Below are 111379 nucleotides of genomic sequence, written 5' to 3'. Positions count from 1 at the left end.
CGAACTCGCCGAAGGTCAGCTCGGCGCGTCCGAGGCGCGACATCCGGGTGTCGGAGTCCTCCAGCGCGAGCGCCGCCGCTCCCGAGAGCTGGCCGCGGGCGCGGGCGAGCTCGTCGTCGGTGACGCCGTCCTCGGCGAGGCGGTGGAACTCGGTGAGCAGGAGCTCGGCGACCGTCCCCGCCTTCGCCGGGGTGCACGCGGCGTAGAGCCCGAAGAGGCCCGCGTCCGAGTAGGACGGGGCGAAGGAGTAGACGGAGTAGGCCAGGCCGCGCTTCTCGCGCACCTCCTGGAACAGCCGCGAGGACATGCCGCCGCCGAGGATCGAGTTGAGGACGCCCATCGTCATCCGCCGCTCGTCGCCCGCGGCGAGACCGGGGAAGCCGACCAGCAGGTTCGCCTGCTCGGTGGGGCGGTGCACCACCGACAGGGCGCTGCCGCGGGTGTAGGACGCACGGCCGCCGACGCGCCGCTCGACGGGCGGGGCCGCCGTGCCGAGGTCCCAGCCGTCGGCGACGAGGACCCGCTGGAGCAGCGCGACGAGCGCCTCGTGGTCGACGGCGCCGGCGACGGTGATCACCACGTCTCGCGGGCGGTAGGCGGCGCGGTAGTGCGCCCAGACCGCGTCCCGGGTGGCCTCGCCGATGGTCGCGGCGGTGCCCCCGATCGGGCGGCCCAGCGGGTGGTCGCCGAACACGGCCTCGAACAGCTTCTCGCCCGCCACGTCGGCCGGATCGTCGTCCGCCATCGCCAGCTCCTCGAGGATGACCCCGCGCTCGGTCTCGAACTCGTCCGGATCGATCAGGCTCGAGGTCACCATGTCGGCGATCACCTCGACCGCCATCGGGAGGTCGCGGTCCTGGATCTTGGCGTAGTAGCAGGTGTACTCCTTGGCGGTGAGAGCGTTGTGCTCCCCGCCCACGGAGTCGAAGGACACGGCGATGTCGAGGGCGGACCGCTTCTGCGTGCCCTTGAACAGCAGGTGCTCGAGGAAGTGCGTCGAGCCGACGTTGGAGGGCACGGCGGGCTCGCCCGCGGTCGCGGGGCGGCCGGGCCGCTCGTCGCGAGAACCCGCGGCGACCCAGAAGCCGATCGTGGCGCTGCGGGCGCCGGGCACCGATTCGCTGAGGATGCGGACACCGCTCGGGAGGACGGAGCGGCGGACCGTGGATCCGCCTGCGGCCCGGACTGACGTCTCCGGCTGGTCGAGGGGCAGTGCGACTCCGTGATTCATCGTGCCCACCCTAGGCCACCGCGACGGCGGCCCGAGCCGGGCTGTCGCGCCGTGGCGGGAGAGGTGCAGGGGGCGTCGCGGACGGGCGCGGTCAGCGGCGCGCGCGCTCCAGCGCGGCCAGGTGTCCGGGGTCGAGCTCGAGCGAGACCGCGCGCACCAGCGCGTCCACGTCGGCGGGTGAGCGCGGGGCGACCGTCGCGGCGGTCAGCCGCGGCCGGCCGAGCAGCCAGGCCAGGGCGACGGCGGCGGGAGCGGCCGAGAGCTCGGCACCGATCGCGTCGAGGACGGCGAGGACCCGGCGTCCGCGGCGCCCGAGGTGGGCGGCGGCGAGTGCGCCGTCGGGCAGGCGGCCGAGCTCGCGGCGGGTGCGCTCGGCGCCGCGGAGGAACCCGTGGGCGAGGGGGACGGTCGCGAGCAGGGCGAGTCCCTGGCCGGCGGCGACGAGGCCGAGATCGCCCTCCGAGCCGGGCCGCTCGAGCAGGTTCCAGCGGACCTCCGCGCCGGCGAGGCGGGGCAGCCCGTGGGCGGCCAGGACGCGCGCCTCGAACAGCTCCTCCGGGGAGAACCCGGAGGCGACCATCGACCGCACCAGCCCGCGCGCCAGCAGCACGTCGACAGCGCTGAGGAGCTCGTCGAGGCGCCCGGCCCCGTCGGGGCGGACCGCCAGCACGTCGAGGCGATCGGTGCGGAGGCGGCGCAGCGCCCCCTCGACACGGTCCACCAGCGCACGTGGCGTCGCGGGGGCGCCGACCGGAGCGGCGAAGCGGCCGATCAGGAGGAAGCGGTCCCGGTCGCGGTGTCCGGCGGGCCAGCCGCCGACGCCCTCCGCGAGGCTCGAGTCGGTGACGACGACGCCGTTGCCGCCCCACGCCGCGTAGCGCTCGAGCAGCGCGGCACCGTCGTCGCGGCCGAGCGCCGCCGCGTCGAGCACGAAGGGGAAGAGATCGTGGCCGGAGTCGCCCATCGGCCGGCGGTGCGAGGGTGCGACGGCGGTCGGCTCGACGGGGCCGGTCTCGGCGAGGACGCCGCTCGAGGAGGCTGCGCGGGAGGCCGCGGGCGGGAGCGGGACGGCACTGTGACGGGGAGCCCGCACGACGGCGCCGGTCCTGTCCCTGGGCACGCCACCACTCTCCCTGCGGCGGCTCGGGTCCCGCCAGGGGAGAGAGTATCCGAGCGCCGGAGCCGCCACTCCGCCGGGTCGCGCACGGTTCACCAGATCGTTACACGGGCGCCGCCGGCGGGGTCGACTCGCGCCGGGCAGCGGTGCGGCGGGCCCCTCCGTGTCGGCCGTCCGGGCTAGATTCGCGACCATGGACTCCGCCACCCCGACCCCCTCCGAGACCGCCGCCCCGACCTCCGACTCCCCCGAGCGGGAGACGTCCGCGCCCTGGTGGACGAGCGCCGTCGTCTACCAGATCTACCCGCGCTCGTTCGCGGACTCGAACGGCGACGGCATCGGCGACCTGGGCGGCATCCGCTCGAAGCTCGACCACCTCGCCGACCTGGGGGTCGACGTGATCTGGCTCTCGCCGGTCTACCCGTCGCCGCAGCACGACAACGGCTACGACATCTCGGACTACGAGGACATCGACCCGCGGTTCGGGACGCTGGAGGAGTTCGACCTGCTCCTCGCGGAGGCCCACGAGCGCGGCATCCGCATCGTGATGGACCTCGTGGTCAACCACACGAGCGACGAGCACGCCTGGTTCGTCGAGTCCCGCTCCTCGCAGGAGGACCCGAAGCGCGACTGGTACTGGTGGCGCCGCGGGCGCCGCTCGGCCGAGCCCGGCCGCGAGCTCGAGGCGGCCGCCGGCGCCGGCCTCGACGTCGCCGAGCCGAACGGCTGGCGCTCCTACTTCTCCGGCCCGGCCTGGACGCTCGACCCGGCGACGGACGAGTACTTCCTCCACCTCTTCGCGGTGCAGCAGCCGGACCTCAACTGGGAGAACCCCGAGGTGCGGAACGCGGTGCACGCGATGATGAACCGCTGGCTCGACCGCGGAGTGGACGGCTTCCGGATGGACGTGATCAACCTCGTCTCGAAGGACGTCGGAGCCGTCGACGGCGAGCAGGGCGGCGCGGGCATCGTCGGAGGGGTGGGTCCGCGGCTCCACGAGTACCTCCGCGAGATGCACGAGGCCGTGTTCGCGCACCGCGAGGGCTCCTTCCTCACCGTCGGCGAGATGCCCGGGGTCACCCTCGAGGAGGCGGTGCTCGTGACGGATCCCGAGCGGCGTGAGCTCGACATGGTCTTCCAGTTCGAGCACGTCGGCATCGACCACGGAGTCGACAAGTTCCACCCGGTGCCGCTGGACCTGGTCGCCTTGAAGGCCAACCTCGCGCGCTGGCAGGACGGCCTGGCCGAGCGCGGCTGGAACAGCCTGTACCTCGGCAACCACGACCAGCCGCGTCTCGTCTCGCGCTTCGGGGACGACGGCGCGCACCGCTACGAGTCCGCGACCCTCTGGGCGACGCTCCTCCACCTCCAGCGCGGCACGCCGTACATCTACCAGGGCGACGAGATCGGGATGACGAACGTCCCGTTCGCCGGCATCGAGGACTTCCGCGACGTCGAGTCCCTGAACTACTGGGCCGAGGCCGTCGGCGAGCGCGGCGAGGACCCGGCGACCGTGCTCGCCGGGCTGCGCGCGCAGAGCCGCGACAACGCCCGCACGCCGGTGCAGTGGGACGACAGCCTCCAGGCCGGCTTCACGACCGGCGAGCCGTGGATCGCGGTCAACCCGAACGCCGCCGAGGTGAACGTCGCCGCCGATCGGGCCGCCGAGCGGTCGGTCTTCGAGTACTACCGGGCGCTGATCGCGCTGCGGCACGCCGACGAGACGGTGCAGCTCGGCCGCTTCGCGCTGCTGGAGCCCGAGCACCCCGCGCTCTTCGCCTTCACGCGCACCGGACCGGGCGAGCTGCTCGTCGTCGGGAACGTGTCCGGCGAGCCGATCGACGTGCCGCTGCTCGAGGAGTGGGCGGCTGCCGAGACGGTCCTCGGCAACGTCGCCGGTGCGACCGGGTCGACGCTCGGCCCGTGGGAGGCGCGCATCCTGCGCCGCTGAACCTCGCCGCGCCCCGCTCCGAGCCCGGCGCGGGGCGCGGCGCCCGACGGCGGTGGACCAGCGGGCGAGGGCCTCAGGCGGAGACGCGGTCCAGCTGGGCGATGTCGCTGCGGGTCAGCGGGAGCGCGGCCGCCGCGAACAGCGACTCGAGCTCCGCGGCGTTCCGCGCCCGGACGATCGCCGCCGAGACCTCCTGGTGCGAGAGCACCCAGGCGAGCGCGACCACGCCGGGCTCCGTGCCGTGGGCCCCGGCGATCTCGTCGAGGGCCGCGAGCACGCGGGAGCCGTGGCGGCCGACGTAGTCCAGGCCCGCCTCGAACAGGGCCGACTCCGGCTCGTCCGTGCGGCTGCGCAGGGCGCCGGTGAGGTAGCCGCTCGCCAGGGGCAGCCGCGCGAGGGTGCCGAGCTCGAGCCGCACCACCTCGGGGGCGACGTCGGTCTCGTAGGTCCGGCGCTCCATCAGGCTGTACTCCGACACGACGGCCGAGAGCGACGGCAGCGCGAACGCGGTCGCCGTCTCGTGCAGCGCCGTGATCGCGGCTCCGCTGAAGTGCGCGGCGCCCAGGGCGCCGACCGAGCCGTCCGCCAGGAACGGCGCGACCGCCGCCAGGCTGTCGGCGATGGGGATCCCGGGGTCCTCGCTGTCGAACGAGAGCAGGTCGATCCGGGTGCCGAGCCGCTCGAGGCTCCCCTCGATCGCGATGCGGACGTCCTCCGGGGCGAGGCCCGGCGCGTCCGGGTGCCTGCCGACCTTCGTCGCGACCAGCATCCGCTCGCGCAGCCCGCTCTGCTCGAGCCAGCGGCCGATCATGTACTCGCTCCGACCGGTCGCGTAGTGGTCCGCGGTCGAGATCAGGGTGCCGCCGAGACGGCCGAACGCGTCGAGCACCTCGGTGGTGTCGTCGATCCCGGCGGCCCAGCCGAAGACGGAGCCGTCGAGGGCGAGCGGATGCACGGGGAGGCCGGTCCGACCCAGGGTGCGTGAGAGGAGGGGCGTCTCCGGCTCGGTGGCCAGGGGCGTCGGGTCGGTCACGGAGTCCTCCGGTCGGGGCGGTGCGGCGCGGTCCCGCCACCGTACCCCATGCCCCCGCCGACGACGGACGCCCGCCCCACCGGAGTGGGACGGGCGTCACGGTCGTGCAGGAGGGATCAGCTCTCGGCGGGAGCCTCTGCCTCGGCCTCCTCGGCCACGACGGGCGCGAGGGACAGCTTGCCGCGGTCGTCGATCTTGGTGATCTGGACGAGCAGCTTCTGACCGACTCCGAGGACGTCCTCGACGTTCTCGACGCGCTTGCCGCCGGCGAGCTTGCGGACCTCGCTGATGTGCAGCAGTCCGTCCTTGCCGGGGAGGAGCGAGACGAACGCGCCGAACGTCGCGAGCTTGACGACGGTTCCGAGGAACTGCTCGCCGACCTCGGGGTTGGTCGGGTTCGCGATGGCGTTGACCTGCGCACGCGCGGCCTCGGCCGACGGGCCGTCGACGGCTCCGATGTAGACGGTGCCGTCCTCCTCGATGGAGATGTCGGCGCCGGTCTCGTCCTGGATCGCGTTGATCGTCTTGCCCTTGGGGCCGATCAGCTCGCCGATCTTGTCGACGGGGATCTGCACCGAGATCACGCGGGGCGCGGTCGGGGCCATCTCGTCGGGCTGGTCGATGGCCGCCGTGAGCACCGCGAGGATCGTGGTGCGGGCGTCCTTGGCTTGCTTGAGCGCGGCGTCGAGCACCGACGACGGGATGCCGTCGAGCTTCGTGTCGAGCTGGATGGCCGTGACGAACTCGGCGGTTCCGGCGACCTTGAAGTCCATGTCGCCGAGCGCGTCCTCGGCGCCCAGGATGTCGGTCAGCGCCGCGTAGCGGGTCTGGCCGTCGACGACGTCGGACACGAGGCCCATCGCGATGCCCGCGACCGGGGCGCGCAGCGGCACTCCGGCGTTGAGGAGCGACAGGGTCGACGCGCAGACCGAGCCCATCGAGGTCGAGCCGTTGGAGCTCAGCGCCTCGGAGACCTGGCGGATCGCGTAGGGGAACTCCTCGCGGCTCGGCAGCACCGGCACGAGGGCGCGCTCGGCGAGGAAGCCGTGCCCGATCTCGCGACGCTTCGGCGATCCGACGCGGCCGGTCTCACCAGTCGAGTAGGGCGGGAAGTTGTAGTGGTGCAGGTACCGCTTCTTGGTGACGGGCGACAGCGAGTCGATCTGCTGCTCCATCTTGAGCATGTTCAGCGTGGTGACGCCCAGGATCTGGGTCTCGCCGCGCTGGAAGATGGCCGAGCCGTGGACGCGCGGGATGACCTGCACCTCGGCGTCGAGCGGGCGGATGTCGGCCAGGCCGCGTCCGTCGATGCGCACGCCGTCGCGGAGGATGCGGCCGCGGACGACCACCTTCGTGACGGACTTGTACGCCGCTCCGACCTGGTTGTAGGCCTCGGCCGAGAGCTGGCCCGAGGCGATGCGCTCGGCGATCTGCTCCTTGACGCGCGCCTTGAGGGCGTCGTCGGCGTCCTGCCGCTCGACCTTGTCGGCGATCTGGTACACGCGGACGAGCTCGTCGTAGCTGAGCTCGGCGACGTTGTCATAGGTCTCCTGCGCGTAGGGCAGGAACACCGGGTAGTCCTTGACCGGCTTCGCGGTCTCGGCGGCGAGCTTCGCCTGCGCCTCGACGAGTGCGCGGAGGAAGGGCTTGGCGGCCTCGAGGCCCTCGGCGACGACGTCCTCGCTGGGCTTGGTCGCACCCGCCTTGATGAGGTTCCAGGAGGACTCCGTGGCCTCGGCCTCGACCATCATGATGGCGACGTCCGAGGAGCCGTCCTCGTTGGTGACGACGCGGCCCGCGACGGTGAGGTCGAAGACGGCGTTCTCCAGCTGGGAGGCCTTGGGGAAGGCGACCCACTGGTCGTTGCCGGAGCCGTCGGACATGAGCGCCAGGCGGACGCCGGCGACCGGGCCGGAGAACGGCAGGCCGGAGATCTGCGTGGACGCGCTCGCGGCGTTGATCGCGAGGGCGTCGTAGAACTCGTCCGGCGCGATGCTGAGGACCGTGATGACGATCTGGACCTCGTTGCGCAGGCCCTCGACGAACGAGGGGCGCAGCGGCCGGTCGATCAGACGGCAGACCAGGATCGCCTCGGTGGAGGGGCGGCCCTCGCGGCGGAAGAACGAGCCGGGGATCTTGCCGGCGGCGTAGGAGCGCTCCTCGACGTCGACGGTCAGCGGGAAGAAGTCGAAGTTGTCCTTCGGGTTCTTCGATGCCGACGTGGCCGAGAGGAGCATGGTGTCCTCGTCGAGGTAGGCGGCGACGGCGCCCTGAGCCTGCTGCGCGAGGCGGCCGGTCTCGAAGCGGACGGTGCGGGTGCCGTACGAGCCGTTGTCGAGAACGGCTTCGGCGAATGTGATTTCAGGACCTTCCAAGAGGTCTGTCTCCTTAACGTCTGCAGCGGCGCCCCTTCTGGGCGCCGGCGTTCGTCGGAGCAGCGGTCCGGTCAGGAATCGAGACGATCCCACGGCAGGGCTTCGCGCCGCGCCGTCGTGTGGAGGGCGTTCGTGCTGGCCACCAGTAGAAGAGCTCCGGGCTGTCGCGACCTGTGCCGCGAGCGGGACGTGCCGCCTGCGACTCGTGCCGCGGCGGCCCGTGCTCTGTCGCACGCTGCCGCCGTCCGGGACTCCACCACCGAGGACCAGCTTCCTGCCGGCCTGCTCCGTGGCTCGAATCCTGGGTCGACCGGCGGTCGCTTTCGGATTCGGAACCGGTTCATGCTATCAGCCGCGGTGCGGTTCCTCCATGGACCGCGCCGACCCGGCAGGCCCTCCGCCCGTCAGCCCCGCGTCTCGTGCATCAGCAGCTCGACGCGCAGCCCGCCCCTCACCGTCACGATGCGGGCCGGCACGCGGGGCGACCTCCCCGCCTCCGAGAGCCGGGCGAGGGCGGCCTCGACCACGTTCTCGAGACCGCGCGGCACCTGGCCGACGAGCCCCGAGGGGCGCTGGGCCGCGAACAGGCGGACCGGCATCGGAGCGTCGACGCGCTCCTCCTCCGCGGTGCGGCGCGGGATCACGGCCGTGACCTCGTCCTCGCCGAGGGCGAGCACCCGCGCGATCTCGTCCTGGTGCGGCCGGGAGTCGGCGAGGCGGAGGAGGGTGTCACCGCGCCGCGACTTCGGGCGCAGCTCGTAGTCGTAGTCGTCGAGCTTGCCCGAGCCGCGGTCGTCGGAGGGGAGGGGGTTCGCGTCGCCGCGTCCGAACGGGAAGAGCTTCATGCCCCCATTGTCCAGCGCGCGGCCCCTCCCCCGCTCGCGTCAGGCGGTGCGCCGCATCCGGGCGATCGCCGCGAGCACCAGGACGAGCACGACGGCGACGAAGCCGAGCAGGACCGGGACGGCCGGCAGGAGGGCGAGCGCGGCACCGATCGCCAGGACCGGGACCGCGAGGCCGAGGTAGGCGGCGAGGAACACGGCCGCGAGCACCTCGCCGCGGGTCTCGTCGGTGGCGAGCGAGCCGGCGACTCCGAGCGCCAGGCGGAAGAGCAGGCCCACGCCCGCTCCCGCGAGCACCCCGCCGACGATGAAGGCGGACACCGAGACGATCACGGCGCCGGTCGCGACCAGCAGCAGCCCGGCCGTCAGCGCCACGGCCGCGAGGCGGAGCGCCGTCCGCGAGGACAGCCGGATCGAGACCAGCTGCGCGACGGCTCCGGCGGCGAAGACCCCGAAGGAGACCGCGCCCGCCTCGAGGTGGGAGGTCTCGCCGAAGCGCGCGGCGAGGAAGGTCGGCGCCAGCGAGGTGAAGAGGCCGAGCACGGCGAACCCGGCGAACGCGCCGACCGCGGCCGAGAGGAAGACGCCGCCGGAGGCGGCCGGCACGGCCAGGCGCTGCGGACGGTAGGCCGGGAGGACCTCGCGCCGCTCGACCGTCTCGGGGACGAGCGCGACGCCGATCCCGAGGACGACCAGGAGGACGAGGAACACGGCGTACGGGACGACCAGGGGCTCGCGCACCGTCACGGCGAACACCCCGCCGACGAGCGGGCCGAGCGCCAGCCCGCCCATGTTGACGAGGGCGGAGACGGCGCGGGAGGTGCCGTGGCCCTCCTCCGGGCGGGCGACGGCGCGCAGCTCCGAGAGGTGGGCGGTGGCCGTCGCGGTGAGCGCGCCGACGCCGAGCCCGGTCAGCAGGCGGGCGAGGATCAGCCCGGGCACGTCCGGCCAGAGCAGGAACACGGCGGCCGCCAGGACCTCGACGAGGATCGACGCGAGCAGGATCCGGCGGCGGCCGAGCCGGTCGCTGACGTGCCCGGCGAGGAAGAGGCTCGCCACGACTCCGACCGCGTACGCGGCGAAGACCACGGTGACGACGAAGGCCGGGAACCCGTCGCGCTGCTGGTAGATCGCGTAGAGCGGTGTCGGCACGGTCGAGAACGCCATCACCGTGAGGAAGGCGACGGCGATCACCCAGAAGCCGTGGCGGTGCGGGAGCTCGCGGCGGTGGACGGACGGGAGGGAGCGCTCGGTGGTGGTCACGGTGTCCACAGTGCTCCGCCCCATCATCCGTGTCCAACGGAGGATCACGGATGGATTGATCGTCCCTGTTGGATAATGGGCGCATGGACGACCGCCAGCTCGCCGCCTTCGTCGCCGTCGCCGAGGAGCTCAGCTTCACCCGGGCGGCCGCGCGCCTGTTCGTCGTGCAGTCGACCCTCTCGGCGAGCATCCGCTCGCTCGAGCAGGAGCTCGGCTCGCCGCTGTTCGCCCGCTCGACCCGGCGGGTGGCGCTCACCGCGGTCGGCGAGGCGCTCCTGCCCTCGGCCCGATCGGCGATCGACAGCCTCGACCGGATGCGCTCGCTCGCGGCCGACGACGCGGCGGGGCTCCGCGGGCGGGTGCGGGTGGGCACCTTCTCCGCCCTCGACCTCGTCGACCTGCCCGGCGCGCTCGGCGTCTTCCGCACCCGGCACCCGCTGGTGGACCTGCTCCTGCGCACCTCGACCACCGGCTCCACCGGTCTCGCCGAGGACCTGCGCCGCGGCCTGCTCGACGCCGCTCTGCTGGCACTGCCCGCGGCGCAGCTGCGGGGCCTGGCGGTGACGCGGCTGGTGCGCAGCGACTACGTCCTGCTGGTGGAGAGCGCGCATCCGCTCGCCGCGGCGGGACCGCCCTCCCCGCAGGACCTCGACGGGCTCACCTTCGTGGACACGCCCGCCGGCTTCGGCAACAGGGTCGCCGTCGACCTCGCCTTCCGCGAGGCCGGGGCGTCGCGCCGGGTGGCCACCGAGGTCGCCGATCTGCCGGGGATCCCCCGCTTCGTGCAGGCGGGGCTGGGGCCGGCGATCGTGCCGCGCGCGGGCGTCGAGCCGCTGGAGGGCGTCACGGCCCTCGCGCTCGACTGGCCGGGGCTGGTCTGGGAGCTCTCGGTCTGCACGGCGCCGCGCCCCTCCGCCGCGGTCCAGGCGCTCACGGCCGTGCTGGCGGAGCGGTCGGCCTAGGCCTCAGCCCTCGCGCAGGGGGCCGCGGACGATCGAGTCGCCGGAGTGCTCCGGGTCGTCGTCGAACGGCTCCTGGGAGACGTCCACGAGCGAGTACTCGGCGAGGTCGACGTCGTCGGGGACGGCGAAGACGCCGTCGGTCCCGTCGAGCACGCCGAGGCCCACCAGCCCGGAGGCGTCGGCGGCGAGGAGCCAGACCTCCCGGTACGAGTCGTCCGCGCTCTGCGCATCGAGGTGCACGTGCAGGCGGCGGGCGCCGTCGACGTCCTCCAGTTCCGCGGTTCCGCTCGCTCCCTGCCAGTCGGGGAGAGCGGCGAGATCAGCGCGCGCCACGACGGCGGCGGTGTCGTCGCTCCGCGAGGCCTGCCACCAGGCTCCGCCCGCAACCCCGATGACGAGCGCGCCGAGAGCGGCCAGCACGGCGCTCAGAGCGCGGGGCCGGCGGCGGCGCGCGGGACGGTGCCGTCCCCGGGGAAGGGCGAGCGGAGGCGGCACGGCAGCGGCCGACGACGGCAGGGCGCCGGGCCCGAGGTCGTCGAGGGCGAGCTCCTCGCGGATGCGGTCCCAGACGATCGCGGGCGGCGCCTCCAGCTCGACAGCACGGCTCGCACGGCCCAGGCCCGCGGCGTGGCCGAGCTCGACCAGCTGCCGGGCGCAGTCGGGGCAGTCGCGCAGGTGGGCCTGCTCGGCGTCGCTCGAGTGCTCGCCGAGGGCGAGCAGGGCGAGCTCGTCGGGATCGAGGTGGGTCATGTGCTGCTCACCTCCAGGCGGGAGCGGAGCCGGTCGAGGCTGCGGCGGATGTGGCTCTTGACGGTACCGAGCGGCAGGCCGGTGCGCTCGGCGATCTCGGTGTGGGTGAGGTCCTCGTAGAAGGCGAGGCCGATCACCCGCCGGGGGACGGGATCCAGGCGGGCCAGCTCGTCGGCGATCAGGATCCGCGCCTCGAGGTCGACGGGGGACTCCCCCTCCTCGACCGGCGTGACGGCGACGAGGGCCTCGGTGAGCCTCCGCTCGCGCGCCCGCGCCTCGTGCGCGTCCGCGATCCTCCTCCGGGAGATCCCCACCAGCCAGGCTCCGAGAGCCGCCCGTCCGGGGTCGAAGCCCGAGCGCGAGGTCCAGGCCGAGACGAAGACGCGCTGCACCACGTCCTCCGCGTCGCCGCGGTCGCCCAGCGAGCGCAGCGCCAGCGTGAAGACCAGAGGCGACCAGCGCGAGTACGCCTCGGCGAGCGCCGCCTCCTCCCCTGCGGCGAAGCGGCGGCCGAGCCGGGCCACGAGAGCGCTGTCGGCCTCGGCGCCGTCGGCGGGCTCGATGGTCTCGATCAGGGGGTCCCTCCAGGGCTGCGGGGAGCGCTGCCGCCCGGGGGCGTGCGGCGCTGCGAGGCTCATCGTACGTCGCTGAGGCTCGGGCGGGCGGATCAGCCGGCCGGGACGGCCGTGACCACCACGTTGCTGAGGTAGTGGCGGGTGTCGTAGTCGAAGTCGCCGCCGCAGGTGATCAGCACCAGCCGCGGCGGTCCGTCGGCGGCGAACACGGCCGAGAGGTCGACCGTGGTCTTCTCCGTGGTCTCCACCGTCGAGACGGTGTACGCGCGCTCCGCGCCGTCCGCGCCGGTGAGGGTCACGGTCTGGCCCGGGACCGCCTTCTTCAGCTCGACGAACGGCCCGAGGCCGTAGGCGAGGGAGTCGACGTGCGCGGCGATCACGACCGTGCCCTCCGGCTCGTCGAGGCCGGCGCCGAAGCGGTACCAGCCGGCGACCTGCGTGTCGGGCACGAGCTCCATCGTGCCGTCGTCCGCGACTCCGACCGGCTCGACGGCCATGTCGACGGGGAGCCCGTCGACGACGAGCCGCTCGGGAGCGAGCGCGGTGAGGGCGGGGGTCGCGCCGAGCCGGGCGTCCGCCACCGGGACGGACGGCACCGCTTCCGGCAGGGCCGCCGCGGGCGAGGAGGGGACCGTGGTCGGCACCGGCTGCTGGGGCGCCGAGGAGACGGCGGCGGGAGCGGGCTCCACCCGGGACTCCTGCGCCGCGCATCCGGCGAGACCGGCACCGGCCACGATCAGCCCGACCACGGCGAGGACGCGCAGAGGGAAGGGGCTCCGGCTCATGGCGTCCTCCTGGGTCGTGGTCGGGGGTGCCGGGACGGCCGCGCTCCAGCACGGCCGACCCGGCGGTCGGATCCTCGGGTCAGCGACGCGAGGCGGCGGTGCGGCGGCCGATCAGCACGGCGCCGGCAGCGGCGAGGGCGGCGAGCAGTGCTCCGCCCCACCAGCCCGCGGCGGCGTCGGGGCGGTTGTCCGCCGCGAGGCCGGCCTCACCGGCGGGGACGCCCGACGGCGAGGAGTGCAGTCCGTCGATGGTCTGCGTCGCGAGGGCGAGGTTGCCCTTCTCCAGGCTGCCCCAGGCGTAGACGATCGTGTTCACGCCCTCCTGGACCTGCACGTCGGCCGGGCCGATGACCGGCGCGGTGGTCCCGGTCGCGGCGACCACGGTCGAGATCGTGGCCGGGGCGAGGTTCAGCACGCCCTCGTTCGGGTTCGTCACGTTCGTCAGGACCGGCGACCCTCCGGCGAGGATGTCCACGGCCGGAGCGGCGGCGATGTGGCGGACCGTGAGCCGGCCCTCGCCCGCGGCGGTCTTCGAGATGTCGTTGGTGAAGAGGGTCGCGGTGGGGGTGTTGTCCGGCTTGAGGTGCGCCGCGACGGTGTAGCTCTTCCCCGCCTCGAGGCTGATGTCGATCGGGCCGATCACGGGGGCGCTGGCGTCCGCGGCGGTGGAGGCCGTGATGGCGACCTTGTAGGTGCCGGTGGGGAGGTCGAGCGGGCCGGCGAGCGAGCCGGGGGTGAAGTCGTCGAGCGTCAGCTTGCCGTCGACGTAGACGTCGACCGGGGTGTCGGGGACGGCGTGCAGGACCGAGAGGTCGGCCGAGTCGGCGTCGGCGGCGGCGGCGGGCGTGGCTGCGATGCCGACGACGGCCAGGGTTCCGATGCAGGCACCGGCGAGCAGGCTGCGGGAGAAGCGGGAGGTGGTCACGGTGTTCCTCTTTCACGATGGGACCCGCGAGGGGTCGGGGGGTGGTCGAGAAGGGCCTTCACCACTACTTCCGGCCGAGGCGCCTCCTCGGATGCACCCGGTCTGAGATTCTTCGAAAGAATTTCTGCCGGACACTTCGCGAGCCCCTCGCAGCGCTGGCCCGAGCGCCCGCGCCGGGCTAGCCTCCGACCAGGAGGTGCGGAGGATGGGCAGGCGCGGCGTGGTCCTCCTCCTCGCCGCCGCGGCGCTCACCACGGCGGCGGTCGCGGGCGTGCAGGGCTCCCTCGCCCCCCGGGCGCCGGTCGCCGACCAGGCCGCCGCCGCCTCCGACGCCCCCGCCCAGTGCGACGACGCCCGGGAGCTGCTGGCCGCCTCGTCCGCCTTCGAGGGCGGAGCGGGCGTGCCGGCCGGCCACCTCGTGGCCTGCCTCGACGAGGACCACCGGCGCCTCACGATCCACAACCGCACCCCCGTCGTCTGGAGTCTCGGCGACTCCTCGGTGCGGGGCGTGACGAGCGGGACGGACGGAGTGACGGGTCTGCTGAGCCTGCACGCGTCGCAGTCCTCCTCCGGGCTGCTCCTCGCACCCGGATCGGCGGCCTCGGTCTCGGCCGGCGACGGGAGGATCCGACCGCGGCCCGACGAGCCCTCGACCCGGCTGCAGCTCGCGCTCACCGCGGTGGTCGCGGCTCAGGATCAGGCGATCGGCCCCTCCGCCGGTCCCGACAGCATCATCCGCGGCGCCGCGCTCACCTGTGCGGTCGTGGTCGCGGAGTCGGACACCGGCTGGCGGGTGACCTCGCCGCGGGCTCTCGCCGCGGCGGCCGAGGACCCGGTGTGCGCGCGCGACTGGGCCCGCGCCCAGCGCAGCGCGGCGGCGTGGCGGATCGCCCTGCCCGGGCTCGTCGACGCCGTGGAGGCTCCCGGCCGCCCCGAGGAGGACACGGCGCTCCAGCGGGCCGCGGCCGACTGGTTCTCGGCCTCGAGCGGCTACTCGTGGGGCGGAATCGACCGCCCCGCTCCCCTGCCCTGACCGGCGCCGCGCGCCTCGTCCGCCCGGGAACGCGGAACGGGCCGCCCTCCGCGAGGAGGACGGCCCGTTCGGCAAGAAGTTCGCGGTGTCATCGAGACCGCGCCCTGCTCCAGGAGGAGCTAGCGGCGCAGACCGAGACGCTCGATCAGCGAGCGGTAGCGGTTGATGTCCACATCCGACAGGTAGCCGAGGAGTCGACGACGCTGACCCACGAGCAACAGCAGACCACGACGCGAGTGGTGGTCGTGCTTGTGCTCCTTGAGGTGCTCGGTGAGGTCCTTGATCCGCTTGGTCAGGACGGCCACCTGCACCTCGGGGGATCCGGTGTCACCGGGGTGGGTCGCGTACTCTTCGATGATCGCCTTCTTGACATCTGCTTCGAGTGCCATATATGGGATCCCCTCTCTCTCGTTGCGCGGTGCCCGGCGCCTGATGCGTGGGCTCTCTTGATCCGCGGCCGTCGAACGGCAACCGGACGACTCTACCAGAGGGAGGGCGGCATCAGGAGCCGGTGGCCCGGTTCCAGAGCACGACGAGCCACGGCGAGACCAGCAGCTGCCAGTAGACGAGCACGAGGACGTTGAGGACCACGCCGATCCAGCCGGCGATCGGCGGGCGCTTCTCGCGACGCCGGGCGCGGAGGGTGGAGACGGCGAGCAGGATCCCGGCGAGCAGGACCGCGTGCACGAGCGCGGTGTAGAGCACGCCGACCAGCAGGTCGCTGACGGCCTGGTCGCCCGGGTAGGCGCCGAGCGAGATGAGGGCGTACCAGACGAAGAACGACAGCGGGACGGCGAGGACGGCCAGGAGGACCGAGACGATCCCGGCTCCGTAGCGGCGGAGGAATCCGCGGGCTCCCGAGGCCGTGGCACCGGTCCGAGCGGCTCCGGCGCGGACGCCGCCGGTGGAGCTGCGCCGACCGCCCGTGGCGGCCGCCGCGCGACGCGCGCCCGCCTCGGCGGCGGTGCGGATCGAGCGTCGCGAGGGGGCGGCTCCGGCTGCTCGCGGGGCAGGAGGACCCTGACGCCCGGGCGCGCCGTCGGATGACGTGCTCATGCCTCTCACCCTAGGGGATGACCCCTGAGCCCCCGGATCGGCGCGACGCGGCCCGCCGGGGCGGCGGAGTCAGCAGAATGGAGCGAGTGAGCCAGACCCCCCGCGCCCCCCGGCGCAGCCACGTCCTCGACGTCTCCCCCCTCCGCGAGTCCCCGGCCTTCGCCCGGCTCTGGGCCGGCAACGTGATCTCGGGCATCGGCGGCCAGATGACGATCGTCGCGGTCGGCCTGCACATCTACGAGCTCACCGGATCGACCCTCGCGGTCGCGCTGGTCGGCGTGGTGGCGCTGGTCCCGACCGTGATCGCCGGCCTCTACGGCGGGATGCTCGCCGACGCGTTCGACCGCCGCCTGGTGCTCCTGCTCGCCGCGGTCGTGGCCTGGGGCTCGACCGCGGGGATCGCGGCCCTCGCCTGGCTCGGCGCCGAGACCCCGCTCTCCCTCTACGCGCTCACCGCCGTGAACGCGGTGGCGACGACGGTGATCGTGACCACCCGGATGACGCTGGCTCCGCGGCTGCTCCGCACCGAGCTGGTCCCCGCCGCCGCCGCGCTGGGCGGCATCGCGAGCGGAGTCGAGGTGACCGTGGGGCCCGCCCTCGCCGGCGTGCTGGTCGCCTCCTCCGGTTTCGCGATCACGTACACGATCGACGTCGTGCTGTTCCTCGCCGCGTTCCTCGGCATCGCGGGGCTGCCGGCGCTCGTGCCCGAGGGCGAGCGGCAGCGGCCGGGGCTGGAGTCCCTCCGCTACGGCCTGGGCTTCCTGAAGGGCGCCCCGAACATCCGGATGTCCTTCCTGGTCGACATCGTGGCCATGACCTTCGGACAGCCGCGCGTGGTCTTCCCGGCGGCCGCCGCCGTGCTGCTCGGCGGAGGCGCGGTGACGGTGGGCGCCCTCACGGCCGCGTTCGCGATCGGGGCGCTGATCAGCGGCGTCTTCTCCGGCCGGCTCACCGGGGTCCGCCGACAGGGCCTCGCGATCGGCCGCTCGATCCAGGTGTACGGAGCGTTCGTGGTCGCGTTCGGCGCGGTCCTGCTCGGTGCCGCACTCGTGCAGCACGACGCGTCGGCGCCGAACGCGGTGCTCATCGCGCTGGCGGCGGTCGCCCTGGCCGGCGCGGGCGCCTCCGACAACGTCAGCTCGATCTTCCGGCAGACGATGCTGCAGACCGCGGTCCCGGACAACATGCGGGGTCGGCTCCAGGGCGTGTTCATCGTCGTGGTGACGGGCGGCCCGCGGGTCGGCGACCTCTACACGGGACTGCTCGCCTCGCTCGCGCTGTTCTGGCTGCCGCCGCTCGCGGGCGGGCTCGCGATCATCGCGATCCTCGCCGCGGTTCTGCGACTCCGACCGGGGTTCCGTGGGTACGACGCCCTGCACCCGACGGCCTGAGCGGAGGGGCGTCTCCCTCGAGCCGGACGGGACAGCGCGCCCGCCCGCTCGGCTCAGGCCGGCGGACGGGCGCGCCGGGGATCAGTCGCCGGAGGCCGCGTCGGCGCCGCCGCCGTCGGTCAGCCGGTCGTCCGAGACCAGTCCGCTGTCGTCGTCGCGGCCCTCGACCCGCACCGGGCGGTAGACGTGGAAGCCGTCGTCGTCGGGCTCCAGCTCCCAGACCACCTCGACCTCCTCGCCGTCGATGTCGGCCAGGCGGGTGAAGGAGCGCTGCGGGGAGCCGTCGATCATCTCGAGGCGGATGCTCTCCTGCTCCGCTCCGCTGTCGAGGATGGCGGTGTACGTCGATTCGGTGTCCATGCCTCGACGCTAGACACGCGCGGCGAGGCGTCGCCACCCCTTGCGGCGGCGCACGGTCCGCGTAGCGTCGGCACCATGACCGACACCGACATCACTCCCGCCGACTCCGACGACCGCGAGCAGATCACCGAGATGGTGAAGAGCGCCGGGATCGGGCTCCTCACCACCGTCAACGCCACCGGGCAGCTCGTCAGCCGTCCGCTCAAGGCCCAGGACATCGACTTCGACGGCGAGCTGTGGTTCTTCACGCAGGACCCGTCGCCCAAGGTCGACGACATCCGCGCGAACCCGAGCGTCAACGTCGCGTTCGAGTCGAAGAAGGGCTACCTGTCCGTGGCCGGCTCGGCGACCGTCGTGCACGACCCGGCGAAGGTGGACGAGCTGTGGTCCCCGGCCGTCGCCGGCTGGTTCCCCGACGGCAAGGACGACCCGACCGTCGCGCTGATCCGCGTCGAGGCCGAGACCGTCGAGCTGTGGGCGACCGACGAGCCCCGTCCGGTCGTGCTGTTCAAGGTCCTCAAGGCCGCCGTCACCGGCGGACAGCCCGACATCGGCGAGAACCGCACCGTCTCCTTCGAGTGATCCCTCCCCCCGGGGCGCCGCCGAGGCGCGGCGCCTCGCGGGGAAAGGCGTCAGGCGCCGCCGAAGCGCTCGGTGCGGACGCGCTCGGGCGCGTGGCCCTGCTCGACCAGGGCGGTGGCGACGGTCTCGACGAACGAGGTCGGGCCGCACACGTAGACGGTCGGCTCGAGCGGGGCCGGCAGAGCCGCCTCGGCGAGCAGCTCCGGAGTGACGCGGCCGGCCGGACGCGCCGCTCCCGCCGGCGCCACCCGGGTGAAGACGTGGTCCACCGCGACTCCGCCCGTCTCGGCCGGCCGCTCGGCGAGCGCCGCCAGCTCCTCGCGGTAGTAGGCGAAGACGGGCGAGCGGACCGAGTAGAGCAGTTGCATCCGCGCCGCGCTCCCGGACCGGGCGTGCTCGCGCGCCATCGCCATCAGCGGTACCACGCCGCTCCCGCCCGCGATCAGCTGCACCGGCTCCGCCTGCTCCGGACGCCAGACGAACCAGCCGCCGATCGGACCGCGGATCTCGAGCCGGTCGCCCGCTTCGAGGCCGTCGACCAGGTACGGGGAGACCTCCCCGTCGTCCAGCCGCTCGACCGCGAGCTCGACCCGCTCCCCGTCGGCCGGGGCGCCTATCGAGTAGGAGCGGCTCGCCTGGTAGCCGTCTGGCGCGGTGAGGCGCACGTCGAGGTGCTGCCCCGCCAGGTGGCCCGGCCACCCGGACACGCGGAGCACCAGGAGGCGCGACGTGGGCGTGAGCGGCGCGACCGACTCGGCCACCGCCTCCGTCCACATCACCAGTAGCGCTCCTCTTTCCAGGGGTCCCCGTGCATGTGGTAGCCGTTCTGCTCCCAGAAGCCGGGCTCGTCGCCGGGCATCAGGCGGAGCGTCCGCACCCACTTCGCGCTCTTCCAGAAGTAGAGGTGCGGCACCAGGAGCCGGGCGGGGCCGCCGTGCTCGGCCGCGAGGGGCTTCCCCTCGAACTCGGTGACGACCCAGGCCCTCCCGCCGCGGATCTCGGCGAGCGGGAGGTTCGTCGTGTAGCCGCCGAAGCTCTGCGCCATGACGAAGCCGGCGTCCGTCTCCAGGCCCTCCAGCAGCGTGTCGACCGAGACGCCGCGCCAGCTGGTGCCGAGCTTCGACCACCGGGTCACGCAGTGGATGTCGGTGTGCACGTCCTCGTGCGGGAGCGCGTCGAACTCCTCCCGGTTCCAGCGGCGCACGCCCGCGGGCCCGCCGTCGATGGAGAAGGCCCACTCGTGGATGTTCGGGGTGGGCCCGATCGAGAGGACGGGGAAGCCGTTCTCGAGGTGCTGGCCCGGCGGGAGGTCCGGGTCCGCCTCCCTCTTGCCGAAGAAGCCCCGCGTGATGATGCCCATGTCCGCCCTCGTCGTCCTCGGGGCCTGGCCCCGGATCGCTGGAAACCGCTCGTCGCGCTCACGCTACCGCTCGGTGCTACCGCATGCGGGCCCGCCGGGCGAGCCCGGGACCGTGTCGGACGTCGGTGCCAGGATCGGGGCATGAGACGAACCGTCGTGCCGCCGTACCTCCTCGTCCGCATCGCCCGCCTCGACGATCCGGCCTTCGCGCGGGCCGCGCGGGCCGCGAGCCGCTCGCTCGAGCAGGACGTGCCGTTCCGGCGCGTCCGGCCCGGAGAGCCCGCGCCCGACCGCGGGGCGCCGACCGCCACCGCGACGTCCTCGCCGCGCACCCGCGTGCAGTCGCTCCAGCGCACCATCGCGGACGCGCGGACCGAGGAGACCCTGCCCGGCACGGTCGTCCGCCGCGAGGGCGAGGCGGCCACGGGGGACGCGGCCGTCGACGAGGCGTACGACGGCCTCGGCGCGATGTCGGCCTTCCTGCAGGGTGCGTACGGCCGCGACTCGATCGACGACGCCTGGCTGCCGCTCGACGCGACCGTGCACTTCGGCGACGACTACGACAACGCCTTCTGGGACGGCTCGCGGATGGTCTTCGGCGACGGGGACGGCCAGGTGTTCCGCCGCTTCACCGTCTCGCAGAGCGTGATCGGCCACGAGCTCGCCCACGGCATCACCGAGTACACGGCGAACCTCGTCTACCGCGGCCAGTCCGGAGCGGTCAACGAGTCGGTCTCGGACGTGTTCGGAGCCCTGCTGGAGCAGTACGGCGCCGGCCAGAGCGCCGACGAGGCGAGCTGGCTGATCGGCGAGGGGCTCTTCACCGACGAGGTGCAGGGCACGGCCCTGCGGTCGATGATCGCCCCCGGCACCGCGTACGACGACGACGTCCTCGGCTCCGACCCGCAGCCGGGCTCGATGGCCGACTACGTCGAGACCGACGACGACAACGGCGGAGTGCACATCAACTCGGGGATTCCCAACCGCGCGTTCGCCGTGGCGGCGACGACCCTCGGCGGGAAGGCGTGGGAGCGCGCTGGGCAGGTCTGGTACGACGTGCTGACCGGGGGCGTCCTCACCGCGACGGCCGACTTCGAGGCGTTCGCGGCGCTCACCGTGCAGGCCGCCGCCGAGCGCTACGGATCCGGCTCCGAGGTCGAAGCCGCCGTGCGCACCGGCTGGACGACGGTCGGCGTGACGCTGTCCGCCTGAGCCGGTCCGCTCGAGGGCGGAGGCGGGTAGCATCGCGCGCATGGACGTCATCGTGTCGCGCAGCGGCGGAGTCGCCGGCCTCCGCCGGGTGTGGCGGGTCGACGTCGAGCGGCAGCCCGACGAGCGCGCCTGGCGCGACCTGCTCGGCTCGCTCCCCTGGGACGCCGCCGACGGCGAGTCCCCCGGCCGGGCCGACCGCTTCGTCTACGAGATCCGCGTGCAGACGCACCACGTCCGCCTCGGCGAGACCGAGCTCGACGGAGCCTGGCGCGAGCTGGTCGACCGCGTGAAGAAGGCGCAGCCCCGTTAGGAGCTGCGCCTTCTTCACGTGCTCGGAGCTACTTGGTGCCGAGCAGGTCGATCACGAAGATCAGGGTCTTGCCGGAGAGCGGGTGCCCTCCACCGGCCGGGCCGTACGCCAGCGCGGGCGGGCAGATCAGCTTGCGGCGGCCGCCGACCTTCATCCCCGGGATGCCCTGCTGCCAGGCGCGGATGAGGTTGTTGAGGGGGAAGTTGATCGACTGGTCGCGGCTCCAGGAGGAGTCGAACTCCTCGCCGCTGTCGTACTCGACGCCGAGGTAGTGGACCTCGACGGTCGAGCCGGGCTGCGCCTCGGCGCCGTCGCCGACGACGATGTCCTCGACGACGAGGGTGTCTGGGGCCGGGCCCTCAGGGGCGTCGACCTCGGGCTTGGTCAGGTTCTCGCTGCTCATGCCTCGATCCTACGGCGCTCGGGAGCGGAGTCTGGGAGCGGGCTGCGAGCACTCACTCCACGAGCGTGAGGCGCTGCGTCGGCCGGGTCATCGCGACGTAGAGCGATGCGGCGCCGCGCTCGCCGGTCTGCGCGATGAGGCGAGGCCGGGCGATGATCACGGAGTCGAACTCGAGCCCCTTGGCGTCGTTCGTCGACAGCACGGCGATCGCACGGTCGAGCCCGGTCGCTCCGCGGCCCACCTCCCGGCCGAACCGCTCCTCGAGGCGCTCGGCGATCGCGGCGAGGTCGTCGTCGGGCGCGATGACCGCGAGCGTCCCCTCCGCCTCGATCGCCCGGTCCTCGACGACGGCCGCCAGCACGCGCTCGGCGAGGCTCGCGTCGCCGCGGTCGCGGATCGTCCGCACCGGCCACTCGGTGGAGCGCACGGCCTCCCCCGGCGTGATCTCCAGCCCGTTCTCGCGCGCCGTCCGCTCGGCGAAGGCGACGATCTGCGCGGGCGTGCGGTAGTTGACCGTCAGCTCCTCCAGGCGCCACGGCGCCGCCTCCACTCCCCGGCCCTGGCGGCCGAAGGTGTCGCGGAGCGCGGCGTCCCAGCTCGAGGCGGCGGAGGCGCCGGACGCCTGCGCGACGTCGCCCACGATCGTGAACGAGCGCATCGGGCAGCGGCGCAGCAGCACCCGCCACTGCATCGGCGAGAGCTCCTGCGCCTCGTCGACCACGACGTGCCCGTAGGTCCAGGTGCGGTCGGCCGCGGCCCGCTCGGCGGTGGTGCCGAGCACAGAGCGCTCGGCGAAGCCGGCCGCGAGGTCCTTGGCGTTGACGAGGCCGTCGACGCCCATGTTGCGGATGGCGGCCTCCGCGTTCTCGACGTCGCGCTTGCGCTGCTCCTTCTCGGCCTTCTTCGAGGCGTCGGCGAGGTCGTCGTAGGCGCCGAGCAGCTCCGCGGCCTCGTCGAGCAGCGGCACGTCGGAGACCGTGAACGGAGCGTCGCGGTCGCGGCGGAGGAGGGAGCGCTGCGCGGCGGTCCAGCGCGGCGTGAGCGTCGCGAACCAGTTCGGACGGGAGTAGAGGTCCTGCAGCAGCTTCTCGGGGGTCAGCGGGATCCACGCGGTGTTGAGAGCGACGCGGACGTCGTGGGCGGTCCGCACGTCCTCGCGCAGCACCGCCTCGTCGGCCTCGTCGACCGTGCTGCCGTGGCTCCGCAGCTGATCGGCGAGCTGGCGGGTGAGCTGCGAGAGCAGCGTCTTGACGAAGGAGACGCGCGCCTCGTTGTGCGGCTTGCGGGTGTCGCGCGCCCGGGTGATCGCGCGCTCCACGTCCTGCGGCTCCAGACGGAGCTTCTCGCCGTTGACGTCGAGCACCTGGGTCTCGGCCGGGACGGTCTGGCGGGAGCGGACCGCGCGCTTGAGCAGCTCCGCCATCCGCGCCGAGCCCTTCACGCGGGCGACCGCGGGCACGTCCTCCTCGACGAGGTCGAGGCCCGGGTAGAGCTGGCCGAGCGTCGAGAGGACGACGCCCGTCTCGCCGAGCGAGGGCAGCACCGCCTCGATGTAGCGGAGGAAGGACCGCGAGGGGCCGACAACGAGCACGCCGGAGGAGGCGATGCGGTCGCGGTAGGAGTAGAGGAGGTAGGCGGCCCGGTGCAGGGCGACCGCGGTCTTGCCGGTGCCCGGCCCGCCCTGCACGACGAGCACGCCGCGCAGCTCGGACCGGATGATGCGGTCCTGCTCGCTCTGGATGGTCGCGACGATGTCGTGCATCCGGCCGGTGCGCTGCGCACCGAGGGCCGCCATGAGCGCGCCCTCGCCCTGCAGCACGGTGCCCTCGCGCAGCAGCTCCTCGTCGAAGACCTCGTCCTCGAAGCGGAGGACCTCGCGGCCCCGAGTGGTGAGGTGGCGCCGGGCGCGCGTCCCCATCGGCCGGGCGGCGGTGGCCTGGTAGAACGCGGCCGACTGCGGGGCGCGCCAGTCGAGCAGCAGCGTGTCCTGCTCCTCGTCGCGCAGGCCGATCCGGCCGATGTAGCGGTGCTCGGCGTCGGCGTCCGCGAGCGTCAGCCGGCCGAAGGCGAGCCGGTCGTCGGCGCCGGTGAGCGAGCGGATGCGGTCCTCGTAGAGCCGCGCATAGGCGTCGCGCTCGGAGCGGCTCTGGTGGTTGCCGCCGACGCTCTCGATGCGGACCGTGTCCAGAGCCTCGCGGGCCTGGGCGATCAGCTCGTCGAGGCGGGCGTAGAGCGCCGCCACGTAGTCGCGCTCCCGAGAGAGCTCGGTGGCCTGCACAGTGCTGCCGTCCGTCATCGTCCGCCTTCCGAGGGTCCGCCGCCGCGGGCCGGGAGGCGCGGGATGCGCTCCGGGGGCCGCGGGAAAACAGGCGGTCCAGTCTACCGAGCGATCCGAAGCGGGCCGTGCCGACAGCGGGATCCGGATGCCTCTTGCGCTCGGCGCCGCGGAGGAGCATCCTCTCTCTCACGAAGAGCTCGACGCCCCGTCCGAGCAGCCGGCCCTGCCGCTGCCGCAGGGCGTCGAGCTCTTTCTCGCGGGGTGTCCGTCCTCCGTCCGGTCATCGACCGGGAAGAGAACCGGACGGCCCCGCGTTGCACGCCCCATGGCCACTCCGAGCAGCAGCGTCACCGCCCCCTCCCGCGCCTCGATCGACCTCACGGAATCGGCACGCGCCGGCTGGGAGTCGTGGCTCGCCCGACGCGTCGAGCGCGTCACCGGACCCCGGGGCGATCTCGCCCTCGTCGAGACGCGCTGGCTCGAGCCCGGCGAGAGCGTCGACGACGAGCAGGCGCTGGCCGGCTACGGCCCCTCGGCGACCCTGACGCGGATGCGCCGCGAGAACCTCGACACCGGCGAGCCCGAGTACGGCTACCGCGTCTGGGACGCGGCCTCCGACGGCATCCGGTCCTTCGACGCCATCGAGACCTTCCCGTTCGACGCCGCCTGGGTGCTCGAGGCGTGGTTCGAGCCGGTCGCCGAGGACCGCACGGTCCCGTTCGAGCACCTGCGCGACAACGGCGCCACCCGCGAGCTCGTCGTGCCCGGTGACATCACCTTCTCGCTCGTGGACGACGGGCGCGCCCGCGAGTACACGGTCGCGGCGTTCGACGACGGCGGCACGCTCCTCGTCCCGTTCGGCGATCCGACCAACCGCAGCGACGACCCGGAGCTCGCGAGCTACCCCGTCGGCCGCTTCCTCGTCGTGCAGCGGATCGGCGGCGCGGCCGACGCGGGCACCCCCGGTCCGGTGCTCCTGGACTTCAACCGGGCGTACATCCCGCCGTGCGGCTTCTCGCCCCACTACAACTGCCCGCTGCCGCCCGCGCAGAACCGGCTCGGCGTGCCCGTGACGGCCGGCGAGCGCCGCGTGCGCAGCGCCTCCGCCTAGCGCGCCGGGGCTGAGCGGGGGCGGCCCCGGCTCAGCGGGTGAGCACCGCCCGGCGGGCGACGAGCTCGTCGAGCAGGACCTGCTCGTCGACCGCTCCGGTGCGTCCGCCGCGGCCGAGCAGGAGGTGCTGCCGGTGGTGCGCGAGCCGCGTCGCCGAGCGGAGGAAGTCCCGCATCGCCCGCGGCCGGTCCCCTCCCGCGCTCCGGGCCCAGCGAGCGGCGGTGCGGCGCCCCTCCGCGGTGCCGATCATCCGCACCTCGGCCGGCGAGAGCCAGCCGGCGACGGCGTAGTCATCGAGCCGCTGGAGCGTCACGCGCCGCTCCTGCCGGCGCAGCAGCACCACCACGACCACGGCGACCGCGAACAGCGGCACCTGGACCACGCCGTAGAAGCCGAACCAGTCGGACACCAGGAACGACGAGCCGTTCCAGAGCGCGTGCAGGAACGCGGCGAGCGCCAGCCCGAGCAGGGCGATGGGCAGCCGCGCGACGGCGGGCCGGTTCGAGGCGAAGCCGAGGGCCGCGCCCGTGCAGGCGGTGAAGAGCACGTGCGCGAAGGGCGAGAGCACCCCGCGGAGGAAGAAGGTCACGGCGAGCGAGCCGAGACCGCGCTCCACCAGCGCGCTGCCGAAGTAGAGGATGTTCTCGACGAAGGCGAACCCGGAGGCGACGACGGCCGCGTAGACGATGCCGTCGACGGGTCCGTCGAAGGTCCGGCGCCAGATCAGCAGGACGAGGAGGACGCCGATCCCCTTGGCTGTCTCCTCGACCAGCGGCGCCTGGATCACGGCGCCGACGAAGTCGGATCCGCTCGGCTGCTGCCCGGACGCGTAGACGGCGATCTGCACGCCGAGGTCGACCAGGAGCGCGATCGCGACGGACCCTGCCGCGCCCCAGAGGAACGCGAACCACAGGCCCAGCGCTGGCTCCGGCTCCCACCGGTCGACCCAGCGGACGCCCAGCAGAACCACGGTCAGCGGGACGAGGGCGATGACCGCGCAGATCCCCGCGGCGCTGACGCCGAGTCCGAGAACCACGTAGGCGAGCACGAGCAGCAGCAGGATCCCGAGGAGCGCCACGCCGATCGAGCCGAGCACGGTCGGCACGACGGAGGGGCGGGCGGTGGCGGGCGGTGCGGGCGGCGGATAGGCGCTCATGGGGCCGACAGTAGGGCACGGGCGGGGTGCGCTGTCGGCGGTTGACACGCGCCGGGCGCGTGGAGGAGGGCCGGGGTGCGGACGCCCGTGTCCGATTCCCGCTCCTGCTCGACGTCGCCGCGTGCGAGGCTCGAGGCGTGCCCGACTCCGATCCGCTCTTCGAGGAGCGCTACCGCGCCGTCGCCTCCCGCGACTCCCGGTTCGACGGGCGGTTCCTGACCGGCGTGCACTCCACCGGCATCTACTGCCGTCCGAGCTGCCCCGCCATCACGCCGCGGCGCGCGAACGTGCGCTTCTACCCGACGGCCGCCGCCGCGCACGAGGCGGGGCTCCGCGCCTGCAAGCGCTGCCTGCCGGACGCTGTCCCCGGCTCCCCCGAGTGGAACCTGCGCGACGACACGGCGGCGCGCGCCATGCGTTTGATCGCCGACGGAGTGGTCGACCGCGAGGGGGTCGAGGGGCTGGCCGCCCGGCTCGGCTACGGCGCGCGCCACCTCGGCCGCATCCTGCGCGAGGAGCTGGGCGCGCCTCCGCTGGCCCTCGCTCGCGCCCAGCGCGCCCAGACCGCCCGGCTCCTGCTCACGAGCACCGACCTGCCCGTGTCCGACGTCGCCTTCGCCGCCGGCTTCACGAGCATCCGGCAGTTCAACGCGACCCTGGCGGAGGTGTACGAGCGGACCCCGACGGCCCTGCGCGCCTCGGCCCGCGGCACGCGCTCCGAGGCGAGCGTCCACGACGGCGCGACCACGCTGGAGCTCCGGCTGGCAGTGCGGGCTCCGTTCGATCCCGGGGTGCTCGACGTGCTCGGCGGCACCGCGCTCCCGGGCATCGAGGAGGCGTCCCCCGGCGGCTACGCGCGCTCGCTCGTCCTGCCCGGGGGCGCGGCGCTGATCCGGCTGGCGGCGGACGGGGAGAGCGTCCGCTGCAGCGCGACGCTCGTCTCCGTCGCCGACGTCGGGCCGCTGGTCGCCCGGGTGAGGCGGCTGCTCGACCTGGACGCGGACGCCCGCGCCGTGGACGAGGCCCTCGCGGCCGATCCCGCACTCGCTCCGAGCGTCGCCGCCCGCCCCGGAGTCCGCGTGCCCGGCTCCGTCGATCCGGCCGAGACGCTGGTGCGCGCGCTGCTCGGCCGGCGGGAGGCCGCACGGCTGGTCGCGGCGCTCGGCGCGACGCTCCCGGAGTCCGTGGCGAGCGGATCGATCGCACGTGCCTTCCCCTCCCCCGCGGTGATCGCCGAGCACGCCGCCGACGTGCTCCGCGGATCCGCCGACGTGCTGGTGCGGACCTGCACGCTGCTCGCCGAGGGAGCCCTGCGGCTCGACGCCGACCGGGAGGAGCTCGCCGAGCAGCTGCTGGCGGTCCCCGGGATCGACGCGGCCACGGCGGCCGAGGTGGCGCAGCGGGCGACCGGAGATCCCGACGTCCTGCTCACCGGGGATCCCGTGCTCCGGCGGGGCGCGGCGGCGCTCGGCCTGCCCGCCGGCGAGCGCGCGCTGACCGAGGCCGGACGCCGCTGGGCGCCCTGGCGCAGCTACGCCGGGGCGCGCCTCGCGGCCGCGGTCACGCCTCCGGCGCGGGGTCGATGATCGGGAGCGCCGCGGTCATCGCCTCGATGCCCGAGAGCCGGGCCGGCGAGATGAGCCGCATGACCTCCTCGCGGGACATCAGCCCCGCCTCGACCACCAGGTCGGCGATGTTGCGGCCGGTCGCGAGGGCGGCCTTCGCGAGGGCGGCGGACGCGGTGTAGCCGATGCTCGGGGTGAGCGCCGTCACGACGCCGACCGAGGAGGCGACCATGGCCTCGAGCCGGTCGACGTTCGCGGTGATGCCGTCGATGCAGTTCTCGCGGAGCGTCCTGCAGGCCTGCGTCATCCAGGTGATGCTCTGCAGCAGCGAGTGCGCGATCACCGGCTCGAAGGCGTTGAGCTGGAGCTGACCCGCCTCGGCCGCCATCGTGACCGTGACGTCGGCCCCGGCCACCGAGTAGGCGACCTGGTTGACCACCTCGGGGATGACCGGGTTCACCTTGCCGGGCATGATGCTGGATCCCGCCTGGCGCGGAGGCAGGTTGATCTCGCCGAAGCCGGCCTGCGGGCCCGAGGAGAGGAGCCTCAGGTCGTTGCAGATCTTGGACAGCTTGATCGCGGAGCGCTTGAGCGCGCTCGAGAACGACATGAAGACGCCGGTGTCGCTCGTCGCCTCGACGAGGTCCTTCGCCATCTCGAGGTCGAGGTCGGTGATCTCGTTGAGGTGGCGGACCGCGGCTGCGCCGTAGCGCGGATCGGCGGTGATGCCGGTGCCGATCGCGGTGGCTCCGATGTTGACCTCGGCGAGCAGCCAGATGGTCTCGGAGAGACGGGCGTGGTCCTCGCCGAGGGTCGTCGCGAAGCCGTGGAACTCCTGGCCGAGCGTCATCGGCACCGCGTCCTGCAGCTGCGTGCGGCCGACCTTCAGGACGCTGCCGAACTCGACCGCCTTGCGGGAGAACGACTCGCGCAGCAGCGCCAGCTCGTCGAGCAGGCGGCGCAGCGACCAGGTCATCGCGATCTTGATCGCGGTCGGGTAGACGTCGTTGGTGGACTGGCTGCGGTTGACGTCGTCGAGGGGGTGCAGGTGCGCGTAGTCGCCCCGCTCGAAGCCGCCGATCTCAAGTGCGACGTTGGCGACGACCTCGTTCGCGTTCATGTTCGTCGAGGTGCCGGCGCCGCCCTGGATCACCCCGACCACGAACTGGTCGTGGAACTCGCCGTCGATGATGCGGCGGCACGCGGCCTCGATCAGCTCGGCCTTGGCGGGGGCGAGGGTGCCGAGCTCGGTGTTGGCCCGGGCGGCCGCGAGCTTGACCGTCGCGAGGGACCGGACGAGATCGGGGTAGATCGAGATGGGGCGCTTCGAGATCGGGAAGTTGTCGAGGGCCCGCGCCGTGTGGATGCCCCAGTAGGCCTCGGCGGGGATCTCCATCGAGCCGAGGGAGTCGCTCTCGGTGCGCGTGGCGGGGGTCTCGGTGTCGTCCAGGGCTCTGCCTTCCGGGTCGCGGTCGGGGAGGGTGCTCGGTGCGAGGGTCACGTCCAGCTCCGTTGCTGTCGTCGTGCGGCCCCGGAGGGTGCAGGGGGCTCGCGAACTGCGCGGCCAGCCTATCGCCGGGGCACGGGGCGGCGGCGGACGCGGGCGCGGAGCGTCCTCTCGGCGGGCGCGGAACGACCGTGCCTCCCGCCGCCGGAGCGGACAGGAGGCGCGGGACGCGGGAAGCGGCGGATCAGCGGTAGTCGCTGCCCGACGCGAGGGCCGCGAGCGGCACGAGCACGACCACGACGAGCACGGCGATCGCGAACAGCAGGACGAGGCCGAGCATGACGGAGTTGAGCACGATGCCCCAGATCGAGAGCGTGCGGCCGGTCGGCTCCCTCCGCAGCCCCAGGATGCCGAAGACGAGGCCCGCGGCCGGAGCGATCACGGTCAGTCCGAAGAAGACGGAGGTGACGCCGAGGATCAGGCTCGTGAGCGAGAACGGGGTCGAGGGCGCCGGGGCGAGCGCCGCGGGCGGGACGGCGGGGGTGCCGTAGGGGGCGCGGGCCTGCTGCGAGGAGGCGGGCTCCTCGGCGGCGGGGCGCTCCCCGGCGGACGGCCGCTCCTCGGTGAGGACGGCTGTCGCGCCCAGGTCCACGGTCGGCTGCTCGTCGGCGGGGGTGGAGAGGCGGGCGGTGCGGTCGTCGGTGGTCACGGTGTGCTCCTTCTCGGGTGCCGGTCGCCCGGCGGGATGCGGTGCCGCCGGGCGGGCCGACGGTGCTGCCGGTGTGCTCCGGCGATGCCTCCACGCTACGGACGCGCCCGGACCCGCCCCATCCGGGGAACCCCCGGAACTCGGGGGCGATCCCCCGCCTCGAGGCGGGGGCGGGTGCGAGACTGGTCCCGGCGCGAGGAGGCGGCGACGATGGACGACGACGAGCTGCGGCACCGCACCCGGGACCGCAAGGGCGCCCGGGCCGTCTGGTTCGCCGGGTTGTCGGCGCTCGCCGGCTTCGTGGTGATCTCCCCCGTGATCTCCCTCACGGCGACCGTGATGGTGTGGGGGTCGCGGCGGCGGATCGGCACCCTCAGCGACCGGAACGGCCTGGTCGCCGTCAACTGGCAGCTCACCTACCTCGCGCTCCAGCTGATGCTGGTCCCGCTGCACCTCGCGCTGGTATCGGTGCGCGACTCGCTCGGCGCCGACTGGCCGCTCGCGACGATCTCGGCGATCCTCGCGCTGGCCGTGCTCAACCTCGTGCTGTGCGTCGTCCTCGGAGTCCGGTCCGGCCAGGGCCGTACCGTGCGCCTCTGGATCGCCGTGCCCTTCGCCCGCTCCACCCGTCCGCCGCGCTGACCGTCCGGGGACACCGGGCACGGCGGCTCTCCGCTCCTGGGACTCCGCCCGGCGTGTCCGCGGCGCGGTGCCCCCCTCCACGTCGCGGCGGCGGGCAGGGTGGTGGAGTGATCGCCTTCCCTCCGCCCGTGTACGTCGTGGCCGACGACGGAGTGCGACTGGCCACCTATTCCGTCGGCGAGGAGAGCGCCCCGACCGTCCTCGCCGTGCACGGCTTCGCCTCCCACGCCGTGCTCAACTGGGAGACGTCGGGCTGGCTGCGGACGCTGCACCGGGCCGGGTACCGCGTCGTCGCGCTCGACCAGCGCGGGCACGGCGCGAGCGAGAAGCCGCACCACTCCGACTCCTACAGCGTGGACGCCATGGTGGCCGACCTGGTGCGGGTGCTCGACTCCTACGACCTCGACGCGCCCCACGTGCTCGGGTACTCCCTCGGCGCCCGGATGAGCTGGGTGCTGGGGCTCGAGCACCCGGAGCGGCTCGCATCGCTGAGCCTCGGCGGGCTGACGGTGGGCGAGCCCCTCCGCTCCTTCGACGCGGAGGCGGCCCGGGCCCGCGTCGCCTCCGGCGGCGAGATCGACGACGGCTTCACCCGCGCCTTCATCGGCATGGCGGAGGGCGTGCAGGGCAACGACCTCGCAGCGCTGGTGGCGGTGGCCGACGGCGTCCGCGGCGGGGCGCACCCGGAGCACGGGCGGCACCCCGGCCTGCCGACGCTGCTCGTGACCGGCGGCGCGGATCCGATCGCTCCCGGCGGTGAGCTGCTGGCGGCGGAGGCGGGGGCGCGGTTCGTGAGCGTCCCCGGCCGCGACCACACCAGCACCGTGCCCGCGCGGGGCTTCAAGGACGCGGTGCTGGCGTTCCTGGCGGAGCAGCGCTGAGCCGGCCCCGCGCCGGACGGGAGCACCGCGAGCGCCGAGGCCCGCGGCGTAGCATCCCCCTCATGCAGGCGATCCGCATCGAGAACCCCGGCCCCGACTCCCGACTCGTGCTGGAGGAGGTGCCGACGCCCTCCCCCGGACCCGGCGAGGTCCTCGTCCGCGTCGCGGCCGCCGGCGTCAACCGCGCCGACCTCGGCCAGCGCGCAGGGGTCTACCCGCCGCCGCCCGGCGCCTCCGAGATCCTCGGGATGGAGGTGTCCGGCACGGTCGTCGCGCTCGGCGAGGACGCGACCGGGTTCTCGGAGGGCGACGAGGTCTGCGCGCTGCTCTCCGGCGGCGGCTACGCGGAGTACGTCGCGGTCGACGCGGGCCTGGTGCTGCCGGTGCCGGACGGCGTCGGCCTCGTCTCGGCCGCCGCCCTCCCGGAGACGACGTCCACCGTCTGGTCGAACCTCGTGATGGTGGCCGGGCTCGGATCCGGCGACACCGTCCTCCTCCACGGCGGCGGGAGCGGGATCGGGACCACGGGCATCCAGATCGCCGCCGCCCTCGGCGCCCGCGTCGCCGTCACGGCCGGCAGCGCCCGCAAGCTCGAGGCGTGCCGCGCGCTCGGCGCCGACGTCCTGATCGACTACCGCGAGGAGGACTTCGTCGAGCGGATCCGCGAGGCGACCGGCGGGCGCGGCGTCGACGTGATCCTCGACCCCGTCGGCGGCGACTACCTGGCCCGCGACCTGGAGGCGCTGGCCGTGGGCGGGCGCGTGGTGTTCATCGGCAACCAGTCCGGCGCGCTGGGCTCGCTCGACCTCGGGGTGCTGATGCGCAAGCGCGGGGCGGTGCACGCCACGACCCTCCGCGCCCGGCCCCTGGAGGAGCGGCGCGCGATCGTCGCGCGGGTGCGCGCGGAGGTCTGGCCGCTGGTCGCCGCCGGAACGGTGCGACCGGTGGTGGACGAGGTGGTCCCGCTCGCCGAGGCCGAGCGGGCGCACGACGTGATGCGCTCCTCCGGCCACATCGGCAAGCTGCTGCTCACCCCGTGACGCCCCACACCGGAGGAGGCCCCCGCCGCCCGGGGTGAGCGGGAGCGGGGGCCTCCTCCGGTGATGCCCTCCGGCGGGGCGTCAGACCGCGGAGCGCAGGAGTCCGAGCGAGCGGTTGATGCCGTCGACGTCGACCGCGGCCGGATCGAACGAGGCTCCGGCGGCGAGGCCGAGAGCCTCGAGCGCCTCCGCGTGGTCGGCCGAGGACGGGTCGGTCGCCGCCCGCATCGTGTCGGCCCAGGCCGCGGGGCCTCCCGGCACGTCGAGCGGAGCCGCGCCGCGCGCGCCCGTGCAGCGCGGCAGAGCCGACGACAGCGGCGCGATCGACTCCAGACGGATGACGTGGCGCCACTCGTCCTCGAGGTCGTAGACGTAGAAGAGCTCGTCCTGCTCCTGCTCGAGCACCTCGGCGAGCGCGACGCCCGCCTCGTCCACGAGGTCGGCGCCGAACTCCTCCGCGTCGGACGGCGAGCCGATCGGAGCCTGCTCCTCGTCGGGCACGCCGACGCTGAAGTAGTGCGGCTGCGCGTCGGTCCAGCCCAGCGAGAGCTGGAGCGCGAGGTGCAGATCGCGCAGCGACGACTCGGAGGAGAGCTCGAGGCGCCGCCAGACGACGGGCTTGGTCCCGAGCAGGGCGACGTGGAGCGCGTAGGCCGTCGCCGTGTCCTGGGTCGCCTCGTCGAGGATCTCGAGGCGGGTGGCCTCGCGCTCGCCGAGGAGGACGACCGTCGCGCGGACGACGGAGGCGAGGACGGGCGCCAGGCCCTCCGGCACCGCGTAGCCGAATTCCGGCGAGTGCAGCAGCAGCCCGAGCTCGGCGGTGTCGTCGAGCATCCGCTCGGCCGTGCCGACCATGCGCTCGCGCTCGTCGAGGGCCTCGTCGAGCGAGACTCCGGAGTCGGCGGCCAGCTCGTCGACCAGCTCACCGACGACCAGGCCCGGGTGGATCTCGGCCTGGCAGGCGACCGCGATGCGGACCAGCACGGCGTCGGTGGTGGTGACCGCGCGCTCCTCCGGGGAGAAGGCGCCGTCCTCGGTGTCGGCGGCCGCCAGCGCGGTCTGGGCGCTGAGGATCCACTGCTCGAGGAAGCGGGCGACGTAGGCGATGCGCTCGGCGGCGGCCTCGTGCGCGTCGGAGCTGCGCCAGAGCACGGCGGCCTCGCCGAGACCTGCGGCGGATCCCTCCTGCTCGAGCACGGCCGAGCCGACCAGCGCGTCCCACCAGGCCGAGACCGGGATGCGGACGGAGTCGTCGCTCGGGGTGGATCCCGCGGAGGAGATGCCCGCCTCGACCGCGATCTCGCGGGCGGTGCGCTCGGTGAGGGTCGCGCCGTCGTCGGCGGCGAGGTGCTCGACCACGACGTCGGCGGCGTGCACGAGAGCCGTGGCGCGCACGGCGGAGAGCTGCTCCTCGGCCGGGACCTCGTCGAGCTCGGCGAGGTCGTCGAGCACGGCCTCCACGAAGGAGCCGGCGAGGTCGAGGACCTCGTCGAGGACGGCCTGGCACTCGTCCAGCTCCTCGTCGGTGCCGGTCCAGAGGTCCTCGTCGGTGAGGAAGTCGAGGAAGTGCTCGACGACCTCGGCGACGGTGAAGAGGGTGTCGTCGAGGTCGGCCTCGCTCTCCTCCCCCGACAGGTCGGCCTCGATCTGGTCGAAGACGGCCTCGAGCAGCTCGGCGTCGGGCTGGGCGAAGGAGCCGCGCGGGCGCAGGTCGCGGGTCATCGCGAAGAGGTCGGTCAGCACTTCGACGGCCTCGTCGGCCTCGAGGTGCTCGTGCTGCATTCCCACCTCGGCGAGGTGCGAGCGATACCAGCTGCGGAACCGCACCATCAGCGCGGTCTCGGCCGTGCGGCCGCCGCCCTGACCGCCGGACCCGCCCTGACCGCCTCCGGATCGTCCCTGGTTGCGCTTCTTGCCCATGATTCCTCCGCGACCGCTCCACTCACGACGAAGCGCTCCAGCCTACCCAGTGCGGGCGCGCGGCGGCACGCGCGGTCGCCCCCTGTTCACCCTGTGCGCACCGGGTCCGCTCCCTCTGATGCGGCCGATCGCCCGAGTCCTGGGATCAGCGCGCTGTGGGAGTCCTCGCCGCCCGGGCCCCTGCCACACGGGTCGCGATGATGAGAAATCTCGCAGCGATCGGGCGGCGAGGCTTGCGCTCGGACCCTCCGCTTCGGTGGAGTGTCCGGATGACCGACACGACGGACACCGCCGAGACCGCTCCCGGGAAGGCGTCGCTCAAGCGGGTGATCACCGGGCCGCTGCTGTTCGCCTTCATCGTGGGCGACACGCTCGGCGCCGGCATCTACACCCTGGTCGGCACGATGGCCGAGGACGTGGGCGGCGTGATCTGGCTGCCGCTGCTGATCGCGCTGGTCGTCGCCCTGCTCACCGCGGGCACGTACGCCGAGCTGATCACCAAGTACCCGCACGCCGGAGGGGCGGCGCGCTACGTGGACCGCGCGTTCGGGAAGCCGTACCTCTCGTTCCTGATCGGCTTCCTGATGATGGCCTCCGGCATCACGACGGCCGCCTCCCTGGCGAACGCGTTCGCGGGCGACTACCTCGGGGCTCTGCTGGACGTGCCGCCGATCCCCACCGCGATCGTCTTCATCGCGATCCTCACCCTGGTGAACCTGCGCGGGGTGAAGGAGTCGCTGACGGCGAACCTGGTCGCCTCGGTGATCGAGGTGAGCGGACTGGTCATCGTCATCGTCTGCGCCGCGGTCTTCTTCGGCTCCGGCGACGGCGACGCCTCCCGCGTCCTCGAGTTCAACCCCGACGTCGCTCCGCTGCAGGGGGCGTTCGCCGCCTCGATCGTCGCCTTCTTCTCGTTCCTCGGCTTCGAGGCCGCGGCGAACATGGCCGAGGAGGTGCGGAACCCTTCGAAGGTCTACCCGCGGGCCCTCTTCGGTGCGCTGATCACCGCGGCCGTGGTGTACCTCCTGATCGCGCTCGGCGCCGTGATCGTGCTGCCGAACGACGAGCTCGCGGCCTCCAGCGGTCCCCTGCTGGACGTGGTCGCGGCGAGCGGAGTGGCGGTGCCGCCGTGGCTGTTCGGCCTGATCGCGCTCGTCGCCATCGCGAACGGCGCTCTGCTGTTCATGGTGATGGCGTCGCGGGTCGGCTTCGGGCTCGCCACCTCCGGGCTGCTGCCGAGCGCTTTCGGGAAGGTGCTGCCGGGCCGCCGCACGCCGTGGGTGTCGATCGTGGTCGTCGGCGGAGTGACGATGCTGCTCAGCCTGATCGGCGACGTCGGCACGCTCGCCGAGACGACGGTGCTGCTGCTCCTGCTGGTGTTCATCGCGGCGAACGTGTCGGTGCTGGTGCTGAAGAAGGACCGCGTCGACCACGCCCACTACTCCGTGCCGCGGGTGGTGCCGGTGCTCGCGACCATCGCGAGCGTGGTGCTGCTGACGCAGCAGACGGGCGTGGTCTGGCTGGCGACAGCGGTCTACGTGGTCGTGGGGACGCTGCTGTTCCTCGCCACCCGCCTGGGGAAGCGGAAGCACGCGGAGCGGACCCCGGACTGATCCGGGCCGGCGGCGATCCGTCGCGAGCGGCCCGTCCGCGGATCCCCTGCGGGCCGTCCGCGGCGGATCGATCGCGGGGGCGGTGAGGAGTGGGATCGTGAGGCTATGACCGTCACGCTCGAGCCGATGCCCGCCGCCGCTCTCGCCGCCTGGATGCGGGTCCAGCGCTCGGCGTACATCGAGGATCGGATGCGGGCGGGCGACGACGAGGCGGCCGCGACCCGCAACGCCGACGCCTCGTACGAGAAGTACTTCCCGGGCGGCTCCCCCGCCGCCGGGCACGACGTGCTCCTCGTCTCCGAGGACGGCCGCGCGGTCGGGTCGCTCTGGCTCGGCCCGCACCCGAGCGGACTCGAGGGCGTCGGGTACGTCTGGGACGTGCAGATCGACGCCGCCGAGCGAGGCCGCGGCCTCGGCCGGGCGGCGATGCTGCTCGCGGAGTCGCACGTCCGCTCCCGCGGCGGCTCAGCCCTCGCGCTGAACGTGTTCGGCTTCAACACCGCCGCGCGGGCTCTGTACGAGTCGCTCGGCTACGAGACGACGTCCCTGCAGATGCGCAAGCCGCTGGCCTGAGCGGGGCCGCTCGACGCCGGGCAGGGGCACGACCCGGTCGCGCAGAACGCCGCACGCCGTGCTCGAGGGCGGACGCCGACGGGCGCCCACCGACGAGCACGGCGGCGGCGGCGGTGGAACCGCCGGGAATCGGCGGGACCCTGCGGTCAGCTCGTGGAGGCGACGGCGGTCGGGTCGCCGGTGCCGGACGGACGCGGGGTGTCACCCGGTCCGGTCGGCACCGACGCGCCGGTCGGCACCACGGTGCCGCCGGTCGCCATCCCCCGGCCGAAGGCCTGGCCCTGGAGGATCGCGCCGAGGTCGACGCCGGTCGCCGACCTGACGCTGTCGAACGTCGCGGCGAGACCCGCCGCCTGCTCGCGCGCGATGTGGGTGCCGGCGGTGTCGCCGCCGATCAGCGTCACCGAGCCGACGTTCTGGTAGCCCTTCGCGAACTCGGCCATGAGCGAGGGCAGCTGCCCGATGAGCTCGCGACCCAGGATCGCCTCCTGATTCTCGCGGAGCGCCTCCGCCTCGGCCGCGATGGCCGCCGCGCTCGCCTCGCCCTTCGCGCGGATGGCCTCCGCCTCGGCGGTCGCGTTCGCGCGCAGCGCCTCGGCCTCGGCGCCCGCCTTGGCCCGCAGTGCGTGGGCCTCGGCCTCGGCGCGGGCGCTCACGGCGGCGGCCTCGGCGGCGGCGGACGCCTGGCGCGCCTCCGCCTGGCGCTGGACGGCGTAGGCCTCGGCGTCCGAGACCTGCTGCGCGACCTGGCGGTCCGTCTCCGCCTTCTTCTCGCGTCCGTAGGCGTCGGCGTCGGCCTCGGTCTGACGGCGGTACTTCTCGGCGTCCGCGACGCGCTTGACGTCGGCGTCGAGCTCGGCCTGCCGGTTCTCGGCGCGCTGCACGAGGACGGCCTGCTCGCGCTCGGCGCGGGCCAGGTTCTCGGCCTGCTCGGCCTCGGCGTTGGCGCGGCCGACCTCGGACTTCGCGGCGGCGGTGTTCTTGTCGTAGGCGGTCTGCTCGATCAGGTTCGCCTCGTCCGTGGCCAGCTGGCGAGCCTTGACCTCGCGGGCCGCGTTGATCCGCGCGACGTCGGCCTCGCGGCGGACGCGCTCGATCTCCTGCGCTCCGAGCGCCTCGATGTAGCCGTTGCGGTCGGTGACGCCCTGGATGGCGAAGGAGTCGAGGACGAGGCCCTGGGCGAGCAGGTCGCCCTTGATGCCCTCGGCGATCTCGTCTCCCAGCTTCTGCCGGTCCTGCATGACCTCCTCGACGCTGAGCTTCGCGACGACGCCGCGGAGGGCGCCCTCGAGCTGCTCGGTCGTGAAGACGTCGATGGACTGGTCCTGCGACGCGAAGCGCTCGGCGGCGGCGCGGACCTGGTCGGCCGTGGACCCGATCTTGACCAGGGCGACGCCCGCGAGGTGGATGGTCACGCCGTTCTTGGTCTGCGCGACCGGCTCCATCTTGATCTGGCGGGAGCGCAGCGAGATGCGGTCGGACCGCTGGGTCAGCTTGTTCACGAACGCGCCGCCGCCGGTGATGACGGTCATGTTCGAGGTGAGGCCGTCCTCGCCCTTCTGCTTCTTCCCGACGATCACGATCGCCTCGTCGGCCTGCGGCACCTGGTACCAGGCGCGGAAGAGGAAGAAGCCGATGAGGGCGATCAGCAGGAGTGCGCCGACGGCGACTCCGGCGAGGACGATCCAGAGCAGATCCGGTTCCATGGACTAGCAACCCCCAATAGCGACGCGCACCAGACGGATTTCTGAGCGGCGTACAGCCTCCATCGTGGCATAAATCACCGGTTCGAAACCACGAACAGGTTAACTCCACCCTCGACTGGATTTGGCAGCGAACGGCCGGGCGCGATCACCACTGCAGCAGTTCTCACAAGCCGAAGCGGCTTAATAAGCGCTTTGAAAGAAGTGAGGGCGGTTCAACAGCCGCCATTTCCCGCAAACTGGGGCGAGGCATTGAGCTCGTCGTCCGGGCTTTCCACAGCTGCGAGCTTTGTTGCAAGTTCCTCCTTTTCTTGGTCCGAAATGACGTCAGCCGTCTTGATCGCAAGCGCCGAATGAGCCTTCAATCCGATCAACGCGTCTTTCAGGTCGATAGCCCGCTTCGGCATCAGGCCTGACGACTCTCGCGCGAAGACGAGTAAATTATCGACGAGCGAAGCGGTATTTTTGTATACAGGCCACCGGCGCTGAATCTCGGCCAACACTCGCTTTCCGTCGACGAAGAGATGCCACTCCGCCGTCCAGCGCTGGTCCAGATCGGAGAGGACGTCCGCTCGGATTCCTGCGTACGCGTCTGCGCGGGCCGCCCAAAGATCTCGTTCAATCAAAAGATCTTTCTCTATCCGGTCGACTGGGTTAGGAACTGAAGAAGAGCTAACTTCAGGCATGAATTGACGAACGCTGGCTTCAACAAATTGGTTTTTAGCCTGCTCTTTGAACGAATCAATAATCAGCGAAAACTCGCCGGAAATCAAGCCATCCGGATCAGCTTTTGCCGCAAGCGCTCTCGTCAGTAGCGGCACGGAGAGCAAAACGTTTTCAATCATTCGCGCTTCCCAAACGAACACTCTCTTGTCCGCCGTTAATTTCGCAACCTCATCCTCGTCAGAAAAATCTCGGTCGATGACGCAGATCCAGGGCATCTCGAGGTGAAGGCGACGGAGGGTCGCCGCCGCCTGCAAAACACCGTACCTGCTACCAGCGACCAGGAAACGAGCACCTGCGACCTCCTCGGGAAAGAGCATTTTTATTCGCCGTTCATCATCCCCGCCCTCGACCACGATAAGCATGTCTGCCTGAATTAAGTCGCGTCGAGCAATACCTAGGTCAAGAAGCACATCCGCCTGCTGGTCATCGTCCACAACGCTAGATATTTGATTGCCGTCAGTTTTCCACGCGGCGTTCACAACTAGGACGTCTTGAGGCGCAGCAGAGGCAATTAGCGCGGGAGAATGGGTAACCACGAGTATCTGACCCCTATCTGCGACCTCGGTCATAGCACGCAAGACTGCTAGTTGTAGAGAAGGGTGCAGGTGCTTCTCGGGTTCATCCAACAGCAAAACGCCGCCTTGTGCTGAGAGCTGACTCACGTAGTACAGCATTCCCAGCATTTCTCGCTCACCATTCGACAAATCAGCAAGTCCATGCGTTTGGTCGGACGGTAGCTTTACCAGAATGGCGCTATGCGTCGTTTCAGGATCGTATTGCGGAAGGGTTATCTTCTTACCCGTCGCTTTGAAGAAAATTTCGACCAGACGCCCATACTCGTCCTTTTCCTGCACGCCTTGACGCCTCGAGATAAAGTCTCGATAATCAAGAGACGTTAAATACGATCCAACATCAGGCATCTGCATTCCTGATTTCCAGCGGATTTCTTGCTCGTACATGTTACGCCGTTGCTGTGCAGAGGAAGACCTGTCGAGCATGTTGAGATCGACGGAAGTGGAGGTACTTACGGACACCTGCCGACGAGCGGATAAAAGATCGATGGTGGCAAACGGGTGCTCCTGAGCAAACAAATCGTTTCGAAGAGTTTCGACGACGTCGTCAATCGTCGAGAAGCTTCCGGTACGTTCTTTGTTTGTCGAAACCGCCTCCAGCTGATGCAGCGAGCTTCGCGCCGCAGTGCTCATCCCGCGTGCCAATCGCCACTTGTCGATTGCCTCGTACTCTGATTCGTCTAACCTGAGTGCGATGCTTATGGACAACGCATTACCATACGGTCCTACGAACTCAGGAAGGTTGATGTTTCCAGACCAAAGAGCCGTCAATGCTTCAAGTATCAGGCTTTTTCCGGTTCCGTTGCGACCGGTCAGTAGTGTGAGAGGCGATTCATCGAGTCGATCCGCGGAAGCCAGTTCCAAACCACGATAGTTAACAATCTTAAACTGATTTATCCTCATATTGCTCAGCCTCCGCTTGGTCGCTGCCGCGGATCTGTCCACGACGAGCTATGCACATCATTCCAAACGGAGGAGACACTGGGGCATGGTCAACGTCGTATCTCCGGACCGAGGACTTTCCGGCTTTCGGCACGGATTCAAGCATGGACGCAGGAGCTAATTACGTGGAGCGACATTTGTCCACCTGAATTTCCGCTGGAGACGGACGCTATCGAACACGCGCGCCATGCCGTCTTCACTCAGGCAAGCAGATGAACCGTAGAAGACAGGCATATAGAGGCAGGATTTCGCAGTGCTGGGGTACCTGGACTCGAACCAAGAACAACTGAACCAGAATCAGCCGTGTTGCCAATTACACCATACCCCAATGGTCATCCGGAGGTGATCCCGGGACCAGGCGGCGACCGGATCGAGACCCGAGCGCCGAGAGATGACAGTACCCTACGCGGGCATCCCGCTCAAATCGAGCCGCGGACGACGCTGCCCTCGGACTCCGGGGCGGCCTCGCCGAGGCGGGCGCGGACGAGGTCGCGGTTGATCGCGGAGGCGACCTGGGCGCCCGATCCGGCGGCGACGATCAGCTGCTGCGGGCCGGGAGGGGTGACCTCGCCGGCGGCGTAGAGGCCGGGGACGGACGTGCGGCCACCGGCGTCGACGCGGAGGAAGCCGTCGGCGTCGCGGTCGGGGCCGGCCGCGTCCAGGTAGTCCAGCGCGGGCGTCCAGACGGGGCGGACGAACGCGCCGGTGCGCGGCACGACGTCGCCGTCGACGAGGCGGACGCCGGTCATCTCGGCGCGCTCCCCGGCGAGGTCGGCGACCGGGCGCCGGTCGACCCGGATGCCGATGGAGGCGAGCAGCGACTCGTCGGCGTCGCTCACCGTCCCGACGCCGTTGGTGAAGACGATCAGGTCGGTCGACCACTGCGAGAGGAGCATGGCCCGCTCCGCGAGGTCGTCGGTCTCGCCGATCAGGGCGAGCGCCTCCCCCGCCTTCTCGTAGCCGTCGCACTCCATGCAGCTGTGCACGGCGGTGCCGTAGTAGGCGCGCAGGCTCGGGAGCGCGGGCGGCGTCTCGAGGAGCCCCGCGGCGACCACGACGGCGGTGGCGACGACGGAGCGGTCGGCGCTGCCGCGCACGCCCCGGGCGCCGATGACGAACTCGCCGCCGGAGCGCTCGACCGAGGTCACCAGGGCGTTGTGCACCTCGGCGGCCTCGTAGCGCTCGAACTCCTCGCGGCCGAGGCGGCGCAGCTCGAGCGGCGAGATGCCGTCGCGGGTGAGGAACCCGTGCGAGTGCAGGGTCGCGGCGTTCCGCGGGCGGTTGCTGTCGAGCAGCAGCACGCTGCGGCGCGCCCGGACGAGGTTGAGCGCGGTCGAGAGCCCGGCGGGGCCCCCGCCGATCACGACGACGTCGTAGCGTCCGCCGACCGTCTCCGCCACGGTCAGGCCTGCCGGGAGGCGCCGAGGTGAGCGCCCAGGCGGTCGAGGCGGGCGATCGACTCCTGCTTGCCGAGGATCTCCATCGACTCGAACAGCGGCGGCGAGACGCGGCGCCCGGAGACCGCGGTGCGCAGCGGCCCGTAGGCGATGCGGGGCTTGAGGCCGAGGCCCTCGATCAGCGCGGAGGCGAGCGCCTCCTGGATCGAGGCCGTCAGCCACTCGGACGCGGGGACGAGCTCGAGAGCGCCGATCGAGGCGGCGAGCACCTCGCCGGCGTTCGCGGGCAGGCCCTTCAGCGCGTCCTCGTCGTACTCGAGCGCGTCGGAGGAGGTGAAGAGGAAACCGAGCATCCCGGGGGCCTCCCCCAGCAGGCCGATCCGCTCCTGCACGAGGGGCGCGGCGGCGTCGAGCACCGCGCGCTGCTCGGCGGTCGGCTCGCCCGCGAGCACTCCGGCCGCCACGAGGTACGGGATCGTCCGCTCGGTGAAGTCGTCGACGGCCAGGAGGCGGATGTGGTCGCCGTTGATCGACTCGGCCTTCTTGAGGTCGAAGCGGGCCGGATTGGGGTTCACGTCGGCGACGTCGAAGGCGGCGACCATCTCGTCGATCGAGAAGACGTCGCGGTCGTGCGTGAGCGACCAGCCGAGCAGGGCGAGGTAGTTGACCAGGCCCTCCGGGATGAAGCCGCGGTCGCGGTGGTGGAAGAGGTTCGAGGACGGATCGCGCTTGGAGAGCTTCTTGCTGCCGTCGCCCATCACGTACGGGAGGTGCCCGAAGCGCGGGACGAAGGTCGTCACTCCGATGTCGATCAGCGCGTGGTACAGCGCGATCTGCCGGGCGGTCGAGGGGAGGATGTCCTCGCCGCGCAGCACGTGGGTGATCTGCATGATCGCGTCGTCGACCGGGTTCACCAGCGTGTAGAGCGGCTGGCCGTTGGGGCGCACCACGACGAAGTCGCTGAAGGAGCCGGCGGGGAACGTGATCGGGCCGCGGACCAGGTCGTCGAAGGACAGGTCGGCGTCCGGCACGCGCAGGCGCAGCGCCGGGGCGCGGCCCTCGGCGCGGAAGGCGGCGCGCTCCTCCTCGGTGAGATCGCGGTCGTGGTTGTCGTACCCGTGCTGCTTCGCGCGGCCGGCCGCCTCGTTGCGCGCGTCGATCTCCTCGGCCGTGGAGTAGCTCTCGTAGAGGTGCCCCGAGGCCGTCAGGCGCGCGATCACGTCGAGGTAGACATCGGTGCGCTCGGACTGCCGGTACGGGCCGTGCGGGCCGCCGACTCCGACGCCCTCGTCCCAGTCGAGCTTCAGCCAGCGCAGCGCGTCGAGGATCTGCTCCACGCTCTCCTCGCTGTCGCGGGCGGCGTCCGTGTCCTCGATGCGGAAGACGAACGTGCCGCCGGTGTGGCGCGCGTACGCCCAGTTGAACAGGGCGGTGCGGATGAGGCCGACGTGCGGGGTCCCGGTCGGCGAGGGGCAGAAGCGGACGCGGACGTCGCTCCCGGTCGCGGTCGTGAACGGGTGCGCGTCCGGCGCGCTTTCCAGGGGCGGGGTGAGCTCAGACATACGAGGCCGATCCTACCGGCGGGAGCCGGTGCGGCGCCCGGGATCGCGGGGGCCGTGGCGCCTCCGCCCCGGGCACGGTGCGCGCCTCGCGGCGACTGCTTCTACCGGACAGCACTGCTCCGAGTCAACGGACTCCCCGAGCGAGCAGGAGCAGTGGTGCGCTGACCCCGGGCCTCTCGTCGAGAGGGCCCGAGCGCCGCACCGCAGGCCGCGCCGGGCCTCCGCGCGAGCGTGCCCGGAAGGAGCACTGATGAGCACGATCGATCTCGACCCCCGCACCGACCGCCCGAGCGCCCTCACCGAGGCGGCACGGGAGGAGAAGGACGCCCGCACGCTCTCGCTCTTCCAGGCCGCGGTGAGCGCGGAGGCCGCCGAGGGCGCGCGCATCCGCGAGCGCATCGTGCTCGACCACCTGGGCCTGGCCGAGGCCATGGCCCGCCGGGTCTCCCGGAGCGGAGGCGACTGGGCGGATCTGCGCCAGGTCGCCTACGTGGGCCTCGTGAAGGCCGCCCGCCGCTTCACTCCCGAGCGCGGCGACAGCTTCGCCGCGTTCGCCGTCCCCACGATCACCGGCGAGCTCAAGCGCCACCTCCGCGACCTCGGCTGGATGATCCGGCCGCCGCGCGGCGTGCAGGAGCTGCACCGCCGCTCCGCCGTCGTCGCCGACGAGCTCGCGCAGGAGCTCGGCCGTCACCCCACCGACCAGGAGATCGCCCGCCGCCTCGGAGTGGACGCGACGGAGGTGGCCGACGCGCGCCTCGCGGGGCATCCGCTCTCCCTCGACGAGACCGTGGGCGAGGGCGGCGTCGGCCTGGGCGACACCCTCGGCGGCGAGGACGACCGGCTGCTCGAGATCGACCGGCGGCACGGGCTCGCCGAGGCCCTCGCCGAGCTCGAGGAGGGCCAGCGCGAGCTCCTGCGGATGCGCTTCGTCGAGGAGCGGACCCAGCAGCAGATCGCCGACGCGCTGGGGACGACGCAGATGCAGGTCTCGCGCCTGCAGCGGCGGATCCTCGCGCAGCTCGCCGACCGGCTCGGCGCCCCCTCGCGCAGCCATCAGCCGCGCGCTCCCCGGGCCCGCGTGGCCACGGTCACTCCGGTCCGACCGGCGACGCGGCTGAAGTCCGCCTGAGGTGGGCCTCGGCACGCGACGGGAGCGACGAGAGGGCGGCGAGGACGTCGTCGACCTGGACCGCGAGCAGCGCCGGGTCCGGCTCGGCGGAGAACACGTCGCCGCGGCGGAGGGAGGCGTCGGTCAGCACGACGTGCGGACCCGAGGCCGGAGGACCCCAGGCCTCGGGAGGTGCCGGACCGAAGATCACGACCGAGGGGACGCCGTACGCGGAGGCGAGGTGCGCGGCCCCGGTGTCGACGGTCACCACGACCTCGGCGGCCGCGACGACCGCGGCGAACCCGCTGAGCGCGAGCTCCCCCGCCAGCACCTCGCCCGTGCCGGCGAGCTCGGCGACGCGGCGGGCGCGGTCGGCCTCGTTCGCGCCCCCGGTGTAGACGACGCGGTGCCCCTCGGCGGTGAGGGAGCGGGCCACCGCGGCGAAGCGCTCCTCCGGCCACTCGCGCGAGCCGTAGAAGGCCCCGATGTGCACGACGGCGGCTCCGGGGGCCGAGGCGGGCTCCTCCGGGACGGCGATCGCGACGTCCTCGGGGTCGGCGTCGAGACCGATCGAGTTCACCAGGCGGGCCCAGCGGGCGCGCTCGAGCTCGCCGTCGATCCAGAGCGGCCGCGGGTCCTCCGGGCCCGCGCCCGGGTCCAGCGCCGGGACGCGGAACTCGAGCGTGCGCTCGGGCGCGATCTCGCGCAGCCGCAGCCGCGACTCCGGGCCGTTGCCGTGGAGGTTCACGCCGAGCTCGACGCGGCCGGCGGCCATCGGCAGCGGGTCGTCGAGTCCGTGGAGGGTGGGCACGAGCGCGTCCAGGCCCTCGACCAGGTCGACGATCGGCTCGAGCCAGGGCGTGGTCGCCATGATCAGCCGGTGGTCCGGGAAGCCTCGGCGCAGGGCCTTGAGCGCCGGGACGGCGACGAGCAGGTCGCCGAGCTTGAGGGCGCGCAGCGCGAGGATCTCCGGAGTCCCGTCCGGGGCGGTGAGAGCGCGCACGGCGCCTCCTTCCTGTCGGAGTCCCCGTACCCCGCTGCGCGCACCTCAGACGCGCCGCCCGCAGATGCGAACGACGCGCCCGGACGGACCGACTTCTCCGGAAGGGGGTTTACATCCCCGGTCGAGGGGTACGAGGAGAAGGTGAACGACTCCTCCTCCCGGAGCGCCGACGAGCGCGCGAGGGCCCCGCGCCTGCGGGGGATCCTCTTCGACCGCGATGCGACGCTCGTGGTCGACGTGCCCTACAACGGCGACCCGGCGCAGGTCTCCCCGATGCCCACCGCCCTCGCCGCGGTCGAGCGGGCGCGCGAGGCGGGGCTGGCCGTGGGCGTGGTCACCAACCAGTCCGGGATCGCCCGCGGGATCATCGACCGCGGCCAGGCCGACGCGGTGAACCGGCGCGTGGACGAGCTCTTCGGCGGCTTCGACGTGTGGATGCTCTGCCCCCACGGCCCGGAGGACGGCTGCTCCTGCCGGAAGCCCCGGCCCGGCATGGTGCTCGGCGCCGCCGAGCAGCTGGGACTGCCGGCCCGATCCCTCGCCGTGATCGGCGACATCGGGGCCGACGTCGGCGCCGCCGCCGCGGCCGGCGCCCGTGGAGTGCTGGTGCCGACTCCGATCACCCGCGCCGAGGAGGTGGACGCCGCTCCGCTGCAGGCGGCGACGCTCCTCGAGGCGGTCGAGCTGCTGCTCGCGATGCAGCCCGACGAGGACGCCGAGTGAGGCGCCGCGTGCTCGTCGCCCGCCTGGACAGCGCGGGAGACGTCCTGCTGTGCGGACCCGCCGTTCGCGCGATCGCGGCCGACGCCGAGGTGCTGCTGCTGAGCGGTCCGCAGGGAGCGCCCGCGGCCGCGCTGCTGCCGGGTCCCTCCTCCGTCCGCACCTGGTGGTGCCCGTGGATCGGCGACGCCTCCCGCCCCGTCGACGCCGAGCTCGTCGACGAGCTGCGCGCGATCGTCGAGGAGTTCGCGCCGGACGAGGCCGTGATCCTCACCTCCTTCCACCAGTCGCCGCTTCCGCTGGCCCTGCTGCTCCGCCTCGCCGGTGTCGCCCGCATCACGGGCGCCTCGGTCGACTTCGCGGGCGCCCTGCTCGATGTGCGCCTCGTCCCGGGCGAGACCCTCGAGGAGGACCGGCCGGAGCCGGAGCGCGCGCTCGCGATCGCGGCGGCGGCCGGCTTCGCGCTGCCCGCCGGCGACGACGGACGGCTCCGCGTGCGCCGCGAGGGCGTGCTGCCCGCCGCTCTCGAGGGGATCGGCCCCTACGCGGTCGTGCACCCCGGGGCAGCCGTCCCCGCCCGCGCCTGGCCCGCGGCGAACGCGGCCCGCGCCGTCGAGCTGCTGGCGGACGCGGGCCTCGCCGTCGTCGTCACCGGCGGCCCGGGCGAGCGCTCCCTCACGGCCGAGGTCGCGGGCTCCCGCGGCATCGACCTCGGCGGGGCGACGGACTTCCCCGGCGCCGCCGAGGTGCTGGCCGGCGCCGAGGTCGTGATCTGCGGCAACACCGGCCCCGCGCACCTCGCCGCCGCGGTCGGCACCCCCGTGGTCAGCCTCTTCGCGCCGGTCGTCCCGGCCGTGCGCTGGGCGCCCTACGGCGTCCCGGTCGCGCTGCTCGGCGACCAGGAGGCGCCCTGCGCCGGCTCGCGCGCCCGCGTGTGCCCCGTCCCCGGCCATCCCTGCCTCGCGGGGGTGAGCGCCGAGGAGGCGGTCGCCGCCGCCCTCCGACTCCGACCCACGACTTCCCCGAGAGAGGCCATCGTATGAGGATCCTGCTCTGGCACGTGCACGGCGGCTGGGCGGACGCCTTCGTCCGCGGCGCCCACACCTACCTGCTCCCCACGACTCCGGCCCGCGACGGCTGGGGCCTGGGCACCGGCGGCCGCGACTGGCCGAGCGCCGTCGAGATCGCGCCCGAGGAGCTGCACGACGCCGACGTCGACGCGGTCCTCCTCCAGAGGCCCGATGAGCTCGCCGAGGCCGAGCGCCTGCTCGGGCGACGCCTCGGCCGCGACGTGCCCGCCGTCTACGTGGAGCACAACACCCCCCGCGGGGACGTGCCGGACAACCGCCACCCGCTCGCCGACCGCGACGACCTGCTGATCGTCCACGTCACCCACTTCAACGCCCTGATGTGGGACACCGGATCGACGCGGACGACGGTGATCGAGCACGGGATCCACGACCCGGGCCCTCTCTACACCGGCGAGCTGCCGCACTTCGGCGTGGTCGTCAACGAGCCCGTCCGCCGGGGCCGGGTCGCGGGGACCGACCTGCTCCCCCGCTTCGGCGCCGTCGCTCCGCTGGACGTCTTCGGGATGAAGACCGACCGGCTCGCCGAGCTGCCGGGCCTGGAGGACGTGACGGTCCTCGGCGACGTCCGCACGCAGGCGATGCACGCGGCCCTGGCCCGCCGCCGGGTCTACCTGCACCCGTTCCGCTGGACCTCCCTCGGCCTCGCGCTGCTGGAGGCGATGCACCTCGGGATGCCCGTCGTCGCGCTCGACGTGACGGAGGCGGGGCGCGCCGTCCCGCCCGAGGCCGGAGCGGTCTCGAACGACCTCGACGCCCTCGTCGCCTCGGCCCGGGCGCTCGTCGAGGACCCGGACCGCGCCGCCCGCGCCGGCGCCGTCGCCCGCGAGGCCGCGCTCGCGCGCTACGGCCTCGCCCGGTTCCACCGCGACTGGGACGAGGTCCTCGCCGACCTCCCCGGACGCCGGTCGCCGGAGCCCGCTCTGGAAGGGAGCACCCGATGAAGCAGCACCTCTCCGCCGCGCCCGCGCTGACGATCGCCATGGTCTCGGAGCACGCGAGCCCGCTGGCGACCCTCGGCGGCGTCGACGCCGGCGGCCAGAACGTCCACGTGGCGGCGCTCGCCGACGCGCTCGCCCGCCGCGGCCACCGCGTCGTCGTCTACACCCGCCGCGACGACCCCTCCCTCCCCCGGCGCGTGCCCTTCACCTCGGGAGTCGAGGTCGTGCACATCGACGCCGGACCGCCGCGCCGGGTGTCCAAGGACGAGCTGCTGCCCTTCATGGGCGACTTCGCCGTCGACCTCGCCGAGGAGTGGCTGCAGGAGCGGCCGGACCTCGTGCACAGCCACTTCTGGATGTCCGGGGTCGCCGCGCTCGACGCCTCCGAGCGGGTGGAGCGAGCCACGGGTCGGCGCGTGCCCGTCCTCCACACCTTCCACGCGCTGGGCGTGGTCAAGCGCCGCCAGCAGGGCGCGCTCGACACCAGCCCCGAGGAGCGCGCCTGGCTCGAGCCCGGAGTGGGCCAGAAGGCCGACGGCGTCGTCGCCACCTGCTCGGACGAGGCCTTCGAGCTCAAGGGGCTCGGCGTGCCGACCTCGCGCATCTCGGTGGTGCCCTGCGGTGTCGACATCGACCGGTTCTCGGTCGAGGGCCCGGTCGCGCCCCGCGGCGAGCGCTCGCGGCTGATGACCATCGGACGCCTGGTGCCGCGCAAGGGCATGGGCATCGCTATAGAGGCGCTCGCGCACCTGGTCGCGGCCGGCCACGACGCGGAGCTCGTCGTCGTCGGGGGCTCCGGCTCCGGCGACGCGCTGACCGCGGACCCCGAGTACCAGCGGCTGCACGGCGTGGCCGAGAGCCTCGGCGTCGCGGACCGCGTCGACTTCGTCGGCCAGCTCTCGCAGACCGAGATGCCCGCGATGCTCCGCTCGGCCGACGTCGTGGTCTGCGCGCCCTGGTACGAGCCGTTCGGCATCACTCCGCTCGAGGCGATGGCCTGCGGCGTGCCGGTCGTCGCCTCCTCCGTGGGCGGCCTGATCGACACCGTGGTCGAGGACGTCACCGGGGTCCACGTGCCTCCGCGCGACCCGGTCGCACTGGCCGCCGCCCTCGGCTCGCTGCTGGAGGACCCCGACCGCGCCGGCGCCTACGGGGCCGCCGGCCGCGAGCGCGTCGAGTCCCGCTACTCCTGGGATCGCGTCGCCGCCGACACCGAGCGCGCCTACGTCACGACCCTCGCCGGCCTCGGCGACGAGTCGCTCCTCACCGGCGCCACGAGCGCACCCTCATCCCCCACCACCCGGAAGGCGGCTCCGCGACGATGACCATCGACACCGCGACCATCGACACCGTTCTGGACACCCCGGCCGACGCCGCCCGGCGCCTCGTCGACGACCACGTGGCGCGCGCGCTCGACGCGGTCGCGCAGCTGGAGCGCCACTCCGACAGGATCGCCGCCTGGGGCGTCGAGCTCGCCGACCGCCTGCACTCCGGCGCGCGCCTGCTCGCCGCGGGCAACGGCGGCTCCGCGGCCGAGGCGCAGCACCTCACCGCCGAGCTCGTCGGCCGCTTCGACGGCGACCGCGTCCCCTTCTCCGCCATCTCGCTGCACGCAGAAACGTCGAGCCTGACCGCGATCGGCAACGACTACGGCTTCGACCACGTGTTCTCGCGCCAGGTCACCGCGCACGCCCGGGCGGGGGACGTCGTGGTGCTGCTCTCCACCAGCGGACGCAGCGCGAACCTCCTCCACGCCGCGGAGGCCGCCCGTGCGGCAGGCGCCCGGTCGTGGGCGCTGACCGGCGAGGGGCCGAACCCGCTCACCGAGCTCTGCGACGAGGCGATCGCCCTCGAGGGCCACGGCTCCAATGTGCAGGAGGCGCAGCTGGTGCTCGTGCACGCGCTATGCCGGGCCTTCGAGCACCGGATCCGCGCGCGGACGGCGGCCGCCTCGTGAGCCGCCTGCGCCTCGTCGTCGTCGGCGACGTGATGCTCGACGTCGACCTCTCCGGACCCGCCGAGCGGCTGAGCCCGGACGCCCCCGTCCCCGTGGTCGACGTGTCGGCCCGCAGCGCCCGCGCCGGCGGTGCCGGGCTCGTCGCCCGGATGCTCGCCCGCGACGGGCACGAGGTGACGCTGGTGACCGCGCTCGCCGAGGACTCGGATCCGGACGTGGCGGAGCTGCGCGCCGAGCTGTCCGGCGTCCGCCTGGTCGCCGGGCCCTCGGGAGCGGCGACGCCGGTGAAGACCCGCGTCGCCGCCTCCGGCCAGGCCGTCGTGCGGATCGACCGCGGCTGCGAGACGCCGCCCGTCCCCGGCGTCACCGACGCGATGCTCGCCGCGCTCGCCGACGCCGACGCCGTGATCGTCGCCGACTACGGCCGCCGCCTGACCGAGGAGCCGTCGCTCCGCACGGCGCTCGACGCGCTCACCGTGCCGCTGGTGTGGGATCCGCACCCGCGCGGCTCGCAGCCGGTCGCCGCCACCTCCCTCGCCACCCCGAACCTGGCCGAGGCCACCGCCTTCTCGGGAGCCGTCGGCCGCGGAGTGACGCGCGCCGAGTCCGCCGCGACCACCCTCCTCGAGCGCTGGGGCTGCGGTGCGGTCACCGTGACGATGGGATCCTCCGGCGCCCTGCTGCGCTCCCGCGGCGCCGGCGTCCCGGTCGTCGCACCGGCCGTCGCCGTGCCGCCCACCGACCCGTGCGGCGCGGGCGACCGGTTCGCCGCCTCCGCCGCCGTCGCCCTCGCCGAGGGTGCGAGCACGTCGGAGGCGGTGCAGGCGGCGGTCGCCGCGGCCGGCGCCTACCTCCTCGCGGGAGGGGTCGCCTCCCTCTCCGCTCCCGCCGACCCCGCACCCCTCCACGGCGGCGGGGTGGACGCCCTGCGCGTCGCCGAGTCCGTCCGCGCGGCAGGAGGAACGGTGGTCGCGACGGGCGGCTGCTTCGACCTGCTCCACGCCGGCCACGCCCGCACCCTCTCCGCGGCACGCGCTCTCGGCGACTGCCTGATCGTCTGCCTCAACTCGGACGACTCCGTCCGGCGCCTCAAGGGCGCGGCGCGGCCGATCATCCCCGAGGACGACCGCGTCGACCTGCTGCTCGCGCTCGAGTGCGTCGACGCCGTGCTGGTCTTCGGCGAGGACACGCCGGACGAGGCGCTGCGCCGCATCCGCCCCGACGTCTGGGTGAAGGGCGGCGACTACTCCGCCGAGTCCCTCCCCGAGACGGCGACGGTGGCGGAGTGGGGCGGCCGGGTCCTGACCGTGCCGTACCACCCCGGCCGCTCGACCACCCATCTCGCCGCCGCGCTCGCGCGCGTCGGCTGACCCGCGGCCCACGAGGCCCGCAGACCACCCCCGGAAGGAAACCATGAGCACCACTCCCACCCCCGTCGGCCGCGTCCTGATCACCGGAGGAGCCTCCGGGCTCGGTGCGGCCGTCGCCGCCGCGGTCACCGCCGCCGGCGGCACCCCGATCGTGCTCGACCGCGACGTCTCGTCGGTGAAGGAGGGCGTCGCCGCCTACCAGGTCGACGTCGCGAAGACCCGCGAGGCCGAGAAGGCGGTCGTCGAGATCGCCCGCGAGCACGGCGGGCTCGACGCCGTCGTGACCGCGGCCGGCATCGACCGCTGCGGCCGCCTCGTCGACGTGGAGCCGGAGGAGTGGGAGCGGGTCATCTCCGTGAACCTCCTCGGCACCGCGGCCGTCGTCCGCGCGGCGCTGCCCTTCCTCACCGAGACCCACGGCCGCGTCGTCACCGTCGCCTCCTCGCTCGCGATCAAGGCCGTCTCGGACGCGACCGCGTACTGCGCCTCGAAGTTCGGCGTGCTCGGCTTCACCCGCGCGCTCGCGGCCGAGACCAAGGGCGAGATCGGCGTGACCACGCTGATCCCGTCGGGCATGAAGACGCGCTTCTTCGACGACCGCGACGAGCAGTACAAGCCGGGTCCGGACGCGCTGCTGAACGACCCGGAGAACGTGGCGAACGCCGTCATGTTCGTCCTCGGCCAGCCGCGCGGCTGCGAGGTCCGCGAGCTCGTCATCACGCACGAGGAGGAGCCGTCCTGGCCGTGATCCGCTGATCCGGGCGCGCCCCGGATCCCCCGCCGCGAGACGCCACCTCGGTCCGCACGCCCCGGCGCGTCGCGTACCGAGGCGGCGTCTCGCGGTTCAGCGGGTGGAGGCGAGCACCCCGCGGACGTCCTCGAGCACCGCCTCGACGCCCACGTCGCCGACGAACGTGACGTCGTGCTCGCAGCGCGGAGCGGTCCAGCCGACCTGCGTGGCGTCGCGCCCGCAGACCGGGCAGTGCGTGGTCCAGCTCAGCTGCACCCGGTGGCGCTGCCGCCCGAGGGCCGCGGCGTTGATCGCGTTGCCCACCCAGAAGATCCCGACCGTCGGAGCGCCGACCGCGGCGGCGAGATGGCGGGGTCCGGAGTCGTTGCCGAGTACGAGGTCGGCGAGCGAGAGCAGCGGAGCGAGGTCCGGGAGGTCCACGACGCCCGCCCAGGAGACCGCTCCCGGCGCCCCGGCGACGATCTCGTCGGCGGCGGGCACGTCCGAGGCGTCGCCCACCACCAGCACGCGCGCGCCGTCCGCCAGCAGCTCCGTCGCCACGGCGGCGAAGGAGGCGGCGGGCCAGCGCCGGCGGGGATCGGTCGCGCCGGGGTGGATCAGCACCAGCGGGCCGCCCGCGGGCAGCGCGGCGGCGAGGCGGTCCCGCCGCTCCGGATCCACGGCGAGCGCCGGCTCGAGGCGGGTCGCGGGCGCTCCGGCCAGCCCGACGATCTCGAGCGCCCGCAGCATCTCGTGCTGGTAGTAGACGTAGGGGATCGTGCGCTCGAGCTCCGCGGCGTCGTCGGTGCGCGACCCGATCGTGTGGCGCGCGCCGAGGCGCTGGAGGAACGGGTTGGAGTAGCGCCCGCCGCCGTGCAGCTGCACGGCCAGGTCGAAGCGGCGCGCGCGCATCCGCTCGGTGAAGTCCTCGACGACCCGGGGGTCCTCCCCCTCTCCGTCGCGGACGCCCTGCGCCACCGGCAGGATCTCGACGTCGGCGATCGGCGACTCGACGCCCGTCAGCAGGACCCGGTGCGCGGGCGTCCCGAGCAGGGTGATCTCGGCTCCCGGGTAGGCGGCCGCGAGGGCGTCGACGGCGGGCAGCGCGAACAGCAGGTCGCCGAGTCCGCCGCCGCGCAGGACGGCGATCCTCTCGACTCCGGCGAAGGGCTCTCGGAGGGGGGCGATGGCGACCACGACGGGTTCCTCTCAGGTGCGGAGGGCGCGCGTGCGCCGCTCCGGGGACGGTGCACTCCTCCACTTCCCCGCCGGGGCCGATCCGAAACCGGATCGGGGGCGAGCCCGTCGCCGATCCGGGGGCGGATTCCGGAGGCGGCGTGTCTAGGCGCGCACCACCCGGGTACCGGACGGATGCGTCCGCCACTCCGCGGGCGCCCCCGACCGAGAGGTGACCGTGACCATCGACATCACGACCCCCGCCACGACCGCCGCCGACGCCGTCCGCCGCGCGCGGACCGCGTTCCCCGCGTGGGCCGCCACCGCGCCCGCCGAGCGCGGCGCCCTGCTCCGTGCCGCCGCCCACCGCGTGGCCGAGCGCGAGCAGGAGCTCGCCGACCTCAACACGCAGGAGACGGGCAAGCCCGCCGGCGACGCCCTGGGCGGCGTCCGCGCCGGTGTCGACACGCTGCTCCAGTACGCCGAGCTCGGCCCGCTGCACCGCGGGAGGAGCCTGCGCGGAGGGGCCCTCAACGTCGATCTCGCCCTGCCGCACCCGCGCGGTGTCGTGCTCGCCCTCACTCCGTGGAACGACCCGGTCGCCGTCGCCGCGGGCCTCCTGGGCGCCGCGATCGTCTCCGGGGACGTCGTCGTGCACAAGCCGAGCGAGCGCAGCCCGGGCACGGGCGCCCTCTTCACGAGCATCCTCGCCGAGACGCTGCCCGAGGGCGTGCTGACCCTGGTCGAGGGCGACGGGGCGGTCGGCGACGAGCTGGCGCGCACCGAGGGCGTCGACGTCCTCGCCCACGTCGGCTCGACCGCCACCGGCCGCGCGGTCGCCCGGGTCGCCGCCGTCACCGGCGCGCACGTGATCCTCGAGAACGGAGGCAACGACGCGCTCGTCGTCGACCGCGACGTCGACCCGGTCTGGGCCGCCGAGCAGGCCGCGCTGGGCGCCTTCGCCAACGCCGGCCAGATCTGCACCTCCGTCGAGCGGATCTACGTGCACCGCGACATCGCCGAGGCGTTCACGGCGGCGCTCGTCGCCGAGGCCGATCGCTGGAGCGCAGGCCCGCTCCCCCGCCTCGTCGACGCCCGCATGCGCGACGCCGTCCACGAGCACGTCACGGAGGCGCTCGACAGCGGCGCGCGCGCCCTCACCGGCGGCACCCCCGGGGACGGCACCTTCTACCCCGCGACCGTCCTGGCCGACTGCACCGAGTCGATGCTGGTGATGACGGAGGAGACCTTCGGGCCCGTCGCGCCGATCCGCGTCGTCGACTCCTTCGACGAGGGCCTGGACCTGGCCGCCGCGAGCCCCTACGGCCTGGCCGCCTCGATCCTCACCGCCGACATGGAGCACGCCCATCGGGCCGCGGCGACGCTGCCGGTCGGCACCGTCAAGGTCAACGGCGTCTTCGGAGGAGCGCCGGGCGGCAGCGCCCAGCCCCGCGGAGCATCCGGCTCCGGCTTCGGCTACGGCCCGGAGCTGCTCGACGAGATGACCACCACCACGGTCGTGCACTTCGGCCTGCCCGTTCTGCCGGGAGGCGCGCGATGAGCCTCGAGGGCTCGGCGCTCCAGCGGGCGAGCGCCCTCCTGGCGCACGTCCACGAGCGCCCGCCCGTCGTCGCCGTGATCGGGGACCTCATCCTCGACTCCTGGTGGCTCGGCGAGGCGGAGCGCGTCACGCGGGAGGCGCCCGCGCCGGTCCTGCGGCTCGAGGACGTCGTCGACGTCGCGGGCGGGGCCGCCAACACCGCCGCCAACCTGCGCGCGCTGGGCGCCGTCGTCCGCACGGTCGGCGTGGCCGGTCGCGACTCCGAGGGCGACCGGCTCGTGCGCGCGCTCGAGCGGGCCGGCCTGGACACCTCCCGGGTCGTCCGCACCGGCGCCGCGACGACGATCAAGACCCGCGTGGTCGGCGGCGACAGCGTGATGCTGCGCGTCGACTCCGGCCCGCACCGCCCGGCCGAAGACGAGCTGGCCCTGCTCGCCGGTGCCGCCGCCGAGGCCACCGCGGGCGCCGACGCCGTCCTGGTCTGCGACTACGGCTCGGGGATCCTCCGCGAGGCCGTCGAGCGCCTGCTCGCCGTCGGGCGCCCCGGCCTCCTCGTGATCGACGCGCACGAGCTCGCCGACTGGGCCTTCGCCCGGCCGGACCTCGTCACCCCGAACGCCAAGGAGGCGGAGCGGCTGCTCGGCGGCTCCCTCGGCCGCGGGACGGAGCGGGCCGCCGCCGTGCGCGACGCGGCGGACGACCTGCGCGCCCGCTCGGGCGCCCGGCACGTCGTGGTCACCCTCGACCGGGACGGCTCCACCGCCCTCGACGCCGACGGCACGGTCAGCCGCACCTTCGCTCAGCCCGCGGAGGAGAAGCAGGCGTCCGGCGCCGGCGACACCTTCGCCGCGACCGCCACCCTCGCCCTCGCCGCCGGCCGCTCCCTGGCCACCGCCGTCGACCTGGCGCAGGCCGCCGCCGACGTGGTCGTGCAGCGCCCCGGTACCTCCGTCTGCTCGGGCGACGACCTGCTCGCCTCCCTCGCCGCTCCCGGCGCCGTCGTGCTCGGCGAGGACGCCCTCGTCGAGGTCCTCGCGGAGCAGTCGCGCCGCGGTCGCCGCGTGGTGTTCACCAACGGCTGCTTCGACGTCCTGCACCGCGGCCACACCGCCTACCTCCGCCAGGCCCGCGAGCTCGGCGACGTGCTCGTGGTCGCGGTGAACGACGACGACTCCGTCCGGCGGCTGAAGGGCGAGGGACGGCCGATCAACCCGGAGGGCGACCGCGCGGGCGTGATCGCCGAGCTGGGCTGCGTCGACTACGTGACGCTCTTCGGCGGAGACACCCCCATCCCGCTGCTCGAGCGCGTGCAGCCCGACGTCTACGTGAAGGGCGGGGACTACAACCCCGACATGCTCGCGGAGGCGGCCGTCGTCCGCTCCTACGGGGGCGTCGTCACCACGGTCGGCTACGTCTCGGAGCACTCCACGACCGAGATGGTCCAGCGCATCCGATCGGCCGCGCCGTGACCAGCCGCCGGTGGTCCGGGCGCTGGGGGGTCCCCGAGGCTCCCCGGCAGCCGCTGATCGACGTGCTGGTGCCGACGGTCGGCCGCCGTGCCGAGCTCGCCGCCACGCTCGCCGGACTCGCCGCCCAGGACGACCCGCCCTTCCGCGTGATCGTCAGCGACCAGTCCGACGACGCGGTCGCCGAGAGCGACCCGACGATCCTCGCGATGCTGCGCGTGCTGGAGGCGCAGGGCCGGGCTCCGGTGGTGCGTCGGCACCTGCCCCGGCGCGGGCTCGCGGAGCAGAGGCACTACCTCCTCTCCCTCGCCACCGCCCCGGCCGTCCTCTTCCTCGACGACGACGTGTGGCTCGAGCCGGGCACGCTCTCGCGGCTGCACGAGGCCCTCGAGCGCCTCGACTGCGGCTTCGTCGGCTCCGCGGTGCAGGGCCTGTCCTACCTCGAGGACGTGCGCCCGCACGAGACCGAGTCGTTCGAGACCTGGGAGGAGCGCGTGGAGCCCGAGCGGGTGCGGCGCGGAACCCCGGAGTTCGAGCGCTGGCCGCTGCACAACGCGGCCAATCTCACGCACGTCGCCGCCCGCCTCGACGTCCCGGAGGGCGCCTGGCGCGCGTACCGGGTCGCCTGGCTGGGCGCGTGCGTCCTCTACCGCCGCGACGCCCTCCTGGCCGTCGGCGGCTTCGACTTCTGGGAGCAGCTGCCCCCGGAGCACAGCGGTGAGGACGTCGCCGCGCAGTGGCGCGTCATGGAGCGCTTCGGCGGCGCGGGCCTGGTGCCCAGCGGCGCCGTGCACCTCGAGACGCCCACGACGGTCACCGACCGGCGCGTCGACGCCTTCGACCGGCTCTTCGCCGAAGAGCACTCGTAACACTCAGCAAGGCGACGAAAGGACAGCACGATGGACGCACCCAACCCGATCCAGATCCAGAAGTACCTCTCGGGCATCGACTACCCCGCCTCGAAGGACACGATCGTCGAGACCGCGGAGAAGGAGGGCGCGGACGGCGACGTCCTCGAGGCCCTCCGTGCGATCCCGGACGGCGACTACGAGAAGCCCACCGACGTGAGCTCGGCCGTCTCGAAGGTCTGACCCCCTCCGCGGGACGCCGCTCCGGTGCACGGCACGCCGTGCCTGTCGTACCGGAGCGGCGTCCCGCGAGCGGCGATCGGCCGGCGCGGAGAGCCGGGGTCAGGCGGAGGCGTGCTCGCGCTCGCGCAGGACGCCGGACTCGAGCGCCTGGAACGACAGCACCTTGTAGCCCTCGGACTCGAAGAAGATCGTCGCCCGGTCGGCCTCCACGCTCATCACGGTGCCGGCGCCCCACTCGCGGTGCTCCACCGACTCGTCGACGCTCAGAGGGGCGTCCACGGGCGCCTCGACGGTCACGCCGCTCGCCTCGTGCCGCTCGCAGCCGTCGCAGTTGCCGCACCACTCGGCCGACTCCACGCCGAAGTAGTCCAGCAGGACTCGGCGGCGGCACTGGCTGGTCTCCGCGTACGCGCGCATCATCGACAGGCGCGACTCCGCGATCCGCTCGCGGGAGGCCAGAGCCTCCTTCACCGCGTGCACGGCCTCGTCGCCGGAGGCCTCGCGCGTGGCGCGCAGACCGGAGCCGGTCTCCACCAGCCCCGCGTCCGCGAGATCGTTGACGATCCGGGCGATCGTGCGGGCCGGCTTCCCCAGCTCCTTCGCGAGAGCCGCGGAGTCCAGCCCCGGCTGCTCCGAGACGGCCGCCCAGATCACGCGCAGCGCGGCCTTGTCGACCGAGCGCTTGGCAAAGAAGCGGCGGAGACCCAGATCCTCGGCGCGGTAGTGCAGCGCGCCCGTCGCCGGCTCGCCGTCGCGGCCCGCGCGGCCGATCTCCTGGTAGTACGCGTCGAGCGACTCGGTGGTCGTCGCGTGCAGCACGAAGCGGACGTCGGCCCGGTCGATGCCCATCCCGAAGGCCGAGGTCGCGACGACGACGTCGAGCTCGCCAGCGCGCCACTGCTCGTGCACGACCTTGCGCTCGGACACCTTGAGTCCGGCGTGGTACGCCGCGACCCGGCGCCCCTCCGCCGCGATGTCGGCCGCGTAGGCCTCCGTCTCCTTGCGGGTGGCGACGTAGACCAGGCCCGGAGCCGTCCAGCTGCGGGCCTCCTCGACCACGGCGGCGCGCTTCTCGTTCTCGCTCTCGTGGCGGTGCACCACCAGCCGGATCTCCGGACGGTCGACGCCGTGCACCTGGATCTCGGGGTCGGTCATCCGGAGGCGCTCGATGATCTCGTCGCGCACCGGCCCGGAGGCGGTGGCGGTCATCGCGAGCACCGGCGGGTCTCCGAGCTCGCCGCGCACATCGGCCAGGCGGAGGTAGTCGGGGCGGAAGTCGTGGCCCCAGGAGGAGACGCAGTGCGCCTCGTCGACGACCAGGAGCGACACTCCCGCGGCCGCCAGACGCGCCACGTTCTCGGGCTTGGCGAGCTGCTCGGGCGCCAGGAGCACGTAGAGCGGGCCGCCCTCGTCGATCCGGTCCCAGGCGCGGGCGACGGCCGCGGCGCCCTGGGAGGAGTTGATCGCGACGGCGGGCGGGGCCGCCGGAGCCGCCTCGATCGCGGCGAGCTGGTCGGCCTGCAGGGCGACGAGCGGGGAGACGACCAGGACGACGCCGCCGCGCTCGGCTCCGGCGATCTGGTAGACCGCGGACTTGCCGCCGCCCGTCGCCAGCACCAGCAGCGTGTCGCGCCCGGAGGCGGCCGACTCGATCGCCTCGCGCTGACCGGGGAGCAGCGACGACCAGCCGAAGTCCTCCCGGGCGATGCGGCTGACGGAGTCGGTGCGGGAGGAGTTCATAGCTCGACGCTACGACCAGACGGCCCCGGAGGCAGTCCGCTTGACAGCGCCGGGGAGCACGGTGAAGGCGCGTCGCCCGGCCTCACGGCCCGCCTCTGCCCCCTCGTCCCCGCGCTGTCAACGTCCTGCGGAGGGGCCCGTCGCGTGCTGGGCTGGGGCCCCGACGAGAGGAGCCGACATGGCCGACCAGAACGTGAACGAGGACCTTCCCGGATCCGGCGGCGACGCCGTCCCGAACACCGGCGGCGCGCAGACGGTGCTGCCCGGCGAGAACGCGGCCGACGCCTCCGCCGCGGGGGCCGCTCCCGGGGGCACCGCGATGGACCGCGGCGTCACGGACGCCGTGACCGACGGTGACAGCGGAGGAGACACCGTCTCCGGCCACGCCGACCTGCCGGACGAGACCGAGGGCGCGGTCGGCAGCGACCCGGCGAGCGCCGACTGACGTCCCGCTCGGACGCGTCCGGCCCGCCGGATCCGAGGATCCTTGCGGGCCGGAGGCGCTCTACCCTCCGCGGAGGAGGACTCGGGCTCAGCGCCGGACGACCACCGGGTTGAACAGCGTGCCGATGCCCTCGACGTCCACCGCGACGGTGTCGCCGTTCGCGATCGGCCCGACGCCGGCGGGCGTCCCGGTGAGGATCACGTCCCCGGGGAGCAGCGTGAAGATGCGCGAGACGTAGGCCACGAGCTCGGGCACCCCGTGGATCATGTCGCCGGTGCTGCCCGACTGCTGCACGCGCCCGTTGACGCGCGTCTCGATCGCGCTCTCGTTCCAGACGAACTCGGTCTCGATGACCGGGCCGAGCGGGCAGAAGGTGTCGTAGCCCTTCGCCCGCGCCCACTGGCCGTCGGAGCGCTGGAGGTCGCGCGCAGTGACGTCGTTGGCGATGGTGTACCCGAAGACCACGTCCTCGTAGTCCTCCGCGCGGACGTTGCGGGCCACGGCGCCGATCACGATCGCCAGCTCGCCCTCGAACTCCACCAGCTGGCTGTCCTCGGGGAGGACGATCGCCTCGTCCGGGCCGATGACCGACGTGTTCGGCTTGAGGAACACCAGCGGCTCCGCCGGGGCGTCACCGCCCATCTCAGCCGCGTGGTCGGCGTAGTTCTTCCCGATGCCGACGACCTTGGAGCGCGGGATCACCGGCGCGAGGAGCTTCGCCTCCGCGATCGGGATGCGCTCCCCCGTGGTGTCGAACCCGGCGAACATCGGGTCGCCGGCGAGCACGACCAGGTCGTCCTCGTCCACGATCCCGAAGTGGATCGCTCCCCCGTTGTCCCCGTCGCGCTGCGTGGCGAATCGTGCGATCTTCATGCGTCCAGCCTCGTCATCCATCCGTGCGTGTCCTCGCGGCGTCCGTACTGGATGCCGGTCAGCTCCTCGCGGAGCGACATCGTGAGCTCCCCGGCGGGCGCGCCCTCGCGGCCGACGGAGAAGCCCTCGCCCTTGAGCTCGGCGATCGGGGTGATCACGGCGGCGGTCCCGCAGGCGAACACCTCGACCACGTCGCCGGAGGCCACTCCGTCGCGCCACTCGTCGATGCTCACGCGGCGCCGCTCGACGCGGTGGCCGCGGTCCTCGGCGAGCTGCAGGACGCTGTCGCGCGTGATGCCCTCGAGGATCGAGTCCGATTCCGGGGTGACCAGCGTGCCGTCCTTCTTCACCAGCACCACGTTCATGCCGCCGAGCTCCTCGATCCACTGCGACTCCTGCGAGTCGAGGAAGAGGACCTGCGCGCAGCCGTGGCTGTAGGCCTCCTGCTGCGGAAGGAGGGAGGAGGCGTAGTTGCCGCCCGTCTTCGCCGCTCCCGTGCCGCCCTTGCCCGCCCGGGCGTAGGAGGTGGAGAGCCAGATCGACACGGGGGCGACCCCGCCCGAGAAGTAGGCGCCGGCGGGGCTGGCGATCACGTAGTAGCCGACGTCCTCGGCCGCGCGCACGCCGAGGAACGCCTCCTGCGCGAACATGAACGGGCGCAGGTAGAGGCTGGTCTCCGGCTCCGAGGGGACCCAGTCGCCGTCGACCGCGATCAGCTGCCGCAGCGACTCGACGAAGAGGTCCGTCGGGAGCTCCGGCAGCGCGAGACGGCGGGCCGAGCGCTGCAGGCGGCGCGCGTTCGCCTCCGGGCGGAAGGTCCAGACGGAGCCGTCCTCGTGGCGGTAGGCCTTCATCCCCTCGAAGATCTCCTGCGCGTAGTGCAGGACGGCGGCGGCGGGGTCGAGCGCGAGCGGGCCGTAGGGCTCGACGCGGGCGCTGTGCCAGCCGTCCGCGCGGGTCCAGCGGAGGCCGACCATGTGGTCGGTGAAGTGCATGCCGAAGCCGGGGTTCGCGAGGATCCGGGCGCGCTCCTCGGCGGAGCGGGGCGCGGGGGCGGCGGTCACCTCGAACGCGAGGTCGGCGGGGGCGGAGTCGGTGCTCATCGTTGTGGTGTCCTTCTGCGGGGGATCAGCGGAGGCGGGCGACGACGGAGTCGCCGATCGCGGCCGTGGAGCGCGGGGTGCCGTCGCGCGACTCGATGTCGGCGGTCACGGCCGCGGTGACGCGGGCGGCCTCGTCGCTCCGGCCGAGGTGGTCCAGCAGCATCGCGGCCGAGAGGATCGCGGCGGTCGGGTCGGCGAGCTGCCGTCCTGCGATGTCGGGCGCGGATCCGTGGACCGGCTCGAACATGCTGGGGAACGCGCCGTCGGGGTTGATGTTGCCCGAGGCCGCGAGTCCGATGCCGCCGCTGATCGCGCCGGCCAGATCGGTCAGGATGTCGCCGAAGAGGTTGTCGGTGACGATGACGTCGAACCTAGCAGGGTCGGTCACGAGGAAGATCGTGGCGGCGTCCACGTGGAGGTAGTCGACGGCCACGTCCTCGAAGGCGGCCCCCACCTCGTCGACGATCCGCTTCCAGAGCGAGCCGGAGAAGACGAGGACGTTCGTCTTGTGGACGAGCGTCAGCCGGGAGCGGCGCGTGCGGGCGAGCTCGAACGCGTGTCGGACGACGCGCTCGACCCCGTAGGCGGTGTTGACCGACACCTCGTTGGCGACCTCGTGCGGGGTGCCCTGCCGGATCGAGCCGCCGGTACCGACGTAGGGCCCCTCCGTGCCCTCGCGGACGACCACGAAGTCGACCTCGCCGGGAGCCGCGAGCGGCGAGGGGACGCCCGCGTAGAGACGGGTCGGCCGCAGGTTGACGTAGTGGTCGAGCTCGAAGCGCAGCCGCAGGAGCAGCCCGCGCTCGATGTTCGCGTCCCGGAGGCGCGGGTCCCCCGGTGCTCCGCCGACGGCGCCCAGGAGGATCGCGTCGTGCCCCGCGATCGCCGCGAGGTCCTCGTCGGTGAGGACGTCGCCGGTCTCGAGGTAGCGGGCGGCGCCGAGCGAGAAGGTGGTCGTCTCGAGCACCAGGTCGGAGTCGGCGGTGACGGCGTCGAGGACCTTGACGGCCTCGGCGGTCACCTCGGGCCCGATCCCGTCTCCGGGGATGACGGCGAGCTTCACGGTGCGGGGCATGGCGGTCCTCAGGCGTACGGGGTCGGAGTCCCCCCAGCGTACTCGCGGCCCGCCCGCGCCGCGGTCCGGGGCACGCGCCCCCGTCGGGCTGGCGAGGGCCGCCCGGGAGGCGCTGCGCGTCCCGGGCGGCCTCCCTCGGGAGGAGAGGAGGAGCGTCAGCTCCGGCGGAGGCGCCAGGCGCCGACCGCGGCGGCGGCCAGCACGAGGACGACACCGAGCCAGGCCGACCAGCCGACGCCCGAGTCGAACGCCGCGCTCGCCGACGCGACGAGGCTCGCGGCGGAGTCGGCGGGCAGCTCGCCGGCGACCGAGACGGCGCCGCCGAGGGTCTCCCCGGCCCGCTGCGCCTGCGCGGCGTCGAGGCCCTCGGGCAGCACGACTCCCCCGCGGTACACGGCGGTGAGGACCGTGCCGAGCGTCGCGGTGCCGAGGACGGCACCGAGCTCGTAGGCGGTCTCGGAGACGGCGGAGGCCGCACCGGCCTTGTCGGCGGGCGCGTTGGCCAGGATCAGCTCGTTCGACACCGTCTCGGCCGCACCGATGCCCAGGCCGAGGAACGCGAAGGCGACGGCGACGGTGAGCGCGGACGCTCCTCCGGGCGCCCCGCTGCCGAGGGCCAGCAGGATGTACCCGACGGCCGAGACCAGCAGTCCGGCCGGGACGACGAGGCGCGGAGCGACGCGGCGCGCGATCGGCACAACGCCGAGCCCGGCCAGGATCATCACGGCGAGGCCCGGCACGAGCACGAGGCCCGCCTCCAGGGGCGAGAGCCCGACCACGAGCTGCAGGTGCTGCGAGAGGAAGAAGAGCCCGCCGACCAGCGCGGTGACGCTGAGGAGGTTGACCACGATCGCCGCACTGAACGAGCCGCGGCGGAAGAGCGAGAGATCGAGCATCGGCGAGGCCCGGCGCTGCTGGCGGCGGACGAACAGAACTCCCGAGACGACGCCCACGACGAGCGCCGCGACGCCGACCGCGTCGATCCCGTGCTCGGCGAAGGACTTCACCGCGTAGACGACCGGCGCCATGGTCGCCAGCGACAGCAGGATGCTGACCACGTCGACCGGGCCGGGCTGCGGGTCGCGCGACTCCGGCACCAGGATCGGCACCAGGACGACCAGCGGGAGCAGCACGGGCACCGCGAGCAGGAACACCGACCCCCAGGGGAAGTGCTCGAGCAGCACGCCGCCGACCAGCGGGCCGATGCCCGAGCCCACGGCGAAGCCGGTCGCCCAGATCGCGATCGCGAGGCGGCGCTGGTCGCGGTCGGGGAAGACGCTGCGCAGGAGCGAGAGCGTCGAGGGCATCAGCATCGCGCCGAAGAAGCCCAGTGCCGCGCGGGCGCCGATGAGCGCCGCGGCGGTGGGAGCGAACGCGGCCACGACCGAGACGGCGGCGAAGCCGACCGCGCCGACCAGCAGGAGGCGCCGCCGCCCGACGCGGTCGCCGAGACTGCCCATCGCCACCAGCAGGCCCGCGAGCACCAGCGGGTAGGCGTCGACGATCCACAGCAGCTCGGTGCCGGAGGGGCCCAGATCCTCGGCGATCGAGGGGAGCGCGAAGTTCAGCACCGTGTTGTCGACCGAGACCAGCAGCACCGGGAGCATCAGCACCGCGAGCGCCACCCAGGCGCGTCGCCCGACCCGGTCGGCGGCGCCGGCGGTGTCGTGGGTGGAGACGGGAGCGGTGCGCGCGGACACGGGGACGACCTTTCAGAGGAGAACGGAGAGAGTATACCGTCCAGCCGGTACAGTCGCCACTGATCCGCCGTAGGATGGTCGCCGTGCCTCCTGCCCCCGCCCGCGACCGCGTCCTCGACGCGTTCGAGCAGCTCCTCATCGAGCAGGGCGAGCGCGCCGCGACCCTCGACGCCGTCGCCCGCGAGGCCGGAGTCTCCAAGGGCGGGCTGCTCTACCACTTCCCCTCGAAGGACGCCCTCGTCGACGGGCTCCTGCAGCGCCTCGACGCGCGGCGGGAGGCGGACGTCGCGCAGAGCCTCGCCGCTCCCGAGGGCGTGGTCGCCTACCTGCTGCGCACCTCCTTCGCCGCCGACTCGGCCTTCGACCGCACGATCCTCGCCGTGTCGCGCATCGCGCAGGGGCACGACGAGCGCGCCAGCGGCGGCCTCGCGCGGATCCACGACAGCTGGAACGAGGTGGTCGCCGACGCCGTGGGCGACCCGCTCGTCGCCCGGGCGATCGTCCTGATGAGCGACGGGCTCTACTACAACTCCGCCCTGCTCCCCACGGGCTCGCAGTCGCGCGGCGAGGCCGAGGACGTCCTCGCGGTCGTCCAGCGCCTCCTCGGGAGCTGAGCCGCGCCGCCCGGCGGACCCGCTACAGCTCGACGACCCCGTCGATCAGGGTCACCGTCGCGCCGCCGATCCAGATCGCGCCGTCCGTGCTCTCGACGCGCACGCGCCCGGCTCGGCCCAACGCCGCCCCCTGAGCGGCCGTGTAGCGCTCGGGCAGCACGCCGCTGCCGATCAGCCACTGGGCGATCCCCGCATTGAGGCTCCCCGTCACCGGGTCCTCGGACACACCGGCGTCGGGGATGAACGCCCGCACCTCGACCGCGCACTCGCCTCCCGCCGGATGCTCGCCCACGACGCCGACGGGGAGCCCGGCGAGGAGAGCCTGGTCCGGCCGCAGCGCGAGGACCTGCTCCGCCGACGCGAGCCGCACGGCCAGCCAGCCGGGACCGTTGTCGACCCACGCGTGGTCGAGGATCTCCGCGCGCGGGATCCGCAGAGCCGCAGCCACCCGCTCGAGCGTCGCCTCGTCGACCGGTCCGGTCCGCCGGCGGGGCGGGGCGGCGAAGGCGATGCCCTCCTCCGTCACCCGCAGTCGGACGAGACCCGCGGCGCACTCCTGCACGAGCTCCCCCGCCGCGCGGGCCGTCCCTCCGGCCGCGAGCCAGGCGTGCGCGCTCCCGAGGGTCGGGTGCCCGGCGAAGGGCAGCTCCCCGCCCGGCGTGAAGATCCGCAGCCGGTAGTCGGCCGCGGGGTCGCTCGGGCGGAGGAGGAAGGTCGTCTCGGAGAGGTTCGTCCAGCGCGCGAACTCCGCCATCGCGGCGTCGCCCACGCCGTCGCCGTCGACGACGACCGCCACCGGGTTGCCCCGGAACGGCGCGGCGCCGAAGACGTCGACCTGAGCGAACCGCCGCGTGCTCACTGCTCGGTGATGTCGATCTCCTGCATGAGGTCGGCGTCGATCGCGACGCGGACCTTCTCGAGCAGGCCGTCCGGGGCGGGGGAGTCGATGGTGATCACCGAGAGCGCCTTGCCGCCCGCCTCGGTGCGCGCGATCTGCATGCCCGCGATGTTGACCGCGGCGTCGCCGAACTCGCGGCCGTAGACCGCGACGATCCCGGGGCGGTCGACGTAGCTCATGACGACGAGGTGCTTCGCGAGGGGGACCTCGACGTCGTAGCCGTTGATCGCCACGATCTTCTCGACCTGCTTGGTGCCGGTCAGCGTGCCCGAGACCGAGATCTGCGAGCCGTCCGAGAGCGCGCCGCGCAGCGTGATCACGTTGCGGTACTCGTCCGAGACCGGCTCCGTGATCAGGCGCACCTCGATGCCGCGCTGCTCCGCGAGCACCGGCGCGTTGACGTAGGACACCGTCTCCGAGACCACGTTGGTGAACACGCCCTTGAGAGCCGCCAGCTTGAGGACCTTCACGTCGTAGCCGGCCAGCTCGCCTCGCACCTCGACGTCGATGGAGGTGACCGGCGAGTCCGCGAGGCCCGAGAAGACCTGGCCGAGCTTCTCGACCAGCGGGATGCCGGGGCGCACGTACTCGTCGATCACGCCGCCGGCGACGTTCACGGCGTCCGGCACGAGCTCACCCGAGAGCGCGAGGCGCACCGAGCGGGCGACCGAGACGCCGGCCTTCTCCTGCGCCTCGTCGGTCGAGGCCCCGAGGTGCGGAGTGACGACCACGTTCTCGAGGGCGAGCAGCGGCGATCCGGTCGGCGGCTCCTTGACGAACACGTCGAGCCCGGCGCCGGCGATGGTCTTCGCGACGAGCGCGCGGTGCAGCGCGTCCTCGTCGATGAGGCCGCCGCGGGCCACGTTCACGATGAACGCCGACGGCTTCATCAGCGCCAGCTGATCGTCCGAGATCATGCCCGTCGTCTCGGGGGTCCTCGGCATGTGGATCGTGATGAAGTCGCTCTCGGCCAGCAGCTCCTCCAGGGAGAGGAGCGTGACGCCGAGCTGCTGCGCGCGGGCGCTGGTCACGTAGGGGTCGTAGGCGACGACGTTCACACCGAAGGCCTGCAGGCGCGCGGTGATCAGCGCGCCGATGCGGCCGAGGCCGATGATGCCGACGGTCTTCTCGTAGAGCTCGACGCCCGTGTACTTCGAGCGCTTCCAGAGGCCCTGCGCGAGCGCGCTGTGCGCGGCGGGGATGTGGCGGGCGAGGCTCAGGATGTGGCCGACGGTGAGCTCGGCGGCCGAGATGATGTTCGAGGTCGGCGCGTTCACGACCATGACGCCCGCGGCGGTCGCGGCGGTGATGTCGACGTTGTCCAGGCCCACACCGGCGCGGGCGATCACCTGGAGCGAGGGGGCCGCGGCGATCGCCTCCGCGTCGACCTGCGTCGCGGAGCGCACCAGGATCGCGTGCGCTGTGGCGAGGGCCTCGAGCAGCGCCGGGCGGTCGGTGCCGTCCACGGAGCGGATCTCGAAGTCGGGACCGAGCGCGTCCACGGTGGCGGGCGAGAGTTCTTCGGCGATCAGGACGACCGGCTTTGTCACGAGAGGCGCTTCCTTCGGAGAGGGGACGGAGCGGGCACCGAGGCGGGGGCGTCGGCAGCCCCCCGACACTGTAGCGGAGGGGTGGGCGCGCCCCGCGCCGTGTGACGCCGCCGGTCAGCTCAGCGAGACCAGGCTCTCGACGCCGAGGACGAGCTGCACGTCGAGCGAGAGCGCCGCCGAGAGGCAGAGGGCCGCCGCGAGCAGTCCGACGCGCGCCGGGAGCCCCCGGCGGCGCCCGAGCAGGACGGCGGCGACGAAGCAGGCGACCGGCAGCACCAGGCCGAGCAGGAGCACCGCCCAGCCCGTCGGATTCAGATCGGTGCCGAGGGAGGCCGCGTAGCTGCGCAGGCCGATCAGGTTGCCGACCGCCTCCCAGACGTCCCAGGCGAAGAAGAGCGCGAACACCACGGCGGCGAGGACGGAGGCGGCCGGGCGCCGGCCGGGCCGGTCGCGCCGGCCGGTCCCGCCGAGGGTGGCCCGGGTCGAGTCGGTCATCAGGCCCCCTTCAGGAACGGCAGCGGAGCGAGGAGGACGAGTCCGGCGACCAGCCAGAGCACGCGGATGCGCACCCGGGCGTCGCGGGTGGCGAGGAGCGCCACGGCGAACCACACCGGCGGCGCCAGGACCGCCAGCCAGAGCCCGAGCGAGTAGAGGGCGCCGCCGAGCGCATCGCCCGCGAAGCCGGCCGTGGCGACCGGCGACTGCCGCGTCGCCGTGATCGCCCAGGCGATGGCGTACAGGAGGTAGAGGCCGGCCGCGATGCCCGCGGCGATCAGCAGAGCGGACGAGGACGCGGCCTCGTCGTCGGGGTCCTCGTCCTCGGAGTCGTCGTCGTCCGAGCCGTCGTCCGCCGGGCCCGCCCCCGCGACCGTGCGGGGCGTCCGGCGCACGCGCGCCGTCCCCGCGGCGAGCGTCGGGTCCGCGCCCTCGCCCGCCCACTCCAGGGCCTCGTCGTCGGCGTCGTCCTCCGGGCCGGCGTCCGGCCCGCGGTTCACCGGCGGGGTCGCCGCGTCGTCGTCCTCCGGGGAGCGGCCCGGTCCACCATCGATCACCGCAACACCCTAGCCGCGCGCACCTCGCAGGAGGCTCAGAGCCCGCCGCCGCCTCCCCGACACCCGGCGGACACCCCGCGTCCTCCCCCGGGGGCGAGGCTGAGCGGATGGACGACCGCCGCCGCCGCTTCGTCGCCCTCGGCGACTCCTTCACGGAGGGGGTCGGCGACCCGCACCCGCGCCTGCCGAACGGAGTGCGCGGCTGGGCCGACCGCGTCGCCGAGCGCCTGGCGAAGGCCGAGCCGGGCTGGGAGTACGCGAACCTCGCCGTCCGCTCGAAGCGCCTCGCCCAGATCACCGAGGACCAGCTCGCGCCCGCCCTCGCGCTCCGCCCCACCCTGATCACGCTGTACGCCGGCGGCAACGACATCCTCGACCTCGGCACCGACACCGTCGATCTGATCACCCGCTACGAGGCGCTCGTCGACGCGCTCGCGACCACCGGCGCCTCCCTCGTGCTTTTCACCGGCGTCGACATCCCGGGACTGCCCGCCCCGCGGATGTTCCTGCGCCGCAACCACCTCTACAACAGCGCCGTCCGCCGGATCGCCCGCGAGCGGGGCGCGATCCTCGTCGACTACTGGGCGATGCGGGAGTTCCACTCCCCCGTGCTCTGGTCGCCCGACCGGATGCACCTCTCCAAGCGCGGCCACCGCGTCCTGGCCGGCCGCGTGCTCGACACGCTCGGCGTGCCGCACACGATCTCGACCGGGCCCTGGGACGCTCCCGAGCCGCTCCGCCTCCGCGCGCGGCTGCGCGAGCAGCGCCGCTGGGCCGCCGACTGGGTCCTCCCCCTCGTCGGCCGCAAGCTGCGCCGGGTCACGCTCGGCGACCACCTCTCGCCCCGGTGGCCGGACCCCGTCCTCGTCCCGCCGAAGGGCGGTCTCCGCCGTCTCGTCCGCGAGCTCGAGCGGTAGTCGCGCCCCGGACGCGGAGGAGCCCCGGCCCGGCGAGGGGATCCCGGTGGACGGGTCCCTCGTCGGGCCGGGGCTCCCCCGGTCGACGCGGTGCGACTAGCGCGCGACGCTGCCGTCGGTGTAGTCCTCGTCGGTCTGCTTCCAGGCGAAGAGCTTGCGCAGCTCGCGGCCGGTCTCCTCGATCGGGTGCTTCTCGCCCTTGGCGCGCAGCTCCTGGAACTCGGGTCCGCCCGCGTCCTGGTCGCCGATGAAGCGCTTCGCGAAGGCGCCGCTCTGGATGTCGCCGAGGACGGCCTTCATGTTCTCCTTCACGCGCGGGTCGATGACGCGCGGGCCGGAGACGTAGTCGCCGTACTCGGCGGTGTCGGAGACGCTCCAGCGCTGCTTGGCGATGCCGCCCTCCCACATGAGGTCGACGATGAGCTTGAGCTCGTGCAGCACCTCGAAGTAGGCGATCTCGGGCTGGTAGCCGGCCTCGACGAGCGTCTCGAAGCCGTACTGGACGAGCTGCGAGGTGCCGCCGCAGAGCACGGCCTGCTCGCCGAACAGGTCGGTCTCGGTCTCCTCGGTGAAGGTGGTCTTGATGACGCCGGCGCGGGTGCCGCCGATGGCCTTCGCGTAGGACTTCGCGGTCTCCCAGGCGGTACCGGTCGCGTCGTTCTCGACGGCGATGATGTCCGGGATGCCGCGGCCGGCGACGAACTCGCGGCGCACGGTGTGGCCGGGGGCCTTCGGCGCGATGAGGATGACGTCGACGCCCGCGGGCGCCTCGATGTAGCCGAAGCGGATGTTGAAGCCGTGCGCGAAGGCGAGGGTCTTGCCCTCGGTCAGCGCGGAGGCGATCTGCTCGCTGTAGATCGCGCGCTGGTGCTGGTCCGGCGCGAGGATCATGATCAGGTCGGCCCAGGCCGCGGCGTCGGCGACGCTCTTGACCTCGAAGCCGTCGTCCTCGGCCTTGGCGGTCGACTTCGACCCCTCCTTCAGCGCGATGACGACCTGGACGCCGGAGTCGCGGAGGTTCTGCGCATGCGCGTGGCCCTGCGAGCCGTAGCCGACGATCGCGACCTTCTTGGACTGGATGATGGAGAGGTCGGCGTCGGCGTCGTAGATGAGCTCGGTCACGTGGTGAGTCCTTTTCTGTAGTGGAGAGTTCGCGGTCAGTTCTTGAAGACGCGCTCGGTGATCGACTTGGAGCCGCGCCCGATGGCGAGCAGGCCCGACTGCGCGATCTCCTTGATGCCGTAGGGCTCGATCACCCGCAGGAACGCGTTGGTCTTGCCGGTGTCGCCGGTGACCTCGATCACCAGGGCGTCCGTCGCGACGTCGACCACGCGGGCGCGGAAGAGCGTGACGGCCTCGAGCACCTGCGATCGCGTGACGTTGTCGACGCGGACCTTGACGAGCAGGTGCTCGCGCTGGACCGACTGGTCGGTGTCGAGCTCGACGATCTTGATCACGTTGACGAGCTTGTTGAGCTGCTTCGTGACCTGCTCGAGCGGCAGGTCCTCGACGTCCACGGCGACCGTGATGCGCGAGAGCCCGGCCAGCTCGGTCGGACCGACCGCCAGCGACTCGATGTTGAAGCCGCGGCGGGCGAACAGCCCGGCGACACGGGTGAGCAGTCCCGGCTTGTCCTCGACGAGCAGGGAGAGAACGTGGTGCGTCATGCGGGTCTACTCCTCGTCGTCCCAGGTCGGGCTGTGGTCTCGGGCGTACTGGACGTAGCTGTTGGACACGCCCTGCGGGACCATCGGCCAGACCATGGAGTCGCGGCTGACGACGAAGTCGATCACCACGGGCCGGTCGTTGGTGGCGATGGCGAGGCGGATGGCGTCGTCGATCTCCTCCGGCTTCGTGACGCGGATGCCGAGCGCGCCGTAGGCGTCGGCGAGCTTCACGAAGTCGGGCACCCGGACGGTGTCGTGACCCGTGTTGAGGTCGGTGTTGGAGTAGCGGCCCTCGTAGAACAGGGTCTGCCACTGGCGCACCATGCCGAGCGAGGAGTTATTGATCACCGCGACCTTGATCGGGATGTCGTTGATCGTGCAGGTGGCGAGCTCCTGATTGGTCATCTGGAAGCAGCCGTCGCCGTCGATCGCCCACACGGTGCGCTCGGGCTCGCCGACCTTGGCGCCCATCGCCGCGGGCACGGAGTAGCCCATGGTGCCGGCGCCGCCGGAGTTCAGCCACGAGTTGGGGCGCTCGTACTTGATGAACTGCGCCGCCCACATCTGGTGCTGGCCGACGCCGGAGGCGAAGACGCCCTCGGGGCCGGTGATCTCGCCGATGCGCTTGATGACGTACTGCGGCGAGAGCAGGCCGTCGTTCGGCTCGGTGTAGCCGAGCGGGAACTCCGTCTGCAGGCCCTTGAGGTAGCTCCACCACTCGGAGGTGTCGGCGCGGCCGTCGGCGGAGGCCTTGGCGAACGCGTCGGTGAGGTCCGGGAGGACGTCCTTGAGGTCGCCCACGATCGGCACGTCGGCGGTGCGGATCTTGGAGATCTCGGCCGGGTCGATGTCGACGTGCACGACCTTGGCGTGGGGCGCGAAGAGCGCCGCCTTGCCGGTCACGCGGTCGTCGAAGCGCGAGCCCAGCGCGAGGATCAGGTCCGCCTCCTGCAGCGCGAGCACCGCGGGGACGGTGCCGTGCATGCCGGGCATGCCCAGGTGCTGCTCGTGCGAGTCCGGGAACGCTCCGCGCGCCATCAGCGTGGTCACCACGGGGGCGCCGCAGGCCTCGGCGAACGCCTTCAGCTCGGCGGCCGCGCGGGCGCGGATGATGCCGCCGCCCACGTAGAGCACCGGCTTCCGCGACTCGACCAGCAGCTGGGCCGCGGCCTGGATCTGCTTGCCGTGGGCCTTCGTGACCGGACGGTAGCCGGGCAGGTCGATCTTCGGCGGCCAGAGGAACGGCGCCTGGTCCTGCTGCGCGTCCTTCGTGATGTCGACCAGCACGGGGCCGGGGCGGCCGGTGGTGGCGATCAGCGCGGCGGAGGCGAGGGCCGAGGGGATGTCCTCGGGACGCGTCACGAGGATGGAGTGCTTCGTGATCGGCATCGTGATGCCGACGATGTCCGCCTCCTGGAACGCGTCGGTCCCCATGAGCGTCGAGAACACCTGGCCGGTGATCGCGAGCATCGGGACGGAGTCCATGTAGGCGTCCGCGATCGCGGTGACCAGGTTGGTCGCTCCGGGGCCCGAGGTCGCGATGCAGACGCCGAGCTTGCCGGTCGCCGAGGCGTAGCCCTCGGCGGCGTGGCCGGCGCCCTGCTCGTGGCGGACCAGGATGTGCCGGATCTTCGAGGAGTCCATCAGCGGGTCGTAGACCGGGAGGATCGCGCCTCCGGGAAGGCCGAAGACGTCCTCGATCCCGAGCATCTCGAGCGAGCGGACGACCGCCTGCGCTCCGGTGAGGATCTCGGCCGCGGGGGCGGCCGCGGGAGCGTGGGCGGGTCGGGGTGGCTGGGGCGTCGGTGCGGGCTGCACGGCGGACGGATCCGGAGTCATGCGGGTGTCGATTCCTTCAGGAGGTGGTGCGGCGGCGGGCAGAGCCGGAGGCGAGTGCCCGGGAACGCGAGTGCGCGGCCGGCCGGAGCGGGCCGGGTCACCCGGTGACGGCGCCCTCGGCTGCCGAGCGGACGAGCTTGGCGTACTTGGCGAGGACACCGCGGGTGTAGCGCGGAGGGAGAGGGGCCCAGCCTTCTCGGCGGGCGGCGAGCTCGGACTCGTCGACGAGTAGGTCGATCGAGCGAGCGGCGATGTCGACCCGAATCGGGTCTCCGTCGCGAACGAATGCGATGGGACCTGCGTCCACCGATTCGGGAGCTATGTGGCCGATGCACAGGCCGGTTGTGCCGCCTGAGAATCGTCCGTCCGTCAACAGTAGTACATCTTTTCCGAGCCCGGCCCCCTTGATGGCGGCGGTGATGGCGAGCATCTCGCGCATGCCGGGGCCGCCCTTGGGGCCCTCGTACCGGATGACCACCACGTCGCCCTTCTCGATCCGGCCCTCGGTCAGGGCGTCCATCGCGGCGCGCTCGCGCTCGAACACGCGGGCCGGACCCTCGAAGACGGAGGCGTCGAAGCCGGCGGTCTTGACGACCGCGCCCTCGGGGGCGAGCGAGCCCTTGAGGATGGTGAGCCCGCCGGTCGCGTGGATCGGGTTGTCGAGGGTGCGGATGACCTCGCCGTCCAGCGGCGCGATGTCCATCGCGGCGAGGTTCTCGGCGACCGTCCTCCCGGTGACCGTCAGGCAGTCGCCGTGGAGCAGCCCGGCGTCCAGGAGCGCCTTCATCACGGCCGGGACGCCGCCGTGGCGGTCGACGTCGTTCATGACGTACTTGCCGAAGGGCTTGAGGTCGCCGATGTGCGGGATCGTGTCGCCGATGCGGTTGAAGTCGTCGATCGTGAGGTCGACCTCGGCCTCGTTGGCGATCGCGAGCAGGTGCAGGATGACGTTGGTCGACCCGCCGAAGGCCATCGCCACCGCGATCGCGTTCTCGAACGCCTCCTTGGTGAGGATGTCGCGGGCCGTGGTGCCGTTGCGCAGCAGCTCGACGACGGCCTCGCCGGACTTGCGGGCGAAGTAGTCGCGGCGGCGGTCGGCGGCGGCGGGCGAGGCGGAGCCGGGCAGGCTCATGCCGAGCGCCTCGGCGACGCTGGCCATGGTGTTGGCGGTGTACATGCCACCGCAGGATCCCTCGCCCGGGGCGAAGGCGCACTCGATGCGCTTGGCGTCCTCCTCGGACATGATCCCGGCCTTGACGCCGCCGACGGCCTCGAAGGAGTCGATGATCGTTATGTCCTTCTCGGTGCCGTCCGAGAGCTTGACCCAGCCCGGTGCGATCGAGCCGGCGTAGACGAACACGGCGGCGAGGTCGAGGCGGGCCGCGGCCATCAGCATGCCGGGCAGCGACTTGTCGCAGCCGGCCAGCATGACGGTGCCGTCCAGGCGCTCGGCCATCATCACGGTCTCGACGGAGTCGGCGATGACCTCGCGGGAGACGAGCGAGAAGTGCATGCCCTCGTGGCCCATCGAGATGCCGTCCGAGACGGAGATGGTGCCGAACTGGAGCGGGTAGCCGCCGCCGGAGTGCACGCCCTCCTTCGCGGAGCGCGCGAGGCGCTCGAGCGAGAGATTGCAGGGGGTGATCTCGTTCCACGAGGACGCGATGCCGATCTGGGGCTTCTCCCAGTCGTCATCGCCCATCCCGACCGCCCGCAGCATCCCGCGCGACGTCGTGGCCTCGATGCCGTCCGTGACGGTGCGCGAGCGGGGCTTCCAATCGATTTCCGGCATGCGATGAGGCTACCGCCTCGCGCGCGGTGCCCCTGCTCGCCGGGCGGACCCGGACCGGCCCGCGCACCCGTTCCTGCCCCGGCCTCCGGCAGCGGCACCGGACGCGGACGTCCCCGCGGATCTCCGACTCGTCGCGAACGGCCGCTCCCCGCGTCGGCGGACGGCCGTCCTCGGCGAGTCGGCGATCCGGGACCCGCCGGCGCTGACCGCCGGAAGGGGGCTGCTACTCCGCGCGCAGGTCGGCCAGCAGCCGGAGTGCGTGCGCGACCTGCTCGGGACCGCGGACCCGGTAGGAGGCCGCGGTGGCGCCCTCGCCGCTCTTGATGCCGACGTCGCCGGAGCCGAGGACCGCGAAGGCGTCCTCGTCCGTCACGTCGTCGCCCGCGTAGAGGACGGCGGTCGCGCCGGTGTAGCGGCGGAGGTGCTGCACGGCCTCGCCCTTGGTGGTCGAGCGGACCGAGAACTCCAGGACGTTCTTGCCCTCGCGGACGGTGACCCCCTGCACCTCGGCGCGCGCCTCGGAGAGGGCGACGACGTGGGCGACGCGGCTGTGGCGCTCGGTCGCGAGGCGGGTGTGCAGGGCGAAGCCGGCCGGCTTGTCCTCGATCCAGACGTTGTCGATCCCGCGGGCGATGCCCTTCAGGACGTCCTCGAGCACTCCCACCTTCTCGAGCTCGTCGTCGTCGAGCCGGACCGCGTCCTCCTCGGGGTCGAGGCGGATCTCGATGCCGTGGGAGCCGACCAGCAGCGCCTCGTCCGGCAGCTGCGAGACCTCCTCCAGGCTCCCGAGCGCCCGGCCGGAGACCAGCGCGACCCTGGTGCCGGGGAGGGCGAGGAGCCGCAGCACGGCCTCGCGCGCCTCGGGGAGCGCCCGCGCGCGGGCGGGGTCGTCGACCTCGGGCGCGAGGGTGCCGTCGAAGTCGAGGGCCACCAGGAGCCGTTCGGTCGCGGCGAGCTCCCGCAGCGCCGCCGCGAGCCGCTCGGGCACTCCCTCGCTCATCGCGCGCCGCCGTCGAGCTCGCGGTCGTCGGCGGCCTCCCGCTCGAGCTCGGCCGCCTGTCCGTGGGCCGCGTCGTCGCGGTGCTCGGCCTCCTGGCCGTGCGGCGCCTCCTGCCCGCGGGCGGCGGGCCGCACGTCGAGCTGCTGGCCGGCCGCGTGCTCCGCGAGAGCGGAGAGGAACGACTCGGACCAGCGCGCCACGTCGTTCTCGAGCACGCGGCGACGGAGCGCGCGCATGCGCCGGGTGCGCTCGACGCGCGGCATCCGCGCCGAGGCCTCCATCGCGTCCTTCAGCCCCGAGATGTCGTGCGGGTTCACCTGCACGGCCTGCTTGAGCTCGTCGGCCGCTCCGGCGAACTCGCTCAGCACGAGCACGCCGTCGTTGTCGAAGCGGGACGCGACGTACTCCTTCGCGACGAGGTTCATCCCGTCGCGCAGCGCCGTGACGAGCATGACGTCGGCGGCGAGGTAGAGCGCCACCATCTCCTCGCGCGGGTAGCCGTGGTGGAGGTAGCTGATCGCCGGGTGCCCGAGCGTGCTGTAGTCGCCGTTGATCCGGCCGACCTGCAGCTCGATGTCGTCGCGCAGCTGCCGGTAGGTGTCCACGCGCTCGCGGCTCGGGCTCGCGACCTGGACCAGCACCGCGTCCTCGGAGGTGAGGCGGCCGTCCGCCAGGAGCTCGCCGAAGGCCTTCAGGCGGTGGCCGATCCCCTTGGTGTAGTCGAGCCGGTCGACGCCGAGCATGATCGTCGCGGGGTTGCCCAGCTCGGCGCGGATCTCGGCGGCGCGGGCCTGGATCTCGGGGGTGCGCGCCATCGCCTCGAACGACGCGGAGTCGATCGAGATCGGGAAGTGCCGGGCGACGACCGGGCGCACGCTCGCCCCGCGCCGCGAGCGGTTGACGCGGCGGGTGCCGCCGACGGCCTCCTCCTCGACCGGGACCTCGACGACCGTGCTGCGGGTGTCGTAGCCCAGCAGGCGCCGGACCGCGCGGAGGAAGCTGCCCGCGTCTCCCTGGCGCTGGAAGCCGATCACGTCGGCGCCGAGCAGGCCCTCAACGATCTGCCGGCGCCACGGGAGCTGCGCGAAGATCCCGTAGGGCGGGAACGGGATGTGGTTGAAGAAGCCGATCGTGACGTCGGGCCGGAGCTCCCGCAGCATCTTGGGCACGAGCTGGAGCTGGTAGTCCTGCACCCAGACCACGCCGTCCTCCTCCGTCACGGCCGCGGCCGCCTCGGCGAAGCGCTGGTTGACCCGCACGTAGGCGTCCCACCAGTCGCGGTGGTAGGTCGGGGGCGCGATCACGTCGTGGTACAGCGGCCAGAGCGTGTCGTTCGAGAAGCCCTCGTAGTAGTCCTCGAGCTCCTGCGCACTGAGGGCGACCGGGACGATCTGCACGCCGTTGTCGACGAACGGGGCGACCTCCTCGTCGGCCACGCCGGGCCAGCCGACCCAGGCGCCCTCGTTCGCACGCATCACGGGCTCGAGCGCGGTGACCAGCCCGCCGGGCGAGGTCTTCCAGGAGGCGGTGCCGTCCTCGGCCACGACGCGGTCCACGGGGAGGCGGTTCGAGACGACCACGAACGCGTTGCGCTCGGTTCCTCCCGAGGTCCCGGCGTCGGTCCTGTCAGCGGCGGAGGAGGCGGAGGCGGAGTGCGGAGGAATGGTGGTCCCTTTTCGTCGGTCGAGCCGTCGTCGTGCCCGTCGAGGCTATCAGCCGGCCCCGCTCGGGGGACGGGGGATCAGCCCTGCACGAGGGCGAGGGCGAGCGTCGCTCCGCCCACCGTCGGGACGACCGCGACGAGTCCGAGGAGCGCGTACTGGCGCCACGAGACGTGCACGCCCAGCGCGGTCAGCCTCTGGTGCCAGAGCAGGGTGGCGAGCGAGGCCCACGGGGTGATCAACGGTCCGGCGTTCACGCCGATCAGCAGGGCGACCAGGCGGAGCGGATCCGCCGCGACGGGCTCGAGGGCGAGGTAGGCGGGCAGGTTGTCGACCAGGTTGGAGGCGACCGCGCCGGAGCCGGCGAGGCGCAGCAGGTCGAGCGTCCCGCTCCCCTCCCCCGCGACCACGGCGAGCGCCGCGCCCAGCCCGAGCTGGTGCGCCGCCTCCATCGCCACGAAGAGGCCCGCCGCGAAGACGACGAGCTGCCACGGCAGGAGGGCGGGCGTGAGCGCCGCGGGACGGCGCACCGCGAAGAGGACGATCAGCGCGACCGCGGCGACCGTCGCCGGGATCCACACCTCGAGGCCCGAGACGAGCGCCGGCAGGAGCAGCGCCACGACGGTCCCCGCGCCGATGAGCAGCACCCGGTCCTCCACCGGCGTCCGCTCCCCCGGGGTGTAGCGCCCGGCCAGCTCGCGCCGGTAGCGGATCGCGAGGATCAGCACGGGCACGACGGCCGCGACGAGCGCGGGCACCGCGGTCAGCGCGGCGAAGGCGAAGGGGCCCTCGACCCCCAGGCGCCGCTGCGCGAGCAGGTTGGTGAGGTTCGAGACGGGGAGGAGGAGGGAGGCGCAGTTCGCCAGCCAGACCGTGGCCATCGCGAACGGCAGGGGCGGGACGCGCACGTGCGCCGCGAGCAGGACCACGACCGGGGTCAGGAGCACGGCGGTCGTGTCGAGCGAGAGGAACACCGTGCTGACGACGGCCATCGCCACCACCAGCAGCCAGAGCACCGCGGTCCGCCCGCGGCCCCACTCGGCGGAGCGCTCGGCGACCACGGTGAAGACGCCGGCCTCGGAGGCCAGCTCGGCGACCACGGTCACCGCGACCACGAAGCCGAGGATCGGCGCCGTCCGCTCGACCAGCTCGCCCAGCGCGTCCATCGGGAGGACCCCCGTGACGACGGCCACCGCCCCGACGACGAGCAGCACCGCCCCGATCACAGCCGTGCGCATGTCGTTCCCGTTCTCCTCGGCGTGCCCCGGCTCGAGGATTCGGGTCCCGGCGGCGGTCCACCGTAGCGGGACAACCCCTCGGTGCTGTCAAGCGTTCCTCTGAGAGCTTTCGCACCCGCTAGCGTCGGGGTGAACACGGGAGGCACACGCATGCGCAAGTTCATCCTCAACTCCAGCGTCATCAGCGCGATCGTCGGCGGCTGGTCGATCCTGCAGACCACGCGCAAGGGCCCGCGCGACTGGCGCCTGGCCCTCCAGTGGGTCAGCTGGGCCATCTCGGTCACCGTCGCCCTGGGCTCCGTGTCCTACGACTCGAAGGAGATCGTCAAGGAGGAGCGCGGCAGGAAGCGCGACCGCTAGGCCCTCCTGACGCGCCGCCTCCCCGCGGGGCGGCGTGTCAGCCGGTCTCCCGACCCGGTGGCGGCGACACTGTTCCCAGTCGCTGCCGGCACGGGAAACGGGGTTCGTCATGAGGTTTCGTCTGAGGCGTCGCAAGGCGGCCCCCGAGGTCGTCGAGGCGGCCCCCGTCCTCACGCAGGACGAGCTCTTCGCCGTCGTCCACGAGCGGCTCGCGGCCTTCGTCGGATCCGAGGGCGCCTGGGTCGTCACGCGCCGCAGCCACGACGACCGCGACCCGATCTTCCACGGGATGCTCGCGCGCTCCCTCGCCCACGAGCTCTCCGCCGCCATCCAGGAGGAGCAGCTCCGCGCCGGCGCCGAGCGGACGTCGTCCCCGGTCACCGAGGCGATCCCCGTGATGCGCGCCTCGACTCCCCCGGTGGAGCCGGCCGCCCTCACCTGGGAGCCGAAGCCGATCGCCGTCTGGGCGGAGCCGGCCCCCGCCGACGTCGCCGTCGACGCCCCCGTCCCGACCCGCTCCTGACCCGAGCGGTCTGCCGGCGGGCTCGCCCTCCGGCAGACCCGACGAGCGACGTCGCCCTTCCCGCTGATCGAGGAGGCGGCACCGCCGCCGTCCCGAGATCCCCCGTAGCCGACCCTCCCCCGGCCGCCCGTCAGAGCGTCGGCCAGCTCCCGGGGCCCTCGCTGCCCGCCGGGTACTCGTCGAGCGGCACCCGATCCGCGTGCCACGCGTCGATCGCGGGCTGCACGATGCGCCAGCACTCCTCGGCGGCGTCCCCGCGGACCGAGAGCGACGGGTCGTCGTCGAGGATCCCCGAGATGACCTCGCCGTACGCCAGCAGCTCGCCCGCGCCGAAGGTCGCCTCCAGCGAGGCGCGCTCGAGCGTGTACGGGTCGCCGGGGCCGTTGATGTTCAGCTCGAGCGACATCTGGTCGGGCGCGAGGAACAGCCGCAGCACGGACGGCGCCTCGGTGCCCACGAAGCCGCGGGGCAGGTGCGGCACCGGCTTGAAGCGGATGACCACTTCGCGCCGCCGCTCCCCGAGCGCCTTGCCGGAGCGGAGGGTGAACGGCACGCCGGCCCAGCGCCAGGTGTCGATCTCGACGACCAGCTCGGCCAGCGTCTCGGTGCGGCGAGCGGGGTCCACTCCCTTCTCGTCCGCGTAGGCGGGCAGCTGGCGTCCGTCGATCGTCCCCGCCGTGTAGCGGGCGCGGCGCGAGCTCGCGGAGGGGTCGTCGCCGTGCAGGCGCGTGGCGCGCAGGACGATCGACTTCGCGTCCCGGAGGTCGGCCGCGTCGAGCGAGGACGGCGGCTCCATCGCGATCACCGCGAGGACCTGCAGCAGGTGGCTCTGGATCATGTCGGTCAGCGCGCCCGCGCCGTCGTAGTAGCTCGCCCGCCCCTCGAGGGCCAGCTGCTCGTCGTAGACGATCTCGACGCTCTCGATGTGCTCGGCCGACCACAGCGGCTCGAGGATCCGGTTCGCGAAGCGCAGGCCGAGCACGTTCATCACGGTCGCGCGGCCGAGGAAGTGGTCGACGCGGTGGATGCGGTCCTCGGGGACCAGCGCGGCGAGGCGCTGGTCGAGGGCGTGCGCGCTCGCCTCATCGGTCCCGAACGGCTTCTCCAGCGCCAGCACGGTGCCCTCCGGCAGGTCGTGGGCGGCGAGCGCCTCGCAGGCCTTCGCCGCGATCGCCGGCGGGAGGGCGAAGTAGACCGCCACCGGACCGTCGCAGCTCGCGAGCAGTGCGGCGAGCGCCTCCGGATCGGTGACGTCGACCTGCTGGTAGCGCGTGCCGGAGGTGAGCGCGTCCACGCCCTCGCCCTGCGCCTCGACGGTGGCGAAGGAGGCGGTCAGCACCTCGTGCCAGTGCTCCTGGGTCCAGTCCTCGCGTCCCGCGCCGACGAGGTGGACCCGCCGGTCGGTCTCGCGGGTCAGCAGCTGGCCGATGGCGGGGAGGAGGAGCCGCGAGGACAGGTCCCCCGTCGCTCCGAGGATGAGCAGGGTCGAGACGGTCTGTGCCATGCGGCTCACCCTACGGCGGCGCTGAAGAGCCCCGCTCCGCCTTGACTGGGAGGCCACAGCCGCACCTGAGAGGATCGCCGCATGGTCTCCCCGATCGAGGACTACGCCGTCCTCTCCGACTGCCGCACGGCCGCTCTCGTCTCCCGCGACGGAGGGATCGACTGGCTGTGCCTGCCGCGCTTCGACTCCGCCTCCGTCTTCGGCGCCCTCCTCGGCGGCGACGACCAGGGGCGCTGGTCGCTCCGGCCGGTGGACGGGGAGGCGACGAGCGAGCGCCACTACCTCGGCGACACGCTCGCGCTGGTCACCCGGTGGACGACGCCCACCGGCGTCGTCGAGGTGGTCGACGTGATGCCGCTGCGCGACGAGCGCGCCGAGCTGGTGCGCCGGGTGCGCGGAGTGTCGGGGACCGTCCGGATGCGGCAGGAGCTGCGCATCCGCTTCGACTACGCCCGCACCATGCCGTGGGTGCGGCAGGAGGGGACGGACGAGGATCCGCTGCTCGTCGCCGTCGCCGGGCCCGACGCGGTCGTGGTGCGCGGAGTGCGGTTGAAGGCCGTCGACCACGCCCACGCGGCGGAGTTCGACGTCGACGCGGACGCGGTCGTCGACCTCTCGATGGCGTGGTTCCCCTCGCACCAGCGGGCGCCGAAGCGCCTCGACGTCGACCGCGCGCTGGAGCGCACGCTCTCCTGGTGGTCCGAGTGGGCGTCGGCGATCGACTACGACGGCCCGCACCGCGACGCCGTCGTCCGCTCGCTGCTGACCCTCCGCGCCCTGACCGACGACGAGACCGGCGGCATCGTCGCGGCGGCGACCACCTCGCTCCCGGAGCAGTTCGGCGGCGCCCGCAACTGGGACTACCGCTACGTCTGGCTCCGCGACGCCTCGCTCACCCTGCAGGCCCTGCTCGCGCACGGGTTCGAGCAGGAGGCGCAGAAGTGGCGGGCCTGGCTGCTCCGCGCGGTCGCGGGCGCGCCGGAGGACGTGCAGATCATGTACGGCCTCGCCGGCGAGCGCGACCTGCCCGAGCGGGAGATGCCGACCCTGCCCGGCTACGACGGCGCCTCCCCCGTGCGGATCGGGAACGCCGCCGTCGACCAGTACCAGGCGGACGTGATCGGCGAGGTGATGGTCGCTCTGCACGAGGCCCGCGTGGCCGGAGTGGACGAGACGGAGTTCTCCTGGCCGCTCCAGCGCGCGCTCCTGGGCTTCGTCGAGACCAACTGGCAGCGGCCGGACAACGGCATCTGGGAGATCCGGGGCGAGCCGCGGCACTTCACGCACTCGCGGGTCATGATCTGGGCCGCGCTCGATCGGGGCGTCCGCGCCGTGCGCGAGAACGGCCTGCCCGGTCCGGTCGAGACCTGGGAGCGCCTCCGCGACGAGGTGCGCGCCGAGATCGAGGCCCAGGGCTTCGACGCCGAGCGCGGCCACTTCGTGCAGTCCTACGGCTCGCCCGAGGTCGACGCGTCGCTCCTCGTGCTGCCGATGGTCGGGTTCGTCCCCGCCGACGACCCGCGGATGCTGGGCACCGTCGCCGAGCTGGAGCGCGTGCTCCTGCAGGACGGCCTGCTGCACCGCTACCGGACCGAGTCCTCGGTCGACGGCCTCGCCGGCGGCGAGCACCCGTTCCTCGCCTGCTCCTTCTGGCTCGTCCGGCAGTACGCCGACTCCGGCCGGATCGACGACGCGCGGACCCTGATGGACCGGCTCGTCGGGCTCTGCAACGACGTGGGCCTCCTCTCGGAGGAGTACGACGTCGAGGGCCGCCGGCACGCGGGGAACACTCCCCAGGCCCTCTCCCACCTCGCCCTGGTGCAGGCGGCCGACGCGATCGCGGCAGCCCGATGAGGCGCCGCCGCGTCGTTCTCGCGAGCATCGGCGGAGTCCTCGGAGTCGCGGTCCTCGGCTTCCTCACCTGGAGCTCGATCGTCAGCGGCCCCGACGAGGACGCCCTCGCCCGTGTGCGCGCCGATCCGGCGATCGCGGTCGAGCGCACGGACGACGCGCTCGTGATGACGCCGACCTCGACCGGCGAGCTGGCCGGCACGGGCCTGGTCTTCATCCCCGGAGCGAAGGTCGACGCCTCCTCCTACGAGGCGACCCTGGCTCCGCTGGTCGAGGCCGGGGCGACCGTCGTGATCACGCGGCCGATCCTGCACCTGGCCTTCTTCGATCTCCGCTCGCTCGAGACCTTCACCAGCCAGGCCGAGGGCGTCGACCGCTGGCTCGTCGGCGGCCACTCCCTCGGCGGCGTGAAGGCCTGCCAGTGGGCCGAGGACCCGGCGGTGGCGGGCCTGGTGCTGCTCGGCAGCTACTGCGCGAACGACCTCTCGGGCTCCGGGCTCCCCGTCCTCAGTGTCAGCGGATCGGAGGACGGGCTCAGCACGCCGGAGAAGGTCGCCGACGCGAGCGTCCGGCTGCCCTCCTCCGCCGACCTCGTCGAGATCGACGGCGCCAACCACGCCGACTTCGGCTGGTACGGGCCGCAGGCGGGCGACGGCGAGGCGACCATCAGCCACGAGGAGGCGGACGCCCGCATCGCCGAGGCCCTCCTGGGCTTCAGCCGCGAGGTCGGCTGAGTCGCCCGCTCCCGCTTGACCTCGAGCGCACTCGAAGTCGTAGGTTGACGCCATGTCCACCGCCACCGCCGCCCCGGCCGAGCCGGAGGTGCTGTCGATCTCGCAGGTCGCCGCTGTCACCGGTCTCACCGTGCACACCCTGCGCTACTACGAGCGCGCCGGGCTCATGCTCGACCCGGTCGAGCGCGCCTCGTCGCAGCACCGCCGCTACCGGCCGGCCGACGTCAGCTGGGTCGACTTCCTCACCAAGCTCCGCGCGACCGGGATGCCGATCGCGCGGATCCGCGAGTACGCCCGGCTCCTCCGGATCGGGCCCGCCACGGAGCCGGAGCGCCTCGCGCTGCTCCGGACGCACCGCGAGGAGGTCGAGGCGCAGCTCGCCCGGACACACGCCAGCCTCGCCGCGATCGACATCAAGATCGCGGCGTACCAGGAGAGGACCACCCACTGATGAAGACGATCACCCTCGGATCCGACGTCGCCGCCCTCGAGGTCTCGCGCCTCGGGCTCGGCGCGATGGGCATGTCGGCGTTCTACACCGGCGCCGGCACCGACGACGCGGAGTCGATCCGCACCGTGCACCGCGCCCTCGAGCTCGGCGTCACGTTCCTCGACACCGCCGAGATCTACGGCCCGTACACCAACGAGGAGCTGCTCGGCCGCGCGCTGGCAGGCCGCCGCGACGAGGTGGTGCTGGCGAGCAAGTTCGGCATGATCCGCCACCGCGGCGACGGGGGCCGCGGACTCGACGGCTCCCCGGAGAACCTGCGGCTCGCCGTCGAGGGCTCGCTCGCGCGCCTCGGCACCGACCGCATCGACCTCTACTACCAGCACCGCATGGACCCGGGCGTCCCGGTCGAGGAGACCGCCGGGGCCTTCGCGGAGCTGATTCAGGAGGGCAAGCTCCGCGGCTACGGCCTCTCGGAGGCGGCGCCAGCGACGATCCGGCGCGCTCACGCCGTGCACCCGGTCACCGCTGTGCAGTCCGAGTACTCGCTCTGGACCCGCGACCCCGAGGCGGAGGTGCTGCCGGTCCTCCGCGAGCTCGGCATCGGCTTCGTCCCGTACTCGCCGCTGGGCCGCGGCTTCCTCACGGGCAGCATCCGCTCGGTCGCCGAGCTGGGCAGCGACGACTTCCGCCGCGACAACCCCCGCTTCGCCGACGGAGCGCTGGAGGCGAACCTCCGCATCGTGGAGGCCGTCGACCGTGTGGCGGCAGAGGCGGACGCGACCGCCGCGCAGGTGGCGCTCGCCTGGCTGCTCGCCCAGGGCGAGGACATCGCTCCGATCCCGGGCACCAAGCGCGTCTCGCGCATCGAGGAGAACGCCGCCGCGGACGCCCTCGTGCTGACCGCGGAGCAGCTCGACGTCCTCGGCTCGCTCGAGGCCCCCGTCGGCGACCGCTACGCCGACATGAGCTCCGTGAACCGCTGACCGCCCTGCAGGACGCCGCTCGCCGCGCGCACCCCGGGTGCGGCCGTGCGAGCGGCGTCCTCGCAGGAGTCAGTCCCGCGGCGGCAGCTCCCGCTTCGGGGTGTCCCGCAGGTCGATGAGACCTGTGAACATCGCCCCCCGCTCGTTCGAGCGCTCGTCGCCCGAGAACAGGTTGTCCGGGGCGGAGGACCCGTGCCGGCGCGGGGTCGCGGCGGGAGCGGGCTCCCGCTCCATCTCGACGCGCTGACGCGGCAGGGCGACGGGGTCGTTCTCGTGCAGCCACGAGACGAGCCGCTCGCGCACGTAGCAGCGCAGGTCGAAGAGCGTCGGCGCGTCCTTCGCAGTGACGAGCACCCGGATCCGGACGAAGCCGCCCGTCGCGTCGGTCACCTGCAGCACGCTGGTGCGCCGGTCCCAGAGGTCGGTCTCCTCGAGCATGCGGTGCAGCTCCTCGCGCATCTGCTCGGGGCTGACCCGCCAGTCCAGGTCGAGCTCGACGGCGCCGAGCAGCTCGGACCCGGTGCGGGTCCAGTTCTGGAACGGCTGGGTCGTGAAGTAGTTCGTGGGCAGCACCAGGCGGCGGTCGTCCCAGAGGTGGACGACGACGTAGGTCAGCGTGATCTCCTCGATCCGCCCCCACTCGGTCTCGACGATCACCACGTCGTCCAGGCGGATGGCGTCGCTGAAGGCGAGCTGCATCCCGGCGAAGATGTTCGTGAGGCTCGACTGCGCGGCCAGGCCCGCCACGATCGAGAGCACGCCGGCCGAGGCCAGGAGGCTCGCACCGGCCGTGCGGGCCTCGGGGAAGGTCAGCAGCGAGGCGCCGATCGCGATGACCACGACGGCCGCCACGGCGACCCTCCGGATGATCGTCATCTGCGTGCGGAGGCGGCGTGCCCGGCGGTTGTCGGCCGTGTCGGTCCGGTAGCGCTCGGCGCCCAGGTCCTCGAGGAACACGAACAGGGATCCGATCACCCACGCCGCCGCGCCGATCGTGGCGATCTGGAACACCCGCTGCACGAGACCCGGCCAGGGGTCGCCCGACACGGTGGCGGCGAGCGCGGCCCAGACCGCGATGGTCATCAGCAGCACGCGGAACGGGATGCGCAGACGCCGGATCAGCAGGCGCGCCCAGGTCTTGCGCTTGCCGACCGAGCGCAGCACGAGGGCGACGACGGCGGTCGCGACCACGGCGATCACGACCGCGATCACCACGGCGAGCGCGATCGAGCCGATCACGGGGAGGACGTCTTCGGGCACATCGGTCCTTTCTGGAGGGGAAACGGAAGCGAACGGAGATCCTGCCACGCGAACGGGGGTCGGTCCGCATTCTGCGCCGGACACCGTGCGGATGCTCAGGCGCCTGTTAGCGTCGGCGGACGGAGACGTCGACCCGGCCTGGAGCACCGTCGCCCGGGCCTTCACGCGGACGGGCATCACCCTGAGCCTGACCGCCGCCGCCGCCGATCAGGCCCGGGCCTCGGACGCGCTCGACATCGGGATCGGCTCCACGAGCGTCGGCTTCCGCGGAGTCCTGCCGCCTTTCGACCCGTCGACCGCCGCACCCTCCAGCGAGTGAGCACGGGCCGGCGCTCCCCCTGCGGGCGCTCGGAGGAGGTCGGGAACGGACACGGACCGGGAACGACGAAGCCCCGCACCTCACGAGGAGGTGCGGGGCTGGTGGTGCACCCCCTCGGACTTGAACCGAGAACCCACTGATTAAGAGTCAGTTGCTCTGCCGATTGAGCTAGAGGTGCGTTCCGGCCGGCTGATCGTGCGTGCCGAACCGAGGGATCACACTACCAGCGTCTCCCCCCGTCTCGTCAAATCGAGTGCGACGGAAAGCCCGCGGCAGCGATCGGAGGCTCCGCGGGACCCACCGGTATCGTGGTCGCGTGACCCCGCAGAGCAGTGACCAGAGCTTCGACGACGACCTCCGACTCGCCCTCCGCCTGGCGGACGCGGCCGATGCGATCTCGCGGGAGCGGTTCGGCGCGCTCGACCTCGTCGTGGACACGAAGCTCGACCGCACCCCGGTCACCGACGCCGACCGCGCCGTCGAGAAGGCGATCCGCGCGCTGCTCGCCGCCGAGCGTCCGGACGACGCGATCCTCGGCGAGGAGTTCGGCACCTCGGGCGAGGCCTCGCGGCAGTGGATCCTCGACCCGATCGACGGCACCGCCCACTTCCTCCGCGGCGTCCCGATCTGGGCGACCCTGATCGCGCTCGCGGTCGACGGCGTCCCCGTCGTCGGAGTCGTCTCCGCTCCCGCTCTCGGCACGCGCTGGTGGGCGGCCGAGGGCTCCGGCGCCTGGGCCGTCGAGCTGGAGGCCGGGGCCGAGCCGCGACCGCTGCGCGTCTCGGGGATCGACACGCTCGCCTCGGCGACCTTCAGCTACAACAGCATCCAGCAGTGGGAGGGCGCGGGCCGTCTCCCGCAGCTGCTCGAGCTCGCCGGCGCCGTCTGGCGCGACCGGGCGTACGGGGACGCGTGGCCCTACATGCTCGTCGCCGAGGGCCTCCTCGACGGTGCGGGCGAGTTCGACGTGAAGCCCTACGACCTGGCGGCCCTGGTGCCGATCGTGCAGGAGGCGGGCGGCCGCTTCACCTCCGCCGACGGGGAGGACGGGCCGTGGCACGGCAGCGCCGTCGCCACCAACGGCCTGCTGCACGACGAGGTGCTCGCGATCGTGGCGCCGCGATGAGGAGCCGGACGGCCGCGCTCGCCTCGGCGGCGCTCCTCCTGCTCCTCTCGGGCTGCTCCTCCGTCGTCGGGCCGGACGGCCCGGAGGCCGTGCGTGACGAGGGCGGCACGGTGGCGACCGCCGGCGTCACCGACGTGTTCTCGCTGCGGCGCGGCGACTGCCTGGCCGACCCGGGCGACGACCGCATCGCCGACGTGGACGTCGTCCCGTGCGCCGAGGAGCACGCACTGGAGGTCTTCCACACGTTCGCGCAGCCCGGAGACCGCTACTCCAGCCGCAACACGCTGCTCGCCCAGGCCGAGGCGGGCTGCGAGCCGGAGTTCGGCGCCGTGATGGGGATCGCCTACGGCGACTCCGCCCTCGAGTACCGCTCGCTCGTCCCCTCCGAGGTCGGCTGGCGCCATGGAGACCGCACGATCGTCTGCGCGGTCCTCGATCCGGCCGACGACTCCACCACCGGCAGCCTCTTCGGCTCCGCTCGCTGACCACGGCTCCGATCGACCCCCGTTCGGCTCATTGACACGCGCTCCGGCGGAGCGCAGGGTGAAGGGACGAACGGCAGGCGCGAGGGGGCGCGGAGACCGGCGGCTCAGGAGTCGACATGCAGGACCGGCACGACCAGGAACCCCCCGAGCGCTCGCGCACGGCCGAGCAGCACTGGGGACCGGCGGACAGCCTGTTCCCGAGGCTCCACCGGCAGAGCTCCCTGCTCGCCGCGGCGGAGGCGGTCGCGCAGGTCGACGGGCCCGGCCCGGGCGACGTCTGGTCGCGGCTCCTTCACGACTACGCCCACGCCTCCGACCGCGTCGTCTCGGTGGACGGCGACGACGAGGCCGCCACTCTCGGCTGGCTGAAGCCGCGCGGTGTGGTCTCGCTGCTGGTCACCGAGCGGTGCGACGACGACGACGCCGCCGAGCACCTGGTGGCCGCGCTCGCCGCGATGAACGCCGTGACCCTCTCCGTGCACGAGGCGCGAGCAGCACGGCTCCGTCCTCTGCTGGACGTGCTGCACCGGCTCCTGCCCGACGCGTTCGCCGAGCTGCCGGTGGACCGCAGCGCCCACTACCCGGCCGGCACCGCCGTCGCCGTGCTGGCGCCGGGCGTGCTCTACCGGGACTGGGCCCCGCCGCAGGCTCTCGCCGGCCCGGCGCACGACGACGACGACCGGCTGGCGATGCTCACCCTCTACGGGCGGATCAGACAGCTCGACGTGCGACCGTCGTGAGGGCGGCGGAGCGGAGCTCCCAGTGTGCGACGACGACCGGTGGTGGAGATGGGGGGAATCGAACCCCCGTCCATCGCTGTGATTCTGCGCCTTCTACGGGTGTAGCCGATGAGAGCGTTCTGCTCGGCCCCGACCGTTACCATCGGCGCATCGGTCGACGGGCCCAGCCCGAGTGCAAGTCCCGCGTCGCCCTCAGGCGTAACGACGCAGCAAGTCCTCTAGATGACGCCAGGATCCGGGGCGAGGACGCACCCACGGGCTGACGGACTATCTACTCTGGCTTAGGCAGCGAGAGCGAAGTCGGTGCGCTTCTGTTCGGCACCTGTGTTTTCCAGGGATCGTTGACGAGATGACCCTGGATCCTCGACCCGCTTCTCGCAGTTTCGCAGGCAATGTCGAAACCGATCATCCCCGCGAGCACTCGACGGCCCGGAGGCCGCTGGAGTGGGTCGTTCGTCGCACACTGTGGAGTTACGGGTCCTAGTCTACCTCAGCTCCGCGGGCGGTCACCCGGCGGCGGCGCAGATCGAGCAGACCCAGCACGAGCGCAAGCGCGATCAGCCCGAGGGTGACGAAGTAGCCGTTGCGGAAGGCGTCGTGGTACCGGTCCAGCCCCTCCGCCATCCCCTGCTCGCTCGCCAGGGTCGCGAAGAAGACGGCGGAGGCGCAGGCGGTGCCGACCGCGGTGCCCACGCGCTGGCCGAGCTGGCCCACGGAGCCCGCCACGCCGCCCTGCGCCGGCGGGATCTCGGCGAGGGTGAGCGTCTGGTTCGGCGACACGACGAAGCCGCCTCCGGCCCCGGCGACGAGCATCGCGGCACCCATGCCGTAGGCGGCGGTCTCGGCCGGGAGGAGCTCGGCGGCGAGCAGCACGAGCGTGAAGCCGATGACCACGAGCACGATGCCGAGCACCACCAGTGCGCGGCCGTAGCGCTGCACGAGCTTGCCGCCGTACCAGGCGGTCACCGCCGAGGTCAGCGCGAACGGGATGCTCACCATGCCGGCGAACACCGGCTCGAGGCCGAGCCCCTGCTGGAGGAAGAGCGTGGTGAGGAGGAAGGTCGCCGGGATCGCGGCGAAGTAGGAGGTCGCGACCAGGATGCCGTTGCGATAGGAGCTGGTCCGGAAGATGCGGAAGTCGATGACGGGCGTCCGCCCCGACGCGGCGTAGTGCGACTCCCAGCGCACGAAGACGGCGGCGGCGGCCGCGGCGAGCACCAGCCAGAACCAGCGGTAGGGCGAGTCCGAGGAGGAGCCCGTGGTCAGCAGGAACGGCAGCATGAACGCGAAGATCGCGACCGCCAGCAGGAGCAGGCCGACCGGGTCGAGGGACCGGTCTCCCTCGGGCCGCGAGCGCTTCTTCGGGATGAGCTTCCAGGCGAAGACCAGCGCGGCGACGCCCAGCGGGATGTTCATCCAGAACAGCAGGCGCCAGCCGTCCTGCTCGCCGCCGATCGCGATCAGGAGGCCGCCGAGGGTCGGGCCGAAGGCGGTCGACAGGCCGATGGTCGCGCCGAAGACCCCGAAGGCCCGGGCCCGCTCGGCGCCGGTGAACATCTGCTGCACCAGCCCGAGGACCTGGGGCATCTGGATGCCCGCGGCGACGCCCTGCAGGAAGCGCGCGACGACGAGCAGCTCGATCGACGGCGCGAGCGCGCAGAGCAGGCTCGTCACCGTGAACGCGGTCAGCCCGATGAGGAACAGCAGGCGGCGCGAGCGGATGTCGCCCAGCCGACCGGCCGGCACGAGCGCCAGTCCGAAGGCGAGCGCGTAGCCCGCGACGATCAGCTGCAGCTGGCTCGCGTCCGCTCCGAGCGAGCGCTCGATCGACGGCAGGCCGACGTTGACCTTCGAGAGGTCGAGGATCGTGATGGCCGCGACTCCGACGCTCACCGCGAAGGCGCGCCACCGCGTCTTCTCGTCGGCGGCGCTCAGGGCGGCGGGGGCGCTGTTCTCGGGGGAGGTCACGCGCCCCAGTCTCCCAAAGCACGGGGCGCGAAGAAGAGGCTTGCGCGGCACCCGTCGGACAGTGCCCGCCGGGGCCTACTCGCCGAGGCGGCGGCGGGTCGACATCGCACGGTCCGCCTCGCGGCGGTCCTGGCGCTCTCGGAGGACCTGGCGCTTGTCGTAGTCCTTCTTGCCCTTGGCCACGGCCAGCTCGACCTTGGCCTTGCCGTCGCTGAAGTACAGCGAGAGCGGGATCAGCGTGTACCCGCCCTCCTTCACCTTGTTGTGGATCTTGAGGATCTGCGCCTTGTGCAGCAGCAGCTTGCGCTTGCGGCGCGGCGGGTGGTTCGTCCAGGTGCCCTGGGCCCACTCGTTGATGTGGACGGCGTCGAGCCACGCCTCTCCCCCGTCGACGAACGCGTAGCCGTCGACCAGCGAGGCGCGGCCGGCCCGGAGGGACTTCACCTCGGTGCCGGTGAGCACGAGGCCCGCCTCGTAGGTGTCCTCGATGAGGTAGTCGTGGCGCGCCTTGCGGTTGGTCGCGACGACCTTCTGTCCCTGTTCTCTGGGCACGGCTGCTCCTCGGGTCGCGAGCGGATGAAGGGGGCGGGCATCGTCGGGGCGATGCACCGGTGGGCCGCCCCGAACGGGACAGCCCACCAGTATACGTCCGGTCCGGGATCAGACCCGCAGGTACCGCGCGATCGCGACGTTCGCCGAGACGGCGGCCAGGACGATGCCGACCACGATCAGGATCGGCACGACGATCAGAGCGTCGTCGAGTCCCACGAAGGAGGTCAGCGGGATCCGGTACGCCAGGAACCCCTGCACGAAGACCTGCACGATGGCGACCACCGCGACTCCCGCAAGGATCGAGCCGACCAGCGCGGCGAAGACCCCCTCGAGGATGAACGGGGTCTGGATGAACCGGTTCGAGGCCCCCACGAGCCGCATGATGCCCAGCTCCCGTCTCCGCGAGAACGCCGAGAGGCGGATCGTGGTGGCGATGAGCAGCACGGCCGCGACGAGCATCAGGACGGCGATGCCGATCGCTGTGTAGCTCGCCGCGTTGAGGATCGAGAAGATCTGGTCGAGGTACTGCCGCTGGTCGGTGACGCTCTCGACTCCCGAGACGCTCGACAGGCTCTCCACGATGACGTCCGACTGGGTCGGGTCCTTCAGATTGATCCAGAAGGTCTGGTTGAGCAGGTCGGGAGTGACGTACTCGGCGACCGGGTTGCCCGCGAACTGCTCCTGGAAGTTCGCGTAGGCCTGGTCGTGGTCCTCGAAGTAGGAGCGGTCGATGTACGGCGCGAGCGTGGCGCCCTCGAGCTGGCCCTGCACCGCGTCGATCTGCTCGGCGGTGGCGTCGGAGCCGCTGCAGTTCGAGCCGCCGGAGGTGGCGGTGCACATGTACACCGCGACCTGCGCCTTGTCGTACCAGAAGTTCTTCATCTGGCCGATCTGCATCTGGAGCAGGATCGCCGTGCCGACGAAGGTGAGGGAGATGAAGGTCACCAGGATCACCGAGACGACCATGGAGACGTTGCGCCGGAGGCCGCTGGCGACCTCCGGCCAGATCAGTGCGAATCTCACTTGACGGGTCCTACGTTCTGCTGGTCGTCGCCGGTCTCGTCGCCCTCGCCCGCGTGGGCGCGGAGGCCGAGGCGCGCGGCGAGCGACTCCTCGGGCAGGGCGCCGGTGTCGGCGGGGAGGAAGATCGGACCGGTCTGGCTCTGCAGCTCGACGACGCGCGGGGCGGCGGCGGGCTCGGCGGCCGGCTCCGGCTCGCGCTCCGGCTCGACGGCGGCGGAGCGGCGGCCCTCGGGGACGCGGGGCTGGGCGGCGGTCTGCGAGAGGCGGGCCGGCTCGGGCGGCGGGGCCGGGGCCTCCTGGCGCAGGTCGATCTCGGGGACCTCGGCGGGCGCGAGCTCGCTGTCGATGATCGCCGGGGGCGCGGGCTGCTCGGCGACCGCGTGGTCGTCGGCCGCCACGACCACGACGCCGTCGTGGACGACGGTGATGCTCTCGGTCTGGCCGTAGCCGCCCTGGCTCTCGTCGCGGACGATGCTGCCGGCCGAGAGCTCGATGACGCGGCGCTTCATCTGGTCGACGATGCCGGCCTCGTGGGTCGCCATGATCACGGTCGTGCCGCCCGCGTTGATCCGCTCGAGCAGCGCCATGATGCCGGCGCTCGTGGTCGGGTCGAGGTTGCCCGTGGGCTCGTCGGCCAGCAGGACGGCCGGCTTGTTGACGACGGCACGGGCGATCGCCACGCGCTGCTGCTCGCCGCCGGAGAGCTCGTGGGGCAGGCGCGACGCCTTGCCCGCGAGGCCCACCATCTTGAGCGTGTCCGGGACGGCCTCCTGGATGTAGCCCTTCGACTTGCCGATCACCTGGAGGCTGAACGCGACGTTGTCGAAGACCGACTTGTTCGGCAGCAGCCGGAAGTCCTGGAACACGACGCCCATGTTGCGGCGGAAGTACGGGACCTTGCGGCTCGAGATCTTGCCGAGGTTCTGCCCGAGCACGTGGATCGACCCGGAGGAGGGACGCTCCTCCTTGAGGATCAGGCGGAGGCAGCTCGACTTGCCGGAGCCGGAGGCGCCGACGAGGAAGACGAACTCGCCCCGGAGGATCTCGAGATCGATGGCGTTGAGGGCGGGTCTCGTGCCGCCCCGATACTGCTTGGAGACGTTGTCGAAGCGAATCATGTCGGTACGAGGGTAAGCGACGATCCCGAAGAGTCCGCCGAGGGGGCGCGCGGCGCGTCGGTGGGGACGCGCCCGAGCCGCGCTAGGAGGACTTCCGCCAGCGGATCCCGGCGGCGATGAAGCCGTCCAGATCGCCGTCGAACACGTGCGAGGGGTTGCCGACCTCGTGGTCGGTGCGCAGGTCCTTCACCATCTGGTACGGAGCGAGGACGTAGCTGCGCATCTGGTCGCCCCAGCTCGCGGTGATGGTGCCGGCGAGCTCCTTCTTGGTGGCCGCCTCCTGCTCCTTCTGCAGCAGCAGGAGCCGCGACTGGAGCACGCGCATCGCCGCGGCGCGGTTCTGGATCTGGCTCTTCTCGTTCTGCATCGACACGACGGTGCCGGTGGGCAGGTGGGTGAGGCGCACCGCGGAGTCGGTGGTGTTCACCGACTGGCCGCCGGGGCCGGAGGAGCGGAAGACGTCCACGCGGATGTCGTTGTCCGGGATCTCGATCGCCCCGGCCTCCTCCATCAGCGGGATGACCTCGACCGCGGCGAAGGAGGTCTGGCGCTTGCCCGCGGCGCCGAAGGGGCTCATCCGCACGAGGCGGTGGGTTCCGGCCTCGACCGAGAGCGTGCCGAAGGCGTAGGGGGCGTCGATCTGGAAGGTGGCCGACTTGATGCCCGCCTCCTCCGCGTAGCTGGCGTCCATGACGGTCGCCGCGTACTTGTGCTTCTCGGCCCAGCGGAGGTACATGCGCATGAGCATCTCGGCGAAGTCGGAGGCGTCGACGCCGCCCGCTCCCGCGCGGATGGTGACCACGGCGGGGCGGTCGTCGTACTCGCCGTCGAGCAGGGTCTGCACCTCGAGCTCGCCCATGACCTTCTGGAGGCAGGAGAGCTCGGCGATCGCCTCCTGCTCGGACTCGGCGTCCTCGGCCTCGTTCGCCATCTCGACGAGCACCTCGAGGTCGTCCAGGCGCCGGTCGATCGCGGTGATCCGCGCGAGCTCGGACTGGCGGTGGCTGAGGGCGCTGGTCACCTTCTGCGCGTTGGCCGTGTCGTCCCACAGGTCGGGGGCGCCGGCCTGCTCGCTGAGCTCGGCGATCTTCGAGCGGAGACCGTCCACGTCGATGACGGCGCGGATGTCGGCGAAGGTGGAGCGGAGAGCAGTGATCTGCTCGGTGAAGTCGTTGTCCAGCATGGTGCGTCCAGACTACCGGGGGGCGGGGGCCGCCCTCCGGCCCGGGCGTACCCTGGGGACGGTGACCAGCACCGCTCCGCGCCCCTTCCCCGTCGGGCCGCTGCTGCTGTCGACCTTCCTCCCCACCCTCCTCTTCTCCATCGGCGAGGGGGCGATCATCCCCCTCCTGCCGGCCGCGGCCGGCGACCTCGGCGCGACGCTGGCCCTGGCGGGCCTCGTGGCGGGGATGATCATGATCGGCGAGCTGGCGGGCGACATCCCCAGCGGCTGGATCGTCTCCCGGATCGGCGAGCGCGGCGCGATGCTCGGAGCCTCGGCCGCGTCGATCCTCGGGCTCGTGGTGTGCCTGCTCTCGACGTCGTGGGTCGGGCTGACGATCGGCGTCTTCGTGATCGGCCTCGCGACCGCGGTCTTCGCGCTGGCGCGGCACGCGTTCATGACGTCGTTCGTCCCGATCACGCACCGCGCCCGCGCGCTCAGCGCCCTCGCCGGGGCGTTCCGCGCCGGCTGGCTGATCGGCCCGTTCCTGGCGGCCGGGGTGGTGCACCTCACCGGCTCCGTCGAGTCCGTCTTCTGGGTGCACATCGTCTGCTGCGTGGCGGCGGTCGTGGTCCTGCTGCTCGTGCCCGACCCCGCGACGGTGCTGCGGCGGGCGCAGGCCGCGGCCGACCGCGCCGCTCCGGAGGACGTGGTCGCCGCGGAGGCGTCGGCGACCGTCCCGGAGTCGCCGCAGTCGCTGCTCGGGACGCTGCGCGAGCACCGCGGGGTCCTCGCTCGGATGGGGACCGGCGCCGCCGTGATCGGGGCGCTGCGGGCGAGCCGGACGCTGATCCTCCCCCTCTGGGCGGTGAGCATCGGGCTCGCCGAGACCGACACCGCGATCATCATCGGCATCGCCGGCGCGCTCGACTTCGCCCTCTTCTACGCCGGCGGCCAGCTGATGGACCGCTTCGGCCGGGGCGCCACCGCGATCCCCTCGATGATCGGCCTCGGGCTCGGCCACCTCGCCCTCGCCGCCTCGGTGCTCGCCCTCGATCCGGTGCCCTGGTTCGTCGCCGTGGCCTGCGTGCTCGCGGCCGCGAACGGCATCGGCTCCGGGATCCTGATGACCATCGGCGCCGATCTCGCGCCCCCGGCCGATCCGGCCCCGTTCCTCGGCGCGTTCCGCTTCACCGGTGACGCGGGCAACGCCGCCGCCCCGATCGTCGTGTCGGCGCTCACCGCCCTCGTCTCCCTCCCCTTCGCCGCCGTCGTGATGGGGGTGCTCGGTCTGGGCGGAGCGGGGGCGCTCGCCCGCTGGATCCCGCGGTACCTCCCCCGGGCGGCCTCCCGCGGCTGAGGCGCGGAGCCCTCCTCCTACACTGGAGCCCGCACGCGGGAGTGGTGGAATGGCAGACACGCAGGATTTAGGTTCCTGTGCCGAGAGGCGTGAGGGTTCGAGTCCCTCCTTCCGCACGGGATCGGCCGGTACGCTGAGCGCGCTCGCGTGACCGCCGACCGGCCACCGGCCCCCGTCGACTGGAGATCCGTTGAATCACGCCGCCCTCGTCCCCTGGCTCGATCCGGAGACGATCCTGACCTCGTTCGGCCCCTGGGGTGTGCTCGTGGTCTGCCTCATCGTGTTCGCCGAGACCGGACTGCTGATCGGCTTCCTCTTCCCGGGCGACACGCTGCTGATCATCACGGGCCTGCTGGCGCACGAGAACGCGTCGAACGGCGGCCTCGGCGTCCCGATCTGGGTCATCTGCCTGGCCGTCGGGTTCTCGGCCTTCGTCGGCGGCGAGGTCGGCTACCTGATCGGGCACAAGGCCGGCCCGCGCATCTTCGAGCGCAAGGAGTCCGGCTTCTTCAGCATCGAGAACGTGAAGCGGACCAACGCGTTCTTCGAGCGCTTCGGCGGCCTCGCCGTGATCCTCGCGCGCTTCGTGCCGATCGTCCGCACCTTCGCGCCGATCGCGGCCGGCGTGGCCCACATGAACTACCGCAAGTACAGCCTCTACAACCTCATCGGCGCCCTGATCTGGGGCAGCGGGGTCACCCTGATCGGGTGGCTGCTCGCCTTCATCCCGCCGGTCGCCGACTTCGTCTCGCACTACATCGACGTGATCCTGATCGGCGCGGTCGTGCTCGCGCTGGTGCCGACGCTGTTCCACTTCTTCCAGCAGCAGCGCAAGGCGAAGCTCGCCGCCGACCCCGAGACCGACTCGACCGAGTCGGCCGCCTACGTGCTCGACGCCGACACCCTGGACGACAAGCACCCGAAGTCCTGACCTCCGCCTCCGCGAGACGCCACTCCGGCACGCGGCACGCCGACAGGCGTGCACCGGAGTGACATCCCGCGGTGGGAACCCGCCGGGGTCAGAGCCGGGCGGACAGGGCGGCGAGCTCGGCGCGCAGCGCGGTGAAGGCGCGGGCGCGGTGGCTCCGGGCGTTCTTCTGCTCGGGAGCGAGCTCGGCCGCCGTGAGCGCCCCGGCCTCGGGGACGAACACCGGGTCGTAGCCGTGGCCGTTCGCACCGCGCGGGGCCGTCGCGATCGCGCCGTCCCAGCGGCCCTCGACCACCGTCTCCTGACCGCCGGGGAGCACGGAGTCCGGCACCACGAGGGCGATGGTGCAGCTGAAGTGCGCACCGCGGTGCTCCGCCTTCACGTCGTGCAGCTGCGCCAGGAGGAGCTCGAGGTCGGCCGTCGCGTCGTGCGCGCGTCCCGACCAGCGGGCCGAGAAGATGCCCGGCGCGCCGCCGAGGACGTCGACGCAGATCCCGGAGTCGTCCGCGAGCGCCACGAGGCCGGTGTGCGCCGCCGCCGCGCGCGCCTTGATCAGCGCGTTCTCGGCGAAGCTCACGCCGTCCTCGACGGGCTCGGGTCCGTCGTAGGCGCGGACGCCGACTCCGGGGAGCGCGCCGGCCAGCATGGCGCGGAACTCCTCCACCTTGCCCGCGTTGTGGGTGGCGAGGACGAGGTCCAGGCTCACGCTCCGGGCTCCGCGGCGAGCGCTTCGGCCTGGATGCGGGCGAGGTCGGAGGCACCGGCGACCGCGAGGTCGAGCAGGGCGTCGAGCTCACGGCGGTCGAACGGGGCCCCCTCGGCGGTGCCCTGCACCTCGACGAACAGGCCTCGTCCGGTGACGACGACGTTCATGTCGGTCTCGGCGCGCACGTCCTCGACGTAGGCCAGGTCGAGCATCGGCACGCCGTCGATGATGCCGACGGACACCGCCGAGAGGCTGTCGATCAGCGGCTGCGCCTTCTGCCCCACGTACTTCTTGCCGCGCGCCCACTCGATCGCGTCGGCCATCGCCACGTAGGCGCCGGTGATCGCCGCGGTGCGGGTGCCGCCGTCGGCCTGGAGGACGTCGCAGTCGATCACGAGGGTGTTCTCGCCGAGCGCCTTCGTGTCGACCACCGCGCGGAGGCTCCGGCCGATCAGCCGCGAGATCTCGTGCGTGCGCCCGCCGACCTTCCCCTTGACCGACTCGCGGTCCATGCGGGAGTCGGTGGAGCGGGGCAGCATCGCGTACTCGGCGGTGACCCAGCCCTTGCCCTTGCCCTGCAGCCAGCGCGGCACGCCGTTCGTGAAGGAGGCGGTGCAGAGCACCCTGGTGTTCCCGAACGAGACGAGCGCGGAGCCCTCCGCCTGGGTGCTCCAGCCGCGCTCGATCGTCACGGTGCGCAGCTCGTCGGGCGCCCGCCCGTCCTTGCGCGCGGCCTTCGATGCGGTGCTGTCGGTCACTCGGGTCTCCCTCGATCGTGCGGGAGCGCGGCCCGGTCGAGCTCGCGCAGGTTGATGGTGCCGGTCTCGACGAGGTCGACGCTCGAGACCTCCGGACCGAGGAAGCGGCGGGCGAGGCGGACGAAGTCGCTCGAGCCCGTCTCCTCCCACCGGTAGGTCGGAGGCGCGGCGGAGGTGCGCTGCAGGCCGTGCGCCACGAGGGTCCGGTAGACGTCGAGCGCGGTCTCCTCGGCGCTCGAGACGAGGCGGACGTCCGGCCCCATCACGTACGCGATGGCACCGCGCAGCAGCGGGTAGTGGGTGCAGCCGAGGACGAGCGTGTCGACCCCCGCGGCCTTGAGCGGCGCGAGGTACTCCTCCGCCACCGCGAGCAGCTCGTCGCTCCAGGTGACGCCCGCCTCGACGAACTCGACGAAGCGCGGGCAGGCGGCGGTGAACAGCTGCAGGTCGGGCGCGGCGACGAAGGCGTCGTCGTAGGCGCGGGAGCGGATCGTCCCGACCGTGCCGATCACCCCGACGCGGCGGTTGCGGGTGTCGCGGACAGCGCTGCGGACGGCGGGCTGGATGACCTCGATCACCGGGATGCCGCGGCCGAGCGTGTAGCGCTCGCGGGCGTCGCGCATCATCGCGGCCGAGGCGGTGTTGCAGGCGATGACGAGCAGCTTGGCGCCCTGGTCGACCAGGGTGTCGAGGGTGTCGAGGGCGTAGGCGCGGACGTCGGCGAGCGGCTTGGGCCCGTAGGGCGAGTGCGCGGTGTCGCCGAGGTAGACGATCGACTCGTTCTGCAGCTGGTCGATCACGGAGCGGGCGACGGTGAGCCCGCCGACTCCGGAGTCGAAGATGCCCAGCGGTGCGTCCGTCACAGAGGAACAGCCTACCCGCGCCCTGCGGCCCGGTCCCGGCCGCACGCCGTTCCCGGGCCCGGCGGCGTGCGCAAGCCCCGGCACCCGCGCCTGGGCCGCGCGGGGGCGGCCGTGGAACACTGAGCGGATGGACTCCACGGCCTTCCTCACCGACCGGTACGAGCTCACGATGGTCGAGGGCGCCCTCGGCAGCGGCACCGCCGACCGCCGCTGCATGTTCGAGGTGTTCGCCCGGAGCCTCCCGCCCGGACGCCGCTACGGCGTGCTCGCGGGCACCGGCCGGCTCCTCGAGCTGATCTCGCGCTTCCGCTTCGGCGACGACGAGCTGTCCTGGCTCCGCGAGAACCGCGTCGTCGACTCCCGCACGCTGGACTGGCTCGCCGACTACCGCTTCCGGGGCGACGTCTGGGGCTACCGCGAGGGCGAGGTCTACCTCCCGGGCTCCCCCGTGCTCATCGTCGAGGCGCCCTTCGCCGACGGCGTGCTGCTGGAGACCCTGGTGCTCAGCGTCCTCAACCACGACAGCGCCGTGGCGAGCGCCGCCGCGCGGATGGTCTCGGCCGCCGACGGGCGACCGCTGGCCGAGATGGGCTCGCGCCGCGCCGGCGAGCGGTCCGCCGTCGCCGCGGCTCGCGCCGCCTACATCGCCGGATTCGGCGCCTCCTCGAACCTGGAGGCGGGCCGCAGCTTCGGCGTGCCCACGATGGGCACCTCCGCGCACTCCTTCACTCTCCTCCACGACTCGGAGGAGGAGGCGTTCCGCGCGCAGGTCGCCGCGCTCGGCCCCGGCACGACCCTCCTGGTGGACACCTACGACGTGACGGCCGCCGTCGACCTGGCGGTCCGCGTCGCGGGCACCGGCCTCGGCGCCGTGCGCATCGACTCCGGGGACCTCCCCCAGCAGGTGGCCGCCGTCCGGCAGCAGCTGGACGCGCTCGGCGCGACCGGCACGCGCATCACCGTCACGAACGACCTCGACGAGTACGGGATCGCCGCGCTCGCGGCCTCACCGGTCGACTCCTACGGCGTCGGCACCTCGGTGGCGACGGGCTCGGGCCACCCGACGGCGGGCATGGTCTACAAGCTGGTCGCGCACGAGGACGACGCGGGCGAGTGGGTCGCGGTGGCGAAGAAGTCGGTCTCGAAGGCGTCGATCGGCGGACGGAAGGCCGCCGGCCGTCTGCTCTCCGACGACGGGGTCGCCGAGGCCGAGGTCGTGCACGTGGGTGCCGGCCCCGAGGGCGCCGTCGGCGAGGGCGAGCGGGCGCTGCTCGTCCCCCTGATCGAGGACGGGACGATCCGTCCCGAGCACCTCGGCATCGAGGGAGTGGCGGCCGCCCGCGCGCACCACGCGAACGCGGTCCTCGAGCTGCCGATCGACGCGCTCCGGCTCGGCCGCGGCGAGCCCGTCCTCCCGACCCGCTACGAGTGAGCGGGGCGGGAGCTCATTTCATCTTCGCGTAGATCTCCTTGCAGGCCGGGCACACCGGGAACTTCTCCGGGTCGCGGCCCGGGAGCCACTTCTTGCCGCAGAGCGCGCGGACCGGCTTGCCGGTGATGGCGCTCTCGAGGATCTTGTCCTTCGGCACGTAGTGGGAGAAGCGCTCGTGGTCGCCCGGCTCGATGGACTCCTGGTTGAGGAGCTCCTCGAGCTCGCGGTCGAGCGTGGCGGTTCCTCCGCCTCCCTCGAGGGGGTCGGTGCTGCTGTTCTGGACGCGCGGAATCATGCCGACGATCCTACGCGCGGCGCCCGGGCCCGCGGCCGTGCGCTCCGGATCGGGCGGCGCTAGTAGCGGCTGGTGAACGCGACCAGCTCGGTCGCGCGGCGCTCGAACAGCCGGCCGCCGAGGAGCACGCCGAGGGCGAAGACGACCACGGCGCTGCCGAAGCCGACGAGCACGGCGTCGCCCGCCGCCTCCGGGTCGACGAACAGGGCCCGGACGCCGAGCACCACGGCCGGAGCCGAGAGGAGCAGCCCCAGGCCGAACGCGAGGGACTGCGGACCGGCGCCACTGGCTCCGGGGGCCTGGGGCTGCGTGAACGCGCTGTCGCCCGGGCGCGGAGCCGGATAGGCGAGCCGTGCCGAGACGGCGCTGGCGACGCCGGCGGGGACGAGCAGGAGGCAGGTGTTCACCGCGAGCACGACGGGCAGCGCACCGGGGAGACCCGAGGTCGCGCTGCTGATCAGCGAGCCGAGCACGACGACCGGCACGCCGAGCAGGAGGGTCGGGAAGGCGCGGCCGAGCCGGTCCGACCAGCCGCGGACGCCCGCCGCCACGTGGAGCCAGAACGCCGATCCGTCGTAGGCGACGTCGTTGTGGAGGAACCAGCCGAGGAACAGCGCGATCAGCGGGACCGGGAGCAGCGAGAGCAGCGGGAAGGGGACGCCGACGACCGCGAGCAGCAGCAGGGCCGCGACCGGCAGCACCGGCACGGCGACGAGCGACGCCTGGTAGCGCGGATCCCGGAGCCAGTAGGTGATGCTGCGCGCCGCGATCGCGCCGGTCCGGGTCGAGCCGAGGACGTCGAACCAGCCCAGCCGGAGGCCGCGCGGCGGCCGGTGCGTGCGCTCGGGGCGCCCGGTCAGCAGGCGGACGACGAGCCACCAGAGCGCGCCCGCCGCGACGAGCGTCGCCAGTGCCAGCAGGAGCGGGCCGAGCGCGTCGCCGGTCCGGGCGGCCGGGGCGATCATCCACGCCGCGCCGAACGGAGTGGCCCCCATCGCCGCGCCCCAGCGCTCGAGCACCGGGGTGTCCCCCGTGTCGACCAGCGCGGCGGCGCCGAGGGCTGCGGGACCGCCCAGCATCAGCACCAGGCCGAGGACGGCCAGCAGCTCGCGGGCGGTCCGGGAGGGGACGAGGGCGGCGGAGGCGGCGAGGCCGATCCGCGCGAACAGCGAGGCCGTCGCCACCGCGAGGAGCGGGCCGACCACGGCGAAGGCGCCTGCGCCCGGGACGAGCGGCGCGCTCGCGAGCCCGACCACCAGCAGGGCGAGCGTGGGGACCGAGACGAGGCCGGCCAGGGCGAGCGCCCCGGCGAGGCGGAGCGGCGGAAGGCCGAAGAGGCGGAACGCGCGCGGATCCATCGGGTCGAGCGGGCCGAGCAGGAAGGGCAGCACCAGGAAGCCGACGGAGACGAGGCCGCCGGCGGTCACGAGTGCGCCCGCCGCCGCGTCCGAGGAGCGCAGAGCGCCGATCGCCGCGATCAGCAGGGCCGTCACCGCGACGACCACGAGCACGCCCAGGACGGCGCCGGCCGAGCGCGCGGGCCCGGAGCGGAACGCGCCCAGGAGGACGTCGACCCTCAGCCGGAGAAGTCGTGCAGCCACTGCAGCCCCTCGGCGATCTGCTTGCCGCCCGCGAGCTCGAGGAAGCGCTCCTCCAGCGTCGCGGTGCCGGCGACCTCCGCGACCGTCCCGGAGGCGAGCACGCGCCCGCCGACGATCACGGCCACGTCGTCGCAGACGCGCTCGATGAAGTCGAGCCCGTGGCTGGAGAGGACGACGGTGCCGCCGCCCTCGACGAAGCGGCGCAGCACGGTGATCACGGCGGCCGAGGAGACCGGGTCCACCGACTCGAACGGCTCGTCGAGGACCAGCACGCGCGGGGCGTGGATCATCGCCGCCGCGAGGGCGACCTTCTTCGCCATCCCCGCGGAGTAGTCCGAGATCAGGCGCTCCAGCGCGTCGGAGAGGCCGAGCGCCTCGGCCAGCTCGACCGTGCGCTGCTTCGCCGTGGCGAGGTCGATGCCGCGCAGCGCGGCGGAGTAGGCGAGGAACTGGGCGCCGGTGAGCCGGTCGAACAGCCGGAGGCGGTCGGGCAGGACCCCGATCAGCGGCTTCGCGGCCGACGGGTCCTTCCAGACGTCGACGCCGTGCACGAGGACGCGGCCGGTGTCGGGTCGAAGAAGGCCCGTCATCATCGAGAGCGTGGTGGTCTTGCCCGCGCCGTTCGGGCCGATGATCCCGTAGAAGGTCCCCGCGCGGACGGCCAGGTCGATGCGGTCGACCGCCACCGTCCTCCCGAAGGTCCGGGTCAGCTGGTGCAGCTCGAAGACGACGGGCGAGGCGCCGTCCGGATCCGCGGCACCCTCAGCGGGCTCGGCGTTCGTCACGGACGTCATCCGGCTACGGTACCAACTCGCCCGCGGGCCCCCGGCGCCCGCGCCGACACCCGGCGACACGGCGAGAGGTCAACCACCCTGGCCCCGGGGGGCGTGAACTGTACACTAGGTCTCTACCCGAGGAGTCGACCAGATCGAGACGCAGCGGTTAATTCGAGGAGAACACACGATGATGCACACAGGTTCGACGAGCAGCAGCCCTGCCACCGTCGTCATCCTCGCCGCAGGGATGGGCAGCCGGCTCGGCCGCTCCCTCCCCAAGCCGCTCACGCCGCTCAGCGACGGGCGCACGATCATGCAGCAGCAGTTCGACAACATCCACCACGCCTTCGGCACGAAGGTCCCGGTGAGCATCGTCGTCGGCTACAAGCTCGAGCACATCATCGAGGCCTTCCCCTCGGCGACGTTCGTCTACAACGAGCAGTACGACCAGACCAACACCTCCAAGAGCCTCCTCCGCGCGCTGCAGGCGAGCGGGCAGGGCGGCGTGCTGTGGATGAACGGCGACGTCGTCTTCGACCCGCGCATCCTCGACCGGGCAGCCGCGCTGATCGCGAAGGACGTCTCCTTCGTCACCGTCAACACCTCGAAGGTGTCGGACGAGGAGGTCAAGTACACGACGAGCGCCGAGGGCTTCATCCAGGAGCTCTCCAAGACGGTGCGCGGCGGCCTCGGCGAGGCGGTCGGGATCAACTACGTGTCCGCCTCCGACAAGGCCGCGCTGGTGCGCCAGCTCGCCCGGGTCGACGCCCAGGACTACTTCGAGCGTGGCATAGAGTTGGCGATCGAGCAGGACCGCCTGCTCGTCGAGCCGATGGACATCTCCGACCTCTACGCCGTCGAGGTGGACTTCGCCGAGGACCTCGAGCGCGCGAACCTCTTCGTCTGACGCTCCCGGCTCCTCCCCCGGCTCGAGCGAAGCCGACGGGAGGAGTCGCGCAGTGAGCACGGCCGACACCCTCGCGACCGAGACGGCCCTGCGCCACCGGCGCTCCCGGGCCTGGCGCTACCGCCACTCCCTCTGGCTGCTCACCAGGCGCGACCTCACCGTCCGGTACGCCACGAGCGCGCTCGGCTACGTCTGGTCGGTTCTCGACCCGCTCGTCATGTCGGGCATCTACTTCTTCGTCTTCACCGTCGTCTTCCAGCGGACCGTCGGCGAGGACCCGTACATCGTCTTCCTGCTCGCAGGCCTGCTGCCGTGGATGTGGTTCAACCAGGCGACCTCCGACGCGACCCGCGCGTTCCTCCGCGAGGCGAAGCTGGTGCGGTCGACGTCGATCCCGCGGACCATCTGGGTCGGGCGGATCGTGCTCTCGAAGGGCATCGAGTTCGTGGCGAGCCTGCCGGTGCTGGTGCTCTTCGCCGTGATCGCCGGCGCGCACCTGACCTGGGCGGCGCTGCTGTTCCCCGTGGCGATCCTGCTGCAGGCGGTGCTCACGCTCGGCGTGGGTCTGCTGGTGGCCCCCCTCGTGGTGTTCTTCCGCGATCTGGAGCGGGCCGTGAAGCTCGTCCTCCGGTTCCTCTTCTACGCGTCGCCGATCATCTACTCCACGGCCAACCTGCCTCAGCAGATCCGGCCGCTCGCGGCGCTCAACCCGCTCAGCGGGATCTTCGCCCTCTACCGCTCCGCGTTCTTCGAGAGCGAGCTCGACGTCCCGCTCATCCTCGCCTCCGCGGGCATCTCGGTGCTCGTGCTGGCGCTGGGCCTCGTCGTCTTCCGCCGCTCCGAGCGCGCGGTGCTGAAGGAGCTGTGATGGCCGACGCCCCGGTGGTCATCGAGTGCCGCGGCCTCGGGATCCGCTTCCGCCGCAACCGGCGGGGCCGCCGCTCCTTCAAGGACCTCTTCGCCGGCCGCTCCCGCCGCTCGCGGCCCGGCGAGTTCTGGGCGCTCCGCGGGCTCGACGTGCAGGTGCGGGCGGGCGAGGCCATCGGTGTCGTCGGCCGGAACGGTCAGGGCAAGTCGACGCTGCTCAAGCTCGTCGCCGGCGTGGTGCTGCCGGACGAGGGCGCGGTGGAGGTGCGCGGGGGCGTCGCTCCGCTCATCGAGATCACCGGCGGCTTCGTGGCCGACCTGAGCGTCCGCGAGAACGTCTACCTGACCGCGGGTCTCCACGGGATGTCCAAGCGCGAGGTCGACGCGCGCTTCGACTCGATCATCGAGTTCGCCGAGATCGGCGACTTCCTCGACACCCCCTACAAGCACCTCTCGAGCGGGATGAAGGTGCGCATCGCCTTCTCCGTCGTGTCGCGGCTCGAGGAGCCGATCATCCTGGTGGACGAGGTGCTCGCGGTCGGCGACAGGGCCTTCCGCGAGAAGTGCTACGCGCGGATCGAGGAGCTGCTCGCCTCCGGCCGCACCCTCTTCTTCGTCTCGCACAACGAGCGCGACCTCCGCCGCTTCTGCACGCGCGGCCTCTACCTGGACAAGGGCCGCCTGGTGCTGGACGCGCCGATCGAGGAGGTGCTCGCGCGTTACGCTGAGGACTACGCGCCGACACCGCGGAGCAGCACGGCGCCGGCCGAGGGCCCGCCCGTCCAGGGCACCGTCTCCGACGACTGACCCCTCCCGCACGCGGCGCCCGAGGACGCAGGAGTGCACGACATGGCCCAGAAGGACCGCAAGCGCGAGCGCGCCGTGGAGAGGGCCGGCGAGGTGGAGCAGGCCGACGGCTCCGAGAACGCGCAGCTGGCGAAGCTGCTCGACCGGCTCCTCGCGGTGCAGCGCCCGGCCGTGCTGGCGAACATCCGCCTGCTGCGGCGCCGGCGTCCCGGGGCGACTCCGGAGCAGATCATCACGTCGCTCGAGCGGCAGTACCTCTCGAGCGTGGCCGCGGGAGGCGCGGCGATCGGGGCGACCGCCGTCGTCCCCGGCATCGGCACGGCCGCCTCGGTGGCCCTCTCCGGCGCGGGAGCGGCGGGGTTCCTGGAGGCGAGCGCGCTCTTCGCGCAGTCGGTGACGGAGGTGCACGGGATCCCGCTCGAGGACCCGGACCGCGCGCGGGCCCTCGTGCTCACGCTGATGATGGGCTCCTCCGGCAGCGAGATGGTGCGCCAGGTGGCCGGGCAGGCCGTCGGCGGGGGCAGCGGCCTCAACCAGTACTGGGGCTCCGTGGTCACGAAGGGCCTGCCGTCTTTCCTCGTGGGCGAGCTGGCGGACCGCGCCAAGAAGTCCTTCGCCAAGCACTTCCTCGCCCAGCAGGGCGCGGGCCTGATCGGCCGGGCGATGCCGTTCGGGATCGGAGCGGCACTGGGCGGCGTCGGCAACGCGATGCTCGGCCGCAAGGTGATCCAGAGCGCGCGCGATGCGTTCGGGCCGGCACCGCAGGCGTTCGGCAACACCCTCGTGCTCGAGCCGACCCGTGCCGAGCGGAAGGCGCTGGCCGCCGCGCCGGCCGAGCCGCTGGCGCTGTTCGTCCGCGACTACGGCGGAACGGGCGAGCGGACGGCGCTCCTCCTCCACGGCCTCGGCTCCGACTCCCGGATCTGGTACGCCCTGGTCCCGACGCTGCACGAGCACGGCTACCGCGTGGTGGCCCCCGATCTCGCCGGTCACGGCGGCTCGCCGGCGTCGCCCGTGTACTCGCCGGAGCGCTGGGCGTCGGACGTCCGCGCCTCGGTGCTGCAGACCCCCGATCTCGTCATCGGCCACGGCCTCGGCGCCGTCGTCGCCACCCGGCTCGCCCCGGAGTACGGCGCCGACCGGCTCGTCCTGCTCGACCCCGCGTTCTCGGACGCCCGCGGACTGACGAGCGCGCTCCACCGCGGCGGCTCGGTCGCGCACGTCGAGAAGGGCGACGCCGGCTCCCTCCGCCACCGCCACCCGATCTGGACGGACGAGCAGATCGAGCTCGACGTGTCGGCCCACGCGCTCTGGGAGCAGGACTCCGCCGGCGGGCTGACGGCACGGGGTGCGGCCGAGGCCCCCGAGACGTTCCCCGTGCCGACGCTCGCCGTGATGCCGGAGGACCCGCTGGGCCACGGCTCGCTGGGCGGCGTCCTCGCCGCCCGCGGCGTCGAGGTGCGGACCGTGCCGGGGGGCGGGGCCTCGATCCTCCGTGAGGACCGCGCGGCGCTGATCGCGGCGCTGGAGGACCGGATCTAGCTCAGGACCGTCCAGCTCAGGGCCTGCTCGGCGCGGGCCGAGCGCGGTGGTCCGGAGCCGTCGGAGGCGTTCGGTCAGCGTTCCCGAGGCCGGCGCCCGGGCCCGACGAGCGGCATCCCGAGCACGGTGCGGACGAGTCCGCCGCCGTCGCGGTCCTCGGCGATCACGCGGAGGCCGGTCTTCTCGGCGACGCGCCTCGAGGCGGCGTTGTCCGGGTGCACGAGCGCCACGAGTCGTCCCGCGAGGCGGTGGGCGAGCGCGAGGTCGCGGCAGGCCGCAGCCGCCTCGGTGGCGTAGCCGCGGCCGTGCAGACCGGCCCGCACGTGGTAGCCGACCTCGAGCTCGATCCCGCCGTCGACGCGCTGCCAGGTCAACCCGCAGTCGCCGACGAACTCGCCGTCGAGGGTCTCGACGATCCACAGCCCGAAGCCGTGCTCGCGGTAGTTGCGCCGGTTCCACTCGATCCAGGCGGCTGCCTGCTCGCGGTCCTTCGGCGCGGGGTAGTACCGCATCACGACCGGGTCGCCGAGCAGATCCGCCATGTCGGGGAGGTCCTCGGCGGTCATCTCGCGGAAGCGCAGCCGGGCGGTGGCGGCGGGGATCATCGGGTCGGGCTGCTCGGCCTGCGACTGCGGAGACGGCGACCGGGACCGTCGTCGAGCGCTCGATCCATCCGGCCGCCGCCCCCGGCCCTACTTCTCCGCCTTGGCGGCGGCCTTCGCGGCCTGCTTGGTGGCGCGGACCTTCGTCAGCGACTCCGGAGAGACGATGTCGGCGACCGAGCGGAAGGCGCCCTCCTCTCCGTAGGCGCCCGCGGCCGAGCGCCAGCCCTCCCCCGAGAATCCGCGCTGCTTGCCGAGCAGGGCGAGGAAGATCCGCGCCTTCTGCTCGCCGAAGCCGGGCAGCGCCTTCAGACGCGCGAGGACCGTGCGGCCGTCGGGCTCGTCGCGCGTCCAGACCGCCGCGGCGTCGCCGTCCCAGTCGTCGACCAGAGCGCGGCAGAGGACCTGCACGCGCCCCGCCATGCTCGCCGGGTAGCGGTGGATCGCGGGCGGAGTCCGGCAGAGCTCCGAGAACGCGTCCTCGTCGAAGCCCGCGATCGACGCGGCGTCGAAGGAGGCGCCCTCCGCCTCGAGGCGCTCCTCGATCTTGCGGGGCCCGGAGAAGGCCGTCTCCATCGCGACCTGCTGGTCGAGGAGCATCCCGATCAGCAGGGCCAGCGGGTCGCGGCTGAGCAGCGCGTCGGCGTCGGGATCGTCGGTGATGTGCAGGGCGGAGTCGCGGGTCATCCTCCAGGGATACCACGGACGGCCCCGGCGGCGAGCGCGCGGACGGTCCGGTCGACGAGGTCCAGCGCCGCAGCGAGCTCGAGGTCGCCGACATGGCCGTAGCCGAGGACCAGCGCCTCGGTCGCAGCCCGTTCCGACAGGGCGTACTCGTGCAGAGTGGCGACGAGCAGTCCCTCCCGGAGCAGCGCGGCCGCGACGGCGTGCGCGTCCAGAGGCGCGGGCAGGGAGAGGACGACGTGCAGACCCCCGTCGAGTCCGCTCGCGCGCCCCCACGGCACCGACTCCCCGAAGGCGTGGACCAGCTCACGGCGGTGGGCGTAGCGCCGTCTCGAGCGCGTGAGATGCCTCCGGAACGCCCCGCTCGCCATGAACTGCGCGAGCGCCGCCTGCGTCGGACCCGAGGCGGAGGCGTCCTTCTCGTCGTCGAGGCCGGCCAGCGCCGTGCGCAGCGAGGACGCCCGCGGAACGGCCAGGTAGGCGATGCGGAGCCATGGCGAGACGGTCTTCGAGAACGACCCGACATGGGCGACTCCGCCGCCGGAGTCGAGCGAGGCGAGCGCGGGCAGCGGGGCGCCGACGTAGCGGAACTCGCTGTCGTAGTCGTCCTCCACCACGAGCAGAGGGCCGGCCGACGCGCGGCGCACCAGCTCCAGGCGCTCGGCGAGGGCGAGCCTGCCTCCGGTCGGGTACTGGTGCGACGGAGTCACGACGACCACGTCCGCGCCGGAGCTCGCGAGAGCGTCGAGGTCGATGCCGTCGCCGCGCACCGGGACGCCGACGACCTCGTGCCCGTCGGCGCGCAGGCGGCGCCGGACGGCCGGGTAGCCGGGGTCCTCGACGGCGACGCGCACCTCGCGTCCGAGCGAGGCCGAGGCGGCGCGGGCCAGGAGCGCGACGGCGCCCGCGGTGCCGCTGGTCACCACCACGTCCGACGCCTGCACGTCGACGCCGCGGGACCGGCGCAGCTGCTCGGCGATCTGCTCCCGCAGGGCCGGGTCCCCGGAACCCCGAGGAGGCGCCGAGGGCGGCGAGGCGAGCGCCAGGCGCCAGGCGGCCCGCCACTCCGGGGTGTCGAGGGCGCGGGTGTCCGGCCGGCCCGGCCTCAGGTCCGCCGCGGCGGGCGGGACGACGGTCTCCCGGGACTCTGGCCGCGGCTCCTGCGGCGCCGGCGCCAGCAGTCCGTCGGAGGCGACCGTCACCGCTGCGCGCGGGTGGGCGACGAGGTAGCCCTCCCCCACCAGCTGATCCACCGCGGCGACGACGGAGCCCCGCGAGACGCCGAGCCGCTCGGCGAGCACGCGGCTCGACGGGATCGGATCGCCCGCCCGGTAGCGCCCGTCCAGCACCGCCTGGCGCAGCGCCTCGGCGAGCCCGGCGCGGACCGAGCCGCGCGGCGACGGCCCGAGGAGGAGCGGGATCTCCAGATCGCCCGACGCCATCGACCGCTCCGCTCTGGACCACTCCGATCGCGGCCCAGTGGCATCCTGGCAGATCCAGTCGGCGCGGGACGATTCCGACATGGACAGCCTCCCCGTCACCGACCGCACCCGCGTCTCCCGTCTCCGCGACCGCCAGCGCACCGATCCCGCCGAGCTGCACGCCCTGCTCGACGAGGCGCTCGTCGCCCACGTCGCCGTCGTGCGGGACGGCGCCGCGATCGTGCTGCCGATCCTCTTCGCCCGCGACGGCGACTCCCTCCTGCTGCACGGGTCGAGCGGCGGAGGACTGCTGCGGGAGGCGGCGCGGCACTCGCTCCTCACCGCCTCGGTCACGCTGGTCGACGGACTGGTCGTCGCCCGCTCCACCTTCGACAGCTCGATGAACTACCGCTCGGCGATGGTGATCGGCCGGGCCGAGGTGCTGGAGGGCGAGGAGAAGGCGCGGGCCCTCGATCTGCTGGTGGCACGCCTCCTCCCGGGGCGTGACGAGGAGGTGCGAGCGAGCACCGCCCGCGAGATCGCGGCGACGCTGGTGCTGCGCCTCCCCCTGGCCGAGGCGAGCCTGAAGGTGCGCGCGCACGGAGCCGGCGACGAGCCGGAGGCCGGGGTCTGGGCGGGCGTCGTGCCGCTGGTCACCCGCACGCTCGCGCCGGTGCCGGCGGAGGAGGGCGTCGCGGTCCCGGAGTCGGTCCGCCGCTTCAGCGCTGCGGTCGACGGCGCGGTGCCGCCCTGGCGCTGAGCGGACCGGCCGTCGCGGTGCGGTCCGCTACTTGGCGTCCTGACGGGGGAAGACGACCTTCTGCACGACGATGATCACCGAGGCCGCGACCGGGATCGCGACCAGGGCGCCGAGCACGCCCGCGATGGTGCCGCCCGCCACCGCCGCGATCACGACGACCGCACCGGGGACCGAGACGGC

Annotated in this window: 107 protein-coding genes, 3 tRNA genes and 1 other RNA gene (2 of these 111 only partly in view); 48 read left to right on the top strand and 63 right to left on the bottom strand. The window is 73.2% G+C overall.

From position 1 onward, the window contains the following. Together C5C53_RS06180 and C5C53_RS06175 are read right to left on the bottom strand one after the other, a co-directional pair. Positions 1-1231, bottom strand: partial view of a pitrilysin family protein gene (locus C5C53_RS06180; RefSeq protein WP_104224504.1) — the 5' portion only. It extends 167 nt beyond the left edge of the window; only the first 1231 of its 1398 coding nucleotides appear in the window; it begins with the start codon at positions 1229-1231; its stop codon lies off the left edge, out of view. 91 nt (positions 1232-1322) lie between these two features. Further along, positions 1323-2351 (bottom strand): aldo/keto reductase, encoded by a 1029-nt coding sequence (locus C5C53_RS06175; protein WP_181127725.1) that lies wholly within the window; start codon positions 2349-2351, stop codon positions 1323-1325. Between the two features lie 190 nt (positions 2352-2541). Between C5C53_RS06175 and C5C53_RS06170 the strand changes: the two genes are divergently transcribed. Beyond that, positions 2542-4299 (top strand): alpha-glucosidase, encoded by a 1758-nt coding sequence (locus C5C53_RS06170; RefSeq protein ID WP_104267081.1) that lies wholly within the window; start codon positions 2542-2544, stop codon positions 4297-4299. A gap of 73 nt (positions 4300-4372) precedes the next feature. Here the strand turns inward: C5C53_RS06170 and C5C53_RS06165 are convergent, their stop codons facing one another. The 4 genes from C5C53_RS06165 to C5C53_RS06150 all read right to left on the bottom strand — a co-directional run bounded on the left by C5C53_RS06165 (position 4373) and on the right by C5C53_RS06150 (position 9812). Continuing rightward, positions 4373-5332, bottom strand: coding sequence for an aldo/keto reductase (locus C5C53_RS06165; RefSeq protein ID WP_104233259.1), 960 nt, complete (start codon positions 5330-5332; stop codon positions 4373-4375). Between the two features lie 116 nt (positions 5333-5448). Beyond that, positions 5449-7707 (bottom strand): polyribonucleotide nucleotidyltransferase, encoded by a 2259-nt coding sequence (locus C5C53_RS06160; protein ID WP_104226293.1) that lies wholly within the window; start codon positions 7705-7707, stop codon positions 5449-5451. Positions 7708-8111: 404 nt separating this feature from the next. After that, a complete protein-coding gene (locus C5C53_RS06155; RefSeq protein ID WP_104226292.1) occupies positions 8112-8552 on the bottom strand; it encodes a hypothetical protein in 441 nt (146 codons plus the stop codon). A 39-nt stretch (positions 8553-8591) separates the two neighbouring features. Next, the gene (locus tag C5C53_RS06150; protein ID WP_258075379.1) at positions 8592-9812 is read right to left on the bottom strand and encodes an MFS transporter; all 1221 of its coding nucleotides are present in this window, start codon (positions 9810-9812) and stop codon (positions 8592-8594) included. Positions 9813-9895: 83 nt separating this feature from the next. Between C5C53_RS06150 and C5C53_RS06145 the strand changes: the two genes are divergently transcribed. Continuing rightward, positions 9896-10774: a LysR family transcriptional regulator gene (locus C5C53_RS06145; protein ID WP_104226290.1), complete on the top strand. Its 879-nt coding sequence runs from the start codon at positions 9896-9898 to the stop codon at positions 10772-10774. 3 nt (positions 10775-10777) lie between these two features. On the opposite strand, the gene C5C53_RS06140 is transcribed toward C5C53_RS06145, so the two are convergent. The 4 genes from C5C53_RS06140 to C5C53_RS06125 form a co-directional block, all read right to left on the bottom strand. After that, positions 10778-11524 carry an anti-sigma factor gene (locus tag C5C53_RS06140; RefSeq protein WP_104267079.1) on the bottom strand — a complete coding sequence of 249 codons (747 nt, stop codon included), beginning with the start codon at positions 11522-11524 and terminating at the stop codon, positions 10778-10780. Beyond that, positions 11521-12162 carry an RNA polymerase sigma factor gene (locus C5C53_RS06135; RefSeq protein WP_104267078.1) on the bottom strand — a complete coding sequence of 214 codons (642 nt, stop codon included), beginning with the start codon at positions 12160-12162 and terminating at the stop codon, positions 11521-11523. The genes C5C53_RS06140 and C5C53_RS06135 overlap by 4 nt, the downstream gene beginning before the upstream one ends. 29 nt (positions 12163-12191) lie before the next feature. Next, the gene (locus C5C53_RS06130; RefSeq protein WP_104267077.1) at positions 12192-12884 is read right to left on the bottom strand and encodes a class F sortase; all 693 of its coding nucleotides are present in this window, start codon (positions 12882-12884) and stop codon (positions 12192-12194) included. A 79-nt stretch (positions 12885-12963) separates the two neighbouring features. Continuing rightward, positions 12964-13809: a DUF4397 domain-containing protein gene (locus C5C53_RS06125; RefSeq protein ID WP_104224813.1), complete on the bottom strand. Its 846-nt coding sequence runs from the start codon at positions 13807-13809 to the stop codon at positions 12964-12966. A 205-nt stretch (positions 13810-14014) separates the two neighbouring features. Here C5C53_RS06125 and C5C53_RS06120 point away from each other — a divergent pair, with 205 nt between their 5' ends. Beyond that, positions 14015-14842 (top strand): hypothetical protein, encoded by an 828-nt coding sequence (locus C5C53_RS06120; protein WP_104267076.1) that lies wholly within the window; start codon positions 14015-14017, stop codon positions 14840-14842. A 119-nt stretch (positions 14843-14961) separates the two neighbouring features. Here C5C53_RS06120 and rpsO read toward each other — a convergent pair whose 3' ends face one another. Both rpsO and C5C53_RS06110 read right to left on the bottom strand, forming a co-directional pair. Continuing rightward, complete coding sequence (gene rpsO / locus C5C53_RS06115; RefSeq protein WP_068252328.1) at positions 14962-15231, bottom strand: 30S ribosomal protein S15; 270 nt, start codon at positions 15229-15231, stop codon at positions 14962-14964. A 112-nt stretch (positions 15232-15343) separates the two neighbouring features. Continuing rightward, on the bottom strand, positions 15344-15898 hold the full coding sequence (locus C5C53_RS06110) for a hypothetical protein (RefSeq protein WP_104224815.1): 555 nt from the start codon (positions 15896-15898) through the stop codon (positions 15344-15346). 86 nt (positions 15899-15984) lie between these two features. Between C5C53_RS06110 and C5C53_RS06105 the strand changes: the two genes are divergently transcribed. After that, the gene (locus C5C53_RS06105; RefSeq protein ID WP_258075378.1) at positions 15985-17289 is read left to right on the top strand and encodes an MFS transporter; all 1305 of its coding nucleotides are present in this window, start codon (positions 15985-15987) and stop codon (positions 17287-17289) included. Between the two features lie 81 nt (positions 17290-17370). Here C5C53_RS06105 and C5C53_RS06100 read toward each other — a convergent pair whose 3' ends face one another. Then, positions 17371-17649, bottom strand: coding sequence for a hypothetical protein (locus C5C53_RS06100; protein WP_104224817.1), 279 nt, complete (start codon positions 17647-17649; stop codon positions 17371-17373). A gap of 75 nt (positions 17650-17724) precedes the next feature. On the opposite strand from C5C53_RS06100, the gene C5C53_RS06095 reads away from it, so the two are divergent. Then, entirely contained in the window at positions 17725-18231 is a 507-nt protein-coding gene (locus tag C5C53_RS06095) for a pyridoxamine 5'-phosphate oxidase family protein (protein ID WP_104224818.1), read from the top strand. Between the two features lie 50 nt (positions 18232-18281). On the opposite strand, the gene C5C53_RS06090 is transcribed toward C5C53_RS06095, so the two are convergent. After that, on the bottom strand, positions 18282-19007 hold the full coding sequence (locus C5C53_RS06090; protein ID WP_104267074.1) for a ferredoxin reductase: 726 nt from the start codon (positions 19005-19007) through the stop codon (positions 18282-18284). After that, complete coding sequence (locus C5C53_RS06085) at positions 19007-19591, bottom strand: molybdopterin-dependent oxidoreductase (protein WP_104224820.1); 585 nt, start codon at positions 19589-19591, stop codon at positions 19007-19009. The genes C5C53_RS06090 and C5C53_RS06085 overlap by 1 nt, the downstream gene beginning before the upstream one ends. Before the next feature lie 141 nt (positions 19592-19732). Here C5C53_RS06085 and C5C53_RS06080 point away from each other — a divergent pair, with 141 nt between their 5' ends. Together C5C53_RS06080 and C5C53_RS06075 are read left to right on the top strand one after the other, a co-directional pair. Next, complete coding sequence (locus C5C53_RS06080) at positions 19733-20803, top strand: M4 family metallopeptidase (protein ID WP_104267073.1); 1071 nt, start codon at positions 19733-19735, stop codon at positions 20801-20803. A gap of 40 nt (positions 20804-20843) precedes the next feature. Then, complete coding sequence (locus C5C53_RS06075; protein ID WP_104267072.1) at positions 20844-21113, top strand: protealysin inhibitor emfourin; 270 nt, start codon at positions 20844-20846, stop codon at positions 21111-21113. Between the two features lie 28 nt (positions 21114-21141). On the opposite strand, the gene C5C53_RS06070 is transcribed toward C5C53_RS06075, so the two are convergent. Both C5C53_RS06070 and C5C53_RS06065 read right to left on the bottom strand, forming a co-directional pair. Further along, entirely contained in the window at positions 21142-21516 is a 375-nt protein-coding gene (locus C5C53_RS06070; protein ID WP_104267071.1) for an FKBP-type peptidyl-prolyl cis-trans isomerase, read from the bottom strand. Positions 21517-21568: 52 nt separating this feature from the next. Further along, positions 21569-23812: a UvrD-helicase domain-containing protein gene (locus C5C53_RS06065; RefSeq protein ID WP_104267070.1), complete on the bottom strand. Its 2244-nt coding sequence runs from the start codon at positions 23810-23812 to the stop codon at positions 21569-21571. Between the two features lie 307 nt (positions 23813-24119). Between C5C53_RS06065 and C5C53_RS06060 the strand changes: the two genes are divergently transcribed. Then, a complete protein-coding gene (locus C5C53_RS06060) occupies positions 24120-24905 on the top strand; it encodes a DUF1684 domain-containing protein (RefSeq protein WP_104233244.1) in 786 nt (261 codons plus the stop codon). A gap of 31 nt (positions 24906-24936) precedes the next feature. Here the strand turns inward: C5C53_RS06060 and C5C53_RS06055 are convergent, their stop codons facing one another. Next, the gene (locus C5C53_RS06055; protein WP_104267069.1) at positions 24937-26061 is read right to left on the bottom strand and encodes a PrsW family intramembrane metalloprotease; all 1125 of its coding nucleotides are present in this window, start codon (positions 26059-26061) and stop codon (positions 24937-24939) included. Positions 26062-26198: 137 nt separating this feature from the next. Between C5C53_RS06055 and C5C53_RS06050 the strand changes: the two genes are divergently transcribed. Beyond that, entirely contained in the window at positions 26199-27647 is a 1449-nt protein-coding gene (locus C5C53_RS06050; protein ID WP_181127723.1) for a DNA-3-methyladenine glycosylase 2 family protein, read from the top strand. Here the strand turns inward: C5C53_RS06050 and C5C53_RS06045 are convergent. Together C5C53_RS06045 and C5C53_RS06040 are read right to left on the bottom strand one after the other, a co-directional pair. Beyond that, complete coding sequence (locus C5C53_RS06045) at positions 27622-29076, bottom strand: aspartate ammonia-lyase (RefSeq protein ID WP_258075383.1); 1455 nt, start codon at positions 29074-29076, stop codon at positions 27622-27624. The genes C5C53_RS06050 and C5C53_RS06045 overlap by 26 nt on opposite strands. Before the next feature lie 241 nt (positions 29077-29317). Next, the gene (locus C5C53_RS06040) at positions 29318-29782 is read right to left on the bottom strand and encodes a DUF4190 domain-containing protein (protein WP_104250160.1); all 465 of its coding nucleotides are present in this window, start codon (positions 29780-29782) and stop codon (positions 29318-29320) included. Positions 29783-29956: 174 nt separating this feature from the next. Here C5C53_RS06040 and C5C53_RS06035 point away from each other — a divergent pair, with 174 nt between their 5' ends. The 3 genes from C5C53_RS06035 to C5C53_RS06025 all read left to right on the top strand — a co-directional run bounded on the left by C5C53_RS06035 (position 29957) and on the right by C5C53_RS06025 (position 32345). Continuing rightward, positions 29957-30424: a DUF4870 domain-containing protein gene (locus C5C53_RS06035; protein WP_181027172.1), complete on the top strand. Its 468-nt coding sequence runs from the start codon at positions 29957-29959 to the stop codon at positions 30422-30424. Between the two features lie 107 nt (positions 30425-30531). Further along, complete coding sequence (locus tag C5C53_RS06030) at positions 30532-31305, top strand: alpha/beta fold hydrolase (RefSeq protein WP_181027173.1); 774 nt, start codon at positions 30532-30534, stop codon at positions 31303-31305. A 62-nt stretch (positions 31306-31367) separates the two neighbouring features. Beyond that, a complete protein-coding gene (locus C5C53_RS06025; protein WP_104260610.1) occupies positions 31368-32345 on the top strand; it encodes an NAD(P)H-quinone oxidoreductase in 978 nt (325 codons plus the stop codon). 81 nt (positions 32346-32426) lie between these two features. Here the strand turns inward: C5C53_RS06025 and C5C53_RS06020 are convergent, their stop codons facing one another. Then, positions 32427-34265, bottom strand: coding sequence for a plasmid pRiA4b ORF-3 family protein (locus C5C53_RS06020; RefSeq protein ID WP_104267066.1), 1839 nt, complete (start codon positions 34263-34265; stop codon positions 32427-32429). Between the two features lie 269 nt (positions 34266-34534). Here C5C53_RS06020 and C5C53_RS06015 point away from each other — a divergent pair, with 269 nt between their 5' ends. Further along, complete coding sequence (locus C5C53_RS06015; protein WP_104267065.1) at positions 34535-35878, top strand: APC family permease; 1344 nt, start codon at positions 34535-34537, stop codon at positions 35876-35878. A gap of 105 nt (positions 35879-35983) precedes the next feature. After that, positions 35984-36451 (top strand): N-acetyltransferase, encoded by a 468-nt coding sequence (locus C5C53_RS06010; RefSeq protein ID WP_104223517.1) that lies wholly within the window; start codon positions 35984-35986, stop codon positions 36449-36451. Between the two features lie 146 nt (positions 36452-36597). On the opposite strand, the gene C5C53_RS06005 is transcribed toward C5C53_RS06010, so the two are convergent. The 5 genes from C5C53_RS06005 to gltX all read right to left on the bottom strand — a co-directional run bounded on the left by C5C53_RS06005 (position 36598) and on the right by gltX (position 43353). Next, positions 36598-38157, bottom strand: a complete 1560-nt coding sequence (locus C5C53_RS06005; RefSeq protein ID WP_104267064.1) for a flotillin family protein — start codon at positions 38155-38157, stop codon at positions 36598-36600. Positions 38158-38369: 212 nt separating this feature from the next. After that, positions 38370-40355 carry an ATP-dependent endonuclease gene (locus C5C53_RS06000; RefSeq protein ID WP_104267063.1) on the bottom strand — a complete coding sequence of 662 codons (1986 nt, stop codon included), beginning with the start codon at positions 40353-40355 and terminating at the stop codon, positions 38370-38372. 295 nt (positions 40356-40650) lie between these two features. Then, positions 40651-40722, bottom strand: a tRNA-Gln gene (locus C5C53_RS05995). A 91-nt stretch (positions 40723-40813) separates the two neighbouring features. Next, a complete protein-coding gene (locus C5C53_RS05990; protein WP_181127722.1) occupies positions 40814-41794 on the bottom strand; it encodes an NAD(P)/FAD-dependent oxidoreductase in 981 nt (326 codons plus the stop codon). A 2-nt stretch (positions 41795-41796) separates the two neighbouring features. Further along, a complete protein-coding gene (gene gltX / locus C5C53_RS05985; RefSeq protein ID WP_104223519.1) occupies positions 41797-43353 on the bottom strand; it encodes a glutamate--tRNA ligase in 1557 nt (518 codons plus the stop codon). Positions 43354-43603: 250 nt separating this feature from the next. On the opposite strand from gltX, the gene C5C53_RS05980 reads away from it, so the two are divergent. Beyond that, entirely contained in the window at positions 43604-44485 is an 882-nt protein-coding gene (locus tag C5C53_RS05980; RefSeq protein WP_104223520.1) for a sigma-70 family RNA polymerase sigma factor, read from the top strand. On the opposite strand, the gene C5C53_RS05975 is transcribed toward C5C53_RS05980, so the two are convergent. Further along, complete coding sequence (locus tag C5C53_RS05975) at positions 44445-45467, bottom strand: glycosyltransferase family 9 protein (RefSeq protein WP_104223521.1); 1023 nt, start codon at positions 45465-45467, stop codon at positions 44445-44447. The two genes, C5C53_RS05980 and C5C53_RS05975, sit on opposite strands and share 41 nt — an antisense overlap. A 141-nt stretch (positions 45468-45608) precedes the next feature. Here C5C53_RS05975 and C5C53_RS17055 point away from each other — a divergent pair, with 141 nt between their 5' ends. Genes C5C53_RS17055 through C5C53_RS05945 form a run of 7 tightly spaced genes read left to right on the top strand, consistent with a single transcriptional unit; the run spans position 45609 to position 52291 of the window. Then, complete coding sequence (locus C5C53_RS17055; RefSeq protein WP_104226264.1) at positions 45609-46190, top strand: HAD-IIIA family hydrolase; 582 nt, start codon at positions 45609-45611, stop codon at positions 46188-46190. Next, positions 46187-47230 carry a glycosyltransferase family 9 protein gene (locus C5C53_RS05970; RefSeq protein ID WP_219813960.1) on the top strand — a complete coding sequence of 348 codons (1044 nt, stop codon included), beginning with the start codon at positions 46187-46189 and terminating at the stop codon, positions 47228-47230. The genes C5C53_RS17055 and C5C53_RS05970 overlap by 4 nt, the downstream gene beginning before the upstream one ends. Further along, complete coding sequence (locus C5C53_RS05965; RefSeq protein WP_104223522.1) at positions 47227-48219, top strand: glycosyltransferase; 993 nt, start codon at positions 47227-47229, stop codon at positions 48217-48219. Before C5C53_RS05970 ends, C5C53_RS05965 begins: the two co-directional genes overlap by 4 nt. A gap of 26 nt (positions 48220-48245) precedes the next feature. Beyond that, entirely contained in the window at positions 48246-49541 is a 1296-nt protein-coding gene (locus C5C53_RS05960) for a glycosyltransferase (RefSeq protein ID WP_104223582.1), read from the top strand. Beyond that, complete coding sequence (locus tag C5C53_RS05955; RefSeq protein ID WP_104223523.1) at positions 49538-50173, top strand: SIS domain-containing protein; 636 nt, start codon at positions 49538-49540, stop codon at positions 50171-50173. Before C5C53_RS05960 ends, C5C53_RS05955 begins: the two co-directional genes overlap by 4 nt. Positions 50174-50178: 5 nt before the next feature. Continuing rightward, positions 50179-51543: a PfkB family carbohydrate kinase gene (locus C5C53_RS05950; RefSeq protein WP_104223583.1), complete on the top strand. Its 1365-nt coding sequence runs from the start codon at positions 50179-50181 to the stop codon at positions 51541-51543. Between the two features lie 43 nt (positions 51544-51586). Next, positions 51587-52291: an SDR family oxidoreductase gene (locus C5C53_RS05945; RefSeq protein WP_104223524.1), complete on the top strand. Its 705-nt coding sequence runs from the start codon at positions 51587-51589 to the stop codon at positions 52289-52291. A 96-nt stretch (positions 52292-52387) separates the two neighbouring features. On the opposite strand, the gene C5C53_RS05940 is transcribed toward C5C53_RS05945, so the two are convergent. Beyond that, on the bottom strand, positions 52388-53470 hold the full coding sequence (locus tag C5C53_RS05940) for a glycosyltransferase family 9 protein (protein ID WP_104267062.1): 1083 nt from the start codon (positions 53468-53470) through the stop codon (positions 52388-52390). A 217-nt stretch (positions 53471-53687) separates the two neighbouring features. Here C5C53_RS05940 and C5C53_RS05935 point away from each other — a divergent pair, with 217 nt between their 5' ends. The 4 genes from C5C53_RS05935 to C5C53_RS05920 are packed head-to-tail and all read left to right on the top strand — an operon-like array spanning position 53688 to position 57567. Further along, a complete protein-coding gene (locus C5C53_RS05935; RefSeq protein ID WP_258062257.1) occupies positions 53688-55010 on the top strand; it encodes an aldehyde dehydrogenase in 1323 nt (440 codons plus the stop codon). Then, entirely contained in the window at positions 55007-56479 is a 1473-nt protein-coding gene (gene rfaE2 / locus C5C53_RS05930) for a D-glycero-beta-D-manno-heptose 1-phosphate adenylyltransferase (RefSeq protein WP_104267061.1), read from the top strand. The genes C5C53_RS05935 and rfaE2 overlap by 4 nt, the downstream gene beginning before the upstream one ends. Then, a complete protein-coding gene (locus C5C53_RS05925) occupies positions 56476-57345 on the top strand; it encodes a glycosyltransferase family A protein (protein ID WP_219812158.1) in 870 nt (289 codons plus the stop codon). The genes rfaE2 and C5C53_RS05925 overlap by 4 nt, the downstream gene beginning before the upstream one ends. A 30-nt stretch (positions 57346-57375) precedes the next feature. Beyond that, the gene (locus C5C53_RS05920; protein ID WP_104223528.1) at positions 57376-57567 is read left to right on the top strand and encodes a DUF2795 domain-containing protein; all 192 of its coding nucleotides are present in this window, start codon (positions 57376-57378) and stop codon (positions 57565-57567) included. 99 nt (positions 57568-57666) lie between these two features. Here C5C53_RS05920 and C5C53_RS05915 read toward each other — a convergent pair whose 3' ends face one another. Then, positions 57667-59307 carry a RecQ family ATP-dependent DNA helicase gene (locus tag C5C53_RS05915; RefSeq protein WP_104223529.1) on the bottom strand — a complete coding sequence of 547 codons (1641 nt, stop codon included), beginning with the start codon at positions 59305-59307 and terminating at the stop codon, positions 57667-57669. Between the two features lie 178 nt (positions 59308-59485). On the opposite strand from C5C53_RS05915, the gene C5C53_RS05910 reads away from it, so the two are divergent. Further along, entirely contained in the window at positions 59486-59752 is a 267-nt protein-coding gene (locus C5C53_RS05910) for a hypothetical protein (protein ID WP_104223530.1), read from the top strand. A gap of 87 nt (positions 59753-59839) precedes the next feature. On the opposite strand, the gene C5C53_RS05905 is transcribed toward C5C53_RS05910, so the two are convergent. The 4 genes from C5C53_RS05905 to C5C53_RS05890 form a co-directional block, all read right to left on the bottom strand. After that, a complete protein-coding gene (locus C5C53_RS05905; protein ID WP_104223531.1) occupies positions 59840-60625 on the bottom strand; it encodes a fumarylacetoacetate hydrolase family protein in 786 nt (261 codons plus the stop codon). Further along, positions 60622-61728, bottom strand: coding sequence for a branched-chain amino acid aminotransferase (locus tag C5C53_RS05900; RefSeq protein ID WP_104239273.1), 1107 nt, complete (start codon positions 61726-61728; stop codon positions 60622-60624). The genes C5C53_RS05905 and C5C53_RS05900 overlap by 4 nt, the downstream gene beginning before the upstream one ends. A gap of 25 nt (positions 61729-61753) precedes the next feature. Beyond that, positions 61754-62803, bottom strand: coding sequence for a 3-isopropylmalate dehydrogenase (locus C5C53_RS05895; RefSeq protein WP_104223533.1), 1050 nt, complete (start codon positions 62801-62803; stop codon positions 61754-61756). Positions 62804-62958: 155 nt separating this feature from the next. Further along, positions 62959-64503, bottom strand: coding sequence for an MFS transporter (locus tag C5C53_RS05890; protein ID WP_258059394.1), 1545 nt, complete (start codon positions 64501-64503; stop codon positions 62959-62961). 74 nt (positions 64504-64577) lie between these two features. On the opposite strand from C5C53_RS05890, the gene C5C53_RS05885 reads away from it, so the two are divergent. Continuing rightward, positions 64578-65117, top strand: a complete 540-nt coding sequence (locus C5C53_RS05885) for a TetR/AcrR family transcriptional regulator (protein WP_208543367.1) — start codon at positions 64578-64580, stop codon at positions 65115-65117. Positions 65118-65139: 22 nt separating this feature from the next. Here the strand turns inward: C5C53_RS05885 and C5C53_RS05880 are convergent, their stop codons facing one another. The 4 genes from C5C53_RS05880 to C5C53_RS05865 form a co-directional block, all read right to left on the bottom strand. Then, positions 65140-65976, bottom strand: a complete 837-nt coding sequence (locus C5C53_RS05880) for a PhzF family phenazine biosynthesis protein (protein WP_104267060.1) — start codon at positions 65974-65976, stop codon at positions 65140-65142. Then, complete coding sequence (serA, locus tag C5C53_RS05875; protein WP_104223535.1) at positions 65973-67565, bottom strand: phosphoglycerate dehydrogenase; 1593 nt, start codon at positions 67563-67565, stop codon at positions 65973-65975. Before serA ends, C5C53_RS05880 begins: the two co-directional genes overlap by 4 nt. A 114-nt stretch (positions 67566-67679) precedes the next feature. Further along, a complete protein-coding gene (locus C5C53_RS05870) occupies positions 67680-68060 on the bottom strand; it encodes a hypothetical protein (RefSeq protein ID WP_104267059.1) in 381 nt (126 codons plus the stop codon). Next, complete coding sequence (locus C5C53_RS05865; RefSeq protein WP_104267058.1) at positions 68060-68617, bottom strand: DNA polymerase III subunit gamma/tau; 558 nt, start codon at positions 68615-68617, stop codon at positions 68060-68062. Before C5C53_RS05865 ends, C5C53_RS05870 begins: the two co-directional genes overlap by 1 nt. A gap of 107 nt (positions 68618-68724) precedes the next feature. Here C5C53_RS05865 and C5C53_RS05860 point away from each other — a divergent pair, with 107 nt between their 5' ends. Further along, positions 68725-69534 carry an SGNH/GDSL hydrolase family protein gene (locus tag C5C53_RS05860; protein ID WP_104223538.1) on the top strand — a complete coding sequence of 270 codons (810 nt, stop codon included), beginning with the start codon at positions 68725-68727 and terminating at the stop codon, positions 69532-69534. 96 nt (positions 69535-69630) lie between these two features. Here the strand turns inward: C5C53_RS05860 and ilvC are convergent, their stop codons facing one another. The 7 genes from ilvC to C5C53_RS05825 form a co-directional block, all read right to left on the bottom strand. After that, entirely contained in the window at positions 69631-70656 is a 1026-nt protein-coding gene (ilvC, locus tag C5C53_RS05855; RefSeq protein WP_104223539.1) for a ketol-acid reductoisomerase, read from the bottom strand. A gap of 35 nt (positions 70657-70691) precedes the next feature. Continuing rightward, a complete protein-coding gene (gene ilvN / locus C5C53_RS05850; protein ID WP_104223540.1) occupies positions 70692-71201 on the bottom strand; it encodes an acetolactate synthase small subunit in 510 nt (169 codons plus the stop codon). A 6-nt stretch (positions 71202-71207) separates the two neighbouring features. Continuing rightward, positions 71208-73040 (bottom strand): acetolactate synthase large subunit, encoded by a 1833-nt coding sequence (locus C5C53_RS05845; protein WP_104267057.1) that lies wholly within the window; start codon positions 73038-73040, stop codon positions 71208-71210. 97 nt (positions 73041-73137) lie between these two features. Further along, positions 73138-74832 carry a dihydroxy-acid dehydratase gene (ilvD, locus tag C5C53_RS05840; RefSeq protein ID WP_104233215.1) on the bottom strand — a complete coding sequence of 565 codons (1695 nt, stop codon included), beginning with the start codon at positions 74830-74832 and terminating at the stop codon, positions 73138-73140. A gap of 223 nt (positions 74833-75055) precedes the next feature. Beyond that, the gene (gene otsB, locus C5C53_RS05835) at positions 75056-75832 is read right to left on the bottom strand and encodes a trehalose-phosphatase (protein ID WP_104267056.1); all 777 of its coding nucleotides are present in this window, start codon (positions 75830-75832) and stop codon (positions 75056-75058) included. Then, complete coding sequence (locus C5C53_RS05830) at positions 75829-77412, bottom strand: trehalose-6-phosphate synthase (protein WP_104250140.1); 1584 nt, start codon at positions 77410-77412, stop codon at positions 75829-75831. The genes otsB and C5C53_RS05830 overlap by 4 nt, the downstream gene beginning before the upstream one ends. Positions 77413-77573: 161 nt before the next feature. Next, the gene (locus tag C5C53_RS05825; RefSeq protein ID WP_104247451.1) at positions 77574-78731 is read right to left on the bottom strand and encodes an SLC13 family permease; all 1158 of its coding nucleotides are present in this window, start codon (positions 78729-78731) and stop codon (positions 77574-77576) included. Between the two features lie 150 nt (positions 78732-78881). Between C5C53_RS05825 and C5C53_RS05820 the strand changes: the two genes are divergently transcribed. Together C5C53_RS05820 and C5C53_RS05815 are read left to right on the top strand one after the other, a co-directional pair. Continuing rightward, complete coding sequence (locus C5C53_RS05820) at positions 78882-79091, top strand: hypothetical protein (RefSeq protein ID WP_104226242.1); 210 nt, start codon at positions 78882-78884, stop codon at positions 79089-79091. 109 nt (positions 79092-79200) lie between these two features. Continuing rightward, positions 79201-79614, top strand: a complete 414-nt coding sequence (locus C5C53_RS05815; protein ID WP_104267055.1) for a hypothetical protein — start codon at positions 79201-79203, stop codon at positions 79612-79614. Between the two features lie 130 nt (positions 79615-79744). Here C5C53_RS05815 and C5C53_RS05810 read toward each other — a convergent pair whose 3' ends face one another. After that, positions 79745-81118, bottom strand: a complete 1374-nt coding sequence (locus C5C53_RS05810; protein ID WP_181127721.1) for a glucose-6-phosphate dehydrogenase — start codon at positions 81116-81118, stop codon at positions 79745-79747. Positions 81119-81199: 81 nt separating this feature from the next. On the opposite strand from C5C53_RS05810, the gene C5C53_RS05805 reads away from it, so the two are divergent. Genes C5C53_RS05805 through C5C53_RS05790 form a run of 4 tightly spaced genes read left to right on the top strand, consistent with a single transcriptional unit; the run spans position 81200 to position 85137 of the window. Continuing rightward, on the top strand, positions 81200-82972 hold the full coding sequence (locus tag C5C53_RS05805; protein WP_104267053.1) for a glycoside hydrolase family 15 protein: 1773 nt from the start codon (positions 81200-81202) through the stop codon (positions 82970-82972). Beyond that, on the top strand, positions 82969-83703 hold the full coding sequence (locus C5C53_RS05800) for an alpha/beta hydrolase (RefSeq protein WP_104223550.1): 735 nt from the start codon (positions 82969-82971) through the stop codon (positions 83701-83703). The genes C5C53_RS05805 and C5C53_RS05800 overlap by 4 nt, the downstream gene beginning before the upstream one ends. A gap of 52 nt (positions 83704-83755) precedes the next feature. Next, positions 83756-84154: a MerR family transcriptional regulator gene (locus C5C53_RS05795; RefSeq protein WP_104267052.1), complete on the top strand. Its 399-nt coding sequence runs from the start codon at positions 83756-83758 to the stop codon at positions 84152-84154. Next, the gene (locus C5C53_RS05790; RefSeq protein ID WP_104223552.1) at positions 84154-85137 is read left to right on the top strand and encodes an aldo/keto reductase; all 984 of its coding nucleotides are present in this window, start codon (positions 84154-84156) and stop codon (positions 85135-85137) included. Before C5C53_RS05795 ends, C5C53_RS05790 begins: the two co-directional genes overlap by 1 nt. Positions 85138-85206: 69 nt before the next feature. On the opposite strand, the gene C5C53_RS05785 is transcribed toward C5C53_RS05790, so the two are convergent. Then, the gene (locus C5C53_RS05785; protein WP_181065661.1) at positions 85207-86397 is read right to left on the bottom strand and encodes a mechanosensitive ion channel family protein; all 1191 of its coding nucleotides are present in this window, start codon (positions 86395-86397) and stop codon (positions 85207-85209) included. A gap of 91 nt (positions 86398-86488) precedes the next feature. Between C5C53_RS05785 and C5C53_RS17050 the strand changes: the two genes are divergently transcribed. Next, positions 86489-86716: a hypothetical protein gene (locus tag C5C53_RS17050; protein ID WP_181074937.1), complete on the top strand. Its 228-nt coding sequence runs from the start codon at positions 86489-86491 to the stop codon at positions 86714-86716. 102 nt (positions 86717-86818) lie between these two features. Here the strand turns inward: C5C53_RS17050 and C5C53_RS05780 are convergent. After that, positions 86819-86894 (bottom strand) — tRNA-Lys (locus C5C53_RS05780). Positions 86895-87032: 138 nt separating this feature from the next. On the opposite strand from C5C53_RS05780, the gene C5C53_RS05775 reads away from it, so the two are divergent. The 3 genes from C5C53_RS05775 to C5C53_RS05765 all read left to right on the top strand — a co-directional run bounded on the left by C5C53_RS05775 (position 87033) and on the right by C5C53_RS05765 (position 89067). Continuing rightward, positions 87033-87842 (top strand): inositol monophosphatase family protein, encoded by an 810-nt coding sequence (locus C5C53_RS05775; protein ID WP_104267050.1) that lies wholly within the window; start codon positions 87033-87035, stop codon positions 87840-87842. Further along, on the top strand, positions 87839-88327 hold the full coding sequence (locus C5C53_RS05770) for a septum formation family protein (RefSeq protein ID WP_104223555.1): 489 nt from the start codon (positions 87839-87841) through the stop codon (positions 88325-88327). Before C5C53_RS05775 ends, C5C53_RS05770 begins: the two co-directional genes overlap by 4 nt. A gap of 116 nt (positions 88328-88443) precedes the next feature. Next, positions 88444-89067: a hypothetical protein gene (locus C5C53_RS05765; protein WP_104226969.1), complete on the top strand. Its 624-nt coding sequence runs from the start codon at positions 88444-88446 to the stop codon at positions 89065-89067. Positions 89068-89107: 40 nt separating this feature from the next. Here C5C53_RS05765 and ssrA read toward each other — a convergent pair. The 6 genes from ssrA to prfB all read right to left on the bottom strand — a co-directional run bounded on the left by ssrA (position 89108) and on the right by prfB (position 94911). Next, positions 89108-89480, bottom strand: a transfer-messenger RNA (tmRNA) gene (ssrA, locus tag C5C53_RS05760). A gap of 67 nt (positions 89481-89547) precedes the next feature. After that, on the bottom strand, positions 89548-91035 hold the full coding sequence (locus C5C53_RS05755) for an MFS transporter (protein ID WP_104267049.1): 1488 nt from the start codon (positions 91033-91035) through the stop codon (positions 89548-89550). 75 nt (positions 91036-91110) lie between these two features. Then, positions 91111-91587 (bottom strand): SsrA-binding protein SmpB, encoded by a 477-nt coding sequence (gene smpB, locus C5C53_RS05750; RefSeq protein ID WP_104223558.1) that lies wholly within the window; start codon positions 91585-91587, stop codon positions 91111-91113. Positions 91588-91695: 108 nt separating this feature from the next. Then, positions 91696-92610: a permease-like cell division protein FtsX gene (gene ftsX, locus C5C53_RS05745; RefSeq protein ID WP_104267048.1), complete on the bottom strand. Its 915-nt coding sequence runs from the start codon at positions 92608-92610 to the stop codon at positions 91696-91698. Beyond that, positions 92607-93728, bottom strand: a complete 1122-nt coding sequence (gene ftsE, locus C5C53_RS05740) for a cell division ATP-binding protein FtsE (protein ID WP_104233202.1) — start codon at positions 93726-93728, stop codon at positions 92607-92609. Before ftsE ends, ftsX begins: the two co-directional genes overlap by 4 nt. 82 nt (positions 93729-93810) lie before the next feature. After that, positions 93811-94911 carry a peptide chain release factor 2 gene (gene prfB / locus C5C53_RS05735; RefSeq protein ID WP_104267047.1) on the bottom strand — a complete coding sequence of 367 codons (1101 nt, stop codon included), beginning with the start codon at positions 94909-94911 and terminating at the stop codon, positions 93811-93813. A 61-nt stretch (positions 94912-94972) separates the two neighbouring features. Between prfB and C5C53_RS05730 the strand changes: the two genes are divergently transcribed. The 3 genes from C5C53_RS05730 (at position 94973) to C5C53_RS05720 (ending at position 97181) form a co-directional block, all read left to right on the top strand. After that, on the top strand, positions 94973-96250 hold the full coding sequence (locus tag C5C53_RS05730; RefSeq protein ID WP_244230655.1) for an MFS transporter: 1278 nt from the start codon (positions 94973-94975) through the stop codon (positions 96248-96250). 35 nt (positions 96251-96285) lie between these two features. Continuing rightward, positions 96286-96366, top strand: a tRNA-Leu gene (locus C5C53_RS05725). Positions 96367-96440: 74 nt separating this feature from the next. Next, positions 96441-97181, top strand: coding sequence for a DedA family protein (locus C5C53_RS05720; RefSeq protein ID WP_104223563.1), 741 nt, complete (start codon positions 96441-96443; stop codon positions 97179-97181). 88 nt (positions 97182-97269) lie between these two features. Here C5C53_RS05720 and rdgB read toward each other — a convergent pair whose 3' ends face one another. Genes rdgB through murI form a run of 3 tightly spaced genes read right to left on the bottom strand, consistent with a single transcriptional unit; the run spans position 97270 to position 99505 of the window. Next, on the bottom strand, positions 97270-97884 hold the full coding sequence (rdgB, locus tag C5C53_RS05715) for an RdgB/HAM1 family non-canonical purine NTP pyrophosphatase (protein ID WP_104267046.1): 615 nt from the start codon (positions 97882-97884) through the stop codon (positions 97270-97272). Next, positions 97881-98642: a ribonuclease PH gene (rph, locus tag C5C53_RS05710; RefSeq protein ID WP_104256032.1), complete on the bottom strand. Its 762-nt coding sequence runs from the start codon at positions 98640-98642 to the stop codon at positions 97881-97883. Before rph ends, rdgB begins: the two co-directional genes overlap by 4 nt. After that, positions 98639-99505 carry a glutamate racemase gene (gene murI / locus C5C53_RS05705; RefSeq protein ID WP_104223566.1) on the bottom strand — a complete coding sequence of 289 codons (867 nt, stop codon included), beginning with the start codon at positions 99503-99505 and terminating at the stop codon, positions 98639-98641. Before murI ends, rph begins: the two co-directional genes overlap by 4 nt. 127 nt (positions 99506-99632) lie before the next feature. On the opposite strand from murI, the gene C5C53_RS05700 reads away from it, so the two are divergent. Beyond that, positions 99633-100937: a nicotinate phosphoribosyltransferase gene (locus C5C53_RS05700; RefSeq protein ID WP_104267045.1), complete on the top strand. Its 1305-nt coding sequence runs from the start codon at positions 99633-99635 to the stop codon at positions 100935-100937. Between the two features lie 13 nt (positions 100938-100950). Here the strand turns inward: C5C53_RS05700 and C5C53_RS05695 are convergent, their stop codons facing one another. From C5C53_RS05695 to C5C53_RS05685, 3 genes are read right to left on the bottom strand one after another with little or no spacing between them, the layout of a single operon-like run. Continuing rightward, the gene (locus C5C53_RS05695; protein WP_104223568.1) at positions 100951-101232 is read right to left on the bottom strand and encodes a DUF3039 domain-containing protein; all 282 of its coding nucleotides are present in this window, start codon (positions 101230-101232) and stop codon (positions 100951-100953) included. Between the two features lie 59 nt (positions 101233-101291). Further along, positions 101292-102833, bottom strand: a complete 1542-nt coding sequence (locus C5C53_RS05690) for an ABC transporter permease (RefSeq protein ID WP_104267044.1) — start codon at positions 102831-102833, stop codon at positions 101292-101294. Continuing rightward, on the bottom strand, positions 102809-103627 hold the full coding sequence (locus C5C53_RS05685; RefSeq protein ID WP_104223570.1) for an ABC transporter ATP-binding protein: 819 nt from the start codon (positions 103625-103627) through the stop codon (positions 102809-102811). The genes C5C53_RS05690 and C5C53_RS05685 overlap by 25 nt, the downstream gene beginning before the upstream one ends. Positions 103628-103799: 172 nt before the next feature. Here C5C53_RS05685 and C5C53_RS05680 point away from each other — a divergent pair, with 172 nt between their 5' ends. From C5C53_RS05680 to C5C53_RS05665, 4 genes are read left to right on the top strand one after another with little or no spacing between them, the layout of a single operon-like run. Beyond that, complete coding sequence (locus C5C53_RS05680; RefSeq protein ID WP_104226983.1) at positions 103800-104516, top strand: NTP transferase domain-containing protein; 717 nt, start codon at positions 103800-103802, stop codon at positions 104514-104516. Positions 104517-104568: 52 nt separating this feature from the next. Continuing rightward, entirely contained in the window at positions 104569-105384 is an 816-nt protein-coding gene (locus C5C53_RS05675) for an ABC transporter permease (RefSeq protein WP_374954252.1), read from the top strand. Continuing rightward, positions 105384-106190, top strand: a complete 807-nt coding sequence (locus C5C53_RS05670; RefSeq protein WP_104223571.1) for an ABC transporter ATP-binding protein — start codon at positions 105384-105386, stop codon at positions 106188-106190. The genes C5C53_RS05675 and C5C53_RS05670 overlap by 1 nt, the downstream gene beginning before the upstream one ends. A gap of 42 nt (positions 106191-106232) precedes the next feature. Further along, the gene (locus tag C5C53_RS05665) at positions 106233-107732 is read left to right on the top strand and encodes an alpha/beta fold hydrolase (protein ID WP_104226962.1); all 1500 of its coding nucleotides are present in this window, start codon (positions 106233-106235) and stop codon (positions 107730-107732) included. 74 nt (positions 107733-107806) lie between these two features. Here C5C53_RS05665 and C5C53_RS05660 read toward each other — a convergent pair whose 3' ends face one another. The 3 genes from C5C53_RS05660 to C5C53_RS05650 form a co-directional block, all read right to left on the bottom strand. Further along, positions 107807-108337 (bottom strand): GNAT family N-acetyltransferase, encoded by a 531-nt coding sequence (locus tag C5C53_RS05660; protein WP_104226961.1) that lies wholly within the window; start codon positions 108335-108337, stop codon positions 107807-107809. 87 nt (positions 108338-108424) lie between these two features. Then, on the bottom strand, positions 108425-109021 hold the full coding sequence (locus tag C5C53_RS05655) for an HhH-GPD-type base excision DNA repair protein (RefSeq protein ID WP_104223574.1): 597 nt from the start codon (positions 109019-109021) through the stop codon (positions 108425-108427). Beyond that, positions 109018-110460 carry a PLP-dependent aminotransferase family protein gene (locus C5C53_RS05650; protein ID WP_181127720.1) on the bottom strand — a complete coding sequence of 481 codons (1443 nt, stop codon included), beginning with the start codon at positions 110458-110460 and terminating at the stop codon, positions 109018-109020. Before C5C53_RS05650 ends, C5C53_RS05655 begins: the two co-directional genes overlap by 4 nt. A gap of 79 nt (positions 110461-110539) precedes the next feature. Here C5C53_RS05650 and C5C53_RS05645 point away from each other — a divergent pair, with 79 nt between their 5' ends. After that, the gene (locus C5C53_RS05645) at positions 110540-111199 is read left to right on the top strand and encodes a pyridoxamine 5'-phosphate oxidase family protein (protein WP_104233190.1); all 660 of its coding nucleotides are present in this window, start codon (positions 110540-110542) and stop codon (positions 111197-111199) included. A gap of 27 nt (positions 111200-111226) precedes the next feature. Here C5C53_RS05645 and C5C53_RS05640 read toward each other — a convergent pair whose 3' ends face one another. Further along, on the bottom strand, positions 111227-111379 hold the 3' portion of the coding sequence (locus C5C53_RS05640; protein ID WP_258075377.1) for an AI-2E family transporter. The gene runs 999 nt beyond the window's last position; 153 of the gene's 1152 nt are visible here — the last part of the coding sequence; its start codon lies beyond the right edge, outside the window — the gene reads right to left on this strand; it ends in the stop codon at positions 111227-111229.

The sequence above is a fragment of the Rathayibacter sp. AY1E3 genome (assembly GCF_002932235.1).
Classification (GTDB): domain Bacteria; phylum Actinomycetota; class Actinomycetes; order Actinomycetales; family Microbacteriaceae; genus Rathayibacter.
The sequence above is the reverse complement of the archived record's forward strand: the minus strand, read 5'-3'. Positions and strand labels throughout refer to the sequence as shown.

Coding starts and splice junctions, on each gene's coding strand:
- C5C53_RS06015 (WP_104267065.1), top strand. CDS start 34,535: ATGACCGACACGACGGACACCGCCGAGACCGCTCCCGGGAAGGCGTCG.
- C5C53_RS05765 (WP_104226969.1), top strand. CDS start 88,444: ATGCAGGACCGGCACGACCAGGAACCCCCCGAGCGCTCGCGCACGGCC.
- C5C53_RS05955 (WP_104223523.1), top strand. CDS start 49,538: ATGACCATCGACACCGCGACCATCGACACCGTTCTGGACACCCCGGCC.
- C5C53_RS06130 (WP_104267077.1), bottom strand. CDS start 12,884: ATGAGCCGGAGCCCCTTCCCTCTGCGCGTCCTCGCCGTGGTCGGGCTG.
- C5C53_RS05695 (WP_104223568.1), bottom strand. CDS start 101,232: ATGATTCCGCGCGTCCAGAACAGCAGCACCGACCCCCTCGAGGGAGGC.
- C5C53_RS06110 (WP_104224815.1), bottom strand. CDS start 15,898: ATGAGCACGTCATCCGACGGCGCGCCCGGGCGTCAGGGTCCTCCTGCC.
- C5C53_RS05845 (WP_104267057.1), bottom strand. CDS start 73,040: ATGACTCCGGATCCGTCCGCCGTGCAGCCCGCACCGACGCCCCAGCCA.
- C5C53_RS05680 (WP_104226983.1), top strand. CDS start 103,800: ATGCACACAGGTTCGACGAGCAGCAGCCCTGCCACCGTCGTCATCCTC.
- C5C53_RS06025 (WP_104260610.1), top strand. CDS start 31,368: ATGCAGGCGATCCGCATCGAGAACCCCGGCCCCGACTCCCGACTCGTG.
- C5C53_RS05670 (WP_104223571.1), top strand. CDS start 105,384: ATGGCCGACGCCCCGGTGGTCATCGAGTGCCGCGGCCTCGGGATCCGC.
- ilvD (WP_104233215.1), bottom strand. CDS start 74,832: ATGCCGGAAATCGATTGGAAGCCCCGCTCGCGCACCGTCACGGACGGC.
- C5C53_RS05870 (WP_104267059.1), bottom strand. CDS start 68,060: ATGACCGACTCGACCCGGGCCACCCTCGGCGGGACCGGCCGGCGCGAC.
- C5C53_RS05905 (WP_104223531.1), bottom strand. CDS start 60,625: ATGAAGATCGCACGATTCGCCACGCAGCGCGACGGGGACAACGGGGGA.
- C5C53_RS05860 (WP_104223538.1), top strand. CDS start 68,725: ATGGACGACCGCCGCCGCCGCTTCGTCGCCCTCGGCGACTCCTTCACG.
- C5C53_RS05795 (WP_104267052.1), top strand. CDS start 83,756: ATGTCCACCGCCACCGCCGCCCCGGCCGAGCCGGAGGTGCTGTCGATC.
- C5C53_RS06060 (WP_104233244.1), top strand. CDS start 24,120: ATGGCCACTCCGAGCAGCAGCGTCACCGCCCCCTCCCGCGCCTCGATC.
- C5C53_RS05825 (WP_104247451.1), bottom strand. CDS start 78,731: ATGCGCACGGCTGTGATCGGGGCGGTGCTGCTCGTCGTCGGGGCGGTG.
- C5C53_RS05820 (WP_104226242.1), top strand. CDS start 78,882: ATGCGCAAGTTCATCCTCAACTCCAGCGTCATCAGCGCGATCGTCGGC.
- C5C53_RS05815 (WP_104267055.1), top strand. CDS start 79,201: ATGAGGTTTCGTCTGAGGCGTCGCAAGGCGGCCCCCGAGGTCGTCGAG.
- C5C53_RS06135 (WP_104267078.1), bottom strand. CDS start 12,162: ATGAGCCTCGCAGCGCCGCACGCCCCCGGGCGGCAGCGCTCCCCGCAG.
- C5C53_RS05900 (WP_104239273.1), bottom strand. CDS start 61,728: ATGAGCACCGACTCCGCCCCCGCCGACCTCGCGTTCGAGGTGACCGCC.
- C5C53_RS06170 (WP_104267081.1), top strand. CDS start 2,542: ATGGACTCCGCCACCCCGACCCCCTCCGAGACCGCCGCCCCGACCTCC.
- C5C53_RS06120 (WP_104267076.1), top strand. CDS start 14,015: ATGGGCAGGCGCGGCGTGGTCCTCCTCCTCGCCGCCGCGGCGCTCACC.
- prfB (WP_104267047.1), bottom strand. CDS start 94,911: ATGCTGGACAACGACTTCACCGAGCAGATCACTGCTCTCCGCTCCACC.
- C5C53_RS05790 (WP_104223552.1), top strand. CDS start 84,154: ATGAAGACGATCACCCTCGGATCCGACGTCGCCGCCCTCGAGGTCTCG.
- C5C53_RS06085 (WP_104224820.1), bottom strand. CDS start 19,591: ATGGGCATCATCACGCGGGGCTTCTTCGGCAAGAGGGAGGCGGACCCG.
- C5C53_RS05770 (WP_104223555.1), top strand. CDS start 87,839: ATGAGGAGCCGGACGGCCGCGCTCGCCTCGGCGGCGCTCCTCCTGCTC.
- C5C53_RS06070 (WP_104267071.1), bottom strand. CDS start 21,516: ATGAGCAGCGAGAACCTGACCAAGCCCGAGGTCGACGCCCCTGAGGGC.
- gltX (WP_104223519.1), bottom strand. CDS start 43,353: ATGTCTGAGCTCACCCCGCCCCTGGAAAGCGCGCCGGACGCGCACCCG.
- C5C53_RS06020 (WP_104267066.1), bottom strand. CDS start 34,265: ATGGGCAAGAAGCGCAACCAGGGACGATCCGGAGGCGGTCAGGGCGGG.
- C5C53_RS05655 (WP_104223574.1), bottom strand. CDS start 109,021: ATGACCCGCGACTCCGCCCTGCACATCACCGACGATCCCGACGCCGAC.
- C5C53_RS05645 (WP_104233190.1), top strand. CDS start 110,540: ATGGACAGCCTCCCCGTCACCGACCGCACCCGCGTCTCCCGTCTCCGC.
- C5C53_RS05910 (WP_104223530.1), top strand. CDS start 59,486: ATGGCCGACCAGAACGTGAACGAGGACCTTCCCGGATCCGGCGGCGAC.
- C5C53_RS05685 (WP_104223570.1), bottom strand. CDS start 103,627: ATGACGTCCGTGACGAACGCCGAGCCCGCTGAGGGTGCCGCGGATCCG.
- C5C53_RS05665 (WP_104226962.1), top strand. CDS start 106,233: ATGGCCCAGAAGGACCGCAAGCGCGAGCGCGCCGTGGAGAGGGCCGGC.
- C5C53_RS05660 (WP_104226961.1), bottom strand. CDS start 108,337: ATGATCCCCGCCGCCACCGCCCGGCTGCGCTTCCGCGAGATGACCGCC.
- rfaE2 (WP_104267061.1), top strand. CDS start 55,007: ATGAGCCTCGAGGGCTCGGCGCTCCAGCGGGCGAGCGCCCTCCTGGCG.
- C5C53_RS06065 (WP_104267070.1), bottom strand. CDS start 23,812: ATGACGGACGGCAGCACTGTGCAGGCCACCGAGCTCTCTCGGGAGCGC.
- C5C53_RS06145 (WP_104226290.1), top strand. CDS start 9,896: ATGGACGACCGCCAGCTCGCCGCCTTCGTCGCCGTCGCCGAGGAGCTC.
- C5C53_RS05810 (WP_181127721.1), bottom strand. CDS start 81,118: ATGGCACAGACCGTCTCGACCCTGCTCATCCTCGGAGCGACGGGGGAC.
- C5C53_RS05650 (WP_181127720.1), bottom strand. CDS start 110,460: ATGGCGTCGGGCGATCTGGAGATCCCGCTCCTCCTCGGGCCGTCGCCG.
- C5C53_RS05980 (WP_104223520.1), top strand. CDS start 43,604: ATGAGCACGATCGATCTCGACCCCCGCACCGACCGCCCGAGCGCCCTC.
- rpsO (WP_068252328.1), bottom strand. CDS start 15,231: ATGGCACTCGAAGCAGATGTCAAGAAGGCGATCATCGAAGAGTACGCG.
- C5C53_RS05920 (WP_104223528.1), top strand. CDS start 57,376: ATGGACGCACCCAACCCGATCCAGATCCAGAAGTACCTCTCGGGCATC.
- C5C53_RS05945 (WP_104223524.1), top strand. CDS start 51,587: ATGAGCACCACTCCCACCCCCGTCGGCCGCGTCCTGATCACCGGAGGA.
- C5C53_RS06100 (WP_104224817.1), bottom strand. CDS start 17,649: ATGGACACCGAATCGACGTACACCGCCATCCTCGACAGCGGAGCGGAG.
- C5C53_RS06095 (WP_104224818.1), top strand. CDS start 17,725: ATGACCGACACCGACATCACTCCCGCCGACTCCGACGACCGCGAGCAG.
- otsB (WP_104267056.1), bottom strand. CDS start 75,832: ATGAGCGAGGGAGTGCCCGAGCGGCTCGCGGCGGCGCTGCGGGAGCTC.
- C5C53_RS05800 (WP_104223550.1), top strand. CDS start 82,969: ATGAGGCGCCGCCGCGTCGTTCTCGCGAGCATCGGCGGAGTCCTCGGA.
- C5C53_RS05965 (WP_104223522.1), top strand. CDS start 47,227: ATGAGGATCCTGCTCTGGCACGTGCACGGCGGCTGGGCGGACGCCTTC.
- C5C53_RS06140 (WP_104267079.1), bottom strand. CDS start 11,524: ATGACCCACCTCGATCCCGACGAGCTCGCCCTGCTCGCCCTCGGCGAG.
- C5C53_RS06055 (WP_104267069.1), bottom strand. CDS start 26,061: ATGAGCGCCTATCCGCCGCCCGCACCGCCCGCCACCGCCCGCCCCTCC.
- C5C53_RS06155 (WP_104226292.1), bottom strand. CDS start 8,552: ATGAAGCTCTTCCCGTTCGGACGCGGCGACGCGAACCCCCTCCCCTCC.
- C5C53_RS06005 (WP_104267064.1), bottom strand. CDS start 38,157: ATGGAACCGGATCTGCTCTGGATCGTCCTCGCCGGAGTCGCCGTCGGC.
- C5C53_RS05885 (WP_208543367.1), top strand. CDS start 64,578: ATGGTCGCCGTGCCTCCTGCCCCCGCCCGCGACCGCGTCCTCGACGCG.
- C5C53_RS05700 (WP_104267045.1), top strand. CDS start 99,633: ATGGACTCCACGGCCTTCCTCACCGACCGGTACGAGCTCACGATGGTC.
- C5C53_RS06000 (WP_104267063.1), bottom strand. CDS start 40,355: ATGAGGATAAATCAGTTTAAGATTGTTAACTATCGTGGTTTGGAACTG.
- C5C53_RS06090 (WP_104267074.1), bottom strand. CDS start 19,007: ATGTGGACGGAGGCGGTGGCCGAGTCGGTCGCGCCGCTCACGCCCACG.
- C5C53_RS05895 (WP_104223533.1), bottom strand. CDS start 62,803: ATGCCCCGCACCGTGAAGCTCGCCGTCATCCCCGGAGACGGGATCGGG.
- C5C53_RS05915 (WP_104223529.1), bottom strand. CDS start 59,307: ATGAACTCCTCCCGCACCGACTCCGTCAGCCGCATCGCCCGGGAGGAC.
- C5C53_RS17050 (WP_181074937.1), top strand. CDS start 86,489: ATGCTCAGGCGCCTGTTAGCGTCGGCGGACGGAGACGTCGACCCGGCC.
- C5C53_RS06075 (WP_104267072.1), top strand. CDS start 20,844: ATGGACGTCATCGTGTCGCGCAGCGGCGGAGTCGCCGGCCTCCGCCGG.
- C5C53_RS06080 (WP_104267073.1), top strand. CDS start 19,733: ATGAGACGAACCGTCGTGCCGCCGTACCTCCTCGTCCGCATCGCCCGC.
- ftsE (WP_104233202.1), bottom strand. CDS start 93,728: ATGATTCGCTTCGACAACGTCTCCAAGCAGTATCGGGGCGGCACGAGA.
- C5C53_RS05805 (WP_104267053.1), top strand. CDS start 81,200: ATGGTCTCCCCGATCGAGGACTACGCCGTCCTCTCCGACTGCCGCACG.
- ilvN (WP_104223540.1), bottom strand. CDS start 71,201: ATGACGCACCACGTTCTCTCCCTGCTCGTCGAGGACAAGCCGGGACTG.
- C5C53_RS06010 (WP_104223517.1), top strand. CDS start 35,984: ATGACCGTCACGCTCGAGCCGATGCCCGCCGCCGCTCTCGCCGCCTGG.